Genomic DNA, 113347 nt, shown 5'->3' on the forward strand with positions numbered 1-113347 from the left:
CGTGTTCCTCGGCAGCGGCAAAACGCTGGATGGTAACATGACCGGCTTCCATCTGATCACCGATAACGGCGGCTTCTTCCCGCACGGCCTGCTGCCTGCCCTGGTGCTGGTCCAGGGCGTGGTGTTCGCCTTTGCCTCCATTGAACTGGTGGGCACCGCGGCGGGCGAATGTAAAGAGCCGGAGAAAACCGTACCCAAAGCGATTAACAGCGTGATCTGGCGTATCGGCCTCTTCTATGTCGGCTCCGTGGTGCTGCTGGTTCTGCTCCTGCCGTGGAATGCCTATCAGGCGGGCCAGAGCCCGTTCGTGACCTTCTTCTCGAAGCTCGGCGTGCCGTACGTGGGCAGCATCATGAACATCGTGGTGCTGACCGCGGCGCTCTCCAGCCTGAACTCCGGTCTCTACTCCACCGGGCGTATTCTGCGCTCCATGTCGATGGGCGGCTCCGCACCGCGGTTTATGTCGAAAATGAGCAAGCAGCAGGTGCCATACGCGGGCATTCTGGCGACGCTGGTGGTCTATGTCTTTGGCGTATTCCTGAACTATCTGGTGCCGTCCCAGGTCTTTGAGATTGTCTTGAACGTTGCGGCGCTGGGCATTATCGCCTCCTGGGCCTTTATCGTGGTGTGCCAGATGCGTCTGCGCAAGGCGATCAAAGAAGGCACCGCCGCTCCGGTAAGCTTCAGAATGCCGGGCGCGCCGGTCACCTCCTGGCTGACCCTGCTCTTCCTGTTCAGCGTGCTGGTGCTGATGGCGTTCGACTATCCGAACGGCACCTATACCATCGCCACCATCCCGCTGCTGGCGGTCCTGCTGGTGGCGGGCTGGTTTGGTGTGCGCAAGCGCGTACATGCGGTCCACAGCACCGCGCCAAAGCACCCGGATGAAGGCAAGCTCGACGGTCCGCTGGTGGAAGAGACGTCGCGTTAATCGCTTCAATTAAAAAGGGAAGGCAAATGCCTTCCTTTTTTTTGCCCGGGGCCTACACAACCGGAGCAGGAATACGCGCGATGACCTTAATTTCGAAATCAAATCCGGCAAGCCAGGTGACGCCGACGGCGGTCCAGTTCGGATAAGGGGCCTGCGGGAAAATCGCCTGTTTGACCTGCATGATCGTCGGGAACTGATTCTCAGGATCGGTGTGGAAGGTGGTTACATCAATCAGATCGTCAAAGGTACACCCCGCCGCGGCAAGGGTGGCTTTCAGATTATCAAACGCAAGCTGCACCTGAGCGGCGAAATCGGGCTCGGGGGTGCCATCGGCGCGGCTTCCTACCTGACCCGAAACAAACAGCAAATCGCCGGAACGGATGGCGGCAGAATAACCGTGTTCTTCATAAAGAGCATGACGGTTAGCGGGGAAAACCGGTTCGCGCTGGATCATAAGGTATCCTGTACTGTATCAACGTTGGAAAAGGCAAAGCGCAGCGCGTAAAGATGATTTAATATACGCGGCGTATGTCAAATTAATCACACATACGCCGCGTATGTCAAATAAAGATGGAGAGATTATGGTTGCCAGACGTCGCAGCGAAACGATGGAAGAGAACCGTGCAAAACTGCTGATGGCTGCACGGAAAGCCTTTGCGGAAAACGGCTTTGCCGCCGCATCCATGGATGAATTAACCGCCAGCGTCGGCCTTACCCGCGGGGCGCTGTACCACAATTTTGGTGATAAAAAGGGGCTGCTCGCCGCCATTGTCGACCAGATAGATCGAGATATGGCACAGCGTGCGAAGGCTGAGGCCGCCGGGGTGCAAGATGACTGGGAAAGACTGCTGGCGGAAGGGGTCGCCTATATCAAAATGGCGCTTGACCCGGAGGTGCGACGCATCGTGCTGCTTGATGGCCCCGCTTTTCTCGGCGATCCCACCCAGTGGCCCGGTCAGTTAAGCTGCCTTGAATCGACGCGCCAGAGCATCCTGAAGATGCTCGAACGCGGCGTGATTAAGCCTGTGGACGCGGGCGCTGCGGCCTATATGTTAAACAGCGCGGCCATGAATGCCGCACTGTGGATCGCCGCCAGCCAGGATCCGCAGAAGGCGCTGCCGGACATTATTAAGGTATTTACGCACCTGGCAAGCGGCCTGTGTCAGCGTCCTGCTCCGTAGGCCAGGTAAGGCGCAGCCGCCACCCGGCATAAAGACCGCACCCGTCCTCGTTGCCCGGCGGCGCTGCGCTTGCGCGGGCCTACGGTTTGGCCGTTGGTAGGCCGGGTAAGGCGCAGCCGCCACCCGGCAATGAACTTACAGCGCGATACGGATCACATCATCAGGCTGGGTGGCTTCCTGCTGGCGGGTCGACTTCTGCTTCACCGTCACGTACAGGGTTTTGCCGTCGGCGGAGAGCGCCAGGCTGTTCGGGAAGGTCGGCGTGTCGTGCGTTTTGGTCACTTTGTAGGTTTTGGCGTCAATCACGCTCACCTTGCCCGCCTCACGGTGGGTGACATAGGCTTCGTCCCGGGCCGGGTTAAACAGCACCGCCAGGGATTCCGGGGCTGCCACCTTGCTGATGATGCTGCCATCTTTCAGGGAGACAACCAGCACTTCCGGCTGCTTAGAGTCGGTGATGAATGCACGCTGGCCCTTAACATCCAGGCTCAGGTTCAGGTAGAAGTGCTCTTTCCCATCATCCAGCAACTTCTTACGCGCGATGATTTTGTGGGTCGCGGTGTCGATGGTCACCAGTTCGCCGTCGCCATTGGTGGTGTAGAGACGCTTCGCCTGGGCATCCAGCGCCAGACCGGTGCTGAATTTGCCGGTGCCGGTAATGGTCTCTTTCAGCTTCAGCGTTTCGCCGTCCACCACCCAAATAACGCTCTCTTTGCCGATACCGGTGATATAGACGGTGTTCGTGGTGTCATCCGCCACCAGCTCACGCGGTTGCAGCGGTTTCACGGTCTCGCTGCGCTTACGATCGTCCAGCACCAGACGGCCCTTCACGTCACCGGTTTTCGCGTCAATGGCCGTTACCGCGCTGTTGGTGGTGTTACCAAACCACAGGGTCTGGGTGGCGTTATTGATGGTGGCACCAAACGGCTTCAGGTCGCTATGAATGGCCTGCGTCACTTCCAGCGTCAGCGGATCGAGGCGGTAGACCACCCCACCTTTATCCATTTTGCGGCTCTGGGTGGTGGCAACCCACAGCGCATTTTCCTGCTGGCTGACGGCCATTTCATATGCGCCTTTGCCCACCGCTTTACGCAGCATCTCTTCTGCGGCATGAACATTAAAAGAACCGGCTACCAGCAAAGACCCCAACAGCAGTGAGCTACGCAGACGCGGCGAGCACAGGTGACGTAAATTCATAACAACTCCCTTTCGAGTAAATGGTACCGCTGACATCGCTTCCGGCTGGCAAAGTCATCGCTTCGCCTGATTATGGATGAGAATAGTAATCATTATTTATCTCAATGTGGAGTAATTCTTGATCGCATCAAGCTTATTCGCTGATTTAACCTACACTTGGGTTAACGCTATGTGCGGTTATGGTTTTCAAAATATTTACAAAAGATTTACCATACCCGCACATGTTCCATTTGGTTCGTCTTTCTTTTAAGCGGTTTTTTAATTCATGAAAATCTTTTCTGCCCGCAGGGCAACGCTCCCCCTGCTGTTGGTTCCTGTTGTTTTAGCCCCTGTCGCAGCGATGGCGACCGACGAACAGACCATGATCGTCAGCGCGTCACCACAATCGCTCTCAGAGTTAGATACCCCTGCCGCGGTCAGCGTGGTTAACGGCGAGGATATACGTCATGCGACCCCGCGCATTAACCTCTCTGAATCCCTCGGCAGCGTGCCGGGATTACAGATCCAGAACCGACAGAACTACGCCCAGGATCTCCAGCTCTCAACCCGTGGTTTTGGCGCCCGCTCCACCTTTGGGGTGCGCGGCATTCGTCTCTATGTGGACGGTATCCCGGCGACGATGCCGGATGGTCAGGGGCAAACCTCGAATATCGATCTCAACAGCATTGAGAGCGTGGAAGTGCTGCGCGGGCCGTTTTCCGCCCTCTATGGCAACGCCTCCGGCGGCGTGGTTAACATGACCACCGAAACCGGGCGTGAGCCGAACACCGTCGAGGCCAGCAGCTATTACGGCAGCTACGGCAGCTGGCGCTACGGTCTGAAGGCCACCGGCGCGATGGGCGACGGCACCCAGCCGGGGGATGTGGATTACACCGTCTCCACCACCCGCTTCACCACCCACGGCTATCGCGACCACAGCGGCGCGCGTAAAAATCTCGCCAACGCCAAGCTGGGCGTGCGCATCGACGACGCCAGCAAGCTGAGCCTGATTTTCAACAGCGTGGATATGAAAGCCAACGATCCCGGCGGGCTGGACTATCAGGAGTGGCGGGATAACCCGCGCCAGTCGCCGCGCGGCGATCAGTACAACACCCGCAAAACCATCAAGCAGACCCAGGCGGGCCTGCGCTATGAGCGCCAGCTCAGCGCGCAGGACGATCTCAGCGTGATGGCCTACGCCGGTGAACGTGAGATGACTCAGTATCAGTCGATCCCCTACCAGCCACAGCTGCGCCCGACTCACGCGGGCGGCGTGATCGACATGCAGCGCCACTACCAGGGGATCGACACCCGCTGGACTCACCGTGGTGAGCTGCTGGTGCCGATGACCTTCACTACCGGTCTGAATTACGAAAACCTGAGCGAAGATCGTCGCGGGTATGAAAACTTCGTGATGAACAACGGCGTGCCGGATTATGGCGAGAAAGGGGCGAAGCGCCGCGATGAGCGCAACCTGATGTGGAACGTCGATCCCTACCTGCAAACCAACTGGCAGCTGACACAGAAGCTCTCCCTCGACGCGGGCGTGCGCTACAGCTCCGTCTGGTTCGACTCGAACGACCACTATGTACAGGGCGCTAATGGCGACGACAGCGGTGAGGCCAGCTACCACAAATGGCTTCCGGCCGGGGCGCTGAAGTACCGTGTAACCGACGCCTGGAACCTCTATGCCGCCGCGGGCCGCGGTTTTGAGACCCCGACCATCAACGAGCTCTCCTACCGCTCCGATAACCAGAGCGGCCTGAACTTTGGCCTCAAGCCATCCACCAACAACACGTATGAGGTGGGAAGCAAAACGCGCATCGGCAATGGCCTGTTCACTGCGGCGCTGTTCCGTACCGATACCGACGATGAGATCGTCGTTGACGCCAGCGCGGGCGGCCGCACCAGCTATAAAAACGCCGGTAAAACCCGCCGTCAGGGGGTGGAACTCTCTCTGGATCAGCAGTTTGCTGAAAACTGGAAGCTGAAAATGGCGTGGACCTATCTGGATGCCACCTATCGCACCAACGTCTGTGGCGATAGCGACTGTAACGGCAACCGGATGCCGGGCATTGCCCGCAACATGGGCTATGCCTCCTTTGGCTGGCAGCCGGTCGAGGGGTGGTATGCGGGATCGGATGTGCGCTATATGAGCGACATCGAAGCCGATGACGAAAACAGCGCCAAAGCGCCCTCTTATACCGTTGTGGGTCTGAACACCGGCTATAAGCTGAATATGGGCAACTGGGGCATGGACATCTTTGGACGCGTGGATAACCTGTTCGACAAAGAGTATGTCGGCTCGGTGATTGTGAACGAATCAAACGGGCGTTACTACGAACCGGCACCGGGGCGTAACTACGGGGTGGGCCTTTCCGTCTCGTATCGCTTCGAGTGATAAAAAAACCGGCAGCCCAGGCTGCCGGTTTTGTTTTATACCATCTGTGCGCGCTGTTCCAGACGGAACGCCGCCACCAGCGACTCCAGCAGACGGGCCTGATCTTCCAGCGCCCCTGCCGCCGTCGACGAGGCGCCTACCAGCGAGGCGTTCTGCTGGGTGGTGGTATCCAGCTCCATCACCGCCCGGGAGATCTGCTCGATACCACGGCTCTGCTCTTCCGAGGCCGAGGAGATCTCGCCCATGATGTCATTTACGCGGGTGACGGAATCTACCACCTGCTCCATGGTCTGCCCGGCTTTCGCCACCAGCTCGCTGCCGGTAGAAATGCGGGAGACCGACTCGCTGATCAACTGCTCGATATCCTTCGCCGCCTGAGAGCTGCGCTGGGAGAGGCTGCGCACTTCGCTGGCCACCACCGCAAAGCCCCGCCCCTGCTCTCCCGCCCGCGCCGCTTCCACGGCTGCGTTGAGGGCCAGAATATTGGTCTGGAAGGCGATGCTGTTGATCACCGCGGTGATATCGGCGATTTTTTGCGAGCTGGTGTTGATATCGCTCATGGTGCTGACCACGTCGCGCATCACCCTTCCGCCCTGAGTGGCGGTTTGCGAGGCCTCGGCCGCCAGCTGGCTGGCGTGACGGGCGTTATCGGCGTTGTTTTTCACCGTGGCGGTCAGCTCTTCCATGCTGGCGGCGGTCTGCACGACTGCCGCAGCCTGCTGCTCGGTACGCGAGGAGAGATCGGTGTTGCCTTCGGCAATTTCGCTGGCGGCCAGCGACACCTGCGCCACGCTGCTGCGCACCTCGCCAATCATTAAGCGCAGTTTATCGTTCATCCGGCCCATCGCCCCGGTCAGTTTGCCCAGTTCGTCTTCTCCCTGGGGATGGATATCGGAGCTGAGATCGCCGCTGGCGATACGCTCGGCCAGCTGCAGGTTCTGTTTTACCGGACGGGTGATCTGGCGGGTCACCCACCAGGAGACCAGGATACCGAAGAGGATCGCCGCCACGCCAATAATGGCGGTGATGGTACTGGAGCTGTAGGCCAGCGAATCATTATGCGTTTTGACCAAGGCAATGATCTCGCGGATTGAGGCGCTGCTGTCGTCGCCAGCGGTTTTGACTTTGTCTTCCGCAGCTTTCAGCGCCGCGGTAGCCGCCGGGTCGTTTTTGTTTGCGTTCCAGGCCGTCATCGCGCTCTGCATTTCCGTCACGCTGCTGCCAAAACGGGCAAGGTGCCCGGCAATCGCCTCAACAATGGCCCTCTCTTTTGCCGTCCACTCCAGCTCACGGGCCTCTTCGGTCAGTTCAACGGCATGTTTGACGTAATTTGCCATCAGCTGGCCGGACTTTTCGTCACCGTTATAGAGGAATTTGAGGCGGTTGATCTTGGCCTGGAAGACCTCGATATTGATGTTGTAGATCAGGTTGGTTTGCTGGTAAACGTCGCGAATTTCTTTAAAGCGCATCACGCTGAGCAAGGTCGATACTGCAACCAGCAGCAGTACCAGACCAAAACCCGCCGCGAGCTTTCTGCTCATTTTTATATTACGTAATCGTTGACTGACACTCATTCCTGGCTCCTTAAAAGGCGAATGTGCCTTTTAAGGTTATCGGCAGAGGTCAGGGTTATTTCATAGTTAAGCTGGTCTTATCAGTAGGCTAATAAATAAACTTTCCGGCAGCAGCTTGTCTGCCGGAAAAAAGAAACAGCGCATATTTAGCGAAATTACCGCTTCGTTTATTTCTGGCCCTGTTAGTTTGCAAACTGCCTGATTAATATCTCATTCGCTTCGTCGATCGCTTTATCAATCGCCGCCCGGCTGGCTTCCTGATCGCCCTTTGCAAGGGCATCAAGCAGCTCATCGTAACGATAGGAGCGGCTCGGCAATACAATGTCTGGATCGTAGAGACAGTTAAAACAGGGCCCGATGCGCACCCATAGCTGTTCGATAAGCGATATCAGCGTGGGCATGTCGGCATAGTGATAGAGCGTAAAACGAAAAGCCCGGTTGGTGTGCAGCGCGCGCTCCACCTCGCCATTGCTCATCGCATCGTGAAATTTTTCTGAAAGATCGCGCAGCGTCTCTAGCTTTTCGTCGGTCATCTGATTGCATGCCGCCGCGACAGCCATGCATTCCAGCGACTTACGAATAGCATTGACTTCGCTATAACGCTCTAAAGTGACTTCCGGCACCAGAAAAGCCTGCGCCGGGGTCGCGTGCAGCGCGCCCGCGGAGACCAACCGCAGCAGCGCTTCACGAACAGGAGTAATACTGGTACCGAGTTTATCCGCAATATCTTTGGTGACGAGCCGTGCGCCTGGCTTTAACGCGCCGGCAATCAGCGCGCTTTTCAGACTCACCTCAACCTGCATCGTCAGGCTCATTCGTTGAGCTTTTTCTAAATTGTCCAAATCCAGCATGTTCTGTTCCTGTTACCCACACTTAACTTAATTTCACAGACGGTTAAATTAGGACCGCTGAGTATTTGATATATCCTGTATCGCATGCCTGATTTACGTCAAAAGAAAACCATCAATCATAACTTTGTGTGATTGAAAAAATAAAAGACCCCGTTTTGTATACCGCGTTTCGTTTATTCTATGCCTGTATAATTAAAGACGTTATTTTGAATTTTGCACAGTTTAGTATGGCGGAATAATCCGCCATACCTGGTACTATTCGTTATTGTTCGCGACACGTATCACGACTTTGCCGAAGTTTTTCCCCTCCAGCAGGCCAATCAGCGCATCGGGCGCATTTTCCAGGCCATCCGTCACCTGTTCGCGATAGTGGATGTTGCCCTCTTTGACCCACTGCCCCATCTGCTGCTGAAACTCTTCGATGCGGTGGCCGTAATCCTGGTTGATGATGAACCCCTGCATGCGGATGCGTTTTTTCAGGATGGTGCCCATCAGCAACCCGAGACGATCCGGCCCTGGCGGCAGGTCGGTGGCGTTGTAGCCGCTCACCAGCCCGCACACCGGCACGCGCGCGGCGGTATTTAGCAACGGCAGCACCGCGTCAAACACTTTACCGCCGACATTTTCGTAGTAGATATCAATCCCCTGCGGACACGCCTGTTTAAGCTGTTCGGCAAAGTCATCCGCATGATGATCCAGACACTGGTCGAAGCCCAGCACCTCGGTGGCGTGACGGCACTTCTCCGCCCCACCGGCAACGCCTACCACCCGGCAGCCTTTCAGCTTGCCAATCTGCCCAACGGTGGAACCTACCGGGCCGGTCGCCGCGGCCACCACCAGGGTCTCACCCGCTTTCGGTTGGCCGATATCCAGCAGTCCCATGTAGGCGGTAAAACCTGGCATGCCCAGAATACCTAACGACCAGGAGGGGTGTTCCGGGTTCTCACCCAGTTTCACCAGCCCGTTGCCGTCGGAGAGTTCATACTCCTGCCAGCCGCTGTAGCCGAGCACCCATTCACCAGGCTGATAGTCAGGATGGTTCGAGGCCTCAACGCGGCTGACGGTGCCGCCCACCATTACGGCACCGATCTCTACCGGCGGCGAATAAGATGGCGCATCGCTCATGCGGCCACGCATATAAGGGTCAAGAGAGAGCCACATCGTGCGCAGCAGAAGCTGGCCGTCGGCGGGCTGAGGGGTGTCGGTGGTTTCTAAACGAAAGTTATCAGCGGTGGGGGCACCATGGGGACGAGAAGCCAGAACCCATTGACGATTTTGCGTTGAAGATTGACTCATACCTCACTCCTTTTTATAGAAACGTCCTTAGAGCCTAGCCTCAACTTCCCCTGCCCGCTTTAACATTATGAGCCGGACTGGTTAAGCCTGACGACAAGGTAGACGCACGGCTCGCCGCTTTCGTTAATAAACCGGCAGTCGTTCGGCGGGCCTAATTCCAGACAATCTCCGGCCCGCATTTCATGGCGGGTATCCCTCTCCTGAAACACCAGCTCCCCCGACTGAAGCCAGATAAGCTGGCGCGCAAGGGCATAAGAGGAGGCGGGCATCGGTACATCGCTGTTGCCGGGCAATTCAACCTGCACCAGGTCGATAGGCAGATCGGTACGCGGCGAGACGTGTCGACGCAGATAGTGGGTTTGTGGGTCGCGCCAGACAGGCTGGCTTTCAAAGCGCAGCAGCTTGCCCTCCTGCATCTCGGCGCGGGCAATAAGGGTCGACATGCTGATGCCAAACGCGCCAGAGAGACGGGCCAGCAAGGTGGCGGTCGGGCTGCTGTCGCCGCGTTCGATTTTATGGATCATCGCTCGTGACACGCCCGCCCGCTCGGCAAGCTCGCTCAGGGACCATCCACGCGACTCGCGTTCAAGCCGAATACGCGCGCTGATCCGTTGATTCATATTGTCTGACAGAATATTCATCACGCCATACTATAGAGAAAGTAATGGATTACCACTGGCTTTTTTCATAACGAAAAGATATGTGTTATGCCGTAGCGTTTTCAGCAACTGTTTGTGTAATATCGTGACATCGCGTACTACTATAGTGAACAACACACCCCGAGGTTTCAGATGCTTATTCGTCACGCCACTAAAGAGGATTGCGCCGCTATCGGCGCGATCTATAACCACGCTGTACTGCATACCGCCGCCATCTGGAACGATACCACCGTGGACACCGATAACCGCATCGCCTGGTTCGAGGCGCGCCAGCTGATGGGCTATCCGGTGCTCGTCAGCGAGCACGATGGCGTGGTCACGGGATATGCCTCTTTCGGTGACTGGCGCGCCTTTGACGGGTTCCGCCATACGGTTGAGCATTCGGTTTATGTGCATCCGGATCATCAGGGCAAAGGCATCGGGCGGGCGCTGATGGAGCAACTTATTGTTGAGGCCCGACGCATCGGCAAGCACGTGATGGTGGCCGGGATCGAAGCGCAGAATCATGCCTCTGTACATCTGCATGAAACGTTAGGTTTTGTCACCACTGGCCAGATGCCACAGGTGGGGACCAAGTTTGGCCGCTGGCTGGATCTGACCTTTATGCAGCTTCAGCTCGATGAGCGCAGCGAACCGGATAACATCGGATGAACCAGACCCTGACGCTGGTATTTCTGGTGGCGGCGGGCATTGGGCTGGTGGTGCAGAACACCCTGATGGTGCGCATCACCCAGACCTCAAGCACCATTCTTATCGCCATGCTGCTCAATTCGCTGGTGGGGATTGTGCTCTTTGTATCGATCCTGCTGATTAAAAACGGCGTCGCCGCGTTCAGCGAGCTGGTTCACACGGTGCGCTGGTGGACCTTAATCCCCGGCCTGCTGGGCTCATTTTTTGTCTTCGCCAGCATCAGCGGCTATCAGTATGTCGGGGCCGCGACGACCATCGCCGTGCTGGTTGCCAGCCAGTTAATCGGGGGTCTGCTGATGGATGTGGTGCGCAGCCAAGGGGTGCCGCTCAAGGCCCTGATCGGCCCGGTATGCGGCGCGGTGCTGCTGGTGGTTGGCGCCTGGCTGGTCGCCAGACGCCAGTTCTGAATCAGAGGATCACCCCGCCTTTGGTCAGGCTGTCATGGCGGGCCTCCTGGTCCTCTTTGTACTGTTTACCGTGGTGGGCGATGGCGTTACGCAGGCGCTGCTGCTGGGTATAGCGATCTTCACGGGTTAACTCGCTATCCTCGCTAAGTTCGATCAGCAGTTCATTCATATGTGCAATCACGCTTTCGGCAATCGTTGCGTCAACGCGAGCGGTAACATCCTCTAAATGTGACATTGTCACTCCTTCTCAACTTGCCTGGCGGCGCTACGCTGCCGGGCCTACGGGTGCCATACACAGGCCGGGTAAGGCGAAGCCGCCACCCGGCGCTCTGTCAGTTTACTTTCGCCTTCGAGAAATCACTTCCCATCAGGCTCACGCTGTATCCGCTAATATTGCTGCGGGTAGCAAAGAAGGTTTTGCCGTTGGCCAGCGCAATCCACGGTGCCTGCTGATAGAAGATCTCCTGCGCCTGGCTGTAGAGCTTCGCACGCGCCGCGGGATCGCTGGTGAGCTTCGCCTTCTGAACCAGGTCATCATAGCCCTTGTCGCACCAGCGTGCAGCATTGGAGCCGGTTTTGATGCTGTCGCATCCCAGCAGCACGTCGGCAAAGTTATCCGGGTCGCCGTTATCCGACATCCAGCCAAACAGGGCGCTGTCGTGTTCGCCTTTACGCATGCCGGAGAGGTATTCGCCCCACTCATAGGAGACGATTTTCGCTTTAACACCCACCTTTGCCCAGTCGCTCTGGATCATCTCCGCGATGCGGCGCGAGTTCGGGTTGTACGGGCGTTGTACCGGCATCGACCACAACGTCACTTCCGCGCCCTGCTCCAGCCCCGCCTGTTTCAGCAGCGCTTTCGCTTTTTCCGGATCGTAGCTGTAATCCTTCAAATCTTTATTAAAGCCCATCATATTCGGCGGGATCGGCGATTTTGCCACCGTGCCGGAGCCCATAAACACCGCGTTGATAATGGCCTCTTTATCGGTGGCGTAGTTCAGGGCCTGGCGCACCAGCACGTTATCAAACGGTTTTTTCTCGGTATTAAACGCCAGATAGCCGACGTTCACCGCATCCACCGAGTGCAGGGTCAAATCCTTGTTTTTCTTGATCACCTCAAACTGCACCGGCGATGGCGCAGGAATAATCTGGCACTCGTTGGTTTGCAGCTTGGCGAGGCGGGTTTCAACGTTCGGGGTGATGGAGAAGATCAGGTGTTTGGTCGGCACCGCGCCATCCCAGTAGTTCGGGTTGGCGATATAGCGGATAAGGGAGTCAACCTTATATTGCTGGAGCACGTACGGTCCGGTGCCGATCGGCCAGGTATCGACGTTTTCCGGGGTGCCTTTTTTCAGCATCGCGTCGGCATATTCCGCCGACAGGATCGAGGCAAAGTCCATCCCCCAGTCAGCGAGGAAGGCAGCGTTCGGTTCGCTCAGCACAAACTGCACGTGGTTGTCGTCGATCTTCTTCACCTCCTGGATCAGCTTATCCAGGCCGACGTCGTTAAAGTATTCGTAGTTGCCCTGAGAGACGTTGTGGTATGGATGGTTAGGGTCTTTCTGTCGCAGCACCGAGAAAATAACGTCATCGGCGTTAAAATCGCGGGTGGGTTTAAAGAATTTGTTGCTATTGAACTTCACCCCTTTGCGCAGGGTAAAAGTATAGGTTTTGCCATCCGGCGAGATGGTCCAGGATTCTGCCAGTGAAGGCACCGGGGTATTTTTGACCGGATCGAAGTTAATCAGGCGGTTATAGAGCACCTGTGAGCTGGCAACAAAGCTCGGGCCGGAGCTGGCGATCTGCGGGTTAAACGACTCCGGTGACGCTTCAGAGCAGTAGATAATGGTGTCGTTATTGGCCGCCCAAGCGGCACCCGCTGGCAGTAATGCGCTTAACGCCAGCGCAAGGAGAGTTTTCCCTGTAGACATGGTTATTACCTGTTTGGTTTTATTATAGAGAATGGTAATAACAGCACAGCACCTGCCCGCAGGCAAATAACGAAACACTATCAGGTTATTCTAAAGCAGTTATTTCCGCTGATTTTCCCGCCAATCGCCAGACGGTGATTTGCCTTAAGGTACATTCAACGTCAAGCACTTTCGACCGCCGCAATGCTGCAAGAAATCGCCCCTTTTGCCGTCTCTTCTGCCGTTTGTTTGCCGGCAGATTTCGTAAAGTAGACGCGTGAAAAAGTCTATGGGACCAAATCGTGGCAAAAACCCTTTTACGCAGCGGCAATCTGGATGATTTTCAGGCCGTTGGCGGCGGCGGACAGGCCGTTTTTGAATCAGCATTGCAAATCCGTGAGGCGCTGCGTCTGCGCAAACAGCAAGCCATTGTCGATTGCCTTGCCATTCCGCAGGTCAATGATGAGGGCGACCGGGTGGACTGGTACTCACCGGTTGAGGGCGCCGTTAAAAGCTGGAAAGCCGCCGATGAAGATGCGCGTTTTCGAGCGCTGCGCCTGCTGGAAGGCACCCTGTCGAGTGTCGAATCCCTGAGCAAAAAATCGCTTCAGTCGCCAAAAACCGCTCAGCAGCTGTTTGGTTCCCTGCTTTCCAAAGCGTTTCAGTTCCCCGGCGAAAACTTCCTCTTCCTGGTTGATGGCAAGCCGGTGATCACCTTCTGGGGTTTTGTGAACCTCAATGAAAACGCGCGGGATGACATTCTCGACTGCCTGCGCGCCTCCCTGCTGCCGGACCCGATGCCCGCGCCAGTGGCTGAGCCCGAACCCGAGCCCGAAACGGCCCCGGCCATCGTCTTCGAAAAAGCCGATGAACCGCTGGTTGCTGCCCCGGCGACGGTGAAGATCACCGCCAATGACCTCTACGAAGCGCAGCCCGCGCCGGTGATAAGCGCCAGCGAGCCAGAGCCAAAACCGGAGCCTGCCGCGCCGGTGGTGCAGGCGAAAAAACGTCGCGTTCCGCTGTGGCCGCTGCCGGTTGCCGCCGTGGTGGTGGCCGCCGTTGCCGCCCCGCTGCTGTGGCCGAAACAGGCACCTGTCGCCGAGCCGGTCAAAACCGCTGTTGCTGCCCCGGTGGCGATTGAGCCCAAATCCGTTGCCGCGGTTGAGCCTCTGCCACTGAATCTGCCGCTGCATCAGGCTGAAGTGGTGGCCGTTAAAGCCGAAGAGCCAGCCCCTGCGGAACCGGTGGTGATTGCCGCCATCCCGAAAGACGCGCTGGTCATGGACGCGGGCCAGGTGAAAGCCGGTTCAACCCGTTTCCTCAACGGTAGCTGGCGGGTCATGCTGGATGTCACCGATCCGATCACCGGCAAGCCGCCTTCACTGCGCTATCAAATCCAGAACAATAAAGGCTCTGCCCGCGTGGTGCACGGTGACAACGTAGTCTGCCGCGTGGCGGTCTTCTCCGGGCTGCACAGCAACGGTGAGCTGCTGATCAAATCCCGGGGCCACGCCCGCTGCGCTGACGGCTCGCGCTACCCGATGCCGGAAATTACCTGTAAGGCCGGCACCAGTGATGTGGCGGAATGCAGCGCGCGCTACGACGCGAAGACCGTGGTTCCATTGACATTCAGGAAGGCAGGTGCGTGAGCCTATGCTGGTAAACCTTTGCGACTACAAACAGAGCGTCACGCTGATTGCGAACAGCGGCGTACAGTTTCTTGATTTTGGCCTGACGCCGCAGGACTCCGCCCAGAGCGGACGGTTTGTGCGTAAAACCGCCAACGGCCCCCTGCTGCGCCTCGATTTCGATCTGGTAAATGGCCGCTATACCCTGCCCGCCACCAACGGCGGACAGCCGGAAGTGGTGAAACCCGAAAGCACCATTCCGCTTCAGCAGTCGCTGGCGGTGCTCGACGGTGTCTGGCTCCCGGTGCCGTTCCTGCGCTTTAACCCGCCGCGCACCTTCGTTGAAGGCCCGGACAACTGGGCCCGCGTGCAGGTGCGTAAGCTGGAGACCCCGGATAACGCCGGAAACAGCCACCGCGTGACTCTGGCGCTGGACAGCCAGATCGCCGCCCACGCCACCAGCGCCCTGTCGCCGGTGGAGAACGACATTCTCAACGGCACCCGTTTCGCGCTGGCCTGGCGCGACGACGAGGTGGCGAACTTCCTCGACCAGACCTGGATTGACGGCTGGCTGCGGGAAGCCTTCACCCAGTACGCCACCGGCGTGGAGAACCGCGCCGAGCGCGAGCTCCAGCTGGCGATGCGTAACTTTGAGTACCAGGCGCACTGGCTGAACATTCTGGCGATGCTGGGGGAACAGCTCACGGTGCCGGAAGTCAAATTTGTCACCCATACCCTCAGCACCCCGGCGATCCCTGTGGACCTGATTCTGGATGTGGGGAACACCCACACCTGCGGCGTGATCATTGAAGACCACGGCGACGCCAACGACGGCCTGCGCCAGACCGCCGAGCTACAGGTACGCTCCCTGAGCGAACCGCAGTTCCTGAACGAGCCGCTGTTTACCAGCCGTCTGGAGTTTTCCGAAGCCCGCTTCGGCAAGCAGCACTTCTCGGTGGAGAGCGGCCGCGAAGACGCCTTTGTCTGGCCCTCTATCGTGCGCGTGGGCGACGAAGCGCGCAAGCTGGCGACCCAGCGACTGGGCACCGAAGGCAACAGCGGTATCTCCAGCCCGCGCCGCTATCTGTGGGATGAAACCCCGGTGGTACAGGACTGGCGTTTCAGCCAGATGAACAGCAAAACCCAGCGCGAACCGCTGGCGACCGCCTTCCCGCTGATGAACCTGATGAACGATGACGGCCAGCCGCTGTTCACCCTGCCGCAGGATGAACGTCTGCCGGTCTTCTCGCCGCAGTACAGCCGCAGCACCCTGATGACCCACATGCTCTGCGAGCTGCTGGCGCAGGCGCTGGGGCAGATCAACAGCGTGGCGACCCGTCTGCGTCTTGGCTTCCCGGCTTCGCCGCGTCAGCTGCGCACCCTGATCCTCACCCTGCCGTCGGCAATGCCAAAGCAGGAGCGCGAGATCTTCCGCCGCCGTATGTTTGAAGCCATCGCCATCGTCTGGAAAGCGATGGGCTGGCACCCGCAGGATGAGGACTTCTCCAGCCGTAAACAGCAGGAGAAAAGCGTGGTGCCGGTGCCGGAGATCCAGATGGAGTGGGATGAGGCCAGCTGCGGCCAGTTAGTGTGGCTCTATAACGAGGCCATCTCCCATTACAACGGTCAGACCGAAGCCTTTTTCGCCGCCCTTGCCCGCCCGGATCGCGAGCCGGAGCCGGGCTGTCAGCCGGGCCGGGCGCTGCGCGTCGCCTCGATTGATATCGGCGGCGGCACCACCGATATGGCCATCACCCATTACCAGCTCGACGATGGCTCAGGCAGCAACGTCAAGATCACCCCGCAGCTGCTGTTCCGCGAAGGCTTTAAGGTGGCGGGCGATGACACCCTGCTGGATGTGATCCAGCGTTACGTGCTGCCCGCCCTGCAAACCCAGCTGCAGAAATCGGGCATTGCCGACGCCTCTCAGCTGATGGCCTCGCTGTTTGGCGACTCCGGGCGCATCGACACCCAGGCAGTGCTGCGCCAGCAGACGGCTTTACAGCTGTTTATGCCGATTGGTCATGCGATCCTCGCCGCCTGGGAAGCCAGCGACGTTGACGATCCCCTCGACGGACTGCACGCCACCTTTGGCGATCTGCTGACCCGCAAGCCGACGCGCAACGTGATGAACTATCTGCAGCAGGCTATCGAACACGCCCTGCCAGCCGGGTCGGCACCGTTCGACCTGTTTGCCGTCCCGCTGCACGTTAACTTCCGCGAAATGCAGGACGCGATGCTGGCCGGACACTTTACCCTGGCGGCACCGCTGCATGCAGTGGCAGAGGCGATCTCCCATTACGCCTGCGATATTCTGCTGATCACCGGGCGTCCGGGCTGTCTGCCTGGCGTTCAGGCGCTGATCCGCCATCTGCAGCCGGTGCCGGTCAGCCGGATGGTGTGGCTGGACAAATACCGGGTGCATGAGTGGTATCCGTTCAGCCAGCAGGGGCGCATCGGCAATCCGAAATCCACCGCGGCGGTCGGGGCGATGCTCTGTAGCCTGGCGCTGGATCTGCGCCTGCCGCGCTTTAACTTTAAGGCGGCGGATATCGGCGCTTATTCGACGGTGCGCTACCTCGGGGTGCTGGATAACACGGTAAATACCCTGCGCGAGGAGAACGTCTGGTATCAGGATATCGACCTGGACAAGCCGGGGGCGAAGCTGGATACCCGCCTGCACTTCCCGCTGCGCGGCAACGTGACGCTGGGCTTCCGTCAGCTGGCGAATGCCCGTTGGCCTGCCACCCCGCTCTATACCCTGAGCATTAACTCGGCGGAGCTGGCGAAATCCATTGCCGGAGACGGGGTGCTTAACGTGCGCCTGAAGCTCTGCGGCGGTAATAAACAGGATGGCCCGGAAGCCTTTGAGCTAAGCGATGCCTGGCTGCAGGACGGTACGCCGGTCCCGGCCGATGCCCTGACTTTTAAACTGAATACTCTGGCCGATCGCCGACACAGCGGTAGCCATTACTGGATCGACAGCGGGAGCGTATACCTGAAATGAGAGCCACGACGACCACGACTCAGGCATTAATCGGGTGGATCAACGCAACGCGTCAGCACGCCCCGCTCCTCGACAATGACGCCGATGCCCTGCTGGCGAGACTGGCGGTGGCCGACGCGCGGGAAAAGGCCATTCAGCGGGCGCTGAGCGCCGGGAGCACCATCGGGTTATATGGTCACTCCCAGGCGGCAAAAGCCCATCTGCTCGCCACCCTGTGCGGCAGCGACAATCAGCGGATGAACGTGATTGTCGGCCAGCGAACCTTTGACTATTTTTCACACATCAATCCCGGCCACGCCCTGACCAACATGGCGCTGCGCTTTACCCCCACCGCAACGGAGGTGGCCGATGACGCGTTTCCGCTGCGCCTGAGCCTGCTCACCGAAGCTGAACTGGTGCAGGTGTTTCTGGCCCGCGCCACGCTCCCGGCGGTGGATAAATCCGTTATCGAGGCGCGTCTGGAGAAATGGCGCGCCCTGCGCCAGCCTCAGAGCGTACCGGGGATCACCGCCGCCGACGTCGGCACTATCGCCCGCTACTGGCGCGACACGGTGCCCGCCGCCGCCCAGCAGATGGACGATGCCCTGTGGCACCAGTTTGCCCTGCTGCTGCCGTCGCTGGATCTGAGTAGTCGCGCAAGCGTCTGGTCCTTACTGTGGGGCGAACAGCAGGAGCTGACCCAGCAGTGGCTCAAGCTGGCGCAGATTCTGCACCAGACCAGCCACGCCCAGGCGCTGGCGGCGCCGCTGAGCCTGCTGGTGGATAATTTTGGCCTGCCGACCGAAGGGTTCCTCACCCGGGGCGATATCGCCCTGCCGGAGGTCCAGCAGGCGGTACTGCACCCGCTGCACAACGGCGAGCTGCTTAACGCCATCAGCATCCCGCTGGATGTGCTGGCCCTGCTCACCCGGGAGCTGATCCTGCCGGTAGAAAATAGCGCGCTGGCCGGAGTGGATATTATTGATATTCCGGCCCCGTCCGCGCAGCCCGATTCACCGCTGGCCCAGGCGAAACTGCAGTGGCTGCTGGAGCACTATCGCCAGCAGCTGCAGCCGGATGTCCTGGTGATCTGCAATGCCACCGCCCATCACGGCCAGACCGCCCGCACCGCGAAAATGTTGCTTAACTGGGTGAAAGCGACCCAGCCGGGCGACGATGCCGCCCTGCCAGGGCTGGTATGGGCGATTACGCCCCAGGACGCGCGCTTTACCCGCCGTTCCAATCTCGACGAAGCGGTGCAACAGCTGCTCGGCAAACCCGGCCAGCACTGGGGAACGTTGCAGGCGCTGGACAGCAGCAGTATGCAGCGGGTGATTGAGTGGTTATCCCAGGCGACGCTGCCCGCCCAGCGCGAGACGCGTTTGCAGGGATTACGCCAGCAGCATCAGCGGGAACTGCATCAGCTGATGCGGGGGTATCTGGCCCCGCTGACTCAGGAGCCTGACGCCCAGCGAAGCACCGCCGAAGCGATGGTGCGTGCCCTGCAGGGGAGCGCCGCCCGTCACGGCGAGCTGCTGGAGGGATTACTCCCGCCGCTGCGCGCCTTTGAAACGCTGCTCGCCGTGCAGCAGCCGCGCGAAGAGCAGGTCAACGGCCTGTTTACCGATGCCATCGACCTGTTTGCCGACAGCACCCAGGATAGCGATGAAATGTTGCAGCCGACGGACAAAGCCCGTCTGGCCCATCAGGTGTGGATCAACCATCTGCGCCAGTGGAGCCGGGATGAAGCCGTCGCCAGCCGTCTGGGGCTGGATACCGCGATCCTGCAGCAGATTGGCGATGTGCTGGTGATTGCCAGCTACCGTCTGAACCTGCTGGCGCAGCTGAAAAAGATTGTTGATACCGATAAAAGCAGCGCTGCACAGCTGCATGCCGCACTCGGCAATTTTGTGGGATGGGTAGGCTATGCTCAGACGCCGGCTTCCGCCCGCCCGGCCAGCCGCATCCGCAAAGGGCAGCCGGTGTTTGTCACGCCTGTGGTTAACAGCACTGCGCCACGCTTGACCCGTCTGGGAGAGCAGCCGGTGCATGCAGCCACGGCCTATGTCTATGACTGGCTAGTGGCGCTCTATACCCAGGCGATTGATAACATCGGGTATCAGCATCCACATGATATTACCCATGACGATCGCAGAGCGTTGCAGGCTTTGCTCGCCTGATACGGTACAAGCCTTTTATCCGGTAACACAGGGGGCAGGAGCGGTCTGTACCCCCTCACTCCAGGCCTCTTTCGGTGGGCTGAGGGGAACATACGGCAGTGGAGGTGGTTCCGTTCACCTTGCGTTCGCTGCTTCTCTGTAAACCGCGTCACCCGTGAACGTGTTAAGGGGGCTATCGCCGCCCCCTTAACAATCCCGGCTCCCGGCAAAGAAAATCGCCGCTTCGCGGTGGCCCTCAGCTTATTCCTTCAGGCTTTCGGGTCGGGCACCAGCCTGCATCCCTGCAGGCTATGCCCTCTCGGCGCGTCCCTGCGCCTCGCCCCGGCCTTACGGAAACGCTTCGGCGATTTTCAGCCGGACCAGGGAGCCGCTGCAAGCCTTTTATTATCAATGGGTTATTTAATTGCTTTAACATTCGTGTCGGGTTTTGTAGGCCGGGTAAGGCGAAGCCGCCACCCGGCAGTGTTGCGCCGGGCGGCACTGCGTTTGCCCGGCCTACAAACAGTGGTTAACAGCACTGCGCCACGCTTAACCCGTCTGGGAGAGCAGCCGCATGATATTACCCATGACGATCGCAGAGCGTTGCAGATCTTGTTAGTCTGAAACAGACGTTTGATGGAACTACCCTGCTACCCTGCGGCTCGTCATAGACGGATCGCTATTCCTGATGCATACAGTCGAACAACGCCTTCGCCAGCGCTGACGGGTTCTCCCACGACATCGAATGTCCAGCATCAGGGATCATTTTCACTGCGACACCCTGCTGGCGCATCTCATCCAGATCGGTATTCGGCAGCGAAAGCTCGCCAAAAATCAGCCATATCGGGCAACTCAGCTGCAAATAGCGCTCGCTCCAGCTGGGCTGTACCCCTTTAACCAGGCTCGTTGCTCCGCGCCACACTGCCCAGGGGGCAGTGCTTTGCAGGCAACCCTTCCAGGGTGAGGTTTCCGCCGACAGCATGGCCTGATAACCGGAACTGACAAACTCCTCCTCCGTCTGAGCGGCGATACCCCGGCTGAACATGCCCCCGCCAGCATGAAAATTGGGTTCAGACACAATCAATCCTGACAGCCGATCCCCGGCCAGTTCAGCCGTTTCTATTGCTATGCTGCCGCCCATGCTGTGGCCATACAACCAGAATGAGGTTAGGGCTAAATGGTTAAGCAGTTCGATGACCACCTGCGCCTGCGCTGAGGTCTGATAGGTATAAGCTTCCGGTTTATCACTGTAACCACTACCGGGGAGATCGATAAGAATAGCCCGGCGGGAGCCGAACTGAGGGTCGCAAACTATCCGGGGATACTCGTAGGAAGAGGCGCAGCCGAGACCGTGGATGAAGACCAGCGGTTCTCCCTTCCCGGGCAGTTCCTGCCAACGCACCAGGCAACGGGCCTGTTGCGAATAAAAGCTGTTCATAAGCACTCCTTTTCAGATGACTGTGTATTTATACAGTTCATCACAGAGGAATGCTATCGCCGTAACGTAAAACGGGAGTGCGTTGTCAGAAAAGCGAAATCAGCAGCGCAACCGGAAAACTCATCGGCCAGGTGGAGCCCACCAGAAAGGCGCTCAGGAAGCGGATACGTTTGCGATCTTTAGAGAGAAACCAGGTGATAAGCGCGCTGATGGCCGCCATGACGGCGTAAAACATTAACATCTTTTGATACAACGTCATTTCAAATACCCAATGTGCTGTTCAATAACCGCGCGCAATATGCGACATATGTTGATATGGATCAAGTATTTTTGTTACACATTATCCACAGTTTTTGCGTGGTAATAACAGTTAGGTATATCTTGCTACAACTTTTTGGCGGGAGCTGGCGGGACAAACGCTGACCAGGACCGCATTTTGCGGCCCTGGAAGTCCGGTTCTACTTCTTAACCGGTTGAGGCTTTTTGTTACCCGAATCGGGTACTTTCCGGGATTTGTCTTTATCAACTTGTAGCATCAGACTCTCCTTTGTGGCCTTCGACGTAGATAAGTATAGCCTGGAAAAAGAACCCCTTTTAAAGTTGCATTTAAAATGCAATTTATGATACAAAATAGCCATCACCCGAGCTGTAATGACCTCATCCACACGGAGGACGTTATGCTGCGTATTCCGCAACACTGTATTCACACCCGTTCCACACCGTTCTGGAACAAAGAGACTGCCCCGCCGGCCATTTTTAAGCGTCATCTCGATACCGGCACCCGTCCCGGCGTCTATCCGCGTCTTAGCGTGATGCAAGGTGCAGTGCGTTATCTGGGTTATGCCGATGAAACGTCACCCGACCCGGACACCACGTTGATTATTGAAAGCGGCCATTTTGCTGTTTTCCCGCCTGAACGCTGGCATCACATCGAGCTGATGAGTGACGATACCCTCTTTAATATCGATTTTTTTGTTGAACCCGAGGTTCTAAAATTTGCCGGGCGTTCTCACGCCTGAGGAGCTAACGATGTTACGTATTCCTGCCAATTTTGTGCATACCCGTGCCACTCCTTTCTGGACTAAAGAGACTGCACCCGCCGCGCTTTTCACCCATCACAACACCAAAGCGGGGGTCTATGGCCGTCTGTCCGTGATGCAGGGCGCCGTAAAATACTTTGGATTTCCGGACGGCGACGCCACCGAACCTGATATGGAGCTGTTGATTGAAGCCGGCAGCTTTGGTATTTCTCCGCCGCAAAAATGGCATCGAATTGAACTCATGACCGAGGACACCGTGTTCAATATCGACTTTTTTGCCGATCCCGAGGTGACGCTGAATGGCGCAGGTCTGGGTAAAGTTGTTAATACTCACAAGGAGTAGCATCATGGGCAAAGCAACGTATACCGTTACCGTCACCAATAACAGCAATGGGGTGTCGGTGGATTACGAGACGGATGCCCCCATGGAGCTGCTCGTCCCGGATGTCGCTGCCGACGTGGTGAAAGAGCTGGTGAACACCGTGCGCGCCTACGACACGGAAAACGAGCACGAGGTGTGCGGCTGGTAGATTACCGCGCCGCTCCCTTCTTACATTTTGAGCAGTTCAAGCACCGTTTGCGGCACCTGATTCGCCATTTTCAGGGCCGCATTCTGGCTCTGCTCCAGGATCTGCGCCCGGGCAAGCTGGCTGGCCTCGGCGGCATAGTCGGCATCCTGGATGCGACTGCGGGCGGCCTGCATCGCCACGCCCTGCTGTGAGAGCACCGCTTTGCTGGATTCAAACCGGTTCATCATCGCGCCGTACTGCCCCCGATAGCTGCTCACTTTCTCCAGCGCGGCATCCAGTAATCCCATACATTTTTTGGCCCCCGCCTCGGAGGCCATATCGCTATTTTCCAGCTGCAGCGTCTTTAAATCCGTCGGGGTCGGCTCGATGGTGGTGGTTTGCATCTGCTCCCCAAAATTGGCGCTGGTCACCACCTCTATAGGACGGCTCTGCTTCGGCGGAACCGCCGGGGTAATTGTCGGCGTCGGCAAGGTTCCCCAGGTAATGTTGCTGGTAAAGGAGCCGCTCCCCACCACCATCACGAGCAGATCTTCAGTGACGGTATCCAGCGTCATGCGTTCAATGCGGTTCGAACCGTTAGCCCCGTCGTTCCAGGCGCCAATCGCTTTATCTTCATAGCGATCGCCATCCCCGCTGTAGGTAATGGTCATCCCGTTATAGTTGAGCGATTCCCCGCTGGGGCTCCAGCTCGGGCCGCCCTCAATCAGTTGGCTATCGTCATAAACCGCCCCGCTGCTGAAACCATTTTTGGCCGTCAGTACCGATGCGGTGGCTTTAGTGCCATCGGTGATGCCGCGGCTGACCCAGGTATAATCCGCATCAGGGCCAGATAAAGGCGTCCCGGCGAGATGTTTTCCATCCCGGGTAAATAATTGCAGATCGTCATCCAGACCCAGCGAATCAATGGTAATGGTGATATTCTTCGATCCGGCCGGAATATAGGCCAGCGGGATAATTCCAGAGCTGAATGAATAATCGGTTCCGGCTACCGGGAATTTGTTGTTTAACGGCGGTACATCGCCGATTAATTGCGGCGGTAATACCGGCTTATCGGTCGCCAGCGGATATTGACCGAAGATCTCAGTCTGCTCCGAGACCTGAGTAATGGTCGCCAGGATCTGCTGATACTCCTGGTTGATACTCTCCCGGTCAGACGGCGACAGGGTGCCGTTCGCCGCCTGGATAGCGAGACTTTTGGCTTTAATCAGCATATTCCCGATATCGCTCAGGCTCCCTTCCGCCGTCTGCGCCAGGCTTATGGCGTCATCGAGCCCGCCGGAGATAACGCTATCCGCATTGATATTTGAAAACATCCGGTTGGCAATAGCCTGCCCGGCCGCGTCATCCTTCGCGCTATTGATACGCAAGCCGGATGACAGGCGTTCAATGGTTTGAGAAAGCATCGTCGTGTTTGCTTTCCGGGACTTAAGCGAGAGCCCGGCAATCTCGTTATGATTAATTGCAAGCATGATGAACAGGGCCGTTTGTCTGGTCTGACTACTCTATCGGCCCGCTCAAAATTTTATTTAGGAAATATTTTATAAAACCAAACGATATATTTTCCGCCTGGGATAAGGGGCAGCAAAATATATTTCTAAGTTAATGTATTCAATAAAATATATTATTACGCGCCGGTTGCCGTGCCGCAACCGGCGCTGGGCACAGATCAGTGCTTAAACATGATATGACGAACCACGGTATAATCTTCCAGACCATACACCGACATATCCTTGCCGTAGCCCGACATTTTCATCCCGCCGTGGGGCATTTCGCTCACCAGCATAAAGTGGGTATTCACCCAGGTGCAGCCGTACTGGAGATGGGCGCTGACGCGGTGCGCGCGGCCCACATCCTGGGTCCACACGGAAGAGGCCAGCCCGTACTGCGAATCGTTGGCCCAGTTCAGTACCTCCTCTTCGTCGTCAAATGAAGTCACGCTCACCACCGGACCAAACACCTCCCGCTGGACGATGGCATCTTCCTGCCTCGCCCCTGCCAGCACGGTGGGCTGGAACCAGTAACCTTTACCGTCGTGCTTGCTGCCGCCGGTGATCACCTGTACATGTCCCAGGGCTTTCGCCTCATCCACCGCTTTGCACACCCGGTCGAGATGCGCCTGGGAGCTTAACGGACCCAGCTCGGTGCTCTCGTCATTCGGATCGCCGATCTTCAGGCTGGCGACCGCGGCCCCCAGTTTTTCCACCAGCGCGGCGTATATCCCTTTTTGGGCGTAGATACGACAGGCTGCGGTACAGTCCTGCCCGGCGTTGTAGAAGCCGAAGGTACGAACCCCCTCCACCACCGCGTCGAGATCGGCATCATCAAAGACAATCACCGGCGCTTTTCCGCCCAGCTCCATATGGGTGCGCTTAATCGTCGAGGCGGTATGGCCGATGATATGTTCGCCGGTGGCGATAGAGCCGGTGAGCGACACCATGCGCACCTTTTCGTGCCCGGTCAGCGGGTCGCCCACGGTTTTACCCCGGCCAAACAGCACGTTAATGACCCCGGCCGGGAAGATATCTTTTGCCAGCTCTGCCAGCTTGAGGGCGGTGAGCGGCGTGATTTCAGACGGTTTGAGCACCACGCAGTTACCGGCCGCCAGCGCAGGGGCCAGCTTCCACGCCGCCATCATCAGGGGATAGTTCCATGGCGCAATCGAGGCGACAACGCCAACCGGGTCGCGGCGGATCATGGAGGTGTGCCCTTCCAGATATTCCCCTGCCGCCGAACCGTGCAGGGTACGCGCCGCCCCGGCAAAGAAGCGGAACACGTCGGCAATCGCCGGAATTTCATCCCCCCTCACGCAGTGCAGCGGTTTGCCGCAGTTCTGCGACTCCAGCCGGGCTAAGGTGTCGGCCTGAGCGTCGATGGTGTCCGCCAGTTTCAGCAGGCATTCGGCGCGGCTTTTCGGCGTGGTCCGCCCCCAGCTGGCAAACGCGCGGTCCGCGGCCTGCACGGCTGCGTCCACCTGGGCGGGAGAAGCCTCGGCGATCTCCAGCAGCACCTCACCGGTGGCAGGGTTATAGACCGGCTGCTTTTCCCCTTCGCCGTTGACCAGTTCACCATTAATCAGCAGTTGAGTTTGCATAGCTTTGTCCTGTTTCAGTCAAGGTTATTTCCCGCTTCCGGCTACGTTTTCGCCGTCGCGGGTCAGCCACCAGGCCCCCAGAATGGGAATGGCAGTCACCAGCATAACCAGCAGTGCCACCACGTTTGTTACCGGTACATCGCGCGGACGCCCAAGCTGGTTTAACAGCCACAGCGGTAACGTGCGCTCATGTCCGGCGGTAAAGGTCGTCACGATAATCTCATCGAACGACAGGGCGAACGCCAGCATGCCCCCCGCCAGCAGCGCCGACCCCAGATTGGGCAGCACCACGTAGCGGAAGGTTTGCCAGCCGTTGGCGCCTAAATCCATCGAGGCTTCAACCAGGCTCCAGGAGGTGCGCCGGAAACGGGCAATCACATTATTGAACACCACCACCACGCAGAATGTGGCGTGACCGAGAATGATGGTAAAGAAACCGGGCTCCAGATTGATGGTCTTGAACGCCGTCAGGAGCGCCAGACCGGTGATGATCCCCGGCAGGGCGATGGGCAGGATCAGCATCAGCGATACCGCGTTCTTGCCAAAGAACTCCCGCCGCCATAACGCCGCGGCTGCCAGGGTGCCCAGCACCAGCGCAATGGCCGTCGACAAAGCCGCGATTTTAAGTGACAACGTCACGGCTTCAATAATGTCGCTGCGCGTCGCCGCGGCACTGAACCACTTCAGCGTCAGCCCCTGTGGCGGAAAACTGAAGGCCGCGTCCTCGGTATTAAAAGCATAGATGGCAATAATCAGCAGTGGAAAGTGCAGGAAGATCACCCCGCCCCAGGTGGCGATTTTCAGAAACAGCGGTGCGCGTTCAGAGTGCATCAAACGCTCCCAGGCGCTTCACGAACGCCAGATAGAGAGTAATGAGAACAATCGGCACCAGCGTAAAGGCCGCCGCCATAGGCATATTGCCAATCGCCCCCTGCTGGGAGTAAACCATCTGCCCAATAAAGTAGCCCGGCGGCCCCACCAGTTGCGGCACGATGAAGTCGCCCAGCGTCAGGGAGAAGGTGAAGATCGACCCGGCAGCGATGCCCGGGATCGCCAGGGGCAGCACGACATAGCGGAAGGTCTGCCGCGGCCGGGCGCCGAGATCGGCAGAGGCCTGCAGCAGTGACGGCGGCAGACGCTCAAGCGCCGCCTGCACCGGCAGGATCATAAACGGCAGCCAGATATAGACGAACACCAGAAAGCGTCCCAACCCGGAGGTGGAGAGCGTACTGCCTCCTACCCCCGGCACCGACAACAGCGAGGTGAGCAGCGGCTCCAGCCCCATATGGCTGAGAAACCACTGCGCCACGCCATCTTTTGCCAGCAGCAGCGTCCAGGCGTAAGCCTTAACGATATAGCTGGCCCACATCGGTAGCATCACCGCGATATAGAAGAAGGCTTTCCACTTTCCGTGGGTGTAGCGCGCCATATACCAGGCCATCGGGAAGGCCAGAATCGCACTGCCGATGGTGACAGCAATCGCCATCGTCAGGGTACGCAGGATGATGTCGTAGTTGGCAGGATTAAACAGCGCGCGGATGTTGGCGAAGGTCAGATTCGGCGTAACCGCCATGGTGAAGTCATCGAAGGTGTAGAACCCCTGCCACAGCAGGGTGAACAGCGACCCGAGATAGACAATGCCAAACCACATCAGCGGCCCGAGCAGGAGTAAAAACAGCCCCAGCGACGGCCTGCGCCAGAACAGCGCCGACAGACGCCCCGGCAGGCCGTGCGAAGCTGGTGGCGGCGAAACGCTCATATCCATTTCACCTCTCCTCATGCAGCGGCACCATAGCGTCGCGCGCCCACGAGGCGGTCACCTGCTGTCCGGCCTCAACCCCCGGGGCCAGCGCGGAGCCGGTCAGGTTGGCCTGGCTCACCAGCAGTTTCTCCCCCTCGGCAAGCCGCAGCTCGTAACGGGTCGCCGCCCCCTGAAACTGCACCGCCTGCACCTGGCCCTGCACCTGGATTTCACCCTGCCCGTCCAGACGAATATGCTCCGGGCGCAGGGAGTAGCTACCGGTCATGCCGCAGACGCGCCGGGCGGTGGTATCGGTAAAGACGTTCGAGGTGCCAACGAAGCTGGCGACGAACGGGGTGCGTGGACGCAGATAGAGCTCCCGCGGGGTATCCACCTGCTCGATTCGCCCGTTGTTAAAGACCGCCACCCGGTCGGACATCGACAGTGCTTCCCCCTGATCGTGGGTGACGAAAATAAAGGTGATCCCCAGCTCCTGCTGCAGTTTTTTTAGCTCAAACTGCATCTGCTCCCGCAGCTTGAGATCGAGCGCACCGAGGGGTTCGTCCAGCAGCAGAACACGGGGTTGATTGACCAGCGCCCGGGCAATCGCCACCCGCTGACGCTGGCCGCCGGAGAGCTGGGATGGCTTGCGCGCTTCGGCAAAACTGAGGCCGACCTTCTCCAGCGCCTCGCGGGCCTGAGCCTGGCGGGTAGACTTGTTGATCCCCTTCACCATCAGCCCGTAGGCCACGTTCTCGAGGATGTTCATATGGGGAAACAGGGCATAGTCCTGAAAGACGGTATTGACGTCGCGCTCCCACGGAGGGAGTTCGCTGGCGTCTTTGCCAAAGATAGATATAGCGCCGCCGCTCAGCTGTTCGAAACCGGCAATCAGGCGCAGGCAGGTGGTTTTGCCGGAGCCCGAAGGCCCCAGCATGGAGAAAAACTCCCCGTCACGGATCCGGATCGTTACTCCATCCACCGCACGCACGTCGCCATACAGGCGGGAGACATCGTTAAACTCTACTGCGTAGGTCATAATCTGCTCCCTGCGCTTAACGACCGCCCATGATGGCGATGTAGTCCTGAACCCAGCGGCTGTAAGGGACAAATTTGCCGCCGTTGGCGACAGGGGTTTTCCAGAACAGGATCTTGTCGAAATAGGTGTAGCCGTTGGTTTCACAGCCTTTGTCGCCCAACAGAGTGCTGGCTTTACAGCCTTCCGCCACCACCGGCAGGGAACCGAACCACGCCGCCAGATCGCCCTGCACTTTTGGCGTCAGGGACCAGTTCATCCACTTATAGGCGCACATCGGGTGTTTGGCATCGGCGTGCAGCATGGTGGTATCCGCCCACCCCGTCACCCCCTCTTTCGGGAAGACGGTGCCTATCGGCTGATTCTCCCCTTTCAGGGCGTTGGCCTGATAGGGCCAGGCGCTGGAAGCCACCACCCCTTCGTTTTTGAAGTCACTCATCTGCACCGTCGTGTCGTGCCAGTAGCGGTGGACCAGCGCATGCTGATCTTTCAACACGTTTAACACCGCCGTGTATTGCGCTTCCGTCAACTGGTAGGGATCGGTGATGCCCAGATCCGGCTGGGTGGCTTTGACATACAGCGCCGCATCGGCAATGTAGATCGGTCCATCGTAGGCCTGCACGCGCCCTTTGTTGGATTTACCGTCCGGCAGGGTCTGTTCTTTAAACACCACGCCCCAGGTGTCAGGCGGGGACGGGAAGGTTTTGGTGTTGTACATCAGCAGGTTTGGCCCCCACTGATAGGGTGTGCCGTAGGCCTTGCCGTTAACGTTGAACCACTCCCCTTTGACGATCCTGGGATCGAGGGTTTTCCAGTTGGGGATCAGGTCCGGATTGATGGGCTGAACGCGTTTGCCCATGATCAGGCGCAGTGAGGCGTCGCCGGAGGCGGTCACCAGGTCGTAACCGCCCTTCGCCATCAGACTCACCATCTCATCGGATGTTGCGGCGGTTTTGACGTTCACTTTACAGCCGGTCTCTTTTTCAAACTGGGTGACCCAATCGTAATTTTTATCGGTCTCGCCCCGTTCGATATAGCCCGGCCACGCAATGATATCCAGACGTCCTTCGCCTTTGCCGATCTCTTTTGGCGGCTCTGCCGCCTGCGCAGTCAAAATAGTCATGCCGAGCGCGCACAGGCTGCTACGGGCAAATGTTTTGCTCATACGTATTACTCCTGTCGTAATGAAATCAGAAGGCAGCCGTGCCGGTAGAATATCTCCTTAATTAAACGTAGACCGCGCCATTGCAGCGCACCCGGCAGGCCTGAGAAATTTCGCCAGGTTGTGACCGGGGGCGCATTCCCCGGTAACTGGATTATAGACAAGGGGTTAGCAGGCGAAGAGGTTATGCATATTTCCTATGAGCGATAATAAAAAACGCCGCAAATTAATTGCGGCGTGATTAACGGGATAAGAAATGATTATTTAGCGGTTGCGATCAATAGCGAGAAAAACTTATTTTTGCGTTTTTAACATCCCGCTAATTATTTGCCCTAACTGGATCACCGCCTGCTCCTCCCGCTCTCCCCAGGCCCACGACGTATTGAAGCGGAAAAAGGGCGTCCAGGTATCGGAGGTGGAGAACATTTTGCCCGGCGCAATGCTGATGTGGTGCTTCAGCGCCCGGGCGCTGAGCTCCCCGGCATCCAGCGGCGCGGGCAGCTCCAGCCATAAAAAATAGCCGCTGTCGCTGTGGTGAATTTTAACTTCGGCGGGCAGATGGCGGAGCAGCGCCTGCCACGCCAGCTGTTTACGCTCCGCCAGCGTGCGGCGCAGGCGCCTGAGATGGGCGTCATAACGTTTGGTGGCGAGATAATCCACCAGCGCCAGCTGCATGGGCGAGCTGGTGGATAAGGTGCTCATCAGTTGAAGCTGCTGGATGCGGCGGGCATGTTTCCCGGCGGCGACCCAGCCAATGCGAAACCCGGCCACCAGGCATTTGGAGAAGGAGGAGCAGTGCAGGGTCATGTCGCTGCGATCCCAGGCTTTCGCCGGGAGCGGCTTTTCGCGGCCATAATAGAGCTCGCTGTAAACATCATCTTCAATCAGGGTGACGTTGTGCCGGGCGAGTAATTCGACAAGCTGCGCTTTTTTATCGGCGCTGAGGGTAAAGCCCAGCGGGTTTTGCGCGTTGGTCATCAGCCAGCAGGCTTTTACCGGGTAGTCGTTCAGCGCCTGCGCCAGGGCGTTGAGATCGATACCGTCGCGCACGTCGGTCGCCACCGACAGCGCCTTCAGCTTCAGCCTCTCCAGCGCCTGCAGCGCACCGTAGAAGCAGGGATTCTCCACAATCACCCAGTCGCCCGGCTCGGTGACCGCCTGCAGGCTGAGGTTCAGGGCTTCCAGCGCGCCCGCGGTAATCACAATTTCATCCGGGGAGATGTTCATCCCCTGTTGCGCATAGCGGCGGGCGATGGCGTGGCGCAGATCGACGTTGCCCGGCGGCAGGTTCTCGATCACGCTCATGGCGGTGGCGGTTTTACTGACGTTCGCCAGGGAGCGGTTCAGCTGCTGTAAGGGAAAGAGACGCGGATCGGGAAAGGCCGAGGCAAAGGGCACCACCGCGGGATCGCGGCTGGCCTGCAGCACATCGAAGATATAGGTATTGATATCCACCGACTCGTCGCGCATCACCTGCGCGGGCGGCATCGGCTGCTCTCCGCTGGGTCGCGCGGCGACGTAATAACCCGACTGCGGGCGCGCCACAATATGCCCCTGGCTCTCCAGCATCTGATACGCATGGCCGACGGTCATAAAGCTCAACCCGCTGCTGGTCACCTGCTCACGCAGGGAGGGCAGCTTATCGCCGGGCTGCCAGACGCCCAGATCGATCTGCGAAATGATTTGCTGCGCCAGGCGCTGGTATTTTTTCATCGGGTTCTCCTTGCTGCGTTACATAGTATATCAGCAGGAGAAAAAAGGTAGAATTAATAAACTGTTATAGGTGTGAGAGGATATCAGCAGGCGTGACGGCGCCTGACTGAATTACTTACGCAGCTCAAACGGGACCTGGCGGGCATGACGGGAGGCCGCTAAATGGTCGAGGGTGATCATGGAAGATTTGCAGAAAATGCACTTCGCACCGTGTGGATTTTTTTCAGACACGTCGAAAATGGAAGTACGGAACTGCGAACCATGGCAGCATGGGCAACGAAAATGGATAGTAGAACTCATGTAAATCTCCTGTACGTATACACGTAAAAACTAATGGGCCTTAAAGGCAATAAGGGTCTGAGACAAAACTAATCAGAGCGTAAAGATAAAACCCAGGAGCGACTGTGGAGAGGCACAACGTGATGAGATTGCTTTAGGAACTGCTTCAGATATTTTTTGGATTTCAAACCGAAAGAGCATTAACGCATTAATGATGGAAGGATGCAAGCGGTATTTACGCTAACATTCCATAAAACAGGCAGAGCCGCTGAATTCATTCAAATTTTTTGACCTCATCTGTGAAATAAACGCCATTTCTTCTCGCCGGGTAATCCGTAAAGTAAGGGTTATGTTGTTTCTCAGAAATCAGGAAACCCCGGAATGAAAAAGATCGGTTTTTTATCGTTTGGTCACTGGACGCCGTCACCGCAGTCCGGCACCCGCAGCGCCGCTGATGCGCTGCTGCAGTCTATCGATCTGGCGGTCGCCGCCGAAGAGCTGGGTGCGGATGGCGCTTATTTCCGGGTGCACCATTTTGCCCGCCAGCTCGCCTCTCCTTTCCCGTTGTTGGCCGCCATTGGCGCAAAAACCAGCCGGATTGAGATCGGCACAGGCGTAATCGATATGCGCTATGAAAACCCGCTCTATATGGCGGAAGATGCGGGCTCAGCCGACTTGATCTCTGGCGGACGCTTACAGCTGGGGATCAGCCGCGGCTCGCCGGAACAGGTGATCGATGGCTGGCGTTATTTTGGTTACGTGCCGGGCGAAGGTGAAAACGAGTCGGATATGGCGCGCCGTCACACCGAAGTGCTGCTGGATGTGCTGCGCGGCGAAGGGTTTGCTAAACCCAACCCACAGCCGATGTTCCCTAACCCGCCGGGCCTGCTGCGCGTGGAGCCGCACGCCGAAGGTCTGCGGGATCGGATCTGGTGGGGCGCAGGCTCTAACGCCACCGCCGTGTGGGCCGCGAAGCTCGGGATGAACCTGCAAAGCTCTACCCTGAAAGATGACGAAACCGGCGAGCCGTTCCATATTCAGCAGGCAAAACAGATCCGCGCCTACCGTGCCGCCTGGGCCGAAGCGGGCCATACCCGCACCCCGCGCGTCTCGGTCAGCCGCAGCATTTTCGCCCTGATGGACGATCGCGACCGGATGTACTTCGGCTCCAGCCGTAACGAAAGCGACAGCGTGGGCTATCTGGATGAGAAAACCCGTGCCATCTTCGGGCGCAGCTATGCCGCCGAGCCGGACAAGCTGATTGCCCAGTTGAAACAGGACGAAGCGATTGCCGAAGCGGATACGCTCTTACTGACGGTGCCGAACCAGCTGGGCGTGGAGTATAACGTGCATGTGATTGAGTCGATTCTGAAGCATGTAGCACCGGCGATGGGCTGGCGGGACGCGTAAAATAATAGAGGTCCCGTGAAATGGATAATACACGGGACGTTATTTTCACGTCATTGTGTGAAATTAGTTATATAACCTCATAATATATTTGCATTAATTATGGCACAATGTGACTGGCTTTTGTCACAGAACCGATGTTAAGTAGCGCGTGTTTTTAACTCATGAAAAACAGGCCTTCAGGATGAAACCCAGTACTACTGTAATAATATGGTTGATGGAGTTAGCTCTTCTGTGTCTGGTTTATTCGTTAATTTGTATCGTTATGCCCGATATCTGGCTATATGACCTTTATACGGATAAATTTGGTTTTCTGACCGAGGCCGAATGGTACGACCGCTACATTTTCGCTTTGTCTCTGTTATCGCTGCTTTTAACCACGCTTTTAATCTGGCTGATCTCCCGTCATATGCAAAAACGTAAGGCGCACTAACCGTAAAGGGGCTCTCGCCCCTTTATCACCTTACCCGGCCTACAAAACCTCTGCCCGTAGGCCCGTGCAAGCGAAGCGCCGCCGGGCGTTGTGGCTACTGACTATAACACTCCCGGATAACGCCCTGCTTTTTAAAACTGTTATACAAAAATTCCTCTTTTCTGTCTCTGATACTGATTTTTGTGCTGATTTACCATAACAGTCACACCGATTGACCTTGAGGTTGTGCATGTTTGGTTTAGATGCGTTTGTTCTTGCGAGGATCCAGTTTGCTTTTACTGTCTCCTTTCACATTATTTTCCCGGCGATCACCATTGGCCTCGCCAGCTATCTGGCGGTGCTGGAGGGGCTGTGGCTGAAAAGCAAAAACCCCGTCTGGCGCTCGCTGTACCATTTCTGGTCGAAGATCTTCGCCGTCAACTTTGGCATGGGCGTGGTCTCCGGGCTGGTGATGGCCTACCAGTTTGGCACCAACTGGAGCGGTTTTTCCCAGTTTGCGGGCAGCATTACCGGCCCGCTGCTGACCTATGAAGTGCTCACCGCCTTCTTCCTCGAAGCGGGTTTCCTGGGGGTGATGCTCTTCGGCTGGAACAAAGTGGGGCCGGGGCTGCACTTCTTTGCCACCTGCATGGTGGCGCTGGGCACGATTATCTCCACCTTCTGGATCCTCGCCTCAAACAGCTGGATGCAGACTCCGCAGGGGTTTGAAATCGTCAACGGCCAGGTAGTGCCGGTGGACTGGTTTGCGGTGGTGTTCAACCCCTCCTTCCCCTATCGCCTGCTGCATATGTCAATTGCCGCGTTTCTCAGCAGCGCGCTGTTTGTCGCGGCCTCGGCGGCCTGGCATCTGCTGCGCGGGAACAATACCCCCGCCATTCGCCGCATGTTCTCCATGGCGCTGTGGATGACGCTGATCGTCGCCCCCCTCCAGGCGATGGTCGGGGATATGCATGGCCTCAATACCCTGAAGCATCAGCCAGCCAAAATTGCCGCCATTGAGGGCCACTGGGAGAACCCGCCCGGCGAGCCGACCCCGCTGCTGCTCTTTGGCTGGCCGGATATGGAGCAGGAGCGCACCCGCTACGGGCTGGAGATCCCGGCGCTCGGCAGCCTGATCCTCACCCACAGCCTGGATAAGCAGGTTCCGGCGTTGAAAGAGTTCCCGAAAGCGGATCGGCCCAACTCAACCATCGTCTTCTGGTCGTTCCGCATTATGGTCGGGCTGGGCCTGCTGATGCTGCTCCTGGGCGCGATCGCATTGTGGCTGCGCTACAGGCAGCGGCTCTATTACTCCCGGCCTTTCCTATGGTTTGCCCTGCTGATGGGACCGTCGGGCTTAATTGCGATTCTCGCCGGGTGGGTGACCACCGAAGTGGGCCGTCAGCCCTGGGTGGTGTATGGACTCCAGCGCACCAGAGATGCTGTATCGGCCCATGGCGATCTGCACATGAGCGTCAGCCTGCTGGCCTTTATCGTGGTCTACACCTCGGTGTTTGGCGTCGGCTATAGCTACATGGTGCGCCTGATTAAAAAAGGACCGCAGGAAGAAGAGAGCTTCCCGACCGAAAACGATGGCCGCCCGGCACGCCCGCTCTCGGCTGCGAGTGCTGAATTCACTCACAAGGAGACACCATAATGGGCATCGACCTCTCCCTGATCTGGTTTGTGATTATTGTCTTTGCCACCCTGATGTACATCGTGATGGACGGCTTCGATCTCGGCATCGGTATTCTGTTTCCCGCCATCCAGGACGCGGATGACCGGGACGTGATGGTCAACAGCGTCGCCCCGGTGTGGGACGGGAACGAAACCTGGCTGGTGCTGGGCGGAGCCGCGCTGTTCGGCGCCTTTCCGCTGGCTTATGCGGTGATCATCGATGCCCTGACCATTCCATTGACCTTAATGCTGATCGGGCTGATTTTCCGCGGAGTGGCGTTCGAGTTCCGCTTTAAGGCGACGCCCGCACACCGTCCCTTCTGGGATAAGGCGTTTATTGGCGGTTCACTGCTCGCCACCTTTACCCAGGGGATGGTCGTGGGCGCGGTGATCACCGGCTTCCCGGTTAGCGGCCGCGCTTTTGCCGGGGGGCCGTTCGACTGGTTTACTCCGTTCAGCCTCTTTTGCGGCCTGGGGCTGGTGGTGGCTTACGCCCTGCTGGGTGCCACCTGGCTGGTGATGAAAAGTGAAAACCCGCTCCAGGGTCGGATGCGTAAGATATCGAAGCGCCTGCTGCTGGCGTTGTTGGTTATCATTGCGGCGATCAGCCTCTGGACACCGCTGGCGCACCCGGCCATAGCCGATCGCTGGTTTAGCCTGCCGAACCTGTTCTTCCTGCTGCCGGTTCCGCTACTGGTGGCGCTGCTGGGCCTGTGGCAATGGCGTAGCCTGAATAACCCGCATAGCCACCATCTGCCGTTCGTGCTGACTCTTGGGTTAATCTTTCTCGGCTTTAGCGGGCTTGGGATCAGCATCTGGCCGTATATCATTCCGCCGGCCATCACCCTCTGGCAGGCCGCTGCGCCTGCCCAGAGCCAGGGCTTTATGCTGGTGGGGGCGTTGTTTATTATCCCGATCATCCTTGTCTACACTTTCTGGAGTTACTACGTATTTCGCGGAAAAGTCCAGCCTGGGGAGGGCTATCATTGATGAATCAACCTGTCTGGAAACGTCTGATGTGGATGGTGATTATCTGGGGCGGCAGCGTGCTGGCGCTGGCGCTGGTGGGGTTTTTCTTCCGGGTGCTGATGACGGCGGCGGGGTTTAAGTCGCACTAGCCAACTTAAAGCGATAATTTGGCCGCTACATAACACTCAATTTACAGCGGCTCCCTGGTCCGGCTGAAAATCGCCGAAGCGTTGACCGCAGGCCGGGGCGAGGCGCATGGACGCGCCGAGAGGGGGCGACCTACAGGGATGTAGGATCGCCCCCGACCCGATAGCCGGAGGGAATAAGCTGAGGGCACCGCGAAGCGGCGATTTTCTTGCCGGGAGCCGGGATTGTTAAGGGGGCGGCGATAGCCCCCTTAACACGTTCACGGGTGACGTGGTTTGCAGAGAAGCAAGGAACGCAAGGTGAACGGAACTCCCTCAACCGCCGCATATCCCACCTTCCCCATCCTTACAAATCCCAACAAATCCTTTCCCGCCTTTAAAAAACCGAATAATAACCTCACGAAACTACCGGCATCATACTCCGCAAACGTAATCAACCGGTGGCAAGATGTTTAAAAAAACGTTATCAGCAATAATGCTCACCTGCGCCCTATTCTCCGGCCAATTGATGGCCAGCCATAAAGGACATGAATTTTTTTGGGTGAAGAACGTCGAGCAGCAGCTGCGCCACGAAGCGGACAGCGATGAATTACGGGTGGTGGCAGAAGAGTCGGCAGACGGCTTGCGCGAACATCACCACTGGCAGAAGTCGCGCAAACCGGATACACATTTTCTTTAATTACGCGCCTTTACGCTTCGGCAGCGTTTTGAGCAGATCGTCAGGGCTGACGGAAGCCACCACGCTGCCCGGCTGAGGCATTTTAAGGATGTGATTTTTCATCTTGCCGATGACGTGCATCTCGCATGGTCGGCAGTCAAATTTCAGGGTTAACACCTCATCACCATTCACCAGCTGCATCGGCGTCGCCTTCCAGCTCTTGATATTGCCTTTGGCCTGTTTCGGACAGAGGTTAAAGGCGAAGCGCAGGCAGTGCTTGGTGATCATCACCGGTACGTCGCCCTTCTCTTCGTGGGCTTCATACGCGGCATCAATCAGCTCAACGCCATATCGCTGATAGAACGCGCGCGCCTTGTGGTTGTAGACGTTCGCCAGGAATGAGAGATGCGTTTCCGGGTAGACCGGCGGCGGTACAGAGACCGCTTTGCGGCTGCCACGTGGGTAGTTTGCCAGGCGCGCGGCGTCCAGCATCTCGGCCGTTTCACGACGGAACTGGTTCAGCAGGCTGTTCGGCACAAAGAGCGCGCCAGGCAGGTTAACCTGAATATCCCGGGCGTAATAGATAGTCTGACCCAGCTTAGCGACGCCATCCTTCAGGTTGTTCAGCGCTTTTTCGGCATTGTTAGCCACCTCAAACTGCCCGTCCAGGGTGTGGGTGACGCTGGTACCGTCTTCGCTGGTCATGGTCAGGATCAGCTGCTCTTCCCAGCCGCCCAGCTCGATGTCTACCGCAACGCGGCGCTCGCTGGAGGTTTTCAGCAGCGCCTGCTGCCAGTTATGGTCCAGGTTGCGGTTCAGGGGCGTATGCGGACGCACTTTATGCAGGTCGGCAGGCATTTCGTTTGGCCAGACGCGGTAGCGATTTTCACCGGTTTTCTCCACCGTGTTGGCGCGAAAACCGACCACTTCACGTTTGATCATCACGTTCAGGCCATCGCCATTCGCCAGCGGCTCGGTCACTTCCACATCCAGATGCTCCCTGGAGACCTTGAGCACTTCACCCACCGGCAGGCCGATAAATTTCGGCGAGTCGAACGCGCCGATATCCCCTTTGCGCGCATTCACAAAGTAGTCGGTACTGCCGCGATGGAAGGTTTTGTCCGTAGACGGAATAAAGAAGTGCTCGGTACGTCCGGCGGAGCTGCGGGCCAGATCGCCGCGATCTTCAATAATGGCATCGAGCATCTGGCGGTAATGGGCGGTGATGTTCTTCACATAGCTCATGTCTTTGTAACGCCCTTCAATCTTGAAGGAGCGCACGCCCGCATCGATCAGCGCGCCCAGGTTGGCGGTCTGGTCGTTATCTTTCATCGACAGGAGGTGCTTTTCAAACGCCACCACCCGGCCCTGATCGTCTTTCAGGGTATAGGGGAGACGACACGCCTGGGAGCAGTCGCCGCGGTTGGCGCTGCGTCCGGTCTGGGCGTGGGAGATATTACACTGCCCGGAATAGGCCACGCACAGCGCGCCGTGGATAAAGAACTCAATGGTGGCGTCGGTCGCCTGGTGGATATCGCGGATCTGATTGAGGTTCAGTTCACGGGCCAGCACGATCTGGGTAAAACCGGCATCCGAGAGAAACTTCGCTTTTTCCACGGTGCGGATATCGCACTGGGTACTGGCGTGCAGTTCGATCGGCGGGATATCCATCTCAAGGACACCCATATCCTGGACGATCAGCGCATCAACGCCGGTCTGATACAGGTCGGTAATCAGACGCTGCGCCGGTTCCAGTTCATCATCATGAAGAATGGTGTTCAGGGTCACGAACACTTTCGCCCCAAAACGGTGGGCGAACGGCACCAGGTCGGCAATATCGCGCAGGCTGTTGCTGGCATTATGGCGGGCGCCAAATCCAGGGCCGCCGATATAGACCGCATCGGCACCATGAAGGATCGCTTCACGGGCAATGGCGGCGTCACGAGCCGGGCTTAAAAGTTCAAGATGATGGGATGGCAGGCGCATACTTCGTCGTTATCCGTTATGGTCAAAATGGCGGCTATTGTAGTCAGAAGTATGGGCCAGTGAAACAGTTTTGCGTGTCTTTATCGGGGATAATGGATGAGTGAGTGAAAGTGCACCGTCTGGCCGCTGCTGTTGCGGTAGGCGTGCGGTTTATCTCCGGCAAAACGCAGGCCGGTATCGGGCAAAAGCGTCTGCCAGACGCCGTCGATCTGCATCTCCAGCTCACCGCTTATCACCACCACATGCTCAATTACCCCAGCCTCGTGCGGGGTGGATTCGCTGAGGGCACCCGGCGCGAGGGTAATCGAGAAATGATCGTATTTCAGCGCCTCATCCCAGGGAAAGAGGGGTTTCACCACCATCGCTTGCTGCTGGGGATCGAATACCGGCGGGTTTTCCGCTTCGGGCGTGATAAAAGTGGAGAACGGCACGTTCAGCCCGGTGGCGATTTTCCACAGCGTCGAGACCGTCGGGCTGGATTCGTTCCGCTCCACCTGGCCGAGCATCGCTTTTGACACCCCGGTCTCTTCAGCCAGCTTCGACAGGCTCCAGCCGCGCGCCTGGCGCAGCGTTTTCAGCGTAATTGCAAGATGTTGCGTAATGTCCATAGCCCCTCCTCTTGCCGCGAGTGTACCACTTGTATGCTATAACGCACAGTGCTACATTCACGGCTGTTATAACGCACAACGGAGCTCCCATGCGCGCATCTTCGCTCACCTTTCCAACCGTTTTGTCCGGTTTCGTTGCCGTGCTGGTGGGCTACGCCAGCTCTGCCGCCATTATCTGGCAAGCGGCAGCGGCGGCAGGCGCTACGGCCCCGCAGATTGCAGGCTGGATGACCGCCCTGGGTCTGGGGATGGGGATCAGCACGCTGGGGCTGTCGTGGTGGTATAAAGCACCGGTGCTTACCGCCTGGTCGACACCGGGTGCCGCCCTGCTGGCAACCAGCCTGCAAGGGGTGACGCTTTCAGAAACCATCGGCATTTTTATCTTTGCCAATGCCCTGATCCTGATTTGCGGGGTCAGCGGCCTGTTTGCCCGGCTGATGAAGATCATTCCCCATTCACTGGCGGCGGCGATGCTTGCCGGGGTGCTGCTGCGCTTTGGGTTACAGGCCTTCAGCAATCTGGAGGGGCATCTGCTGCTGTGTGGCAGTATGCTGCTGGCCTGGCTGCTGACCAAAGCCTTTGCTCCGCGCTATGCCATCGTTGCCACCCTTCTGGTGGGCGGATTAGTGGCGGCACTGAAAGGTGACATTGTCACGGAACGGCTCACTTTCGCGCTGGTAATGCCGGAATTTATCGTCCCCACCTTTAATCTCACCACCCTTATCAGCATCGGCCTGCCCTTCTTTTTAGTCACCATGGCGTCACAGAATGCGCCGGGGTTCGCCACGATGAAAGCCTCCGGCTATCCGGTGGCCGTCTCGCCGCTCATCATTGTCACCGGCGGCCTGGCGCTGCTGCTGTCGCCGTTTGGCGTCTACTCCATCTGTATTGCGGCGATCACCGCCGCCATCTGCCAGAGTCCGGATGCGCACCCGGATGCCGGTAAACGCTGGCTGGCTGCGGCGGCGGCAGGTCTCTTTTACCTGCTGGCCGGTATTTTTGGCGGCTCGATTAGCGGGCTGATGGCGGCTCTGCCGCTAAGCTGGATCCAGACGCTGGCAGGTCTGGCGCTGCTGGGCACCATCAGCGGTAGTCTGCATCAGGCGCTACATAATGAGGCGGAACGCGATGCCGCCATCGTGACCTTTCTGCTGACCGCTAGCGGCGCAACCCTTGCGGGGATAGGCTCGGCGTTCTGGGGGCTGGTGGCGGGCGGCGTCTGCTACGCCCTGCTGCTACGCACTCGCCGCACGTAGCTGGGACGGCGTAAGCCCGGTGGCGGCACGAAAGCGGTTGCTGAAATGGCTGGCGGAGCTGAAACCGCAGGCCAGGGCGATCTCGGTGAGCGGCTGGCGGGTGGATCGCACCAGGGTTTTGGCCTTCTCCATCCGTCGCTGCATCACGTACTGGTGCGGCGCCATCTGCATCGACTGACGGAACATACGGGCAAAATGAAACTCGCTTAAGCTGGCCTGGGCCGCCAGATCCGCCAGGGTCAGCGGCTGGGCCAGATTCTCTTCGATAAACGCCAGCACATTACGCAGGACGAACGGCGACAGGCCACCGGTGATGGTCGGCAGCGACCACTGGACGTTGCTGTAGTGCTGCACCAGGTGGGTCAGAAGCAAGGTCGAGGCGGTACTCAGCGTAAGCTGATTGGCAGACTGCTGCCAGTCGCAGCCGAGGATAAAATGGCGATACAGGGCGGTAATGCTGGCGTCGTCACCAAACAGATTTTCGTCCAGGGTAAAGCTGTAGGGGCTTTTGTCCCACACCTGCTCTCCCACGTTACGCAGGTGGTCATCGGTACAGTAGAGATGAACAAACGACAGATCGTCGCGAATATCCCAGGTGGACTCGCTCTCTTTCGGCATCAGGCAGAAACGGTCAGGCCCGCCGCCGTTTTTCCAGCCCGCTGTAGTTTTGTGATAGCTCTCGTAGCCGTCGGCGATATAGAGACTGAGCGTATGGTGATCACAATACTGGGTGATGGTGTCGCGCTTGTTTGACCAGGCCGCCAGCTGGATCCCTGAATTCAGCGCCACGGCATTGTGTAATACCGCTTTATGTTTGCGCAGATTTTCAAAGGCACCATAGGTCTCAGCCATAACCACTCACACCGTTGTTAATAAGAGTTAACAAGTCTAAAAAGAACTGCCCTTCAGTACCACCCCGGGTCAGGAAAAAAGCGCAAGAATATGCAAGTCCGCCGCAAGTCTGTGAAAGAAGGTCGCTCTCCCTGCCGCCATACTGACCGCAGACTTTGCTGATAAGAGAAATAAGATGAACGCATTTTTGTACGCTCTGGTCGTGATTATCTGGGGAACCACCTGGATTGCTATCTATCTACAACAGGGGCCGGTCCCCGCGCCGGTCTCTATTTTCTGGCGTTTTGCCGTCGCCACCGCCACCATCATGGCGGTGCTGCTGGTTCTGCGCCGCCTGCGTCCGCTGGCCTTGCGCGACCATCTGTTTTGCGGCCTGCAAGGATGCTGCGTCTTTTGCTTTAATTTCTGGTGTTTTTACACCGCGGCGGCGTATATCAATACCGGGCTGGAGTCGGTAATTTTCTCAATGGCGGTGCTCTATAACGCCCTGAACAGTTTTCTCTTTTTTGGTCAGCGTCCGCCCGCGCGTTTTTATCTGGCGGCGGCGCTGGGGCTGCTCGGCATTATTACGCTCTTCTGGAACGATCTGTTAGCCAGCGGCTGGAGTGCCGGTCTGCTGTTCGGCATTGCCCTCTCGGCGCTGGGCACCTACGGTTTTTCGCTGGGCAATATGATCAGCCTGCGCCACCAGCGCAACGGTCTGGAGACCATGACCACCAACGCCTGGGCGATGCTCTACGGTACGCTGGTGATGGGGGCAATTGCGCTGATCCGCGGGGATGATTTTACGCCGGTCTGGTCGGTTAGCTACATGGGTGCGCTGCTCTATCTGGCGCTCTTTGGCTCGGTGATTGCCTTTGGTGCCTACTTTACGCTGGTTGGAAGAATTGGCGCAGGCAAGGCGGCTTACAGCACCCTGCTGTTCCCCCTGGTCGCGCTCTCATTTTCGACGGTGTACGAAGGCTATGTCTGGCACAGCAACGCCATTGCCGGGCTGCTGCTGATCTTAACGGGGAATCTGGTGATGTTTGCCCGCCCGGAGAACTGGTTCAGACGGTTGCGAACGGCGTAAAAAAACCGGCCTGCACGCGGCAGGCCGGCCTGATATTATTGGGTTTTATGCACGTCAAACATGGTGGCATCGGTCGCCATGTCATCCACAACCTGCTTCAGGGTTGCGAAGGTCATTGGCGTATTTTCATTACTCAGCTCTTTACCTTCCCCTTTACGCACGACTTTGATGACCGGCTTGTTGGTCTTAGCGTCAATCAACTCGCCTTCAAAGAAGAGGTGGGTATCCATGGTACGGTGGCCGGTTGCCATCTGTGTACCCGCCACGACCAACGCAACAGGGACAACTTCATAGAACTGCAGGCCTTCTTTCTGCGAGCTCACACCAGTAATGGCGCCGCGGAAGATCAGACTACGTGAACCTGGCGTCGTCACAATCGGCTTACGCTGGCCAATAGCTGTCTTCATTTTGGTGTTGGTGTAGTTTAACAGTTCATCCAGCGTGCGCTGGCCGATCTGGGTCGTTGGCTTTGGTGCCGGATAATAGGTGATATTGTTCCAGATAATGCTGTCGTAATTCGCTTCGTTATAAGACGGATCAACCCAGCGCAGCGTTGGTTTGCCCGAAGCGGAAGTCGTTTCTTTAAGCCCTGAGTAGTCTTTTAAAAAACCTGAATATTGATCAGGCGCGGCCACTTTTGACGCACAGCCAGCGAGAAGCAACATGCCGGAGAGCGCGGCAACTTTAAATAAAGTGTTAGTACGCATAATGGGTGTATCCCTGTGAAGTGCAAATATGCAATTGAAGTTATAGCAAAAGTTGGCAGGAAAAAAAGTGACAAAAAATGAGGAAGAGAGCACAAATTGAAAAAAAGTGCCCGTAACGATAACGGGCAGTGATAAATGATTATTTTACATCCACTTGCCAGAATAAATGTTTACCGAACGGGTCTATTTCATAGCCCGAGACTTCTTTACGGACGGGTTCGAAAATAGTTGAGTGGGCAATCATTACCGCAGGCATTTGATCGTGCATCATTTGCTGCGCCTGTTTATATAACGCGACCCTTTTATCGTGATCGGTAATGGATTTAGCCTCGGCAATAATTTTATCAAATGGCGGATAACACCATTTCGCGGAATTAGAACCGCCGTTGGCTGAGGTACAGGTAAAAAGCGGACCAAAGAAATTATCCGGGTCGCCCGTGGCCGTGGTCCAGCCCATCAGCGCCGCCTGATGCTCGCCGCCCTTCACCCGCTTGAGGTATTCACCCCACTCGTAGGTGACGACTTTGGTCTGCACGCCAACTTTTGCCCAGTCGGCCTGGATCATCTCGGCCATCCGTTTGGCATTCGGGTTGTACGGACGCTGCACCGGCATCGCCCACAGGTCGATGGTCATCCCGTTGGCAAAACCGGCCTCTTTCAGCAGGGCTTTGGCTTTTTCCGGATCGTAATCATAATCCTTTAGCTCGCTGTCTGCGCTCCAGACGCCCGGCGGCAGCAGGTTTTTGGCAGCGGTGCCGGTGCCCTGGAAGACGGCCTCAATAATGGCCGGTTTGTTGATAGCCATCGCCAGCGCCTGACGCACCTTGACATTATCCAGCGGCGGTTTCTGGGTGTTAAACGACAGGAAACCCGTATTCAGCCCGGCCTTGCTCATCAGATTAAGATCTTTATTGGCCTTCATCCGCGGCAGGTCGGCGGGGTTCGGGAATGGCATCACCTGACACTCGTTTTTCTCCAGCTTGGCGAAGCGCACCGAGGCGTCCGGGACGATGGTGAACACCAGACGATCCAGTTTTGCTTTACCCTGCCAGTACTCCGGGAAGGCGGTGAACAGGATGCGCGAGTCCTTCTGGTATTTCGCCAGCTTAAACGGCCCGGTGCCAATCGGCTCCATATCCACCTTCTCTGGCGTGCCGGCTTTCATCATCGCATCCGCATACTCGGCGGAGAGGATCGAGGCGAAGTACCACGCTAAATCCGCGACAAACGGTGCTTCCGGATGCGCCAGGGTGAAGCGCACCGTGTGATCGTCCACTTTATCAATGGCGGTAATCAGCTTGCCAAACTCCAGGCTTTCAAAATTCGAATAGTTACCGTTAGAGACGTTGTGATAGGGATGCTTCGGATCTTTCTGCCGCATAAACGAGAAGATCACATCATCGGCGTTAAAGTCTCGCGTTGGGGTGAACAGCTTGTTGCTCTGGAACTTCACCCCCTTGCGCAGATGGAAGGTGTAGACCTTGCCGTCTTCGCTCACCTCCCAGCTTTCGGCCAGGCTCGGCACCAGATCGGTAGTGCCAGGCGTAAAATCCACCAGCCGGTTATATACCGGCACCGCGCTGGCATCCACGCTGGTGCCCGAGGTATAGAGTTGCGGGTTAAAGTTCTCAGGCGATCCTTCGGAACAATAGACCAGCGTTTTAGCGGCAACGGTGGAACTGACCGTCAGCGCGGCGACGGTTAGCGCCAGTTTTGTGAGGTTGCTTTTCATCGCGTTTTCCTGTCTTTTAATTTGACGGCTAATGAATTTTTGTCGTGCCAAACCATAAATATCATTAAAGTGATTTTGCAAACACCTGATAACTCAAATAAAGAAGGATCCACCATGGCTTCTGCGCTCGCCAGACAATTAACCCAACGCTTCTTTCGCTACCTGGCCGTCACCAGCCAGAGCGACCCAAAGGTGAAAACCCTGCCCTCCACACCCGGCCAGCATGAGATGGCGCGGATGCTGGCCGCAGAGCTGCAAACGCTGGGTTTGTCGGAGATCGTGATCGACGAATTTGCCACCGTCACCGCGGTAAAAAAGGGCAATGTACCCGGCGCGCCGCGAATCGGTTTTATCACCCATATCGATACCGTTGACGTCGGTTTGTCACCGGATATTCATCCACAGATCCTCACCTTTACCGGAGATGATCTCTGCCTGAATGCCGAAAAAGATATCTGGCTGCGGGTCAGCGAACACCCTGAAATCCTCGCTTATCCCAATGAAGAGATCATTTTCAGCGACGGTACCAGTGTGCTGGGTGCCGACAACAAATCGGCGGTGACGGTGGTGATGACGCTGCTGGAGAACCTCACCGCTGAGCATCAGCATGGCGATATCGTGGTGGCCTTTGTGCCGGACGAAGAGATTGGCCTGTGCGGGGCGAAAGCGCTGGATCTGGCCCGTTTTGATGTCGATTTCGCCTGGACCATCGACTGCTGCGAGCTCGGGGAGATTGTTTACGAAAACTTCAACGCGGCGGCGGCGGAGATTCGCTTTACCGGCGTGACGGCGCACCCGATGTCGGCGAAGGGCGTGCTGGTGAACCCGCTGCTGATGGCGACCGACTACATCAACCATTTCGATCGTCTGCAAACCCCGGAGCACACCGAAGGTCGCGAAGGTTATATCTGGTTTAACGGCATTCAGGCCGGGCAAAACGAGGCGTTGCTGAAGGCGAGCATTCGTGATTTCGATCGCGACAGCTTTGCCGCCCGTAAGGCGCAAATTGGCGAAGTGGCGGAGAAGATTGCCGCTCAACACCCCACCGCGCAGGTGAGCTGGCATATCGAAGATACCTACAGCAACATCAGCAATGCGGTGGGTGACGATCGCCGGGCAATCGACCTGATGTTCGAGGCGATGAAAAATTTAGGCATCACCCCAAAACCGACCCCGATGCGCGGCGGCACCGACGGTGCAGCGCTTTCGGCGAAGGGACTGTTAACGCCAAACTTCTTCACCGGCGCCCATAACTTCCACTCGAAGTTTGAGTTTTTACCGTTGAAATCGTTCGAGGCGTCGTACAACACGGCGCTGCAGCTCTGTCTGCTGGCGGCACGTTAAGCGGGTTGACAAGCACGAATACGCCGGGTGGCGGCTTCGCCTTACCCGGCCTACGGTCTTGCAGGCCCGTGCAAGCGCAGCGCCGCCGGGCAAGCACGGATACGCCAGGTGGCGGCTGCGCCTTACCCGGCCTACGGTCTTGTAGGCCCGTGCAAGCGCAGCGCCGCCGGGCAAGCACGGATACGCCGGGTGGCGGCTGCGCCTTACCCGGCCTACGGTCTTGTAGGCCCGTGCAAGCGCAGCGCCGCCGGGCAAGAACGGTTACGCCGGTTTACGCGCCAGCATCGTGGCAAAGCGCAGCTTAATGCGGTTCCCCTGGGCGTCGGTGCGGTGCAGCTCGCCTACATCCTCGTTATATTTCAGCAGTTCCCAGCCCGCATAGTAGTCGCTTAACTCGCCGGTTTTAAACGCGAACGGGAAGCCGACGTTGCACGGATAATCGTCGGTATCCATTGCCGCCACAATCAGGTTATACCCGCCCGGTTTCGTGCAGCGCTGCATGTTGTCGATAAGATTGGGGATGGTTTCCGCCTGCAGGAACATCATCACCACGGTGGAAAGAATAAAATCGTATTCGCCGTCAAAGCGCAAGGTGTTGAGATCCTGAATCGCCGTCTGCAGGTTAGTGATGCCCTCTTTCGCCTTGATGCTCTCGATATTCTCGATGCCCATCGGATTTTTATCCCACGCGGTGACGTCAAAGCCGTTCGCCGCAAGGTAGAGGCTGTTTCGTCCGTTGCCGCAGCCGAGATCCAGCGTCTTGCCCGGCTTAATAATCCCGGCGCTGTACAGCACTTCGGAGTGGGTACGGGTCAGGCCATATTTTTCGGTAAAGTAGTTCTCATCAAACACAGTCATTCTTTTTCCTCAGCTTGCATAAACGTTGCTTTGTCTGCACGAACCAACAGTTTCCCCTGCATCAACAGGATAAACGTACGCACCAGTAATAGCGCAATGATGGCATTGGTAAAAATAAAGAGCGGAATGGCGATGGCGTGAAAGAAACCGGACGGGCTGCTCTGCCCCAGATGCAAACCGGTGGTGGCCAGCGCCGAGACGCCGAACGAAAAGCTCCAGAATGAAGCATTAAAGGGCTGCGACAGATACCAGGGCATCAGCCGCAGGGTAAAGAGTAATTGCAGCAGGCCGTAGCCGAACAGCATTTTGGCAAAGGTATCCGCCTCGCCGCCGTTGACGCTGAGCCACGCGCTGCAGGCCACCAGCGCAGGGGCCAGCTGAATACCGAGAGATGAGCGCATCGGCGCAGGCAGTTCCCCTGCGCTGCGCAACCGTTGCAGGATCACCGGCTCCAGGCTCAGCCAGGAGAAGACCCCCGCGCCGAGAAACACCAGCCCGGCATCGTGAAACCCGAGCGCGCCGCAGGCCATGGCGCTGATAAAGTTGTTGGCCACCGTCGGCAGGTAGAGGCCAGGCGTGGTCGCCTCCTCCGGATGTTTGCCGCGCCACAGCCCGGCGGACTGCCACGCCGCATAGCTCAGCTGCACCACCACGCCCACGCTAAACAGAGCCAGTGCCAGGGGGCGATACCAGGGCACAAAGCCGATTGCCACCAGCATGGTGGTGGCCGGGAACAGACTTACAAAGCTGCTCATTACCGGATGGCGCATCTCCGCCAGTACGCTGCCGGGAAACCGCACCGCGCGGGTGATGAACGCCACGGTCAACAGCAGCCAGATCGTCATTGCCAGCGTCACCAGCATCTCTCCCGGCCAGTGCGGCACCGGCCAGATGGTGCTGGCGTAGCGCCAGGCGAAGCCCATACCGATGGTCCCCAGCACCATACCGTAGTAACCAGCGGGTAAATTCAGAACGCGTTCAGTCGCTTGCGTTTTATACATATTTTTTAATCTATAAATTATATTTGAAATGCTAGTTTAAGGAGTTTCATTTACCGATGCCAGTGTTTCGATCAAGCTAAAGTTTGCTACGTTTAGTAAAGAGGACAACTGCGGGCACAGTGATGAAAAAATATCGACTTAGCGAGGAAAGCCGTCTGCACCACTGGCAGGATGGCGAGACCAAAACAGCGGTAAAGGTGCGCCAGATTATCGCCGCGCGTGATTTCAGCGATGTGAAAAGCGGCACCCGGGGCGGCTGGATTGACGACGAATCGGCGCTCTCGCACGAAGATGACTGCTGGATCTACGACGAAAACAGCGTGGTCTTTGCCGGGGCGCAGGTGAGCGGTAACGCGCGCATTACCCGGCCCTGCGTAATTAGCCATCAGGCGTCTGTCGGCGATAACGCCTGGGTGGACGGGGCCGAGATCAGCCACGGCGCGCGCCTAGGTGACAACGTCACCGTTCAGTCTTCGGTGGTGCGTGGCGAATGCCATCTTTTTGGGAACGCCCGTATCCTGCACAACAGCATGGTGATCGCCGCCAAAGGGTTAACCCCGGACAATGAACAGATCCTGCGTATTTTTGGCGAGGCGACCGTCAGCCAGTCGCGGGTGGTGCATCAGGCGCAGATCTACGGCAACGCCATTGTCAGCTACGCCTTTGTTGAGCATCGCGCTGAAATCTTTGACAACGCACTGATCGAAGGCAACGAAGTAAACAACGTCTGGGTATGCGACTGCGCCAAAGTCTACGGCAACGCGCGCCTGCTTGCGGGGCTGGAGGAGGATGCCATCCCTACCCTGCGCTACAGCTCCCAGGTGGCGGAAAATGCTTTGGTTGAGGGCAACTGCGTCATCAAACACCATGTACTGATTGGCGGCGAAGCCTGGCTACGCGGCGGACCGATTCTGATAGATGACAAAGTGGTGATTCAGGGCCGGGCGCGCATTCGCGGGGAAGTGCTGATCGAGCATCATATTGAGATTACCGATGACACGGTGATCGAGGCGGCGGAAGGCGAGATGATCCACCTGCGTGGTGCTAAGGTGATTAACGGCGCGCAGCATATCACCCGCACGCCGCTGCTTGGCGCATTATGAGGTGCAGATCCGGGCGTAGATATTCTGGTCGTCATAGCGTCCGTTGAGGAATTCCGCCTCTTTCAGACACCCTTCCAGCACAAAGCCGTTGCGCAGCGCCACCTGATTGCTGGCGGCGTTGTCAACGCGGCACTTGATGACGAAACGGCGGATCTCTCCGCGTCCGGCGTAGTGGCGGATAAAGGCCTCCAGCGCCTGGGACAAAATACCCTGCCCCTGATGGGCTTCATCCAGCCAGTAGCCGATATAGCCGGTTTTATTCAGCGGTTCGATGGCGTTAAACGACAGCACCCCCACCAGCGCGTTATCGTGAAAAATCAGGAACATTTTGGCGTAACCGCGCTGATGCAGCATCTGGTTGCTATGAATGTTCTGGCGGGTGTCCTCTTCGGTGCCGACATACTGCGGCCAGTTAAGGTAGTCCTGCAACCACGCCCGGTTTTTGATCACCAGATTATGCAGCTCGGTGGTGTAACGCTCGTCGGCGGCACGCAGTTCGATATGCGCATTGACGGGAATGATCTCTTCAGTTGGTGTGGTCATCGTGCTTCCTCTGCAACGCCGGGCGGCGCATGCGCTTGCCCGGTCTACGGTTTGGTGCCGTTCGTAGGCCGGGTAAGGCGCAGCCGCCACCCGGCAAAGGCTTAACGCATTACGCGGTCGTCTACATACTGACGTTTATCCGGCGCGGGCGGGAAATAGTGATACAGCCAGGTTTCGCTGATCGCTTCGCCCTGGCAGCGCAGGAACATCCGTATATCCACCGTATCGGTCGAATCGCTGGTCGGGTACCAGTCAAACTGGATGCGATAGCCATCGAACGGCTCGACGTAGAGGATCTCAATCTGCTTCGCTTCGCCACTGGAGAGGGTGATCACCGGCTCGATCCCTTTTGGCGCGGCCGCTTTCAGATCGCCGCCAACAAAATCGACCGCAAAACGGCGCGCCCACACTTTCGGGTAGTGCTCGCCAGGGGCCCAGCCTTCCGGGAAGCCGCCCATGCCGGTGCGGGTAGCCAGCACGTTTGCCAGCGGAGAACGGACCGGCGGCCTGGCGCTCCAGTAGAGACGGTACTGGAAGTTCAGTTGATCCCCCGCCTTCACCGGTTTTTCCGGCTGCCAGAAGCAGACCACGTTATCCAGGGTTTCGCCGGTGGTCGGGATCTCCATCAGCCCGACGGTGCCTTTACCCCACTGGTTACGAGGCTCAACCCACAGGCTTGGGCGCTTGTTGTACCAGCCCATGATGTCCTGATAGTGGGAGAAGTCGCGGTCAAGCTGGAGCAGACCAAACCCTTTCGGGTTTTTGTCGGTATAGGCGTTGTATTGCAGCTTTTGCGGGTTATTCAGCGGACGGCAAACCCACTCACCGTTGCCGCGCCACATCGCCAGACGATCGGAGTCGTGGATCTGCGGATGGATGGTATCGCAGACGCGGCGCTCGTTGTTGCCGCAGGCGAACATGCTGGTCATCGGGGCAATACCCAGCTGCTGGATCTCTTTACGGGCGTAGAGATGGTTTTCGACATCCATGATCACCTGCGTCTTCTCGCAGTGGATCACAAATTTATAGGCCCCGGTGATGCTCGGGCTGTCGAGCAGGGTGTAGACCGTAAAGGTAGTTGCCCCGGGTTTAACGGTTTCGAACCAGAAGGCGGTGAAGTCCGGGAACTCCTCGGTGCTGTCGGCGTAGGTGTTCAGCGCCAGGCCGCGGGCAGAGAGCCCATACTGATAGGTGTCGTCCACCGCGCGGAAGTAGCTTGCGCCGAGGAAAGAGACGATATCGCGGCGCGCCAGCTCCGGCGATTTAAAGGCGCGGAAACCGGCGAAGCCTAAGTCGCTCTGCCCTTCCAGCTGCTTTGTATCGACCCCTGCGTCGTGGTAGTTGAAGAGTTCCGGGCGGAAGTGGATCTCACGCGCCTGGGCGGTCTGGTTATCCAGGGAGAACATGCGCACCCGACGGCGGAAGCCCATCCCGACATGGAAGAACTGCACATCAAGCTGGCGGTTTTCGATGTTATTCCACAGCGACTGCTTTGGATCGTACTGGATGCTGTTGTACGCCTGCGGCGTCAATGTGGCGAGCGTATCCGGCAGCGGACGCGGCGCACCACCCCACGGTGTTTGCGCCAGGTCGTGAGCCATGGATTGCAGCACAGAAAAGTCGAAACGGCGGCTGGTGCCGTCCGCAATATCCGATTCAGCTGCACTGGCCGCCTGGGAAAAGAGTGCGGCGAAACCGGAAGTCCCGCTCACTGCGGCTACGGCCAGGGATCCTTTTAAAAAACGTCTGCGATTCATGCCTGGAAAAACGTCCTTATGGTCGTGGGGTGGTGGGTTTCGCTTAAGGCGAAACAACGGCAAGAAAGAACATCATTAAAAAGGCACAGCCTAAACAAAAACGGTTAAGAATCCAATTGTTGGCAGGCGAGAATCTGAACAAAGCGCGAAAGAATTTTCTGTCGAGGGGAATTGCCTGAAACGGAGGTAAAGTTATGTTTAAAACAGCCCCCGACGGAGAGCATCGTCGGAGGCTAAGCGTAAGATGTTTATTTCACGCTGACATCAATGCCCGGGAAGTACTTCTGCGCGAGTTTGTCGATGGTGCCGTCAGCACGGACTTTATCGATAGCGGCATCAAGCTGCTTTTTGGTGGCCTCATCGCCTTTACGCAGGCCATAGCCGATCCCGCTGCCGAGGATGGTGTCATCGGCGACCGGCTTACCGATAAAGCCAAATCCTTTCCCCTGCGGCTTGCTGAGGAAACCCGCCTGCCCGGCGGCAGACATCACCAGCGAGGCGTCAATACGACCATTCAGCAGATCGCCCCAGGCCATGTTCTGATCTTTATACGACACCACGGTGACACCCTGTTTTTCCCAGTGCTCCTTGGCGTAGGTTTCCTGAATGGAGCCCTGCAATACGCCAACGGTTTTGCCCTTCAGCCCTTCCGGGGTGGCGTCCACCGCGCTACCGGTCTTGCCCACCAGCTGAGATGGAATACGGTAGATCGGCTGGGTAAAGTCGATGCTCTGGCGACGCTGGTCAGTGATGTTCATCGCCGAGTTGATGGCGTCGAATTTCTTCGCCACCAGCCCCGGGATCAGCGCGTCAAACGAGGTTTCAACCCAGCTGCACTTCAGGGCCGCCGCCGCGCAAATCGCATTGCCCAGCTCAATATCAAACCCTTCCAGCTCACCCGAGGCGTTACGGCTCTCAAAAGGCGGATACTCAGCTTCTACGCCGTAACGTAATTCGGTTGCGGCAAGTGAGGAAAACGAACACAGCAACCCCAGGCCGACAACGAAGGCTTTTACTTTCATGACTGAACTCCTTAGCGTGGTTTTACCCGACACAGGGCCTGCGCACCAGCCCGTAATGTCGCCTCATCTTTGGCAAAAGAGAGACGGATTAATTTGTTATCTGTCCCGTCGGTATAAAACGCCGAAAGCGGGATCGTGGCAACACCGTAATCAACTATCAGCCGTTTCACCATCTCGCTGTCGCGTTCATCGCTGAAGTGGCTGTAATCCGCCAGCAGGAAGAAGGAGCCTGCGCTCGGCAGCAGACGGAACGGTGAATCGGCCAGTAGATTGACCAGCAGATCGCGTTTGCGCTGGTAGAACGCCGCCAGCGACAGCCAGGTTTGCGGATCGGCCATATGTTCAGCAAACGCGTACTGCATAGGGGTATCGGCAGAGAACATCAAAAACTGATGGATTTTGCAGATCTCATCCATCAACTGCGCCGGGGCGACACAATAGCCGACGCGCCAGCCGGTGACGTGGTAGGTTTTGCCAAACGACGAGACGATCACGCTGCGCTCCGCCAGCCCCGGATGGGTGGCCATGCCGTGATGCGGCACGTCGTCAAACACCACGTGCTCGTACACTTCGTCAGAGAGAATAATAATGTCGGTGTTGCGGGTGATCGCCGCAAGCTGCGCCAGATCCTCCGCCGAGCAGACCTGCCCGCTCGGGTTATGCGGCGTGTTGACGATAATCATCCGGGTGCGCGAGGTAATAGCGGCGCGCACTTCATCCCAGTTAACGGCAAAATCCGGCACCGTCAGCTTGATGGCCACCGGCGTGGCGCCCTGCAGACGGACAATGGGCGCGTAGCTGTCGAACGACGGCTCAAAGTAGATCACCTCATCACCAGCATGCACCAGCCCGCTGATGGCCGAGTAGAGCCCTTCGCTGGCGCTGGCGGTAACTAACACTTCGCTGGCGGGATCGTACTGCGTGCCGTAGAGGGAGGCGATTTTATCGGCGATGCGTTCCTTCAGCGACGCCAGCCCGGTCATGGAGGCGTACTGGTTGTGGCCCGCCTGCATGGCGCGGTGAACGCCCGCAACCAGGGCGGGATCGCAGTCGAAATTCGGCGCGCCCTGAGAAAGGTTGATCGCATTGTGTTCAGCGGAGAGCTGACCGATAACGGTAAAAATCGTGGTGCCAACGTCCGGCAGTTTGGATCGGGGTTGTATCGGAGTACGCAGCGTCATCGGAATTTCCTCTGGTGAATAATGCATAACTATTCAACCTGAACGCTATTGTGCCGACAATCGAATTGTTGTCATAATAGCCATGATAAAAAATCATACCTGGAGGTTCTGTGTCGCATCGCGCATTCCCGCTCACTGCCGTCGAGGCGTTTATTGTTACCGCCCGACACCTGAATCTGACCCATGCGGCAAAAGAGCTCTGCCTGACCCAGGGGGCGGTGAGCCGTAAGATCGCCGCGCTGGAAAGCTGGTTTGGTTTTCCGCTGTTTGAGCGCCACGCCCGCGGGCTGCGTCTCTCCTCTCAGGGCAGCGCCCTGCTGCCGGATCTGCGCGCGTCGTATGAACACTTTCTCACGGTGGCGGACCAGGCCCGGGCGCAACAAACCGTGGTGCGCCTGAAGGTGCCCACCTGCGCCATGCGCTGGCTGGTGCCGCGGCTCTTGCAGGTGGAGCGCGAGCAGCCTGAATTGCAGATTGCCCTGACCACCACCAACGATCACAGCGTCAATTTCAAAACCGAATCCTATGATGCCGCCATTGTCTTTGGCACCCATCTGAGCGCGGGCGATCTGCTGTTTGAAGAGGCATTAACGCCAGTATTAAGCCCCCTGCGCCAGGGCACAGCGGTGGAGTCGCTTACCTATCTGCACCCGACGCGGGATAAGACCGACTGGTCGCTGTGGCTGGAGAAACAGGCCGTACAGCCGCCTGCCATGCACAAAAATCAACACTTCGACACCATGGATCTGGCGATCACTGCCGCCATTCAGGGGCTGGGCGTCGCCATTGCCGACGAGACGCTGGTGGCGGAGGATATCCGCGCCGGGCGGCTGGTGCGGCCCTATGCCAGCAGCGTAAGAACCGGCGCCAGCTACCGGCTGGTGCTGCGGGAGTCGCGCGGCAAAGCGGCGGGGCTGGCCGCCTTTCGCGCGTGTCTGCTTAATCCAGGCTGACGTGGTGCTTCATCACCCGTTTAAACAGCACCATGCGGGCGCGCATAAATCGATTTTCAAGCTTAAAACCCGCATGTTTATTCACTCCAATACGTAGCAAAACGTCCCGCCTGCGGTGACAGGCAGGCCAGCGCGTCGGGCCATTCAGCGTGTCGCACTCCCGGCTGGCATGGCGGGCAAAGTTGACCCAGTAGTCGGCAACCTGGGCGGCAAAGGCCAGGTCGTTGGCATTAACATACTGTCGGGCAGGCTCGGCGAGGGTGAGCGTATCAAACACATACGGCACCTCGTTGCCATGCCAGGCCCCGTTGATGTAGGTGGCATGTTCGGCTTCGGCTACATAATCGAACCAGTAGCGCCAGCACGGCTCCCCTACCCGCTGCTGGGCCTGCATCACCACAAATCCCAGGGTGGTGAAGGCCATATCGCGGCATACCTGACGCCCCAGTTCGGTATCATCTTTGACGCCGGGATAGAGCAGTTTGATCAGCCCCAGTCCCAGCCGCCGCTCCCGGCGCAGCTTCTGGATCTGCCCGGCGAGATCGATGCCAAACACCGCCATCACGCTCGCTTCATCGCTGTTGGAGCCGACCATGATCGGCACCGGATGGTGGCGAGCGGCAAAAAAGACCTCCAGCATCGGCTCCGGCAAGACACAATCCCCATGGATCGGCGCGGGAGCTATGTTGAGCGGTGCCGTCAGCGGCCAGAACGCCTCAGGCGGGATCGCCCGCAGCTGCTCTGCGGTGGCGTTTTCCAGCCCAAAATGGGCCGCCAACGCCTCACCTTTTTTAAGCGCCTGCTCCCGGGGCGTGTCCGGCAGGGTGTAGCCGCTCTGGATTATCGCCTTATGAAACAGCCCCTTTGCCAGCGGCGAGGCGAGCAATGACAGCACGCTGCGTGCCCCGGCAGATTCACCAAACAGAGTGATGTTCGCCGGATCACCGCCAAAGGCAGCAATGTTGTCGCGCACCCACTCCAGGGCCGCTATCTGATCGAGCAGGGCAAAGTTATGTACCACCCGCTCCTCTTCTCCCGCCAGCGCCGGATGGGCAAAAAAGCCCAGATGGCCGAGCCGGTAGTTGAGCGTCACCACCACGACCCCGCGCTGGGCCAGCGCTTTACCGTCGTAGGGCGGCAGCCCGCCCGCGCCAATGGTAAAGCCGCCGCCGTGCAGCCAGACCATTACCGGCAGCGGCGCGGCACGTTCCATCGGCGACCAGACGTTCAGATAGAGGCAATCCTCCGAGAAACGGCCCGGATCGCCCCCACCCAACTGCTGGCAGTACTCGCTGCTTTGCCAGCTCGACGGCGAAAAGGCGGTGGCCTGACGCACGCCCTGCCAGCTTGCCACCGGCTGCGGCGAACGCCAGCGTAATGCGCCCACCGGCGGCGCGGCATAGGGAATGGCGCGCCAGACCTGTACATCGTCATCGGTGATGCCGCAGATATCGCCGTGGCACGTGGTCACTATCGGGGAAGAGACGTTTTCCATATCGACCTTCAGTTGCTATCACATCCCCGCAGAGTACCGTTTTTAAAGCAAACCGCAACGTCGCTTGCTGCGCTCTTCCGCTTCCTGATAGAGGGTGAACTCGTCCAGCACCGGGCAGCCCAGCGCCTCTTCAAAGGCATCACGGCTGGCATTGCCGCGGGTGCGGGCCTGGGTCTCGTTACCAAGGTTGGACTGGAAAATCCCGGCGGCACTCACCGGCAGGAAATCTTCATAGGTGATGGGCTGGGCGACCACCCAGCCGCGCTCGATGAGCGGCTGCGGATCGTCGCCGGGGCCAAAGGCGTGGCGGTGCGCCTCTCCTGCCGGGGTCAGGCGATAGCGGAACCACGCCAGCCCCTGGCGACGCAGGAAGATATCGCTGTCGGGAAAGGCCTGGAAAACCTCCTGCAGATGCAGCTGGTGGGTCAGATTATCCTTGCCGGTTCCGGCCTCCGCCAGCAGGCGGTCGTAGAGCTCGCGCCCTTTCGGGGTTAACGCCACGCCGCGCTGTTCAATTTCGCCAAAACGCGCGGTATGGGTTCCGCGCGCTTCTCCCGCAAACAGTACCGGCTCCTCCAGCGCCTTAAAGCTGGTCTGGCGCAGCAGAAGCGGCGTCTCCCGGCGCGGCGGCCCCTCGATGAGCATCTTCGGCTCGATGCCGTATTCCGGCATTAACGCCTGCACCCGGTCGATATCCAGCGTGCGCGGCGTCAGGTGGTTGATATGGCAGCCCGGGAAGCAGACCACGTCGGCAATCAGCCGGTGTTCGTTGTGCAACGCCAGGTATGTCTCATGATCGACCGTAGCGTGACGATGCCAGCGGAAGGTTTCCAGCGCCTCCTGGACAAATTCGTCGGCCTGCGCCGGGGTGAACGCCCCTTCCGCCTCGTGCAGTTCAATCAGCGCCAGGCAGCGGGGAGTAAAGATGTTGCGACGGGCAAGGATCTTTGCCGCTTTCTCGCGCAGGGCAACATTGTCTATCAGTTCAAGGCGCAGCAGCGAGGTAAAGATACGAAACGGGTTACGGCACAGCGCGGCATCGTCTACCGGGCGAAAGGCGGTGGAGTGGACCGGCACCCCGGCCTGGGAGAGATCGTAATAGCTGACCGGGAACATCCCCATAATGGCGAACATACGTCGCAGGGTCGCCAGCTCCAGGGCCGTACCAACACGGATCGCCCCGTGGCGTTCGAGGTTGAGGCGGGCGAGTTCATCCGCGTTGGCCAGTTGTTCGTGCAGCTTCGGGTTGTTTTCCAGTACCGCCAGATTCACATCCGCTACCAGCTCCAGCAAGGTGCCATACTGCGGAACTTCCTGCTGGTACATCGCCGACATAGCCTGCGAAAAGTTTTCCCGAATATCATCAGCCGTGATGGTGTTCGCCATGATGTCATGCCTCCAGTGAATATTACCTGGAGTGTAGAGAAGGCCGTTGCTGCTGTTTGGAAGAATTTACGAATTGTGATCTGAGTGGTTAGCTGTCTGTTTTTCATGCTTCGCTGTTCAAGGAGGATAAAACACCCGGTCTTAAGTGAAACGAAAATATCCCCTAACAAACATTTATATCCTGCATTATTAACAGGGGCAGCACTGTACATATTTTAACTTTTATTATTCTGATTATTTATTGATATTCTCGTTGCCGTTAACTCTATGGCCGATTTATTTGTTCAATTTCCGCACTAAGAATAAATGATAATTATTATCGCAATAGTCTGAATTTTCCGCCGTTAATCCTGGTTAATTACCCTCTTTGATAAATATCAACTACCCCTTTTAAGGCATCAGGGAAAATAAGGCTATTTTTTATGAGGGAATAATATGTCTGTACCTGAAAACAATGAAGATGACTTCCCGTCCGGGGTGTCGCGCAGAAGTTTCCTGAAGGCGGGTTCCGCCGCCATCGCTTTGCCTTTTTTGACCTCCGGGCGTGCAAGCGCCTCCACGCCTGGCGCAGAGGCCCCTGCGGTGGGTGCGACGCCTGCCGCACGGGTGGTGCAAACCTGCAGTACCTTTGACTGCGGCGGTAAGTGCGATATTCGTGCGCATATTGCCGATGGCGTGGTTACCCAGATTACGACCCGGCCTGATGCCGCACTCGATCCCGATATGCCGGTGATGCGAGCCTGCGTGCGCGGTCGTAGCTATCGTAAATTTGTTTATCATCCCGATCGTCTGAAATATCCAATGAAACGGGTGGGTAAACGTGGCGAAGGTAAATTTGAACGCATATCCTGGGATGAGGCGACAACCCTTATCGCGGATAATATTACCCGCATTACGAAGAAATACGGACCTGAATCCCGTTTCGTGCACAATAATACCGCAGTCAGCGGCGGCACTTTTTCCGGCGATAAAATGATGCGCCGCTTATTGAACCTGACCGGCGGGCATCTGGAATATTACCACTCCGTCAGTATGGGCAATACCGCCGCCGCCACACCTTATACCTACGGCACGGTCGCTACCGGCAATTCTCTTGATACGTTGCAGGATACCCGCCTGGTCATCCTCTGGGGGCATAACCCGACGGAAACCATTTTCGGCCATACCAACCACTATTTTCAGCAGATGAAGCAGAACGGCACCCGCTTTATTGTCGTCGACCCGCGCTACTCCGATACCGTGTCGTCGCTGGCCGATGAGTGGGTTCCGCTTTTACCGTCAACCGATAACGCGTTGATGGATGCGATGATGTACGTCATCGTCAGCGAAAACCTGCACGATAAAGCCTTTATCGATCGCTATACCCTGGGGTTCGATGAGAAGAACATGCCGGAAGGGGTACCTGCTAACGAGTCGCTGGTGGCCTATCTGATGGGCAAAAAAGATGGTGTGGTGAAAACGCCGGAATGGGCGGAAAAAATCACCCACGTCCCGGCCCAGACCATTCGCCAGCTCGCCCGTGACTACGCCACCACCAAACCTGCGGCGCTGATCCAGGGATGGGGGCCGCAGCGCCATATCTGCGGCGAGCGCACCGCCCGTGGCTCCACGCTGCTGGCGACCATCACCGGCAATGTCGGCGTAAAAGGCGGCTGGGCAGCGGGCTACGGCGGCATCGGCAACCGTAAGTTTGCCACCGGCCCGGAGATGCCGGACAACCCGGTGAAAGAAAAAATCTCGATCATGAACTGGGTGCAAGCTGCCGATGACGCCAGCAAGGTGACGCCGGAAGATGGCCTGACGGGGGCAACGCAGCTGAAGAGCAATATTCGGCTCCTGTTCTCGCTGGCGGGCAATTACCTCGCCAACCAGAACCCGGATATTCATCAGGCGGTAAAAGTCCTGGAAGATGAATCCAAAATTGAGTTTATTGTCGCAAGCGATCTCTACCTGACGCCTAGCGCCCGCTATGCGGATCTCCTGCTGCCAGAAACCAGCTTTATGGAGCGCTGGAACATCGGCGAGACATGGGGAACAGGCAGCTACCTGATTCTGTCCGAAAAGATCGTTGAGCCTGAATTCGAACGCCGCTCTGACTATGACTGGCAGCGCGAGGTGGCGGCGAAGCTGGGTATCGAAGCGCAGTTTAGCGAAGGCCGCAGCGAGAAAGAGTGGATTGAACACATCTGGGAGCAGACGCGCCTCTCCATGCCAGATGAACATCTGCCTACCTTTAGCGAGTTACAGCAACAGCGTCAGCATCTGTTCAAAAGCAAACCGCATATCGCCTTCGAAGCGAACATCCGCGACCCGGAGAATAACCCGTTCCCGACGCCGTCAGGCAAAATTGAGATCTTCTCCAAGCGGCTCTATGACATGCATAACCCGGACATCCCTGCCCTGTCGCACTATGTTCCGGCCCATGAAGGCCCTGAAGATGAGCTGACGAAACAGTTCCCGCTGCAGCTCATCACCTGGAAGGGTAAAAACCGCGCTAACTCTACCCAGTACGCCAACCCGTGGCTGCAGGAGGTGCAGGTCCAGAAGCTGTGGATCAACCCGCTGGATGCGGAGAAACGCGGCATTCGCCAGGGAGACACGGTCCGTATTCATAACCAGCGCGGCATCTGCCAGGTGCCGGCAGAAGTGACCGTCCGGATCATGCCTGGCGTCGTCGCCATGCAGGCTGGCGCCTGGTGGCAACCGGACGCCAACGGCGTCGATCTCGGCGGTTGTCCAAACGTTCTTAGCTCGGCGCGTATCACTCCGCTTGCTAAAGGTAATGCTCATCAAACCATGCTTGTGGAGGTCGCAAAGTATGACGCAGCAGTTTAATGATTTTCCTCCCGTCAGCGATAAACAGCTGGGGTTCTTTATTGACTCGTCCCGCTGCTCAGGCTGTAAAGCCTGCCAGGTGGCCTGCAAGGATAAACATAATCTCGAGGTGGGGCGTCGCTTCCGCCGCGTTTACGAGGTGAAAGGCGGCGGGTTTATCCCGACCGGCCAGGGCGGCATGGCGCAGAACGTCTTCGCCTATACCCTGTCGATCTCCTGCAACCACTGCGCAGATCCGATCTGCACCAAAAACTGCCCGACAACGGCCATGCACAAGCGGCCCGGCGACGGCATCGTGCGGGTTGATACCCGCAAGTGTGTGGGCTGCGGCTACTGCGCCTGGTCATGTCCTTATGGCGCGCCACAGATGAATGAAGAGACGGGCCAGATGTCCAAATGCGATTTTTGCGTCGATCTACAGGCCAAAGGAGAGCAGCCCGTCTGTGTCGCCACCTGCCCGCTGGGAGCTATCAAGTTCGGCCCGATTGACGAGCTGCGCGCCCGCTACGGCAGCATCTGCGATGTGCAGGGACTGCCGGATTCATCCATCACGCATCCTAACCTGGTGATCAAGCCGCACCAGGGGGCAGAGAAAGAGGAGCAACCGCATGCATGAGTTGCCATTACTGATTTTTACCCTTCTGGTACAGGGTTCCGTTGGCATCACGCTGTTCCTCACATTCGGCGCAGGGGCGGCAAAACCTGTACCGCAGGCAACGCGTCAGCTGCTGCCGGTATTGCTGATAGCCTGCGTAATGGGCGGCCTGGGGTTAATCGCCTCCACCCTGCACCTGGGCTATCCGCTGAATGCCTTTAACGCGCTGCGCCACGTCGCCAGCTCGTGGTTAAGCCGTGAAATCGTCTTTGCCAGCTTCTACCTGGCTGTGCTGGGGCTGTGTACGCTGATCCTGCTGGTGAAAAAGAGACTGGTCAGTTTCCTGTTGCCCATTGCGGCAGTGCTGGGGCTGATTGACGTCTGGTGCATGAGTGCCATCTACGCCAACAGCACCATCATCACCTGGATGCATTTCAACACCTGGCTGATGTTCTATGGCGCAGTGGGCATCCTCGGCGCGGTGGCGATGGCCTGGCTGCCCGTTCTGAACACCGATGCGGTGATGCAGACGCGTCGCACCCTGATGCGCCTGGCGGTGGTGTTCGTGGTGAGTATTGTCGCGATCCGCCTGCTGGCTCAGCCTGCGTACATGGATTATCTTGCCAACGCGCAGCTGAAAAACGTGGTGACGCTGCCTCATCAGCCGCTGGAGGCATTTGCCCGGCTCGAAGGGCTGCGCCTGGTCAGCTGGATAGCCTCCGTCCTCGGAGCGGTACTCTTTGCCGTCAGTGGCTGGCGCAACCGCAGAACCGGGCTCCTGGTCGGTGGCGGGCTGCTGGTGCTGGCGGAGATCGCGTTCCGCTTTGTTTTCTTTAACATTCACTGATGGCTATTTTTCGCCTTAACGCTAAGCCCCCTGCGCCCCCCGGCGTGGGGGCTTCTTGTTTGCGTAACACCTTCCCTCGCCACCCCTGCCGCGCCTGCGCAGACGCGTGCCCGGTGGCGGCCATTACCCTTTCCGCCGCCGGGCAGACGATCGATGACGCGAGCTGTCTGCGCTGCGGTAACTGCCTGTTTCCGTGCCCCACCGACGCGCCAGAAAATCTGTCACCTGCGCTCAGGAACTATCAGGCCGATCGCTTAGTCGCGCCGTTTTCAGCCTGCATAACCGCCGATGAATTGCTGATGTGGCATTTCCAGTACGCCATCCGGGGCGTGGAACTGGAGAGCGCGGCCCATCCGGTGTGGGTCCGGGCCGTCGCCGAATTAAATCTTACCCTGCGGCAGCTCCGGGAGCCGGAGTGGCAAATTTTTCCGCCGACGCCCCGCGCCGTTAACCCGCTACGTCGCCACTGGTTACGCATCCCCGAGGAGAACGTCCAGTCAGGCCGGGTCAGCGTTGGTCGCCGCGCCCGCAGAGCGCTCTTATCGACCGTCAGCGAGTACCAGCTCTCCTTGTCGTTATCCCGGTGTGTGGCCTGCGGCGCCTGCGCCAGAGCCTGTCCTGAAAACGCGCTTCAGCTCACTGACACGGCGCTGGAGTGGGATCCTGCCCGCTGTACGGGGTGTAACAGTTGTACCGCTGTCTGTTTTTCCGATGCGATCCGCATTGCGCATCAGATACAGGCCGCAACGCCACAACGCTATCCGTTTGCGGCAAAAACCTGTCGCAGCTGCCATCACACCTTCTACACCTTCTCCTCTGAGGCGGATCGTTGCCATATTTGCCAGCGCCACGCCTATGCAATGCGGGAAGCATAGCCCGTCTGATGTTGCCATTTTGTTATGCAAAATGGCTTTCGTCCTCATAACCTCCTCCCTGGCCACCTCTGATAGCGCATGTAAGCGACAGATTTTATTCAATGCTTTACTAAAACTGATGAAATGTTAACGATATTTTGCTATCAAGTTATCAAAATTAAATAACTTTCCTTGTCACGTTGAAGGCTCTGTTTTTAACATCGCTTATGGAAAAAAATTGTTTGTTTTCTCAGCGCATTCGTCTGCGCCATTTGCACACTTTTGTGGCCGTCGCTCAGCAGGGTACGCTTGGGCGCGCGGCTGAAACCCTTAACCTCAGCCAGCCTGCGCTTTCAAAAACGCTGAACGAGCTGGAGCAACTCACCGGCACCCGGCTGTTCGAACGCGGGCGTCTGGGCGCACAACTGACGCTGGTGGGGGAGCAGTTCCTGACCCACGCAGTCAAAGTCCTGGATGCCCTGAATACCGCAGGCCAGTCGCTGACGCGGCGTAACGATGTGGTGCCCGATGTGGTGCGCATTGGTGCCCTGCCCACCGCGGCGCTGGGCATTTTGCCGGCGGTCATCGGCCAGTTCCACAAGCAGCAGCGCAACATCACCCTGCAGGTCGCCACCATGAATAACACCATGCTGCTGGCGGGCCTGAAGTCGGGCGAACTGGATCTGGGGATCGGCAGAATGTCGGACCCGGAGCTGATGAGCGGCCTGAACTATGAGCTGCTCTTCCTGGAATCCCTGAAGCTGGTGGTACGTCCCCGCCATCCGATCCTCAACGATACCGTGACCCTCAGCCGGGTGATGGAGTGGCCGGTGGTGGTGTCGCCGAAAGGCACCGTGCCGCGCCAGAACGCCGAAACCTTGCTGCAAACCCAGGGATGTAAACTGCCGCCGGGCTGCATTGAAACTCTCTCGGCCTCATTGTCGCGTCAGCTGACGGTCGATTATGACTATGTCTGGTTTGTCCCGTCCGGGGCGGTGAAAGAGGATCTGCGTCAGGGCTCGCTGGTGGCGTTGCCGGTGACCACACCTGGCCCCGGCGAACCGATTGGGGTATTAACCCGCGTGGATGCCCCGCTCTCCGCCGCCACCCAGACGCTGCTGAGCGCGATACGTAAATCGATGCCCGTCTAATCACACTTCTCTCCAGCCCGTCGTGATGACGGGCTTTTTGTTTCCATTACTCAAATAATGCGAAATCATTCATTAACAATTGCACTAAACAATTTAACAGATTTATCATACCCGCCGATTTCACCAAATGGTTCATTCAAATAACACAGCGGTGAACTCACTGACGCTTTCACGGCGTCAGGCTAGACTTTTTCATCATGGATTTTCTCTTCTGTTACCCATTTGGTTCAGGGTTGAGTCTGCCCTGTCCAGTGAAGAGAAGATTATTTCAGGAGACAGAAATGGCTATAGGTAATTCGCTACGTGGGTTCCCCCGGTTCCTGCAGTGGCTACTGGTTGGTCTGATGGCGATCATCGGACTGGCCGTCGGTGGGCTGGGCTTTAAGCTCGCCACCGTAGGGGGAAGCTGGTATTTCCTGATCATGGGCGTGGTGATGCTGATCGCCGCCTTCCTGATCGCGCGCGGGCGCACCAGCGGTATTCTCCTTTACGCGGTGGCGTTTATCGCCTCCCTGATCTGGGCCGTGAGCGACGCAGGCTGGGATTTCTGGCCGCTCTTCTCACGCCTGTTCACCTTTGCGGTGCTGGCGTTCCTCGCCGCCCTCGTCTGGCCGTTCCTTCGCGGCACGGATCGACCGGTTAACAAAGCTCCGGCATTCGGCATTGCTGCCGTGCTGGCAGTCGCCATGCTGGTGAGCCTTGGCTGGATGTTTAAACCGCAGACCCTGGTTGCCGCTAACGAACCTGTACCGGTAAAACCGGTGGCCGCGGGGCAGCAGCAGAAAAACTGGGCGCACTGGGGTAACACCACCCATGGCGACCGCTTTGCCGCCCTGGATCAGATTAACAAGCAGAACGTGAGCGATCTGAAAGTGGCCTGGGTTGCCCATACTGGCGACATTCCCCAGAGCAATGGCTCCGGCGCGGAAGATCAGAACACCCCGCTGCAGATTGGCGATACGCTCTACGTCTGTACGCCGTACAGCAAGGTGCTGGCGCTGGACGTCGACTCCGGGAAAGAGAAGTGGCGTTATGACTCCAAAGCCACTGCGCCAAACTGGCAGCGCTGCCGTGGTCTGGGCTTCTTTGAAGAGACTGCAAATGTGACAACGTCACAAACAGAGACCCAGCCTGCCGCCTGTCCGCGTCGTCTGTTCCTGCCGACCACCGATGCCCGTCTTATCGCCATCAACGCCGATACCGGCAAGCTGTGTGAAGACTTCGGCGAGCATGGCGTGGTTGACCTGAGCGTCGGTATGGGCGAAGTGAAGCCGGGCTACTATCAGCAAACCTCCACCCCGCTGGTGGCGGGCAATGTGGTGGTTGTAGGTGGTCGTGTGGCGGATAACTTCTCCACCGATGAGCCGCCGGGCGTGGTGCGCGCCTATGACGTGCACAGCGGTAAGCTGGCCTGGGCCTGGGATCCAGGCAACCCGAACATCACCGGCCTGCCGCCGGAAGGCCAAACCTACACCCGCGGAACACCGAACGTCTGGTCAGCCATGTCCTATGACGCGAAGCTGAACCTGATTTACCTCCCGACCGGTAACGCTACCCCGGACTTCTGGGCTGGTCAGCGTACCGAAATGGATGACAAATACAGCTCCTCCATTGTGGCGGTGGATGCCACAACCGGTCAGGTGCGCTGGCATTTCCAGACCACCCACCACGATCTCTGGGACTTCGACCTGCCATCGCAGCCACTCCTGTACGATCTGCCGGACGGTAAAGGCGGCACCACCCCGGTGCTGGTGCAGACCAGCAAGCAGGGCATGATCTTTATGCTCAACCGCGAAACCGGCGAGCCGGTCGCGAAGGTGGAAGAGCGTCCGGTGCCTGCCGGAAACGTTGAAGGCGAGCGTTACTCCCCGACCCAGCCATACTCCGTCGGCATGCCGATGATTGGCAACCAGACCCTGACCGAATCGGACATGTGGGGCGCCACGCCGGTTGATCTGCTGCTGTGCCGCATTCAGTTTAAAGAGATGCGCCATCAGGGCGTCTTTACCCCGCCGGGTCTGGATCGCTCTCTGCAGTTCCCGGGCTCACTGGGCGGGATGAACTGGGGCAGCGTCTCGGTTGACCCGAACAACAACCTGATGTTCGTAAACGACATGCGCCTGGGGCTGGCGAACTACATGGTGCCACGCGCTAATGTAGCCAAAAACGCCAGCGGGATTGAGATGGGGATTGTACCGATGGACGGTACGCCGTTTGGTGCGATGCGCGAGCGTTTCCTCTCTCCGCTGGGTATTCCATGCCAGAAACCGCCGTTCGGCACCATGTCTGCCGTGGATCTGAAGTCCGGCAAGCTGGTGTGGCAGGTACCGGTGGGCACCGTGGAAGATACCGGTCCGCTGGGCATCCGCATGCATATGCCAATTCCGATCGGTATGCCGACGCTGGGCGCCTCGCTCTCCACCCAGTCTGGCCTGCTGTTCTTCGCCGGTACGCAGGATTTCTACCTGCGCGCGTTCGATACCGCTAACGGGAAAGAGATCTGGAAAGACCGTCTGCCGGTGGGCAGCCAGTCCGGGCCGATGACCTACGTCTCGCCGAAAACCGGCAAGCAGTACATCATCATCAATGCGGGTGGTGCGCGTCAGTCTCCGGACCGTGGGGATTACATCATCGCCTATGCCCTGCCTGATAAACAGTAATCGCGTTTAACCGTCGAGCCGGCCACCCTTGTGGCCGGCTTTTTTATTTCTACGGCTTAGCGGAGAGGGAATTTTCGATCCAGGTCGCCGTTGTGCCGTTCTGGTAACTGACCACCAGGTTCTGATGGACGCCAGCTGGCCAGCAACTGCGTAAGACAGCGCGTTTTGTCTCCTCGAAGAAGGGTTTATCCCCTGCGGCCTGGTAATCCGTCGCGCGCCCATTGAGCTTGACGTTAAACGAGACCGTCACCCTGCCGGAATATTTCTGCGCCGCGGCCTGCTCAGGATAGCGCGGCTGCACCCGGTATACGTCGCCGTCGCAGTCCGCCTGTCCGTTATCGACGGTCGATGTGCTGCCGCCCACCGGGAAGGATAACCCGACACCCACTCCGCTGCTCCCCCCGCCGCCGCCGATCCCGATGCCGCCAACCCCCACGCTGCCGCCTGAGGCACACCCGGCCAGTAACCACGCTGTGCAAACCACCTGCGTAAATCGTTTCATCGTCCTGTTCCTCTTGAGCCCTTACATCCATCATAGCGGGGAATAAAAAAGGGTTCATGTCGAAACATGAACCCTTTTTTGCCCGGCGGCGCTTCGCTTGCACGGGCCTACGGTTTTGTAGGCCGGGTAAGCGCAGCGCCACCCGGCAGGATGCGGCTGGGGATCAGAAGGTTTCCCAGTTATCACCATCGGCAACCGCCGGACGCAGCGGTGCGGCTGGCGCGACAGGCGCCGCTTTACTGCTGCTGCGGGCCTGGCCCATACCCTGCAGGCGGAAAGCGCCTACCGCTTCAGTCAGACGGGCAGCCTGATCTTCCAGCGAGGCCGCGGCGGCAGAGGCTTCTTCCACCAGCGAGGCGTTCTGCTGGGTCACTTTATCCATCTCCGAGATCGCCTGGCTGACCTGCACAATGCCCCGGCTCTGCTCGTCGGAGGCGGCGGCAATCTCCAGCATAATATCGGTGACGCGTTTAACCGCTTCCACGATTTCGCTCATGGTGTTGCCTGCGGCAACCACTTCCCCGGAGCCCTGATCGATGAGCGAAACCGACTCGCTGATCAGCCCTTCAATCTCTTTCGCGGCGTTGGCGCTGCGGCTGGCCAGCGTACGGACTTCGCTGGCGACCACCGCAAACCCGCGCCCCTGCTCACCGGCACGGGCGGCTTCCACCGCGGCGTTCAGCGCCAGGATGTTGGTCTGGAAGGCGATGCTGTTGATCACCGCGGTGATTTCAGAGATTTTCTTCGAGCTGCTGGAGATGTTGCCCATGGTTTTCACCACCCCGGAGACCATCTGGCCGCCGCGGCTCGCTTTACCGGAGGCATCTTCCGCCAGTTTACTGGCGTGGTGCGCGTTATCGGCGTTCTGCTTCACGGTGGCGGTCAGCTGTTCCATGCTGGCTGCGGTCTGCTCGATAGCGGCGGCCTGCTGTTCGGTACGGGATGAGAGATCGGTGTTACCGGCGGAGATTTCGCTGGTGCCGCGATAGATCTCTTCCGCGCCCTGACGCACGGTGCCCACGGTATTCACCAGCGAACGCTGCATGGTTTGCAGGTCGTGGGTCAGGCGGCCAATTTCACTGCGCCCGGTCAGATCTTCCGCCAGCGTCAGGTCGCCTTTGGCGATATGGGCAATACGGTTCGCCGCGCGCTGCAGCGGGTTAATCACCGTGCGACGCAGAACGATAAAGGTGATCACCGTCAGCACCAGGGCCAGACCAAAGGCGCCGACCATAAACATCAGCCCCAGCTGGGTGCGGGTATGCGCCTGTTCGGTCAGCATATTGGCGCGGTCGGTACGGATCTTGATCGCCTTCAGCAGCACCGCGTTATAGGCATCATCCAGCGGACGCGCCGTCTCGTTTTCGTGGTTGATGATGGCTTCAAACATGCCGTTTTTGGCATATTTCAGCATCGGCTGCATGCCATCAATGTAGGCCTGGTAGCTCGTCTTCAGATCGCCATCCAGCGCTTCGTCCGCCGGGGTACGAACGCCACGGCTCATGTAGGCGGCAAAACCATCCTGCGACTGTTTGAGCCGCTGTTCCGCTTCCGCGATGTTCTTTTTCATCTCATCCATTTCGGCGATACGGCTGGCAGCGCCCGCATGGATCATGTTGATACGCGCCGTGCGCAGATGGTTTGAACTGTTTGATAACCCGGTACGTACCTGAATTTCAGCGGTCACATCTCGCAGATCCTTATCGGCCTGCAATAAAAAATAACCTGCCAGCCCGGCGCTCAGGGCAAACAGCAAAATAATACCACCCAAAATCGAGGAGAATAGCGGAAGCAGCCTGATGTGATGCAGGAAGCCCAGCTTATGTTGCGCCCGAACTGTTGTTGTTGTGTCCATAGCCGTTGACTCTCTCATAGGTAAGATGCGTGGAAACACGCCTGTAAAATAGTCATCGGCACGACAGAGAATTTGATTACGGCTAAAATCGCAACACTGGTCACACTTTCGCAATGATTTTTAAAGAGATGTCGTCCCGCTGCCCATAAAGGCGCAGCGGGAGAGAGAAGGTTTATCAGTTATCGCCAAAATGGATAACGGTGCGGATGGATTTCCCTTCATGCATGAGGTCGAATGCCTCGTTGATCTGATCCAGCGGCAGGCGGTGGGTAATGAACGGATCGAGCTGAATTTTGCCCGCCATCGCGTCCTCTACCATACCCGGCAGCTGGGTACGCCCTTTCACGCCGCCAAACGCGGAGCCACGCCATACGCGGCCAGTCACCAGCTGGAACGGACGGGTTTTGATCTCCTGACCAGCACCGGCCACGCCGATGATCACGCTTTCGCCCCAGCCCTTATGGCAGCACTCCAGCGCCGCGCGCATGACGTTGACGTTACCAATGCACTCAAAGCTGAAGTCGACGCCGCCGTCGGTGAGTTCAACAATGACGTCCTGCACCGGCTTGTCGTAGTCGTTCGGGTTGATGAAGTCGGTCGCGCCCATCTCACCGGCCAGTTTGAATTTTTCCGGGTTGGTGTCCACCGCCAGAATGCGTCCAGCTTTCGCCTGTACCGCGCCCTGGATCACCGCCAGACCGATGCCGCCCAGACCGAATACCGCCACGGTATCGCCCTCTTTCACTTTGGCGGTATTGTGTACAGCACCAATACCGGTGGTGACGCCGCAGCCCAGCAGACAGACCTTATCCAGCGGCGCCTGCGGGTTCACTTTTGCCAGCGAGATTTCGGCACAAACGGTGTATTCGCTGAAGGTGCTGGTGCCCATGTAGTGATAGATCGGCTCTCCGTTGTACGAGAAACGGGTGGTGCCGTCCGGCATCAGTCCTTTACCCTGGGTGGCGCGCACCGCCTGGCAGAGGTTGGTTTTGCCGGATTTACAGAACTTACACTCGCGACACTCTGCGGTGTACAGCGGGATGACGTGATCGCCCGGTTGCAGGCTGGTGACACCCTCGCCGACTTCCACCACCACGCCGCCGCCCTCATGGCCGAGCACCGCCGGGAAAACGCCTTCCGGATCGTCACCCGACAGGGTAAACGCGTCGGTGTGGCACACGCCGGTGTGGGTGATTTTGACCAGCACTTCACCCTTCTTGGGTGGCGCCACATCAATTTCAACGATTTTCAACGGCTGGCCAGGGCCAAATGCAACAGCAGCACGTGATTTCATCTTGCTTTCCTTTTAGTGATGTCAGGTGTTTATTTTAGATAAGAGCGCAGCAAATGGCCGACTTCCGCCATTCTCACAGCCCGCTGATCGGCGGTGGTATCGCCCGTCACCAGCTCATCTTTGAGGTGAATTTCGACCATCTCGCCCATCAACCCGTTTGCGGCGCCGCGCACCGCGGCGATTTGCTGCAGGATAGCAAGGCAAGGCTCGCCGGACTCAAGCGCCCGCTCCAGGGCATCGACCTGTCCGCGAATGCGGCGCACGCGCGTCAGGACACGTTTTTTGTCTTCAGGTGAATGTGGCATGGGAGAGGCTCCTGGATACTGTAGGGGGGTATACTATTTTATTTTACAGAGCGCTGTAAACGTGAATATTCAGAGAGGTGTCGCGGTGGGATAGGGAAATCAGGCTGGGACAGGTGTGATGATACTTCAGGATATGTTCCTGCCCTGGTTAAGGGCAGTTTGCGTCGGCTATTTTACACGACCTTTATTACGCGGGTTTCGCAGGCGTAAGGGATGCTTAAATATCATCCTGCGTGAAACCCACAACAATTTCGAGCGTATTGCGTATGACATCGGCAGCCTCTTCATCCGATGTTTGTTCAAGCGCGTAAATTAACTGAAGAATAATTTGCTTATTGGTGAGGTTATCACCACTGAGAATAATACATCTTATCGCTGAACCTAATATGGCTGACTCAACGGACAAGGCACCTCCGGCTGAACGGAAGTAGGATGCCAGTGCCTGATCCTGAAGGGCATTGAAATGCGGTGTGTGCTGAGAAATAGTAGGTTCCATATTATCCACTCAAAGGTTAATGTTTTTTATCGTATTTATGCTGAGTATCAGTCACCATAAAATGGTGCATTCTGTTGACATAACAATGACTTCTGACTTCTGTCTGTACGCCGCTACTGGATTTAACCTTTTGCTCAACCTCTAATGCTGCCGCCGACAGCGCACTTCGTCTTTCAACATCACGCTCTATGCTGGCCATAATTTTCAGTTTAACGGCCAGCGTCTTAAAATTTATAGGACCGTTGTCTTTTAAAATTAACAACACAGCTTCGCCAATAAGATCGTCCCTCAGTTTTTCAGATTTCGTTCTATGCATAACTGTTCTCACGCGACTGAACGTAGCCGGGCTACCTCTCATCGCACTATCAATATACTATTTTGCGTAAGGTGCTTTACCCTCTTTGCGCAAATTCCTATATCGACTGCTTTAAGCCACAGAAGCGCTAACACTCTCTATCGTTCAAAAAACAGTGCGATAAGCTCATTATAGTGGGCAATTTCTGCTTCATCTTCCGTCTCTTCTACCCGTCGTAATAGCCTGGTACAGATAGCCAGACGGCTCAGGTTACGTCCCTCATTCAGAATTTCACCGACAATGAGCCCCAGCGTCTCCTGCTGGCTACGCAGACTGGCTTTATTAAAATAGGCGGTGATTGCCTCAGCTGAACTTTGGCGCGAACTGTTACCTCGCATAGGTGCTCCGGATTGACATTTAGGTTAGGGGTTAAAGTGATGTTAAAAATATACTAAACCGCCATAGTTGTACACATTAACTGTACAACTTTTTGAGATTTTAAATAGCAGCCTAAGTTATTTTCAAAAATAACAACGCCTTAAAAAGCACTAAAAATTATCTGGCGTTCAAAATTCACAAAAACCATTTTCTATAAGTGATTAATTAACAAGGCTTAACTATCACACATCAATTATGGAACCCTGCCTGAAAACAGAGCTGCCAGCGCATCATAAACTGCCCTACTAACCTCTCAGTTCAGCCCCCAGGCTGTACAACTTCGGCCACGTCAATGACACTTCAATGCTTAACATGATTCCGGTGGCGTGAAGGGGCAAAGGGCTGAACATAAGCTGGCGCTTTTCAGCATAACCTTAAGGCAATATTCTCAATTCCCTACCATGCTTAGGCTTTTTGTCTATAAGGAGCCCACGCTATGAGACGCCTGTTTACCTCAATTTTCTCCAGCCCTGAGTCGCTGCTACAGGTGATGAGTCAGCAGGAGATTATTGAGGCCGTGGAGGACGGGGATCGCATCATTATCGATCAGGATGGTAACGCCTCGGTCAACTATAAAAGCAAAGAGGTGCGACAGGACTTCCTGCGCCATGTTAACGCGCTGAAGAGGGCCTGATATGGGAACAGCGATCTTTATGGTGCTGATGGTGAGCGGATACTGGTACACCAGTCGTGACCTCTCCACCCGGTTTAAAATTAAGCGCTCCTTTGGCTGGGATGTCTATTTTCTGGTCGCGCTGTACGGCTGTATCTTCGTTTTGCAGGGCGTGATCGCCACCGGCCTGCTTTGGCTGTTGCTGCTCGGGCTCTCTTACACCGCCAATACCTTCCACTTAACCGCGCAGGACAACGCCAACTGGCAAGTGGATTTTATGAACTGGAGCTTTCTGGGCATCCAGGCGCCGGTGGTGGTGATGCTGGCTTTTGCCATCCTGTTTTGTCTCTATCGCTCGAACTGGGCGGGCAGCGCCAGGCTGGACGGCGAAGGCCGCAAGCAGCTTTACAAGCGTCTGTCGCAAGCCAGCGGCATTGAGCAGTTGCTTTATCAGTGCATGGAAGAAGGCGAACTGGCGCTGGTGACACTGAAATCGCGGCGGATTTATATCGGGATGATCCATACCGCGACCCTAGAATATGAAAAGACCGCCAACATCGTGCTGATCCCGATGCTGAGCGGCTACCGCGACGGCGAGACGCTGAGCCTGCGCATTGAGCATAACTACAGCAAATGGTATGCCGACCACGATATTACGCTCGATTCACAGCCCAAAAGCGCCATGGCGTTTCGCAAGGTCATTATGCTGGATCAAATTGAAAGTCTTTCACTTTTCGACCCCGCCAGCGCCAGCGCGCTGGATCTGGAACGGCATACGGAGAGTGCAGAGTGAAATTTTTTCACCATCATGAAGATGACTCATGTTGCAATGAAATTTAGTCGCTTTCACTCCCTCCCCGGCTCTGGCATAACTTAAGCCATATTAACGTATTAGCAACATACAGACTGACGTCTGTAACCGCGAGGGGATTTCAGTCTTTATGTCAGAGCCGGGAAACATCACCATGAATAACGCTTTCACCTTCACGATTACCCACAGTCGTTTCGATGAAAATTACAACCCATCCGAAAACACGCGGATCACCACCAACTTTGCCAACCTCGCCCGCGGGGAAAGCCGTCAGCAGAACCTGCGCAATACGTTAGTGATGATTGACAATCGCTTCAATGCGTTAGCGCACTGGGACAACCCGAACGGCGATCGTTATTCCGTAGAGCTGGACATCATCTCCGTAGAGATGAATATCGCGGGAGAAGACAATCACGCCACCTTCCCGGCGATTGAAATCTTAAAAACCAACATCATTGATAAAAAAACCAACGAGCGCATAGAAGGGATCGTCGGGAATAACTTCTCCTCTTATGTCCGGGATTACGATTTCAGCGTTCTTCTGCCGGATCATAATAAACAGCAGACGACCTTCACCATTCCGGCTAATTTTGGCGAACTGCACGGCAATATCTTTAAGCACTTCGTTAATTCCGATGAATATAAGGCCAATTTCAGCAAGCCGCCGGTTATCTGCCTCAGCGTCTCCAATAAAAATGTCTATCACCGCATCGGTAATGCGCATCCTGTTTTAGGCATTGAGTACCAGCAACAGGGCTCTTCGTTAACGGAAGCGTACTTCAAAAAGATGGGCCTGCAGGTGCGCTACTTTATGCCGCCACACAGCGCCGCGCCGCTGGCGTTTTTCTTCACCGGCGATTTGCTGAGCGACTACACCTTCCTGGAGCTTATCGGCACCATCAGTACGATGGAGACATTCCAGAAGATTTATCGCCCTGAGATTTACAACGCGAATTCCGTTGCCGGGCACTGTTACCAGCCCAGCCTGACTAACGAGGATCACTCCCTGACCAAAATTGTTTACGACCGCGAAGAGCGTAGCCAGCTGGCCATTGAGCAGGGGAAATTTACCGAGAAACACTTTATCAAACCGTACAAAACTCTTCTTGAGCAATGGTCTGCTCAGTACGCGCGTTGATTCAATTAAAACAATAAGGTCACCTGTTATGAAAACATTGCTCCCCACCTCCACTGCCGGCAGCCTGCCGAAACCCTCCTGGCTGGCGCAGCCGGAGACCCTCTGGTCGCCGTGGAAATTGCAGAACGAAGAATTGCTCGCCGGTAAACAGGATGCGCTGCGTTTGTCCCTCGACGATCAGCTGCGGGCTGGCATTGACATCGTCAGTGACGGTGAGCAAACGCGCCAGCACTTTGTCACCACCTTTATCGAGCACCTCAGCGGCGTCGATTTTGAGAAACGCGAGGTGGTTAAAATCCGTAACCGCTATGATGCGAGCGTGCCGACCGTGGTCGGCGCCGTGGCCCGTCAGAAGCCAGTGTTCGTTGATGATGCGAAATATTTACGCCAGCTCACCACCCAGCCAATCAAATGGGCGCTGCCGGGTCCGATGACCATGATCGACACGCTCTATGACAACCACTACAAAAGCCGGGAAAAACTGGCCTGGGAGTTTGCAAAAATTCTCAACCAGGAAGCCAAAGAGCTGGAAGCGGCCGGGGTCGATATTATCCAGTTCGACGAACCCGCCTTTAACGTCTTTTTTGATGAGGTGAATGACTGGGGGATCGCCGCCCTGGAGCGCGCCATTGAAGGGCTGAAGTGCGAAACCGCTGTCCACATCTGCTACGGCTATGGCATCAAAGCCAACACCGACTGGAAGAAAACGCTGGGTTCAGAGTGGCGCCAGTACGAAGAGGCGTTCCCCAAACTGCAGACCTCGAATATCGATATCATCTCGCTGGAGTGCCACAACTCGCGCGTGCCGATGGATCTGCTGGAGCTAATCCGCGGTAAAAAGGTGATGGTCGGCGCCATTGATGTGGCAACCAACACTATCGAGACGCCAGAGGAAGTCGCCGCTACGCTGCGCAAAGCGCTGCAGTTTGTGGATGCCGACAAGCTCTACCCGTCGACCAACTGCGGAATGGCCCCGCTGTCCCGTCAGGTGGCTAACGGCAAGCTCAATGCGTTAAGCGCAGGAGCAGAGATTATCCGCCGGGAACTGGCGGCGCGATAAGTCTTCAGGCCGGGCAAGCGCAGCGCGCCCGGCTTTTCCCCTCTCATCTCTCTGGTTCGCCTGCATTAATTAGCTTTCAAGTGCAGCGACGATCGCGGCTTCCATTTTCTCCGGGGTGGTCATCGGTGCAAAACGTTTGAGCGGTTTGCCGTCGCGTCCGATGAGGAACTTGGTGAAATTCCACTTGATTCGTCCCCCCAGTACGCCGGGCAACGCCTCTTTCAGATAACGAAACAGAGGATGCGCTGTTGCGCCATTGACCTCCACTTTCCCGAACATCGGGAAGCTGACGCCGTAATTGACGTGACAGGTCTGGGCAATGTCGTCCGCGCCGCCAGGCTCCTGCTTACCGAACTGATTGCAGGGGAAACCCAGCACCACCAGCCCCTGGTCGGCATACTTCTTGTAGAGTTTTTCAAGACCAGCGTACTGGGGTGTAAAGCCACACTGGCTGGCAGTGTTCACCACCAGCACAACCTTCCCCGCATAGTCGGCCATAGAAATGGGCTGACCGCGCAGGCTGGTGGCCGTAAGTTGATGAAAGGTCGTCATCTGGGATCCTCAGAGCAGAAGGTTTTCAGGCATGGAGGATTATAGGGCCTCATCCTGGATATGTCCGCCTCTGACCGGTATCGCATCTGCCAGCAATAAGAAAAATACCCGGAAGATAATGACAAATGAAAAATGCGATCTAAGATTTTTACCAAACAAAACTGAGAACATGGAGTCGAGGATGACGATTGTTTTATTCACCGCGCTGGCCTTTCTGCTGGTTTTGGCCGGGCTTATTTGTCTTCTGAAGCAGTTAGTCGATGGATTTTGTCATCCGGAGGGGTCTTAAACCCGCCGGAGATGCCCGATGCTTGACGCAGCATCATCCCGGTAGATATTCCCATCAATACGCCTGATTCTGGTGTTATTCCATCTACTCGTTTTTCGGTTACCGGCCAGCATGCTGCGCATCGGCTATCACGCCGACGGGCAACCAAAACGCTTCACCTTTACCGATGTGGTGGTGACGCGTTAATCGCTTTTAGCACAACCGTCCGCCGCTGAGGTTACAGTTCCGGGAAATTCACCCTCTATACTTAAGAAAAACCACCGGAGGTAACTATGTGCGGACGTTTCGCCCAGGCCCAGACCCGGGAAGAGTATCTTGCCTTTCTGGCGGATGAAGCAGACTGCGACATCCCCTACGACCCGGAACCCATCGGGCGCTATAACGTTGCGCCCGGCACCAAAGTGCTGCTGCTCAGCGAGCGCGACGATCTGTTGCATCTCGACCCGGTATTCTGGGGTTACGCCCCTGGCTGGTGGGATAAAGCCCCGCTGATCAATGCCCGGCAGGAGACCGCCGCCACCAGCCGGATGTTTAAACCGCTATGGAACCATGGCCGGGCGATTGTCTTTGCCGACGGCTGGTTCGAGTGGAAAAAAGAGGGAGAGAAAAAACAGCCCTACTTTATCTCCCGTGCCGATGGACAGCCCATCTTTATGGCCGCGATCGGCAGTACGCCGTTTGAACGCGGGGATGAAGCGGAAGGATTCCTGATTGTGACCGCGGCAGCGGATAAAGGGCTGGTGGATATTCACGACCGGCGTCCGCTGGTTTTAACGCCAGAAGCGGCACGTGAATGGCTTCGCGAGACGGTAAGCAGCAAAGAAGCTGAAGAGATAGCGCAGACCGGTGCCGTTCCCGCAGATGATTTCCACTGGCATCCTGTCACCCGGGCGGTGGGAAACGTAAAAAATCAGGGGCCAGAATTAATCAATAAAATAAGCGAGCCGTAAAAATAAAGCCCGCTATTTTTCAGAAATAACGAAACGGCAGTTAATATAAAAGCGTCGTCAACGTAGCGGCAAAATCATTTATCGGGAGGGCCAGAATTAGCCCCCCTTTAACACCTAAACCACCTGTTTTGGCCAGCGTCTTCTTTTTGGCATTGGCACGCATGAGTGTGCGGTGAGTCGGGTTCCACAGACGGAACAGACAGCACCATGAGGTTGGGTTTGCGTAGGGCTAAAAGAGGTAAAACGAAACCGCTTGCTCGTGCAAACCGGGCACTCAAATTTTATGTTAGGAATAGCCCCTCCGGGCAGGTGTGTAGAGCCACCACCATAGCGCAATTATTGGTCGTCCAGGGATATATCTTTCCTGTTCGACAAATATTTACTTTCAGGCTTTGCATTGTTTTGGTGAAAGCGATTTATTTGACGCGCAGTAAATCCGAAAAACGTGTGGTATATCGCGGGGACAACATTTCCCTTTTCATTTGCCACTGCTGCTCTATTCCCTGCCCCGCAAACCAGATTGTTCCGCGCCCTTGCTCATTTAATTTGTCGACGAGAGCCATCAGCTTTTCGCTATTGCGGCGCGGCGGATTTTCATCAAATAAATTAAGCTGCGCGACGCCCGAGCTGAAAAAATCCCCCAGCATGACGCCCGCTTTTTGATAGCGTAGCCCCTCTCGCCAGATGAGATCCAGACAGCGCGTCGCCGCGTTAATGATGTCCCGGCTGTCTTCGGTTGGCGTCAGCAGTTTGACGGAGGCGCTATTGCCGTAGTAAGGCTCGTTCAGCGCAAACGGCGAGGTCTTCACGAAAGCCGAAATAAACCGGCAGTACTGGTGCTCGGCCCGCAGCTTCTCGGCGGCGCGGGCAGCATAGCTACAGATGGCCTGGCGCATCGCCTCATAGTCTGAGATCCGCTCGCCGAACGAGCGGGAGCAGATAATCTCCTGCTTATGGGCAACATACTCCTCAAAACCCAGACAGGACTCGCCGCGCAGCTCGCGAACGGTGCGCTCCAGCACCACGCTGAAATGCTTGCGGATCAGGTCGGTGGGAGTGTTCGCCAGATCCAGCACGGTATGAATGCCCATCGCATTGAGCTTTTTACTCAACCGTCGCCCGACGCCCCATACCTCTTCGACGGGCAGCGCCGCCATCAGCTTGCGCTGACGCTCAACGCCGGATAAATCGACCACGCCGCCGGTCTGCCGCTGCCATTTTTTTGCCGCAAAGTTCGCCAGCTTGGCGAGGGTTTTGGTGGGCGCAATCCCTACCCCGACGGTGAGGTGTGTATGTTGCAGTACCGTTCGGCGGATTTCGCGGCCAAAGGCGTCCAGATTGTAGCAGTTGCTGATCCCGGTAAGATCGCAAAACGCCTCATCAATCGAGTAGATCTCGACCCGCGGCGTGAGCTCTTCCAGGGTGGTCATCACCCGATGGCTCATGTCAGCATACAGCTCATAGTTACTGCTGAAGGCGACAATCCCGTGGCGGCGGAAGATCTCTTTCTGTTTGAAATAAGGCGCCCCCATCGTCACCAGCCCTTTCGCCTCGGCGCTACGGGCAATCACGCAGCCATCGTTATTCGACAGCACCACCACCGGGCGCCCTTTCAGATCCGGGCGAAACACCGTCTCGCACGAAGCATAGAAACTGTTCACATCGACAAGCGCAAACATGATTATTTGCGCACTTTAACGAACGCAGCAATGCGCGGGAAGGTGAATAGCATAGTCTCAAATCCGTTTAACTGTATATATATACAGTATCAATGATTTTTCGAACAAATCAAGGTGCTTACCGGCACAACGGTTGAGACTATGGTTCAGGTTAATCGCCGGAGTGGCTTATTTACAGGCCACCAGATCGGCCATCTGCTTAGCATCCGGCAAGCCGACGATCTGCTGCAGGGTGCGATCTTTATTCAGGTAATAAATGGCAGGCGTACCGCTGGCCCCCAGCTGCGTCATCAGCTGCTGGTTATGCTCTATCTGCTTAAACACCGCAGGCGGCGTATTACTCGTCAGCGCCGGTTTGGTTTTGCCGTCGCTGCTCTCCATGTCATACCACACTTTAGCCGGATCCTTCGCGGAGAGGATGGCCGCCGCATACTGCGCGCTGTCCGGGCGGATCACGCCCACCAGCAGGGTTGTGGTGCTGATGCTTTTATCCTTGATAAAGGGCTGCGCCTGATGCCAGAACTTATTGCAGTAGGGGCAGAAGGGATCGGCGAACACCACCACCTGACATTTCGCGTCCGCGCTGCCCTCTTTGATCCCCGGCGCGGCGGTGAGCTGTTTCCACATTTCGCGCCCGGCGGGAATATAGATCTCCTCGTTAATGATCTTCTCGCTCAGGTTATTGCCCTGAGCATCATACATATAGCCTGAAACAACGTGTTTTTTATCCGGCGTGAGATAGAGCGTGACGCCCATGTCCTGATATTTGCCCAGCCAGCCTTCTACGCCGCCGGGGGCGCTGAACGGCTTGATGATTTCGATGCCCTGCTTCTGGATTTGCTTAACAGGTTCGGGTAAATCGGCGGGCTGCGCCTGCGTGGCGGCGCTGAAGGTCAGAATCAACAGGGACAGGATCTTCTTCATTATTTTTCCTCAGTAAAATCAGATGGTGTAGCCGCCCCGGCCTTCGCCAGTGCGGTCAGTAAAGCCTCTTTGCTCAGCAGGGAGGGCAGAACATGCCCCTGCGGACGTGAAGGACCAAAAATGGCGTTAAACGGGATACCGCTGGCGCCGTAGCGGCGCAGGAACTGCTCGATTTCCGCCGAGGGCTGGCTCCAGTTACCCTGCAGCAGGACCACGTCGTCGCGGTTTAAAGCCGCCACCACCTCAGGGCGATGAAGCACCATAACCTCATTAACCCGGCAGTTCAGACACCAGTCAGCGGTGATATCCACCAGCACGCGCTTTCTGGCAGCCAGCGCCTCGCTGAGCGCGGCCTCACTCAGCGGCTGCCAGTTGAGGGGAGAATCCTCCTTCCCCTGAGGTTGCGGCGCCAGGAACGCATACAGCCCGGCGCCAAACAACACGCCAAACGCCAGACTGCGCAGATTCTCTCTGTGATGCGGCATGGCCTTTGCGCAGCGGTAGAGGAACAACGCCACCATCAGGCCGCCGCCAATCAACACATATCGCGCGCCCCACTCTTTGACCAGCAGCGACATCAGCCAGATGCAGGAGCCCAGCATCAGAAGCACCAGCACCAGACGCAGTTTGCCCATCCAGGGGCCGGGCTTCGGCAGCCAGCGCGCCACGCCGGGGGCCATGGCGATCGCCAGCCAGGGAAGGCTCATCCCGATACCCAGCACCAAAAAGACCAGCCACAGTTGATGGACAGGCGCCGCTAACGCGAAGGTCACGGCAGTACCGAGGAAAGGTGCCGTACAGGGCGTGGCGAGCAGGGTTGCAAACGCGCCTTCCAGGAAACTCCCGCCGATGCCGTTCCCGCCGGCGGTAGCCAGCCGGGTGGTGAGCGAGGAAGGCAGGCGGATTTCCAGCAGGCCCGCAAGGCTGAAACAAAAGATCCACGTCACCAGCACCATCGCGCCAATAAACCACGGATTCTGGAACTGAAAGCCCCAGCCAATCCAGGCCCCGGACAGCCGCAGGCCGGTAACGACCGCCGCCAGCACCAGAAACGAGAAGATGATCCCGCCCGCCGTCGCCAGAAAACGCAGCCTTGTCTGGCGTCGCGTGCTCTCTGCCAGGGACATCAGCGACGCGAGCTTGATTCCGAGTACCGGCAGCACGCAGGGCATCAGGTTGAGGATCAAGCCACCCATCAGCGCCACGGCCAGGATCTGCCAGAGCGTGGTGGAGGGACCGGGGCTGAGCTCAACGGTAAGCTGCTGGCTCTGCGCGCCGTCGCTGACCAGCAGCGCGATCTGCTGCAAACCGTCGGCCGCCAGCGGCTCTCCCTGGCTGTTGCTGACGCTAAACCGTGCGGTCAGGGTGTCACCCTGAACCGCTGTCTGAAGCGGGGCAAGCGTCGCCTCCGTCGGGTTATCGGTGAAGAGCTCGGGCCGGGACCAGCCTTGCGGCGAGGTCAGTTTCACCGTCAGGGTGTCGCGATCCGTGGCGACGGATTTAACCGCTATCGCGCCGTGTGTCGCAGGAACCGCCCGCATCGCCTCATCCCAGGCGCTGGCAAAGTCCGCCGACGGACCGGCGGCAAGATTGATATCCAGCGGGAATGTGTTAACCACGCAGAGGTTACTGCACAGCGAAAGCGTCAGTTTCCCGCGCAAACGCTGCACCTCATCGGTGGTGATTTCCAGCGGAAACACCACCCGACGGTCGTAGCCGACCGAGCTAAAGCCAGCGGAAGTAAAGCGCACGGGACGCGGCCAGTGCCACTGGGTAGTGGCCTGTGACGCCCACTCTATTACCGGCCGAAAGCCGCCGTCGCCGGGGGTTCGCCAGTAGGTTTTCCACCCTTCATCAGGGGTAACATCCAGTAGCAGGCGAACTTTGCCCTCTGCTGGCGCATCGTGCCAGACATGCACCTGAGCATGGGCTTTGTCAGGCGTCATCGGCCAGCCCGGTACCGCAGCGGAGGCCGCGGACAAGCTGAACAACAGGAACCACAGGCTCCTGAAAAGCGTTTTCATAGTTTTCTCCGTGAAAAATTGACTAAACAGGTACAGCCATGTCAGTCATTCACGGAAAACGCAGTTTTTAAGATGTATTCGAAGGAGCGGAGGACGGAACAGGATCACCGGCCTCGGCAGGACGCTGATTTTGATCAGCACCGCTAAAACGAGCACCAGCAGACCGGGTAACAGCAGAAGGTTATCAAAATAAAGAGGTTGGGCGGAGAGCAGCGAGTGGGCGCTCAATTCGCAGGGTGACAACCCTGGGGAGGAAAGTTCCTGCGGGCTATGGTCAGCACTCAACGAGAGCGTGGCGGCTTTGACCTGCATGTGGTGCAGGATAGCGGCCCGCTGGGTCAGACAGATCAGCATGACAACGCAGGCAACGAAAAGCAGCACGATGGCTCTCAGTTGCCTGTTTTTATGTTGAGTCGGACCGGTCAGGATAGTCATGGGCAATGAGGATAGTGAGCGAGCCGCCAGCGGGCAAGCGGCAATTTGTAAAGTAATGCCAGCCCGAGCGTTTCGGCAAGGGTCAGCCTGACCGCAACTTGCAAAAATAAAGTATATCCCGCAATACACCCTTTTCAATCTTAAGCCACCTGGCATTTCCGGGCTGGCCTTTTTTGCGCTAATACAACTTAACTTCGTCAGCGAGCCGCAGGCAATCCATAAAAACCTGCCAGTAAACATCCAGAATGACCGGCAGGTTTTTCGTTACTCGCTCCGCACGTCAGCGAGGATTTTCGCCATCCACACGCGGTCAATTGCCCCCGTATCATAATGGGCGAGAGTAAAAACCTGGGCCTGATTCATCATTAGCGCCAGTTCGGGGGTGATATTGAAACTTGCCGCCACTTCATGGCGTTCAAGTCCAGGCCGACGCTTACGGCGTTCAACACGAAAGCGTAGCTGGTTGTATTTTGCCCAGGTGATCAGCGCCAGACCTATAAGACAGGCCACCAGCAGGTAGAGACTCAACGTACTGAGCGTGATGTAGAACGGCCTGGTTCCTATAAAAGGATCATGTTCAATCGCGGTTATCAGACCTCTGTAAATCAGCCAGCTAAACCCCAGCCAGGCAACGATCGTTAACAGGCAATCCAGCATGCGTGGAAACAGCCGTTGTTCAGTAAAAATTAAAGGTTGGATCATGGTTTTAATCTCCCAATACCGCGATCGGGACTCACCCAACGAGCTCTGCTGCGTTTGCGGCGCAGCATGACTTTCGGGAAAGCCACAAGCGTAGTGAACAGGCTCAACATCCAGTACACCACCGGAAACCAGATAATCCAGAACAGTGACGCCGCAATACCTTTCTCGTAGCGTCTTTCAATAAACAGACTGGCCGCGAACTGCAACAGACAGACCACGCCCAGCATCAGGCCGGTAAAAGCCGGTGGGAAAAGGTGCTGAACATATAAAGAATCGGGCATCGGAATAAGCTGCCCGAGCAGAAACAGCAGAATGCTGACGACATAGGCAAAGGCCCATGCGGTTGACATACAAAACTCAATAAACAGAGGCCACATGCGCCGGTATTCCCAGCTCCACAAGCGACGCATATTGTCAATAAACACCTCCGCGCCCCCCTGCGCCCAGCGCAGACGCTGCTTCCAGAGCCCTTTCAGCGTCTCGGGCATCAAAATCCAACACAGCGCACGAGGTTCGAAGAAAATGGACCAGTGGCGCAGTTGTAACTTCCAACTGATATCAATATCTTCCGTGATCATATCCGGACTCCAGTACCCCACCTCAGCCAGGGCGCGACGGCGAAAAGCGGCAATGACACCGGAAACGGTAAAGACCTGACCATAGACGCGCTGGGTACGCTTGATGAGGCCGATGATAGATGAAAATTCCCCCACCTGGACTCGCCCAATCAGCGTTGAACGGGTACGGATACGCGGATTACCTGTCACGGCCCCCACGCGAGGGTGATTGAGCAGCGGTGCGACCATATACACCGCTGCATCTTTATCCAGCAGCGCATCACCATCAATACACACCAGAAAATCACTTCGCGCCGCCGCGGCACCTGCCTGCAGAGCTACCGCTTTGCCCTGATTTTCCGCCAGATGAATCACCCGCAGCCGCGGATATTCACTCGCTAACTGGTCCAGCACGGCCGCGGTGCTGTCTATAGAACCGTCATTGATAGCAATCACTTCTATATTTTCATAACGTTGCGCCAGCGCCGCTTTGATAGTCTCACGTGCATTCAGCCCTTCGTTAAAGCAGGGCACAAGAATGGAAATCAGCGGATTGCCTGCGAGTGCTGGTGGCGGTGTGCCCGGCCCCCATGGCCAGTGGCGCTCGCGGTGAAGCCAGAAATAAAGCCCACCGCTTATCCAGAGAGCCGACATAAACAGCGGCCAGAAAAAGACGAAATTAAGGATCACTTCACCGGTAAAAATCACCGCCACGCCGAGCGGAAAACTGAACATCAGGCAAAGGATCAGGAAGGCGATGAGGCGATCGGTCATTTTTGCGGATACCAGTAGGAGGAAAAAGCAGAACGGATCTCTGCCATCCGGGGTTGATCGTTAATGAAATCGTCCGGGTAGTAGCCATAGTTTCCGGCACCGCTCATCTTGAGCTGCCGCATCCACCCGTTAAGCATTTCACCGCTAATAGCGTCCTGCCCTGCCCCCTTACGCCAGTCCCGGGCCTGAAGTTCAAAGACCGTTTTATCCAGCGCGCCAGGGTAACGGGCGACCTGCCCGACGAGTCTGTCCAGCCAGGCATTGGCCTCGTTGACCGGGACATTTTCCATCAGCGGCATCGCCATCGGCGCTGTCCAGTCGTAGGTGCTGAGAAAATCATTCAGATTCTGCGCAAACCAGGTTTCGCTCTGCGGATCCAGTACCGGCATGGCGTAAATGTTACGGGCGGTTTTGATCTGCGGGCCGCGCACGGCACGCACGGTTTGCGTGAGCTGTCGGGTAAAATCAATCAGGGCGCGACTTTTAAAGCGAGTCCAGCGCGCCAGCAGTTGCGGGTTGGCGCGGATCTCCGCGAGGTTGTCCGGGAAACCTGCTGCACGATAGGCTTTGAGTGCATCCGGAGAGGCATCCTCAAAGTCGGTCAAAAAAGCGTCATCATGGAACAGGATGCCGCTGAAGTTGGCATGGCGCGCGAGATCCTCGTAGATGTCGTTGATTCTCTGCCGGGCAACCGCATTCCAGGGTGATAAGCGCAAATAATGGCGGTTATCTGGCGCAATCCGTCCGTTGTCTGGCGACCACGCCGCCACGCGAGGCACCGAGGGGTCTAACCCAAACGCCAGTACCGGCATCCAGGCGTAAACCTTCACCCCGGCACGGGTCTGCAACTGCCAGGAAACGAAGTTAAACAGATCCGCCCGCATCGGTAGCCAGCGACTGCGGAAATAGAGCGCATTGACGTTGCCGTCCCCTTTCGGATCGGCATAGGCCTGTAAAAAGACATGGGTGATCTTCATATCGAAAACACGCTGGATGAGCAGATCGATATTTTTACGCTGTTGAGCCTGATCTTTGTCGTAGACATAGTCGAGATCGATATGCATAACCCGCATGTTTTCAGGTTCTCTGACCTGAGCTATCTGGCTGGCGAAGCTACGCAGCGAAGGGTTATTGGAAATCAGCACCCGGGGAATATCTTCCAGCCTGGCGGCATTCGCCAGCCCCTGGTTCAGGGTGAAAGCCATCTGGTAGCCCTGCTGATGCGTGAGCTTCAGCGTTGTCCCGCTCGCCGCACCGTAGGGCCAGACCCAGGCTCGCGGTGCTTTCCCGGTGACCTCTTTGATTTTGCCTGAAATGCGCGCCAGGTCGGCATTTATACGCTTTTCAAACTGCGCATCCGTTTCGTACTGCCCGCTGGTTTTATCGTAGAAACGGTTAGCGGCTGCGGGCTCCTGACTGCCTTGCGGGTTGGCCTGATGACCGTAATGGGATGCCCAGGTGTGCGCACCCACTTCCACGAGCCCCGACTCGCTGGCCTCGCGTACCATCTTCCAGGTGGCAAATTTTTCCCGCGGCGTCTTTAGTCCGCCAAAATCCACCAGCGAATGTTCCGGTGCATCCACCCAACTGCCGACAGGCGCCCACAAAGCAGGCCATTTGAATAACCGAAGCAGCGGCAGAACGCGCGTCGAGAAGCTACTGTATCCATCATCAAAGGTCAGCATCACCGCCTTTTCCGGCAAGGTACTTTTTCCGGCATGGGCATCCAGCACCTGCTGCACGCTAATCGGCTGGTAACCGTTATCATGCAGCCAGGCAAACTGGTCGTTCAGGGCGCTGGTGCGCACGGAGAGATAGCGCTGATCGGCGGCGCCATCCTCCACGTCGTGCCAGGCCAGCACAAGAAAGCTGTTTTTGGGCCAGGGCTGGTCCGCATAGAGCGCCGGCCGTTCGGCGGGAGGAAGATAACGTGGTGCCGCGGCCAGTGCACACATGCTCATCATCATCCACCCGACGATTACCCTCGCGGCGAGAAGCCATCGTTTCATCATGATGCGCCCTTAAAACCTGACATTCAGATCAAATGCGAGGGCAATATTGCGCTCCCGCTTCCCGTCGTAAGGACGCTTATCCCAGGTCAGTTTCACCCCGGCATCCACTACGTTATTCCATTGAATACGTTGCCCGTAACCAAACTGATTGATGACCCCAGCGCTGTGCCCTTTTTGCCAGTAACCACCTGCTCCCGCTTCAAACTGCTGCTTCCAGACCGTGTCGTAATGGCGATACAGCACCTGTTCGGCGCGCAGCCCTGCCACCGCCGAAACATCGCGTTTGGGGTTGTAATAAGGCACATCTTCTTTGCTGTTGTGGCTGCCGCCGATGCCAGGGATAAAATCCAGCGTAAAACGTGGCGAGGTCCAGAGGCGTTCTTTACCGCTGATGCCGTACTCCAGTCGATCGTTGCCGTCGGTGAAATGGGCACCGGAAAGCGAAAGTTGATATTCGCGTCGTTCGTTCTGATACCAGCGTACCCACAGATCGCCACCGTTGGCGTTTACCCCATTGCGCAGGGCACGCAGCGGCGTGTTACGGGATAACCGCTCCGCCGAGCCGCCGACCCGCCAGTTGTCGCTTAACTCGTACCAACCGGAGAGGCGTCCGCCGATTTTCTGATCGGTGTTATCGTTGCGCCCGGAGATCTCCATTTCGGCCCAGCTATTCCTTGACGTCCATTCCACACCCGCCAGCAGGTCCCGGCTTATTCCCTTCCCCTCCTCAAACTCGCCGCGGGCAAAGTTGTAGCCGGTAAACAGTCGCCAGTTCTGGTTAACAGGTGGGCTATAAAGCGCAGTGTTGAGGGTAAAATCATCTTTGCCACTGACCGGGTTGTCGGATGAGATGCCCTGAGATCCGGCTATCCGCAGTTCCGCTTTGTTATGCACCGCCATCAGTCGTTCGAGCTGCAACGTGGCGGCATCATCCGGGCTGCGGGTGACCACATCCTTTGTGAGTTCCTCGGCCTGCTGCCACTCCTGTAGCTCCATAGCCGTCCATGCCTGTTGCCTTTCCAGGGTCAGGTTGCTGGGTTCAATGACTTCGGCAAGCTTAAGTTCGCGCTCTGCGGCACGCGGTAATCCTCTCGCCAGCAGCACTGAGGCATAGGCAATACGCAGTGCCTGGTTACCCGATCCTGTGCGCGCCAACCGCTCCGCATGCTTCTCGGCTGCGGGCAAATCATTCACGGCCACCAGATATTCGGTTTGTAAGGTTCTGGCCAGCAGCCAGTTGTCATTGGGCTGCGGCGTAGGAGAACCATAGATCTTTCGCAGGTAAGGGCTCTCTTTGCTGTAGTCATCCAGTTGCTGCTTCGCTTCGTCGAAATGGTTGTTATCGAGACGGGCATAGAGCAGTTCCTGTTGATCGTCCATGGTCAGCGGCGTGGATGCCAGGGTCGAGCCACGCGGAAAATAGATGCTTTCAAGCAGCGACTCGGCTTTGTCCGGCTGCTTCTGCGCAAGATAGGCCGATGCGACCCATCTTCTGGCGTAGTCAGGCACGGGCGTTCCGCTCGCCTCAAGCGATTCAAATTCGGCGATCGCTTTATCCATATGTTTACGAACAACCAGCGCGCCCAGCCGATCAATTCTGGCGCGTCGCACATCAGCTTGCGCCTCGGGATCTTTTTTCCACTCGGCAATCAGCGCGTCATAGCGAGCCAGTGCTTTATCTGCAACCAGAAATCGTTCTTCTTCATTGCGGGTGGGCGTGAACGCAGCGCGGACGGTTTGCGCCGCCGCATCCAGTTCAAGTTGACGTGTAATGGCATCAGGCTGCGGAAAGCGTTCTGAAAGGGTCAGCGCAGGGCCAGCAATGCGGCTGGCCGACATCGCAGCCAACAGCGTGGGCACCACGTTTTTGTTGCGGTCTGAATCGGTATCGAGGTGGCTGGCCGCCAGTACTGAATCCCAGTTTTTCCCCTGAGCATGATAAACATAAGCCAGCAGGGCCTCTCTCTCTGGCCCCGGCTCCTCGTCTGCCCAGCGCCGGGCTTCGGTGACGGCCTGCTCGTTGCGATGGGCATCTGCGAGCGTCATTATCCAGCCGGTGCGGGCGTCGCTATTGCCGGGCTCATCTTGCAGAACGCTTTCCCAGACGGCCAGCGAGGCATTCCACTGCTTTTGGTTACGCAGCGCGCGGGCGGCAGCGACCTGCCCTCTGGCAGGGATAGCCATACGTTGGCGATAACGATCCCATACCGCCAGCGTCTCAGCGTCATTATTGGCCCATGAGGAAACCTGAAGCCAGTCAGCAATCTCCCCTGCCGTTAATTGTGTCTGCTTTTCCCGAACGGCAAGGTATTGCAATAAAGGCTGGCGGTCGCCATCCCGTGCCTGAATTATAAGTTCGTCGTAGGTCGACATCCCGGCGTATACCCATGTCGGGAATAACATGCTCACCATTAATAAATATCGTCCCGAACGCAAGGGATTAATAACGCAAGAGGGGCAGGAAACTCTGAGCATAGCTATCCCTTTATCTCTGTTTTAACGTGAGCTTTGCATTTATTCGTGGCTAAAAGATGACGAAAATGCGATAGCTAAAAAATAAATAAAAAAGTACCGACAAATTTAAAATCTCATACTTTCTTCGTATTTATCATTATGCAATCAAAGGCTAATTGTTTAAAAAAAACACCTGAATGCCGCTCAAAAAAGTTAGCATCCACGGTGAATTTTTACCAACCTATAAAATAAAAAACACGCCGAAGCGTGCTTTTCATGTTAATTTCATCCTTTCGTATCAGACTTACTCTGCATACTCAGCAAAATGGCCTGGCAAACGTCTGTTAAAAATTCTTATCCAGAGAAAGCGTGACATTCCTCTGTCGATAATCATAAAAATCAATATTGCTATCGACCTGCTTATAAGTGAAATTCAGTTTCGGCATCACCCCAAAGAAATAGAGGTCGCGATGCCAGAGCGAGAGATTATAGATCTGTTCGTTATCTTTCCGTCGCGTCGAGAAGATATCACTGTCAGCCTGGTAATTGCGTCTGGCAATGGCCGTGGTGGCGGCAAAAGAGAGCTGCCAGGGCATATCCACCTGTACCCCGCTGCGCAAACCTACCCGATGGTTAGATTCACTGCGAGTGAAGGTCTGCTGATCGAGCAGATCGAAGCCGGCAAATCCTGACACCCGGTTACTGAAGGCATGGGAAAGGGTTGTGGAAGAGTAACGATTTTGCCCGCGCAGGAATCGATAATCTTCATTATCATAATCCAGTTTCTGATATTCCAGCGCCTGACTCACCTGCCAGGTGGGCGTAAGTAAATAACTGTATTCGGCGCGGACGCCAGGCCCAGAAGAATAGGCCTCGGTGCCATACCATCTTTTTTCATAAAAAGGTAACAGCGCGAATTGTTGCCGGAAATTACGCCATTGATAGCCAGCATAAGCACGGGTGGTAATATCATCAAAATCATGGTTATTCCAGTAACTCTTTCCGTTTACCGTACCCAGAAATCGCAAGCCATGCTGATCGTAGAGTTGAACATCTTTTTGTAATGCGCCATTGAACCAGAAACCTTCCCCGCGCTGAGGGAAACTATCTTTATTACGAATAAACAGACGATCGCCAACCCGAATGGTTTTACCCGATGACGCATTATTCACATTGCTGTCATTCAGATAGCTCACGCTGAATGAACCCGTTAATGCGCTGCCTTTCTGAATGCGCTCAAGATATTGCGCAATGACCTGCTGAACATTCTCAGGCGGATTGCTTTGTAATACACGTCGAAATTGATAATCAGCCGCGTCAAACTGCCGATTTTCAAACATGGCACGCGCTAAATCCAGACGCACCGCAGCATAGTCAGGATGTTGACTCAGAATAGCGCGATAGTGTTCGATCGCCTCTGCATAATGCCCCTGACTGCGTGCCAGACCGGCTTTTGCAAAAAGAATCAGGGTTGGATCCGGATTGGGTGACGCCGCATAGACAGGTAAAATGGCACGCACCATCGGCCACTTTTCTTCACGAATGGCCTGATCGAGCAGCGCCATCGCCAGCTCTGGCTGTTCCGCCAGTTGCGCATTGGTAACATGCAGCGTCTTATCGCCAGGCCCGGTGCGCTTTTCCGGCGTGGTCAGTCGTTCAAAGTGGGGAGCAGCAGGAATTGAGTCGGTTTCCGGCGGCGCAGCAAACGCAACGCTGAGCGGGCACAGCAAACTCAGTGCGCCAGTACGCAAAATATTCATAGAAAGGCTTACCATCTGAAGGTCCGGTCAGCCTGGCTGACCGGAAAACGATTTATTGACGTGTCGCGCCAAAGGATGCGTTTTTAGTCGTGTCTGCAAACTGCGCCAGACCGCCTAACTCTTCAGCAGTGGGACCATTGAAATGTCCGGTGAATGTTCCTGCCTGCCCGCCGGATTGCGCATTGCCGGTGAAACCACCGTTGGCAATGTTGCCCTGCATCGCAATTTCGCTACCAAAGGTATCATTTCCGGCAATGGTGCCGTTGATGGTTTTCGCTGCGAAATCAATGTTAAAGCTGGCATCGCTCAGGATATTTTCACGCATACCGTGACCCACATAGGTCGCAGTGCCCTGGGTTGGCACGTTAGCCGCGAGCGTGGCATCCCCGGTGTAGAAGACCTCATGCTGACCTTTTTCATACTGTGTCCAGGTACCGAACGTGGTGTAACTCATCCGGCCACAGCACCATGAGGTTGAGGAGACCGGGGTATGGTCGTCACGGGTGAGCCGCTGGGTTTGCACCAGGCCCGCAGAGATCCCGGTGCCGCGCATCACATATTCACGGCCCTCAGGGGTGGTGTAGGTCCAACCAGAAAGGGTACCGCCGGTGGTCAGGCTGACCGGTGCCGAGGCAGGGGTTTCCGGTGTGGTGGCAGGCGTTTCCGGTGTGGTGCCCGTGTTGCCGTTATCCGTTTCCACAGGCGCAGTGGTTACCGGGGGCGTACTGTCACCGCCGCCACCACCGCCTCCGCCTCCGCCGCCACATGCAGTCAGTACAAAAGCGGTCAGTAATAAACCAGGTTTTAAGATCCCCATAAGCTAAACGTCCTTGGTTGTGAATAAATTCGCATGATTTGTAACATAATTTTTGCGAATGAATTTACGCCAAAACATTTAGCATCTCTAATGATTAGTTCTTATTGCCGCTCATTCTAAGATTAATCTTAACAACCACTTACACAACGTTGCGCCTGGGGATCTGTTAACCGGCGTCAATTTAACTTAAGGAGATTAATTAGCGCTTTTCTACGCGCTTTATATTATGCGTCCTTATTCATCCTCTCTCCTGCTTATTACAGATTATGTTCGGGTTATAGCTGAAAGTAATATTGCGCATAGTAGTTACCCATGGATTTATTTAGCCCTTGAAGGCTAAAGCAGACGATACGTATCTTGACTAAATCTTAACTCAGTAAGGGTCCGCTTCGTGCCAGGAGTGGACGGTGAGCAGATTAACTTCCGCCCCGTATAGATATTTCTTATCAGCCATGCATCTCATATCTTCAGTTCAGATTAAACTGGACAATTAAACGCATAGTCTGAGATGCCTGAAAGAAATATAATCAATCATCTGGTCGCACACTTCTGTCAGAAGGTATGTCATGAACTCAGTAAACCTGCAAAAGATGTATCTTGCTGCAAATGAGAACACCCTCGCAATGTGGCTGAAAAATGCAGGTATTGGGAAGGCCAGAGAAGAAAACTACTACGATCCGCTTAAACTTGCTCTTGCAGCAGGCATTAAGCCTCCTGTGTCCGGTTTTGTCTCACATCTTATTGAGGAAATGAAAAGGCTCACAAAGGATGATCCGCTTGCCGATACGCTGCCAACACAGGGTTTTCATTTCACTTTCTTACCCCTGACACTACCACTGTATAACGTAAACGAACAATTGCCAGAGAAAATGGAGCAATTGACAAATATCTGGACAGAATTTCATGCGAAAAAAATTGTTATTAAAGATCTCCGGTTAGTTGCGTTGCCCAGCCAGTTATTGCTTGCTGGGATCCCTGAGCGTGCTGCGATAGATCTGCGCCAGTCGTTTTGCGAAAAGGTTCTGGACTCACACTGGAAAAAAGAGTTGCTAATGCGACATACCGGCAGCCCTTTACCAGCACCATTCTGGCACAGCACACTTCTGCGCTACAGCGCTGCTTTTTTACCCGTAACCCTACGTCAATTTTTTATTGAACGTCAGGCTCTTAATTTCGGCAATGTTTCCGGAGAATTGATATTAGTGAAGGTCAATTACAACTGGACAAAATGTTATCCATTAAAGAGTTAACTGAGACGTTGTAGTCGTATGCCAAAAAGTCTTCCGCCACATATACTAGCGTAATAGCCTGAAGCCGAATGAGTTTAAGTCCGCTCCTCGCTCATAAAGGACAACCATACTCAAATCTCCCACATTGCAGGAGATTTGAGTATGAACACGTCACCGTGGAATAAAGACCGTATCATAGGCCAAAAAAGACCACTTCAGATATCTCATATCTGGGGGATCCGAATCCGGCTTGAACTGGAAGGTAAAACGCGTGATTTAGCTCTGTTCAATATGGCCTTAGACAGTAAGCTACGAGGCTGCGATCTGGTGAGCCTCAAAGTATCTGATGTTGCATATGGTAGCTCGGTTTCAAGCAGAGCTACGGTGCTGCAACAGAAAACCGGTAGCCCTGTGCAATTTGAGATAACCAAAGGGACAAGAGAAGCTGTTGCTGCATTGATAAAGCTTGGCAATTTGCACAGTAAAGACTTCTTGTTTCGGTCTCGGATCGGAACTAACCGGCACATATCAACCCGACAATACAGCCGAATTTTTCATGGGTGGGTAGAAAAGCTTGGTCTCGAAGCTTCGCTTTACAGCACACATTCCATGAGAAGAACAAAACCTTACTTGATATACAAGAAAACCAAGAATCTCCGGGTGATACAAATTCTGTTGGGCCATAAGAAACTGGAAAGCACAGTCCGTTATCTGGGCATCGAAGTCGATGATGCGTTAGAGATATCTGAATCGATTGAAGTCTAAGGTTGTCAGGGCTGCAACAGCAGCCCTGTGCCATAAGCGGACATAACATATAACTAAATGCGTCAGGCCTCAGAAAACTGGTTTACGTTACAAAGTATTTAGCGCTTACCATTAAGCATACGGTTGCTGCCATTGCCTGACATGTTCGATTAGGGCGCGTAGTTTGGGCGCTATATTCCGGCGTTGAGGAAAATACAGATAAAAGCCAGGAAAATGGGGAAGAAAATCATCAAGCATTGAAACAAGTTGACCATTTTCAATATAAGGCCTGAATGTTTCCTCAGGGGCAAATGTTATACCTCCACCGGCAAGAGCCAGCCTCAGCATGAGACGCAGGTCATTAGTTGTTATTCGCGGTTCTACCGCCACGTCGAAAGCTCTCCCGTTCTCCTCAAATTCCCAGCGATAAGGAGCAACATCCGGGGAAGGACGCCAGCCGATACACTGATGATGTACAAGCTCACGCGGATGAAGAGGGGCGCTACTAGCAGTGAGATAGGATGGGGACGCAACCACCATTTCACGTTGCTTTTCTGTAAGCGGGACGGCAATCATATCCTTCTCGATCACATCTCCGAGCCTTACGCCAGCATCATAACCAGCGGCCACAATATCAAATTCCTCATCTGTCACGACAATATCGATCGTCACGGCTGGATTAGCAGCCGCAAACGAGGCGATCAGCGGACCGGAAAGAAACTCTTCAGCTATGGAGGTCACCGCGATCCTCAGAAGTCCACGTGGCGTGCTGTCGGATGCAATATCTTCGAACGCAGCTTCAATGCTGGATAAAGATAATGACAGGGATGTACGCAGTCGTTCTCCCGCTTCAGTCAGGTTTACTGAACGTGTTGTCCGCATTACCAGCATTGTGCCGAAAGTATCCTCAAGCCGTCGTATTCCCTGACTAACCGCCGAGCGCGTAACTCCCAGCCGGGCTGCGGCTATGGTGAAATTACGCTCTTCAGCAACCGCGATAAAAACAGGTAAAAGATTGAGATCAATTTTCATTGTTTAACTCTGCTAACCACTGAGTCCAGTGAAAGCAGGATACTGGAACTAATCATAAAGTTCTATCATCTCTCTGAACTCAACTGAAGGAGCACATCATGGATAAAGTTATATTAATTACCGGCGCGTCAAGTGGCATTGGGGAAGGCATTGCCAGAGAGGTTGGAAAGGCAGGTGCGAGGGTGCTATTAGGAGCGCGCAGACTGGATCGTATCGAAGCCATTGCAGCAGAAATCCGCAGCGCCGGCGGTATGGCTGAAGCGCGTGAGCTGGATGTCACAAACAGACTGTCCATGGCTCATTTCGTGCAGTCAGCGCTTGATAACTGGGGGCGTGTTGACGTTCTGATTAACAATGCGGGCATCATGCCACTTTCACCGCTTGCGGCCGGCAAACAGGATGAATGGGAACGTACGATTGACGTTAACATCAAGGGCGTGCTGTGGGGAATTGGGGCTGTGCTTCCAGTGATGGAAGCTCAGGGTTCTGGCCAGATAATTAACCTTGGTTCTATCGGTGCCCTTTCTGTTGTGCCAACAGCCGCCGTCTATTGCGCCTCTAAGTTCGCAGTACGGGCTATTTCAGATGGTTTACGTCAGGAAAGCTCGAAAATCCGTGTGACCTGCGTTAATCCCGGCGTTGTGGAAAGTGAACTTGCCTCAACCATCACTCATGCGGAAACCATGGCGGTGATGGATGCATACCGTTCTGTTGCACTTAAACCAGCGGATATTGCCCGCGCCGTACGACATGTAATTGAGGCTCCGGAAAGTGTTGATACAACAGAAATAACCATCAGACCGACAGCATCCGCAAACTGAAGCGTATGACAGCGGGATGAAGTAAATCTCTGCAATCATTATTTATTTAATGCCTCTGGAATAAGAACTGCTGATGAAATGATAACTTGCATGACAATTGTTAATTCATTACGTCATTCTTAACTGACAGTAAAGCTTTATTAATTACAGAAGCCAAACTGGCACAGGGAATAAATTTAAATATATTATCCCCTCTTTTAAAAATCATCTCTTATCATTAATAGGAAAATTACCATGGATAATATCCATCGCTTGACTGCAGCAACAATTCTGTCTTTATTATCTTTCAGCACTATGGCCCAGGTTATTACGGCAGTAGATTCAACCATTGAGGGTGCTGAGAAAAAAATTTCCACACAGGCATCTAAAGAGGGGAAATCATATGAAATCCTTGCAGCCTCTTTTAAAAACAGGGTTTATATGACAGCAGAGTTAACCCCTGTTAATAACAAATAACACATTCATATGCGCCGGTAATTTCTCTTGACCGGCATTACTCAAAATGAGTCGTGATTCCACATGCAAATACAATAGCTTACCTCTAACACACATACATGACATCAGGAAACATATGAAAGAACAGCATACTTATACAGGCCTCTGGATTACCAAAGATGGATTCATTCGCCATGAGCTATTACCTAATGGGCGTTACGATGAAGCTCGAGGTACAAAACCTAATGCTTATCAGGGCGACTACGACATTCGTGAAAACAGGATCTACTATCAGGACGATACTGGTTTTACAGCTGATGGGACTTTTGTCAGTAATGACGAACTTCATCACGCGGGTATGGTGCTTTTTCGGCGTAAATAAATAGTACACTACCTATAAAAATTAGCACGATAAAGCCTTGATCATCAAAAGGCAGTTTGTCGACTAATAATTATTATTACTTTGCCAATGAATTGCCTGTCAAAAAGCGATCATTTTTAAAGGTGTTCAATGACAATATAGATACTTATTTATAATTCTTAAATTAACGTTATAGTAATTACTCAAGGCTGTAAAAGTTATCTCCGTAGCTGGATTTATTGCGCTCCTACACCTATGAGGCGTTATACCTCATAGTCAGGCAGTGTCCGCTTCTCGCTCATAAGGAACAACCATACTCAAATCTCCCACATTGCAGGAGATTTGAGTATGAACACGTCACCGTGGAATAAAGACCGTATCATAGGCCAAAAAAGACTACTTCAGATATCTCATATCTGGGCGATCCGAATCCGACTTGAACTGGAAGGTAAAACGCGTGATTTAGCTCTGTTCAATATGGCCTTAGACAGTAAGCTGCGATCTGGTGAACCTCAAAGTATGTGATGTTGCATATGGTAGCTCGGTTTCAAGCAGAGCAACGGTGCTGCAACAGAAAACCGGTAGCCCTGTGCAATTCGAGATAACCAAAGGGACAAGAGAAGCTGTTGCTGCATTGATAAAGCTTGGCAATTTGCACAGTAAAGACTTCTTGTTTCGGTCTCGGGTCGGAACTAACCAGCGCATTTCAACCAGGCAATACAACCGAATCTTTCATGGGTGGGTAGAAAAGCTTGGTCTCGAAGATTCGCTTTACAGCACACATTCCATGAGAAGAACAAAACCTTACCTGATCTACAAAAAACCAAGAATCTCCGAGTGATCCAACTTCTGTTGGGTCATAAGAAACTGGAAAGCACAGTCCGTTATCTGGGCATTGAAGTCGATGATGCGTTAGAGATCTCTGAATCGATTGAAGTCTAAGGTTGTCAGGGCTGCAACAGCAGCCCTGTGCCAATAGCGGAACACGCTAATGCTGGTGTACAGGTGCTGACTCATTTCCTCCTCCACTTTCATCCCGTTATACTGTGAAAAAAAGGAGGTAGGCGTGAAACTGAAAATGCAGGATTTGAGGCTGTTTAATCTCGTGTTTGAGAGCGATCTTGGCTGGATACTGGATTTCTCTAACCGCACCTTGTCTGCTTTTTTTGATGAAGAACTGAACATTGATATTGATGATGAACGTTATCAGGGAGAGGGAACGTCAAAAGCCAAACGAGTTAGGTGCTTGCTGAAACAGGCTGATCGTGAGACCGCTCTGCGGGTTCTTGGCGCTCTCTGGCAGTATAAAACGGAATTCATGCCTGAACAGGCTGAACAAAGCCGTAATGACTATCTTGCACTGATTTCCCGCTTAGAAAACGCTGACACCGATGAAGCCAAAGGCGTAAAGCCTGTCCAGGCATGGCATGGTGTTGACTGGCCTTCACTTATCGCTGAAATGAACGAGATGAAATCTCTGCCGCCACATCCACGTGGTTTTCGGTTTGAAGCTTGGCTTGCTGAACTGTTCAGTATCTTTAAGCTTGCTCCCCGTTCGTCTTTCCGAAATACAGGCGAACAGATTGACGGAAGTTTCCGACTGAATGATGAATTTTACCTGATGGAGGCAAAGTGGCATCAGAAAAGAACGTCGGCTGCCGATCTCCATATATTTGAAGGAAAGCTCAGTACCAAGGCAACCTGGACACGCGGCGTTTTTATCAGTTGGATGGGGTTTACGCCTGAAGGTCTGACGGCTTTTGGTAAAGGGAAGCGGGTTATCTGTGTCAGTGGTTATGATCTTTACCACTCACTGAGTCATGGGATCCCTTTGCCCGACCTTCTGGACGCTAAGACCCGGCACGCCGCTGAAACGGGAGAGCCCTATGCTGAGTTCGACCGACTATATGCACTGAAGAACAAACAGTTCGGCACGCTGAAATAATGGGTTGGGAAGCGGTGACCTGCTCCCCGTTGTTTCACACGGAATGCTGTTAGTAATGTCCGCATATCGCTCATAGCAGAAGCCTTGCTCTTAGGCATCTGTCGCTTCGTGTCACAGGATATTTTCTGAGCAATTCAACTCAATGGTGAGGACTATGTGTAACTGCGGCAAGCTACTATCATCAGTGGCTGAATCCGGATATCAATATCAGGGATTTCAGTTTAAGAGGGATTTATCGGAGTGAAGATGAAACCGGGGTGCTGCGTCTGCACTTTGTTGATGGCGGCATTTATGCCTTCTGTTCCTGTAGACAAACCATCGTGATCGGCAACAAAAAAGTCTGCGCAAAACACCTCAGCGAGCCGGTACCGTTAAGGATGAGCTCTAAGCCAGGTTCCGGGCGTGCAGGGTTGGGGTCGTTTAACCCACAGATACCTCGACACGCCTGCCTAATCGCCGGGCTAAACCCTTTGCGCCGTCGCGCATCACCCTGTCATGATTCCAGCGAAAAACGGGCCCCGCCAGCGGTGCAAGCATGTTCATCCAGCGGGCATTGGTGCGGATATCCCAGTCATACCGGACGATCGTCTCCCTCCCCCGTTCGGTCAAAGACCACACGCCACGCCCTTCCACCTCGCCGCTGGCTTCCCCTTCCAGCAGGCATAAAGGTTGAATCGTTAATACATGGATATCAAAGGTGATGCGATACGGGAGTGCCCCCTTCCAGGTATAGCGATGCAGGGCACCAATGCCCCGGACATCCCCTTTCTTTAATTCGATAATCTGTTCCAGACTTTCCCACCATTCCGGCCACAAATCCGGATGGCAGAGGATCTCCCAGACCTCCTGTACAGAAGCCTCAACCCGCCAGACGGTGGAAAACTGGTAGTCAGCCATAGCGCACGTCTCCCGTCAGGGTGCGAAGAAATCAGGAGGGAAACGCACGTTGATGGTCATGGCCTCCATCGTGACGGTTTCCAGTAATTTACCCCCCAGCCCGTAGCTGACCACTTTGGTGGGCAATCCGGAGTGCTTATCAAACCACACCTCATAGCGATGAACCGCAGCGACGGTCTTTCCTTCGGGGCCGACCACCGACAGATGCACCGCCGGTTTCCCGGCAACGGTCTCTTCACCGGAGAGAGTGGTTGTGCCGCCCTGTTGCAGACGGCGAATGTTATTCAGCAACACGCCAATGTCCGATTGATCCACCCGATGACCATTTTCATCCGTTATCAATGAATCCGTGGGTGACAGGTTCAGCACCGAAAATGTCCCCGCGCCGAAGGGCCACAGTTTTACTTTGCCCCTGGCCGGGTTATAGATGAGCACCGCCCCGGCATGAGGCGTGGAAAAATCCATCCGCACATAACCCGGTTTACGGTAGCTATAACGGATGACTTTGGTTTCGTCCTGCGAGGAGACGGAGCGCACCATCACCTGGTAAGAGGCGATTTGGGTAAAACGTTGCAGGGCGCGCGCAACGGGATCGGAGGGAGCAGAGCCCTGCAAAAAGGCCGCGGCCACCACCAGCCTGTCCGCGGCGTGCGCAGGCTCGTGAACGCTAAAGAGCAGTAATGTCGTCAGCATTACCGCCACAGAGAGGAAGCCGCCGATAATGGTCTCCTGCAATAAAATGGCCGGGAACAGGTATCAGTATGTCGGATAACCGCTGAACCTGCTGAGTGGGTTTTGCAGGAAACTTACATCAATTGAGCGGCCATCTCCCGAGCATCCTCTCCGGCTGGCAAACGGACAGGCGTATCTGGATCGTTTGCCATCTGCCAGATGGCGTGTGCCACATCCTCGGGACGGGTCACTTTTGCACGCGCATCCTGCATGCCCTGAAAGAGTTGCTGGCTCCATGCGGCATACTCCGCGGGGATTTCGCCCATGATCCGTTGCGCATTTTCGCCGAAACGGGTTGCGGGTGAACGTCCGGGCAGGACCAGACCCACGCGGATATTAAACGGCGCAAGCTCAATTGCCAGAGATTCAGTGAACGCATTAACCGCCGCCTTACTGGCGGTGTAGACCGCAAGCAGCGGTAGCGGTTTAAGGGTGACCGCAGAAGTGACATTCACAATCACGCCTGAACGACGTTGTCTGAACTGTGGGAGTACGGCCCGGGTCATGGCGAGAGTGCCAAGCGTGTTGGTTTCAAAAATTTCCCTCACCGCCTCCGGGGAGACGCCTTCAAGCGCGTTTAACATCCCGACCCCGGCATTGTTTACCAGAACATCAATGTCGCCAGCGTCTGAAACAGCCTGCTCGATGCTCTGCTGCGAGGTGACATCGAGGCTTAAGAGGCGCAAACGATCGCTATGAGGAAGAAGCCCCTCCTGCGGTGTGCGCATCGTCGCAATCACGTTCCAGCCCTGTTCAAGAAAGTAACGTGCGGTTTCGAGACCAAAACCGGATGAACAGCCAGTAATCATAACCGTTTTCATATTGACTCCTGCTTGTGTTGTGTCTGAGCAAATAATAGACACCCCTAACCGGACGATATATAGTCAAAAGTCCATCATTCTTTAGCGAGAGTCCGGAAATGAGCGACCCGTTAGCCGAAGCGATCGCGATGTTAAAGCTCAAAGCCGTACTGACAAAAACGGTGACGGGCGCGGGCATCTGGCGGGTCCGCCGTTCAGACGAGGGACTGTCATTCTACTGCGCGGTGCTTGAAGGTGCGTGTCGCCTTGAGATTGAAGGAGAGGAGCCCCTCACGCTCCACGCCGGGAGTTTTGTTTTAATACCCGCGGCGTATCACTTTGCCTTGACGAGCCTTATTCCCCCTGCCTCGCCACGCGTGGAGAGCACCCCCGTAGAAGTGGCCGAGAGGCATTTCCGGCTTGGCGATACCCACGCAGCCCCGGAAATGCTGGCGCTGGTTGGCCACTGTATGTCTGAATCGCCCGATGCGCGGCTGCTGGTTTCACTGTTGCCGGAGTTTGTTTTCGTGCGTGATGAAAAGCGTCTTTCGCTGCTTGTCGGATTGTTAAAGGATGAGGCTCAGGCGCAGCGTTCCGGAAAAGAATTTATTCTGGCGCGCATCATTGAACTGCTCTTTATTGAGGCCATCCGTTCTGCCACCACTCTCACCACCCCCGGGCTAGTGCGGGGTCTGGCCGATCCCCGTATCGCCCAGGCGATACGGCTGATACATCAGGATCCTGCCAGGCGGTGGACGGTAAAAGCGCTGGCCAGCAGCTGCGCGTTATCGCGCTCGACGCTGTTTGAACGTTTTACGGAGCTGACCGGCGTCACGCCGATGGGATATCTTCTCTCCTGGCGCATGACGCTTGCCATGCAGCTGCTTTGTCAGACTGGCGCCACTGTCGCCGAAGTGGCAGAACGCATTGGTTACGGATCTGCCAGTGCCTTCAGCGTGGCCTTTACCCGCTATGTCGGTGTTCCGCCGGGGAAATATGGGCAGTATCGCGCGGCGGTAAAAGATGGCGAGCTGGCAGAGAGCGGTTAACCACAGCTGATGCCATGCAGAAACAGACCGACCAGATGAGCAATGCGCGGTTCTGACGGGTTATCTTGCTCGGTAGCAAGTGAAATCGCGGTGACCACAAAGACAATATCGTCAAAGGTAACATCCCTGCGAAGTACGCCTGCCTGTTGCCCGCAAAGTAGCAGCCTGCTCCCCTCCTCTGACACCGCGCGGCAGCCTGCCGTGCCGCTCTGGAGAACCGTGCCGAGTGAGGTGGCGAGACCGCGATAAATTTGCGTATTCAGTACTAACTTTTCCAGGAAGGTACGCATGGCATCAAGAGGCTCGCTTGCGGCATGCCCTTCGCGACTCAGCTGGGCAAAAGCCAACAGCCGCGCATTCCACGCCTCTGCCAGCAACATCTCACGCGTGGGAAAACGCCGATAGAGTGTACCAATCCCAACCCCCGCGCGTTTTGCCACTTCCTCGAGCGCAACGCCGGCCCCTCGCTCCAGAAAAACATCTTCAGCCACAGCAAGAATACGTTCCCGGTTTCTACGGGCATCGGCGCGTAACATGGTTTCTTCTTTCACTGAATTTTCTCTTCTTGTTTGCTAAGTGGAGGGTACCGCCATATTATAAGTGGAGCAACCATCCACTTAATGCGGAGCCATATCATGAGTAAGAAATTTACCAATAAAGTTGTGGTTATTACGGGCGGGAGTGACGGTATAGGGCTGGCGACAGCCCGCCAGTTTGCAGCGGAAGGCGCGAATGTCTATCTCACCGCGCGCCGACAGGAGCAGCTGGAGAGCGCCGTTAATGAAATCGGTAACGGTGCCATCGGCGTACAGGGAGATGTTGCCGATCCCGCTAGTCTCGACAGACTCTATGCGCGTATCCAGCGCGATCACGGCAGAATCGATGTGCTTTTTGCCAACGCCGGGATCTCGGAAACCGCATCGCTGAGCAACATTGATGAAGCCCATATTGACCGGCTTTTAGGCGTCAACGTTAAAGGGACGGTGTTTACCGTGCAAAAGGCGCTTCCGCTGATGAGCACTGGCAGCTCGGTCATTCTGGCCGGTTCAGTCGCAGGCAGTAAAGGCATTGGCGAACTCTCCATTTACAGCGCCACCAAGGCGGCGATCCGTTCGTTAGCACGCACCTGGACATCCGATCTCAAAAGCCGGGGGATCCGTGTCAACGTAGTGTCCCCGGGTATGATCCTGACGCCCGCGATGCATTCCTACCTTGAGGCAAACGACGGCATGGAAGAGATCCTGAAGAATATGACCCCCTTTGAACGACTGGGTCAGGTGGATGAAGTTGCCAGCGCCGTCCTGTTCCTGGCCTCTGATGAGAGCCGGTTTATCGCAGGCAATGAATTATTTGTCGATGGCGGCGTGATGGCGGTCTGACGAGCAAACCCGGTCATCAGAGGCTGACAGGCAGCAGTCCTACCCCGGCAGGGAGTGCCTGACCTGGCTATCAATTTTTTGTCGGCTCTCCTCTGTTGCCGGGTTAAACACCAGCATCGCCAGATCGGGCCGACCCTCTACCGTAAAGGTCGTAAACTCAAGATCGATCGCCCCGGCCTGCGGATGATAAATACGCTTCACCCCCTCGCCGTGGCTGGCGACATCGTTGCTACGCCACCAGGCATCAAATTCCGGGCTCTTACGGGAAAGCTCGGCTATCAGGTTATCGGTTTCTGGCGATGAACCTGCTCGCGCCACGTCAGCGCGAAACGCGTTAACCACCAGCTGCGCCATTGCCTGCCAGTCACCCTGGGCGCGGCGGACGTCCGGATCGGTGAACAACCGACGCAGAACGTTACGCTCCGCCGCGGGCAAGCGTGCGTAATCGGTTAAAACAGAGGCGGCGGCGCGGTTCCAGGCAATCACATCCCAGGTGACGGTTTTGACGATTGCGGGGATGCCGAAGGCATCCAGAACCCGCTGTAAACGTGGCGTGATATCGGCTGAAACAGTGAATTGTCTGTCGGGTGGATGCCCGAAAGCCAGAATAAACAGGTGCTCGCGCTCGGGTGAGGTCAGGCGCAGCCCGCTGGCGATGCGATTAAGCACCTCCCGCGACGGCGCGCCGCCACGCCCCTGCTCAAGCCAGGTGTACCAGACCGGGCTGATACTGGCGAGCTGCGCCACCTCCTCCCGGCGCAACCCAGGCGTGCGCCGCCTGCCCGCCACAAAGCCAAACGCGGCGGGATCGAGGCGCAAACGCCGCGCCCGCAGAAAATCGCCCAGTGACTGCATTGCCGTTTGCATCGCCCTATCCTGTTAAGGTTTATACCCTGATAATGTCTCTACTTTTCTCGTCTGACTATAGCGCTACTCTGTTCCGGAACCCTAATCTGGAGATCTGTTATGCGAGTTTTTCTTACCGGTGCAAGTGGCTTTATTGGCTCCCGTATCCTGACTGAACTGCTGAGGGCCGGACATCAGGTCATCGGTCTCGCCCGCTCGGAGAGCAGCGCCCGGGCACTCATCGCTGCGGGTGCCGAGGTGCATCGCGGGACGCTGGACGAGCCCGACACCTTAGCCGCAGGCGCACAGGGCGCTGATGCGGTGATCCATACGGCTTTTGACCATGATTTTCACCGTTTCGCCGAGAACTGCGAAAAGGACCGGCGGGCGATCCACGCGATGGGCCAGGCGCTGAAAGGCAGCGATCGTCCGTTGATCGTTACCTCAGGCACCGGCATCGGCGATGACGGTGCCACGGCCATTGCGCAGGAAAATCAGTTTAAAGCCAGCAATCATAATCCCCGGGTGGCAACCGAAATTGAGGGCAACGCGCTGCTCGCGGAAGGGGTTAATCTCCAGGTCGTGCGGCTGCCACAGGTGCATGACACCCGGCGTCAGGGCCTCATCACCTGGTACATTCAACACGCGGTTGAGAAAGGGGTCGTGGCCTGCATCGGCGAGGCCGAGAACCGCTGGTCGGCGGTGCACGTCAGCGATGCCGCCGCGCTCTACCGCCGGGTGCTGGAGCATGGTGAACGCGGGAAGCGCTACCATGCCGTTGCCGAAGAAGGGCTCCTCCTCCGCCAGATCGCGGAAACCCTTGCCCGTAAGCTCAGTCTGCCGCTGATATCCCTTCCGCCTTCAGAGGCTGAAGCGCATTTTGGTTGGTTCACCATTTTTGCCGCCATGAACCTGCGCGCATCATCGGCCTGGACGCGTCAGCAGTTGGGCTGGCATCCCACCGGTCCCGGCCTGCTCGAGGATCTGGAGAAGATGGATTACGCGCCGCTATTATCGTCCCGATAGTTCCTTAACCCGGCTCCCTTTGCCGGAGCCGGGTTAAAGGGTTTAGCGGTTGTACGCCCAATCGGCAGAGCTTGCCAGCGCCCTCTCGAAAGCAGCCCGCCCGCTCCCCGCCAGCCAGCACTCAAAGGATTGCAGCTGCGGATTCAGCTGTCGCATCGCCTGCAGATCGGCATGCCCTGCCAGCCGTCCGTCATCTACCAGCGCGGTCAATTTTTGCAGGAAAGGGTTCGCGGCCAGTATCTCGTCGGGAAAACGGGAATAGGGAACCGGCCGCCCTGCCGCGCTGGAGAAGAGCGCCTGAAGCCGCAGGCCGGTTATGGCATCGCTGGCGATCTCAAAGGTTTTGCCTGCAAACCGCTCCGGCTGGGCGAAAATCGCGGCGACAATTTTGCCGATGTCTTCCACCGCGATCACCTGCATGGAACCTTCGGGCGGCATGAAGAAATGAAAGTGTCCCTCATCCAGCCCGAACCCGGGCATCACCAGCAGCTCCATAAACGCGGCTGGCCGCACGATGGTCGCAACCAGGGGCAATGTCCGGATATGCCGTTCGATTTCCGCCTTGGTGTCGAAGTGCGCCACGCCCGTGGGTTTACTGCCCGCCGCGTTGCCTGAAGAATAGACCAGGTGCTGGACGCCGCACTCAACGGCAAGGCTGGCGATGGTTTTGCCATAGCTGACCTCCTCGTCGTCGGTCACCGTCCCGCCGGGCGAACTGGGCTGGACGCTGAACACACCGTATGCCCCTGCCATCGAAGGTTCCGGTCACGATTTCCGCACCGGCGTCCCGCAGGGCGAGTGATGCCGGAGAGGACGGATTGCGCACCATGACGCGCACAGACCAGCCGTTGTTAAGCAGCGCATTCGCCACCGAGCCGCCCTGCTGGCCCGTCGCACCAAAAACCAGAATCGTATTTTCATCTGTCCGGGAATGTTTCATCGCGCCCTCCGCGCATAATCTGCATGATTGCTTTTTCTCGGTGATGTTCACTATCCTGCTGGCACAACTAACATTCAAATTGATTAACATGATGAAGAAAATCATTGAAAATGATTTTAACCGGATAGATTTGAATCTCCTGACGGTGTTTTTGGTGTTATACCGGGAAGCGAGCGTCACCCGTACCGCAGAGGTGCTGCATCTTGGGCAACCGGCCATCAGCGGGGCATTGAAAAGACTGCGGGAGATGTTTGATGACCCGCTGTTCGTTCGCGCGGCCCGGGGGATGCTGCCGACACCGCGCGCCGAAGCCCTGATGGTTCATATGCAACCGCTGATGGAAAACCTGCATACCGTCATTTTTGGCGCTCAGGACTTCTCTCCCGCCACGGCAAAACGGACCTTTCGCCTGGGCATAAGCGACTGGAGCGAGCACTGGCTGATGCCGGATCTCCTGCCCGCCATCGCCCATCAGGCACCTGGCGTGGCGCTGCATACTGTCGCTGCCGATCCCTATCAGGTGCGTCAGTTGCTGGAAGACGATGTGATTGATATTGCCGTTTCGCTGAATAAGCAGAGCACGGGCGAAATCGTGAGCGAACCCGTCATGACGATGGGCGTTTCCACGCTCTGGTCAGCAGAGCAGATCCCCTGTGAAGGGCCCTTGTCGGTAAACGACTTTATCGCTTATGAGCATGTTATGGTGTCGTATCGCGAATCAAGCCACAGTGAAATTGACCGCCAGCTCGCCGGCCAGGGGTTACAGCGGCGCGTGCGTTACGTGACGGCGAATTTTTCCACCTTTCCTCTGCTGTTAACCACGATGCCCGTTTTCGCCACGGTTCCCGACGGACTGGCCCGACGCTGGCAGCAGCATTTTGCGTTACGCTCCAGCGCAACGCCCGTGAAGTATCCCACTTTTACGCTGTGCATTTTGCGCCACAAGCGCCGGGTGCAAGATCCCGCCCTGGAGTGGCTGATGGCGCAGTTAAAAGCGACTATGCTGCGCCTTTAGCAGGTTGAGAGAGCACCGCGCGACTCCAGTCATAAAAAGCGCGCACCGCAGGAGGAAGATACCGGTTTTGCGGATAGACCAGCGACAGGGGTAAATCATACGAGACAGTCTCCATGCAGGTCACAAGCGCACCGCTCCGGAGCCAGGGCGTCACCAGATAGCTGGCCACGCGAATTAATCCGAGCCCCTGTATCCCGGCCTGAATATAGGCGTCGGTATCATCGACAACCAGCGTCTCCTTCATCCGGATCGCACAATCGCCCTCATCCAGAGTAAACAACCAGTCGGTGGTGCGTCCGGTGCGATGGTTGAGATAGCCAACGGCGTAATGCCTTTCCAGATCGTCTATGTTCTCGGGCTGACCATGGACAGCAAGGTATGCCGGAGAGGCCAGAACCACCCACTTAAAGTTCGCGAGAGGTCGGGCCACCAGCGTAGTTGAATCGTCGATTCTGCCGGTACGAATCACGCAGTCATATCCTTCCTGAATGATATCTTCGACGTTATCGCTGGAACACAGGATCAATTCCAGCTCAGGGTAGCGCTGCAGAAACTCCGCAAGCCTCGGGAGAATGCAGTGCCGGGCCAGCGACTGCGGCATCCCCACCTTGAAACGCCCTCTGGGCTGCGCCGCCCGGCCAGGAAAAGAGGATTCTATGGCGGCAATATCAGCCAGCACGCGTTTGCACTCCTCATAGTACCGTCGGCCATCGGTGGTCACGCTGAGCTTACGGGTGGTTCGCTGTAACAGCTGGATCCCCAGCCAGGACTCCAGCTCCTTAATCACCCGGGAGACCGTTGAGCGCGGCAATCCCATCGCTTCGGCTGTCCTGGCGAAGCTATGGGTATCCACCACGCCGACATAGACCTGCATTGCTTCCAGCTTATCCATATTGCCCTCCGACCCGACTGATTATGCCATTTTCACGAACAGTCTAACCCGCGAGCAGCCTCTTATCGAATAAACATCCCGGCCATACACTTGCCTTAATCGTAGCAAACAGGCTGCTGGTAACCGTGAGGAATAAAAATGACAGAGCGCAATGTTAATAAAGGCGAAAAGGTATTGGTGCTGGGAGCGGGACAACTGGGCACCACCGTACTGGATTTTCTGATCCCGGCAGTCACACGGCGAAACGGCAGCGTCTCGGTTATCGTCTCGCCCGGGTCACTGGATCAACAGGGTAATCTGCTCTCCGATGATCATCAGCGGCTGGCTGATTCAGGCGCAACATTTATGGCCGTTGACGTTGCAGCCAGTACGATTGAATCGTTAAAACCCCACTTTGCTGGCTTTGATACGGTGATCAACTGCATGGGTTTTATCGCCGGTGCAGGGACACAGATAAAAATTACCCGCGCGGTGCTGGAGGCGGGCGTGAGACGCTACTTCCCCTGGCAGTTTGGTGTTAATTACGATGTGGTTGGCAAAGGAAGCGGCCAAACCGTCTGGGACGAACAGTATGATGTCAGGACCCTGCTGCGGGCACAACGCGCGACGGAATGGGTGATTGTTTCAACCGGTATGTTTACCTCTTTTCTCTTCGAACCGGCGTTTGACGTGGTGAATTTAGCTAACAAAACCCTCCATGCTCTCGGAGGATGGGACACCCAGGTCACCGTGACCTCACCCGCGGATATTGGCCGACTGACCACGGCGATCTATTTGCAGCAGCCGCGTATCGTCAACGAGGTGGTCTTTGTCGCGGGGGAAACGACCTCCTATGGCAAACTGGCGGAAACGGTTGAACGCGTGACAAAACAGACCTTCGCGAAAAGCGTATTCACGCTGCCCGCCTTACAGGAAGAACTGCGTTTACAGCCGGATGATCCGATGCTGCGCTATCGCGTCGCCTTTGCCCGGGGAGAGGGAGTGTGGTGGCCGATGAGTGAAACCTGGAATGCGCGGAACAATCTGCCCACGCAGGATATTGCCTCCTGGCTCAAAACGGCCATTTAACGTTTGCCCCCGGCCTCAGGCGCTGGCTTTAGCCAGCCGCCTGTCACGCCCCGGCGGCACGCCATACATCCGGGCATATTCCCGGGTGAACTGCGACACGCTGGCATAGCCTACCCTGTAGGCCGCCTGAGCGATGGCGGTTCCTTCTGTCAGCATCAGCCGACGGGCGTGGATTAGACGCAGCTGTTTCTGAAACTGTAACGGCGAGGTGGTGGTGATAGCCCGGAAATGTTGATGGAACACGGAAACGCTCATTCCCGCCACGCCGGCAAGCTCTTCAACGCTTATCGTGCGGGTAAAATCCTTACGCAAAACCGCGACCGCGCGGCTGATGCGTGCGGAATAGCTCTCTGCTGCGCCAAGGGCACGGATAGCCGCCCCGTGTACGCTACGGAGCAGCCAGTAATGCAGCTCTCTGCGTAATCCCTCCCCCAGGACCGCCAGCGCGGGCGGGTCGTCAAACAGTCTTGCCAGCCGGTAAGCTGCATCCGCCACCCCGGCATTCATTGGTTCAATGCCGACGTAAGGCCCGTCACCCTGCCCTGCGGGTGCCAGCGCCTGAAGCTCACGCAGGATGGCAGTATCCAGCTCGAGCACCAGGGAATAGTAGGGATGGCGAAGGCTGGCCTGCGTTATCTGGCTGATCGTCGGCACATCCGCAGCAATCACCATCGCCTCGCCCGGGCCATAGTCAAAACGTTCAGTACCGGTCGTGACGCATTTGCGTCCCTGCAACAGCATCGCAATCAGCGGTCTGTTGATGGCAGCCTGCAGCTCGCCGGGATGCAAAGCCCGGATAAGGGTTAACCCCGGCACCGGCGTAACCGCCACCCCGCTACGGTCGGCGTGGATATCAGCATAACGGCGACAAAGCTCGAACAGTGCAGCAGGCATAGGATCCTTTCGGGCAAGTTTTTAAACGATAGTATGTGATAACTGGCGACAGAGCACCTCCCTGAAAGAGAAATGGGCAAAACTTCACAAGGATCGGGCAATGGCCACAGAGGGGCTTCTCCTACTGTAGTGATACCACTCAACAGACAGGAGCTGTCATGAATAAAATCGCACTTATCACCGGTGCCAACCGTGGCCTCGGCCGTCGTACCGCCCTCGCCATTGCAAAACAGGGGGGTGATGTCATTGTCGCTTACAGAGGAAACACTGAGCAGGCTGAAGCGGTTGTCGCGGAGATCCGCGCGCTGGGACGCAAAGCGATGGCCCTCCAGCTTGATATGGCGCAGACGGCAAGTTTCCCGCGCTTTGCCGAAACGTTGCGCACGCAGCTTGCTGAAGTCTGGGCGCGCGACACCTTCGATCATCTGATTAACAACGCCGGTCATGGGGAGTTTGCCACCCTTACTGATACCACCGAAGCACAGTTCGACGGGCTGTTCGACGTTCACGTCAAAGGGGTGTTTTTCCTGGTGCAGGCGCTGTTGCCGCTGCTGGCCGACGGCGGGCGGATCGTTAACTTTTCGTCCGGGTTGACCCGGGTTTCCTACCCAGGATTTTCGGCCTACGCCGCGGCAAAAGCGGCCGTTGAGATGCTGGGCGTGTATATGGCCCGCGAGCTGGGCGGACGCGGTATCACCGTCAATACCGTCGCGCCAGGGGCCATTGAGACCGATTTCGGCGGCGGCCTGGTGCGCGACAACGCCGATGTTAACGCACAGTTTGCCGCCATGACCGCGCTCGGGCGTGTCGGCGTTCCCGATGATATCGGACCGATGGTCGCCAGCCTGCTGCGTGACGACAACCGGTGGGTGACCGCCCAGCGTATCGAGGTGTCGGGCGGACAGACCATCTGATCCCCACGCAATAAGAACCGGGTCTGGCCTCAGCGCGGAAGTAACGGCTGCAGGGCCAGACCCGCCAGGCGTACGGTCTCCTGCAGACGCACCAGACTATCCCCTGCCCGCGCTTTCGCCGACAGTCCCGCCATCAATGTGCTGATAAAGTCGGTCAGCCGAACGGCTTCGTGCGGATAGTATTGAGCAATATAGGCCCGGATAGTCTCTTCCGCGGCCGTGTGCAATTCGCTTGCCGCCTCGCGCGCAGGCCGATCGTTGCAATGGATCCCTTCCAGTACCAGGCACCCGGCTGCCGTCGGATCGCTCACATAGCGTTTTGCCGCTTCGTGCAGAACATCCATCAGGCACTGCGCCACCGGGCGGTCGTGACGCAAGAGTTCAGTAAAGGGGATCGCGCCAGTATGGCTATACCGCTCCAGCACCTGGGTGTAGAGCCCCAACTTACTGCCAAAGGCGGCATAGAAGCTGGGGGGATTAATGCCGAACGCCTTTGTCAGATCAGCCACACTCACCGCGTCATAACCCTGCGAGTGAAAGAGGTGTTGGGCGGTTTCAATGGCCTGCTCAGGATCGAACCGGCGAGGCCGTCCTGGGGTACGGCTCTTTTTTGTAGTGATCACTACATTACTCCTTGACGGCACGCATAGCCGACGCATATTGTAATGATCACTACAATATCATAAGGAACGTTTTATGGCTGCACTGCAAAAGAGATCGGTACTGGTTTTAGGCGGAAGTCGTGGCATTGGCGCGGCTATCGTCAGGCGCTTTGCCTCCGAGGGCGCATCGGTGGTGTTCAGTTATGCGGAATCGCCAGACGCCGCCGCGCAGCTGGCCGCTGAAACCGGAAGTGTGGCGGTACAGACCGACAGCGCCGACCGGGATGCGGTGATAAAACTGGTGCGCGACAGCGGGCCGCTGGATGTTCTGGTCGTCAACGCGGGCATTGCGCTCTTTGGCGATGCGCTGGAGCAGGATAGCGACGCCGTTGATCGCCTCTTTCAGATCAACATTCACGCGCCTTACCATGCCGCGGTTGAGGCGGCCCGGCAAATGCCGGACGGCGGACGCATTATTGTCATCGGTTCTGTGAATGGCGATCGTATGCCCATTCCGGGGATGGCCTCTTATGCGGTCAGTAAATCGGCACTGCAAGGGCTGGCGCGCGGCCTGGCGCGTGACTTTGGTCCACGCGGGATCACGGTTAACGTCGTGCAGCCCGGCCCCATCGATACCGATGCAAATCCGGAGAGTGGCCCGATGAAGGAGCTGATGCACAGCTTTATGGCAATTAAACGACACGGGCGGCCTGAAGAGGTGGCGGGAATGGTCGCCTGGCTGGCGGGCCCGGAGGCGTCATTCGTGACAGGCGCCATGCACACCATCGACAGTGCCTTTGGCGCATAATCTTTCAGAGGGAGGGGTCAGCGAGGCGCTTGACGAAGCGCTTCCTGACCTCTTTATAACCGTTATTTTCATAAAAATTATGCGCCCTGACGCGTCTCTCACTGCCTGAAAGCTCAATCTGCGTACAGCCTTTATCCAGGGCGAGACGTTCAGCGGCGGCGAGAAGTTTCTGGCCTGTTCCCGCCTAATCCGCCGACTTCACGATATAGGTCACCACGCCAAAGATATCGAGCGAGTTTTCGCTGCTCACGAGGATGGGCGAATAGGCGCTGTTCATGGGGTTAAGCTGCACCCGGGGTCGGAGCTGCAGGCGTTTTACCGTAAATTCCCCCTCCACCGCGGCGATAACAATATCCCCGTGCTGCGCCGTTCTGGCGCTGTCGACAATCAGCAGATCGCCGTCGCCGATCCCCGCGTCAATCATCGAATCCCCGGCCGCCTTCACAAAGTAGGTCGAGTTGGGGTGCTGAATAAGTAATTTGTTTAAATCGATACGCTGTTCAACATAGTCTTGGGCCGGACTGGGAAAACCGCACTGCACCACATCGCTGAAAAGGGGGAGCGCAATCACCTCGCGCAGCGCTGAAAGTTGGTAAAACTCCATGATTCGTTCCTCGAATACTGTTTTTATATACAGTAGTCGTGGCGCGAAGCGCAATCAAGTCGCAGGCCGACAACGACGGTTTATTACTTAACCGCTTCGCTTACAAGTGATTATTGCAATTAGAAATATTTGTTTTGTAAATGTTTTCTGGACTGGAGGCCTTCAAACAGGCTGATGAAGGATACAGAGGGTGCGGGCACGCTCCCGCTCCTCTGCCATCAGTTCGGTGATATCGCCAGGCCGCCCGCGCATTGCCCGGCGGCGCTTCGCTTGCACGGGCCTACAAAACCTGCTCAGCCACCTCCTGCAACGCATCCCGCTCCGCCCCCGCCAGCGTCTGCAACGGAAAAGGTAAACACGGCGCCGCAACTCTCCCACGCAACTCCGCCACCGTCGCAATCACCCGCAAGCTCCCGTATCGACGGAAGAATCCCCATAACGGCTCCAGCGCGCCGTTAAGCCGCCGGGTCTCCTCCACATCCCCCCGCAGCGCCGCCTGCGTCAACCGCAGGCAATAATCCGGGAAAAGTCCGGCCAGCACCGAGTACCAGACGTCGCACCCTGCCAGCAGACCGGCAGCCGACTGCGCATCACCGCTGATGCCAATCGTCACCCCCGCTGCCACCTGATTT

Annotated in this window: 105 protein-coding genes and 3 pseudogenes (2 of these 108 running past the window's edge); 46 read left to right on the plus strand and 62 right to left on the minus strand. The window is 56.5% G+C overall.

The window, feature by feature from the left end; translation table 11 throughout:
- On the plus strand, positions 1 to 931 hold the 3' portion of the coding sequence (ansP, locus tag GNG26_RS11565; RefSeq protein WP_156238821.1) for an L-asparagine permease. The gene continues 566 nt to the left of window position 1, outside the view; 931 of the gene's 1497 nt are visible here — the last part of the coding sequence; its start codon lies off the left edge, out of view; it ends in the stop codon at positions 929 to 931.
- A gap of 52 nt (positions 932 to 983) precedes the next feature.
- On the opposite strand, the gene GNG26_RS11570 is transcribed toward ansP, so the two are convergent.
- Positions 984 to 1385: a RidA family protein gene (locus GNG26_RS11570; RefSeq protein WP_156238823.1), complete on the minus strand. Its 402-nt coding sequence runs from the start codon at positions 1383 to 1385 to the stop codon at positions 984 to 986.
- A 127-nt stretch (positions 1386 to 1512) separates the two neighbouring features.
- Between GNG26_RS11570 and GNG26_RS11575 the strand changes: the two genes are divergently transcribed.
- The gene (locus tag GNG26_RS11575) at positions 1513 to 2112 is read left to right on the plus strand and encodes a TetR/AcrR family transcriptional regulator (RefSeq protein ID WP_156238825.1); all 600 of its coding nucleotides are present in this window, start codon (positions 1513 to 1515) and stop codon (positions 2110 to 2112) included.
- A 135-nt stretch (positions 2113 to 2247) separates the two neighbouring features.
- Here GNG26_RS11575 and GNG26_RS11580 read toward each other — a convergent pair whose 3' ends face one another.
- A complete protein-coding gene (locus GNG26_RS11580) occupies positions 2248 to 3309 on the minus strand; it encodes a YncE family protein (RefSeq protein WP_156238827.1) in 1062 nt (353 codons plus the stop codon).
- A gap of 265 nt (positions 3310 to 3574) precedes the next feature.
- Between GNG26_RS11580 and pqqU the strand changes: the two genes are divergently transcribed.
- Positions 3575 to 5689 carry a TonB-dependent receptor PqqU gene (pqqU, locus tag GNG26_RS11585; RefSeq protein WP_156238829.1) on the plus strand — a complete coding sequence of 705 codons (2115 nt, stop codon included), beginning with the start codon at positions 3575 to 3577 and terminating at the stop codon, positions 5687 to 5689.
- 35 nt (positions 5690 to 5724) lie between these two features.
- On the opposite strand, the gene GNG26_RS11590 is transcribed toward pqqU, so the two are convergent.
- The 4 genes from GNG26_RS11590 to GNG26_RS11605 form a co-directional block, all read right to left on the minus strand.
- Positions 5725 to 7263: a methyl-accepting chemotaxis protein gene (locus GNG26_RS11590; RefSeq protein ID WP_156238831.1), complete on the minus strand. Its 1539-nt coding sequence runs from the start codon at positions 7261 to 7263 to the stop codon at positions 5725 to 5727.
- Between the two features lie 182 nt (positions 7264 to 7445).
- Positions 7446 to 8114 (minus strand): GntR family transcriptional regulator, encoded by a 669-nt coding sequence (locus GNG26_RS11595; protein ID WP_156238833.1) that lies wholly within the window; start codon positions 8112 to 8114, stop codon positions 7446 to 7448.
- Between the two features lie 255 nt (positions 8115 to 8369).
- The gene (locus GNG26_RS11600; protein WP_156238835.1) at positions 8370 to 9410 is read right to left on the minus strand and encodes an NADP-dependent oxidoreductase; all 1041 of its coding nucleotides are present in this window, start codon (positions 9408 to 9410) and stop codon (positions 8370 to 8372) included.
- A gap of 65 nt (positions 9411 to 9475) precedes the next feature.
- Positions 9476 to 10051, minus strand: coding sequence for a helix-turn-helix domain-containing protein (locus GNG26_RS11605; RefSeq protein ID WP_156238837.1), 576 nt, complete (start codon positions 10049 to 10051; stop codon positions 9476 to 9478).
- 150 nt (positions 10052 to 10201) lie between these two features.
- Here GNG26_RS11605 and GNG26_RS11610 point away from each other — a divergent pair, with 150 nt between their 5' ends.
- Both GNG26_RS11610 and GNG26_RS11615 read left to right on the plus strand, forming a co-directional pair.
- The gene (locus tag GNG26_RS11610) at positions 10202 to 10720 is read left to right on the plus strand and encodes a GNAT family N-acetyltransferase (RefSeq protein WP_156238839.1); all 519 of its coding nucleotides are present in this window, start codon (positions 10202 to 10204) and stop codon (positions 10718 to 10720) included.
- Positions 10717 to 11166: a DMT family transporter gene (locus tag GNG26_RS11615; protein WP_156238841.1), complete on the plus strand. Its 450-nt coding sequence runs from the start codon at positions 10717 to 10719 to the stop codon at positions 11164 to 11166. Before GNG26_RS11610 ends, GNG26_RS11615 begins: the two co-directional genes overlap by 4 nt.
- Before the next feature lies 1 nt (position 11167).
- Here the strand turns inward: GNG26_RS11615 and GNG26_RS11620 are convergent, their stop codons facing one another.
- Positions 11168 to 11401: a YdcY family protein gene (locus GNG26_RS11620; protein WP_156238843.1), complete on the minus strand. Its 234-nt coding sequence runs from the start codon at positions 11399 to 11401 to the stop codon at positions 11168 to 11170.
- 97 nt (positions 11402 to 11498) lie between these two features.
- Entirely contained in the window at positions 11499 to 13097 is a 1599-nt protein-coding gene (locus GNG26_RS11625; RefSeq protein WP_156238845.1) for an ABC transporter substrate-binding protein, read from the minus strand.
- A 281-nt stretch (positions 13098 to 13378) separates the two neighbouring features.
- Here GNG26_RS11625 and GNG26_RS11630 point away from each other — a divergent pair, with 281 nt between their 5' ends.
- The 3 genes from GNG26_RS11630 to GNG26_RS11640 are packed head-to-tail and all read left to right on the plus strand — an operon-like array spanning position 13379 to position 19870.
- Entirely contained in the window at positions 13379 to 14725 is a 1347-nt protein-coding gene (locus tag GNG26_RS11630) for an SrfA family protein (protein ID WP_156238847.1), read from the plus strand.
- A 4-nt stretch (positions 14726 to 14729) separates the two neighbouring features.
- Positions 14730 to 17711 carry a virulence factor SrfB gene (locus tag GNG26_RS11635; protein ID WP_156240174.1) on the plus strand — a complete coding sequence of 994 codons (2982 nt, stop codon included), beginning with the start codon at positions 14730 to 14732 and terminating at the stop codon, positions 17709 to 17711.
- Positions 17708 to 19870, plus strand: a complete 2163-nt coding sequence (locus tag GNG26_RS11640) for a virulence factor SrfC family protein (protein ID WP_156238849.1) — start codon at positions 17708 to 17710, stop codon at positions 19868 to 19870. Before GNG26_RS11635 ends, GNG26_RS11640 begins: the two co-directional genes overlap by 4 nt.
- Positions 19871 to 20528: 658 nt before the next feature.
- Here the strand turns inward: GNG26_RS11640 and GNG26_RS11645 are convergent.
- Both GNG26_RS11645 and GNG26_RS11650 read right to left on the minus strand, forming a co-directional pair.
- Complete coding sequence (locus GNG26_RS11645) at positions 20529 to 21287, minus strand: alpha/beta fold hydrolase (protein WP_156238851.1); 759 nt, start codon at positions 21285 to 21287, stop codon at positions 20529 to 20531.
- Between the two features lie 85 nt (positions 21288 to 21372).
- Complete coding sequence (locus GNG26_RS11650; protein WP_032610845.1) at positions 21373 to 21546, minus strand: GhoT/OrtT family toxin; 174 nt, start codon at positions 21544 to 21546, stop codon at positions 21373 to 21375.
- A gap of 418 nt (positions 21547 to 21964) precedes the next feature.
- On the opposite strand from GNG26_RS11650, the gene GNG26_RS11655 reads away from it, so the two are divergent.
- Genes GNG26_RS11655 through GNG26_RS11665 form a run of 3 tightly spaced genes read left to right on the plus strand, consistent with a single transcriptional unit; the run spans position 21965 to position 22857 of the window.
- Positions 21965 to 22306, plus strand: coding sequence for a DUF1971 domain-containing protein (locus GNG26_RS11655; RefSeq protein WP_156238853.1), 342 nt, complete (start codon positions 21965 to 21967; stop codon positions 22304 to 22306).
- Between the two features lie 10 nt (positions 22307 to 22316).
- Complete coding sequence (locus GNG26_RS11660) at positions 22317 to 22670, plus strand: DUF1971 domain-containing protein (protein WP_103822051.1); 354 nt, start codon at positions 22317 to 22319, stop codon at positions 22668 to 22670.
- Between the two features lie 4 nt (positions 22671 to 22674).
- Positions 22675 to 22857, plus strand: a complete 183-nt coding sequence (locus GNG26_RS11665) for a DUF1869 domain-containing protein (RefSeq protein WP_103179704.1) — start codon at positions 22675 to 22677, stop codon at positions 22855 to 22857.
- Positions 22858 to 22877: 20 nt separating this feature from the next.
- Here GNG26_RS11665 and GNG26_RS11670 read toward each other — a convergent pair whose 3' ends face one another.
- The 8 genes from GNG26_RS11670 to GNG26_RS11705 all read right to left on the minus strand — a co-directional run bounded on the left by GNG26_RS11670 (position 22878) and on the right by GNG26_RS11705 (position 31900).
- Positions 22878 to 24326, minus strand: coding sequence for a flagellin (locus GNG26_RS11670; protein WP_156238855.1), 1449 nt, complete (start codon positions 24324 to 24326; stop codon positions 22878 to 22880).
- A 197-nt stretch (positions 24327 to 24523) separates the two neighbouring features.
- Positions 24524 to 25948, minus strand: a complete 1425-nt coding sequence (patD, locus tag GNG26_RS11675; RefSeq protein WP_156238857.1) for an aminobutyraldehyde dehydrogenase — start codon at positions 25946 to 25948, stop codon at positions 24524 to 24526.
- Between the two features lie 24 nt (positions 25949 to 25972).
- Entirely contained in the window at positions 25973 to 26779 is an 807-nt protein-coding gene (locus GNG26_RS11680) for an ABC transporter permease (RefSeq protein WP_103822054.1), read from the minus strand.
- Positions 26769 to 27713 carry an ABC transporter permease gene (locus GNG26_RS11685; RefSeq protein WP_156238858.1) on the minus strand — a complete coding sequence of 315 codons (945 nt, stop codon included), beginning with the start codon at positions 27711 to 27713 and terminating at the stop codon, positions 26769 to 26771. The genes GNG26_RS11680 and GNG26_RS11685 overlap by 11 nt, the downstream gene beginning before the upstream one ends.
- Position 27714: 1 nt before the next feature.
- On the minus strand, positions 27715 to 28728 hold the full coding sequence (locus GNG26_RS11690; RefSeq protein ID WP_156238860.1) for an ABC transporter ATP-binding protein: 1014 nt from the start codon (positions 28726 to 28728) through the stop codon (positions 27715 to 27717).
- Between the two features lie 16 nt (positions 28729 to 28744).
- Positions 28745 to 29890 carry a putative ABC transporter substrate-binding protein YdcS gene (gene ydcS, locus GNG26_RS11695; RefSeq protein WP_156238862.1) on the minus strand — a complete coding sequence of 382 codons (1146 nt, stop codon included), beginning with the start codon at positions 29888 to 29890 and terminating at the stop codon, positions 28745 to 28747.
- Between the two features lie 291 nt (positions 29891 to 30181).
- Positions 30182 to 31600, minus strand: a complete 1419-nt coding sequence (locus tag GNG26_RS11700) for a PLP-dependent aminotransferase family protein (RefSeq protein WP_156238863.1) — start codon at positions 31598 to 31600, stop codon at positions 30182 to 30184.
- A 111-nt stretch (positions 31601 to 31711) separates the two neighbouring features.
- Positions 31712 to 31900: a hypothetical protein gene (locus GNG26_RS11705; protein ID WP_039028652.1), complete on the minus strand. Its 189-nt coding sequence runs from the start codon at positions 31898 to 31900 to the stop codon at positions 31712 to 31714.
- Between the two features lie 360 nt (positions 31901 to 32260).
- Between GNG26_RS11705 and GNG26_RS11710 the strand changes: the two genes are divergently transcribed.
- The 5 genes from GNG26_RS11710 to GNG26_RS11730 all read left to right on the plus strand — a co-directional run bounded on the left by GNG26_RS11710 (position 32261) and on the right by GNG26_RS11730 (position 37169).
- Entirely contained in the window at positions 32261 to 33289 is a 1029-nt protein-coding gene (locus GNG26_RS11710; RefSeq protein ID WP_103822059.1) for an LLM class flavin-dependent oxidoreductase, read from the plus strand.
- A 659-nt stretch (positions 33290 to 33948) separates the two neighbouring features.
- Complete coding sequence (locus tag GNG26_RS11715; protein ID WP_156238865.1) at positions 33949 to 35355, plus strand: cytochrome ubiquinol oxidase subunit I; 1407 nt, start codon at positions 33949 to 33951, stop codon at positions 35353 to 35355.
- Entirely contained in the window at positions 35355 to 36365 is a 1011-nt protein-coding gene (gene cydB / locus GNG26_RS11720; RefSeq protein WP_156238867.1) for a cytochrome d ubiquinol oxidase subunit II, read from the plus strand. Before GNG26_RS11715 ends, cydB begins: the two co-directional genes overlap by 1 nt.
- A complete protein-coding gene (locus GNG26_RS11725; RefSeq protein WP_103822063.1) occupies positions 36365 to 36493 on the plus strand; it encodes a DUF2474 domain-containing protein in 129 nt (42 codons plus the stop codon). Before cydB ends, GNG26_RS11725 begins: the two co-directional genes overlap by 1 nt.
- A gap of 445 nt (positions 36494 to 36938) precedes the next feature.
- A complete protein-coding gene (locus GNG26_RS11730; protein ID WP_103822064.1) occupies positions 36939 to 37169 on the plus strand; it encodes a DUF2554 family protein in 231 nt (76 codons plus the stop codon).
- Here the strand turns inward: GNG26_RS11730 and GNG26_RS11735 are convergent, their stop codons facing one another.
- On the minus strand, positions 37170 to 39134 hold the full coding sequence (locus GNG26_RS11735) for a U32 family peptidase (RefSeq protein ID WP_103822065.1): 1965 nt from the start codon (positions 39132 to 39134) through the stop codon (positions 37170 to 37172). It abuts the gene before it with no gap.
- Between the two features lie 80 nt (positions 39135 to 39214).
- Positions 39215 to 39742 (minus strand): helix-turn-helix domain-containing protein, encoded by a 528-nt coding sequence (locus tag GNG26_RS11740; protein ID WP_103179718.1) that lies wholly within the window; start codon positions 39740 to 39742, stop codon positions 39215 to 39217.
- Positions 39743 to 39810: 68 nt separating this feature from the next.
- On the opposite strand from GNG26_RS11740, the gene GNG26_RS11745 reads away from it, so the two are divergent.
- Entirely contained in the window at positions 39811 to 40998 is a 1188-nt protein-coding gene (locus GNG26_RS11745) for a benzoate/H(+) symporter BenE family transporter (protein ID WP_255473469.1), read from the plus strand.
- Here the strand turns inward: GNG26_RS11745 and GNG26_RS11750 are convergent.
- A complete protein-coding gene (locus GNG26_RS11750) occupies positions 40978 to 41850 on the minus strand; it encodes a helix-turn-helix domain-containing protein (RefSeq protein WP_156238871.1) in 873 nt (290 codons plus the stop codon). The two genes, GNG26_RS11745 and GNG26_RS11750, sit on opposite strands and share 21 nt — an antisense overlap.
- Before the next feature lie 175 nt (positions 41851 to 42025).
- Between GNG26_RS11750 and GNG26_RS11755 the strand changes: the two genes are divergently transcribed.
- Complete coding sequence (locus GNG26_RS11755; RefSeq protein WP_103822068.1) at positions 42026 to 42922, plus strand: DMT family transporter; 897 nt, start codon at positions 42026 to 42028, stop codon at positions 42920 to 42922.
- A gap of 35 nt (positions 42923 to 42957) precedes the next feature.
- On the opposite strand, the gene GNG26_RS11760 is transcribed toward GNG26_RS11755, so the two are convergent.
- Positions 42958 to 43629: a DUF3313 domain-containing protein gene (locus GNG26_RS11760; RefSeq protein ID WP_156238872.1), complete on the minus strand. Its 672-nt coding sequence runs from the start codon at positions 43627 to 43629 to the stop codon at positions 42958 to 42960.
- 139 nt (positions 43630 to 43768) lie between these two features.
- Positions 43769 to 45361, minus strand: coding sequence for an ABC transporter substrate-binding protein (locus tag GNG26_RS11765; protein WP_156238873.1), 1593 nt, complete (start codon positions 45359 to 45361; stop codon positions 43769 to 43771).
- A 114-nt stretch (positions 45362 to 45475) separates the two neighbouring features.
- On the opposite strand from GNG26_RS11765, the gene pepT reads away from it, so the two are divergent.
- A complete protein-coding gene (pepT, locus tag GNG26_RS11770; protein ID WP_156238875.1) occupies positions 45476 to 46705 on the plus strand; it encodes a peptidase T in 1230 nt (409 codons plus the stop codon).
- 261 nt (positions 46706 to 46966) lie between these two features.
- On the opposite strand, the gene tehB is transcribed toward pepT, so the two are convergent.
- On the minus strand, positions 46967 to 47563 hold the full coding sequence (gene tehB, locus GNG26_RS11775) for a tellurite resistance methyltransferase TehB (RefSeq protein ID WP_156238876.1): 597 nt from the start codon (positions 47561 to 47563) through the stop codon (positions 46967 to 46969).
- Positions 47560 to 48564, minus strand: a complete 1005-nt coding sequence (gene tehA / locus GNG26_RS11780; protein WP_156238878.1) for a dicarboxylate transporter/tellurite-resistance protein TehA — start codon at positions 48562 to 48564, stop codon at positions 47560 to 47562. The genes tehB and tehA overlap by 4 nt, the downstream gene beginning before the upstream one ends.
- Positions 48565 to 48686: 122 nt before the next feature.
- On the opposite strand from tehA, the gene ydcK reads away from it, so the two are divergent.
- The gene (gene ydcK, locus GNG26_RS11785) at positions 48687 to 49667 is read left to right on the plus strand and encodes a YdcK family protein (RefSeq protein ID WP_156238880.1); all 981 of its coding nucleotides are present in this window, start codon (positions 48687 to 48689) and stop codon (positions 49665 to 49667) included.
- On the opposite strand, the gene rimL is transcribed toward ydcK, so the two are convergent.
- From rimL to GNG26_RS11805, 4 genes are all read right to left on the minus strand, one after another.
- Positions 49662 to 50210 (minus strand): 50S ribosomal protein L7/L12-serine acetyltransferase, encoded by a 549-nt coding sequence (gene rimL, locus GNG26_RS11790; RefSeq protein ID WP_156238881.1) that lies wholly within the window; start codon positions 50208 to 50210, stop codon positions 49662 to 49664. The two genes, ydcK and rimL, sit on opposite strands and share 6 nt — an antisense overlap.
- A gap of 101 nt (positions 50211 to 50311) precedes the next feature.
- Positions 50312 to 51967, minus strand: a complete 1656-nt coding sequence (locus GNG26_RS11795) for a glucan biosynthesis protein D (RefSeq protein ID WP_156238883.1) — start codon at positions 51965 to 51967, stop codon at positions 50312 to 50314.
- A gap of 248 nt (positions 51968 to 52215) precedes the next feature.
- Positions 52216 to 52989 (minus strand): ABC transporter substrate-binding protein, encoded by a 774-nt coding sequence (locus GNG26_RS11800; protein ID WP_103179733.1) that lies wholly within the window; start codon positions 52987 to 52989, stop codon positions 52216 to 52218.
- An 11-nt stretch (positions 52990 to 53000) separates the two neighbouring features.
- A complete protein-coding gene (locus GNG26_RS11805) occupies positions 53001 to 54170 on the minus strand; it encodes a pyridoxal phosphate-dependent aminotransferase (RefSeq protein WP_156238884.1) in 1170 nt (389 codons plus the stop codon).
- Positions 54171 to 54280: 110 nt separating this feature from the next.
- On the opposite strand from GNG26_RS11805, the gene GNG26_RS11810 reads away from it, so the two are divergent.
- Positions 54281 to 55123 carry a LysR family transcriptional regulator gene (locus GNG26_RS11810; RefSeq protein WP_103822079.1) on the plus strand — a complete coding sequence of 281 codons (843 nt, stop codon included), beginning with the start codon at positions 54281 to 54283 and terminating at the stop codon, positions 55121 to 55123.
- On the opposite strand, the gene GNG26_RS11815 is transcribed toward GNG26_RS11810, so the two are convergent.
- The gene (locus GNG26_RS11815) at positions 55110 to 56618 is read right to left on the minus strand and encodes a carboxylesterase/lipase family protein (protein ID WP_156238886.1); all 1509 of its coding nucleotides are present in this window, start codon (positions 56616 to 56618) and stop codon (positions 55110 to 55112) included. The genes GNG26_RS11810 and GNG26_RS11815 overlap by 14 nt on opposite strands.
- Before the next feature lie 42 nt (positions 56619 to 56660).
- Positions 56661 to 58004, minus strand: coding sequence for a VOC family protein (locus GNG26_RS11820; RefSeq protein WP_156238888.1), 1344 nt, complete (start codon positions 58002 to 58004; stop codon positions 56661 to 56663).
- A gap of 435 nt (positions 58005 to 58439) precedes the next feature.
- On the opposite strand from GNG26_RS11820, the gene GNG26_RS11825 reads away from it, so the two are divergent.
- The 6 genes from GNG26_RS11825 to GNG26_RS11850 all read left to right on the plus strand — a co-directional run bounded on the left by GNG26_RS11825 (position 58440) and on the right by GNG26_RS11850 (position 66946).
- Positions 58440 to 60839: a DMSO/selenate family reductase complex A subunit gene (locus GNG26_RS11825; RefSeq protein WP_156238889.1), complete on the plus strand. Its 2400-nt coding sequence runs from the start codon at positions 58440 to 58442 to the stop codon at positions 60837 to 60839.
- Positions 60823 to 61455, plus strand: a complete 633-nt coding sequence (locus GNG26_RS11830) for a DMSO/selenate family reductase complex B subunit (RefSeq protein ID WP_103822083.1) — start codon at positions 60823 to 60825, stop codon at positions 61453 to 61455. The genes GNG26_RS11825 and GNG26_RS11830 overlap by 17 nt, the downstream gene beginning before the upstream one ends.
- Positions 61448 to 62281: a DmsC/YnfH family molybdoenzyme membrane anchor subunit gene (locus tag GNG26_RS11835; RefSeq protein WP_156238891.1), complete on the plus strand. Its 834-nt coding sequence runs from the start codon at positions 61448 to 61450 to the stop codon at positions 62279 to 62281. Before GNG26_RS11830 ends, GNG26_RS11835 begins: the two co-directional genes overlap by 8 nt.
- A gap of 59 nt (positions 62282 to 62340) precedes the next feature.
- On the plus strand, positions 62341 to 63156 hold the full coding sequence (locus tag GNG26_RS11840) for a 4Fe-4S binding protein (RefSeq protein WP_197080089.1): 816 nt from the start codon (positions 62341 to 62343) through the stop codon (positions 63154 to 63156).
- A 206-nt stretch (positions 63157 to 63362) separates the two neighbouring features.
- Positions 63363 to 64286: a LysR substrate-binding domain-containing protein gene (locus tag GNG26_RS11845; protein WP_156238895.1), complete on the plus strand. Its 924-nt coding sequence runs from the start codon at positions 63363 to 63365 to the stop codon at positions 64284 to 64286.
- Between the two features lie 281 nt (positions 64287 to 64567).
- Entirely contained in the window at positions 64568 to 66946 is a 2379-nt protein-coding gene (locus GNG26_RS11850) for a glucose/quinate/shikimate family membrane-bound PQQ-dependent dehydrogenase (protein ID WP_156238897.1), read from the plus strand.
- A 49-nt stretch (positions 66947 to 66995) separates the two neighbouring features.
- Here GNG26_RS11850 and GNG26_RS11855 read toward each other — a convergent pair whose 3' ends face one another.
- The 7 genes from GNG26_RS11855 to ycgZ all read right to left on the minus strand — a co-directional run bounded on the left by GNG26_RS11855 (position 66996) and on the right by ycgZ (position 72091).
- Positions 66996 to 67448 carry an energy transducer TonB gene (locus GNG26_RS11855; protein ID WP_103822088.1) on the minus strand — a complete coding sequence of 151 codons (453 nt, stop codon included), beginning with the start codon at positions 67446 to 67448 and terminating at the stop codon, positions 66996 to 66998.
- A 163-nt stretch (positions 67449 to 67611) separates the two neighbouring features.
- Entirely contained in the window at positions 67612 to 69303 is a 1692-nt protein-coding gene (locus GNG26_RS11860) for a methyl-accepting chemotaxis protein (protein WP_103822089.1), read from the minus strand.
- Positions 69304 to 69478: 175 nt separating this feature from the next.
- Positions 69479 to 70597, minus strand: a complete 1119-nt coding sequence (locus GNG26_RS11865) for an S-(hydroxymethyl)glutathione dehydrogenase/class III alcohol dehydrogenase (RefSeq protein ID WP_103179746.1) — start codon at positions 70595 to 70597, stop codon at positions 69479 to 69481.
- Positions 70598 to 70626: 29 nt separating this feature from the next.
- Positions 70627 to 70902, minus strand: coding sequence for a metal/formaldehyde-sensitive transcriptional repressor (locus tag GNG26_RS11870; RefSeq protein WP_103179747.1), 276 nt, complete (start codon positions 70900 to 70902; stop codon positions 70627 to 70629).
- A 217-nt stretch (positions 70903 to 71119) separates the two neighbouring features.
- The gene (locus GNG26_RS11875; protein ID WP_156238899.1) at positions 71120 to 71398 is read right to left on the minus strand and encodes a biofilm development regulator YmgB/AriR family protein; all 279 of its coding nucleotides are present in this window, start codon (positions 71396 to 71398) and stop codon (positions 71120 to 71122) included.
- Positions 71399 to 71414: 16 nt separating this feature from the next.
- A complete protein-coding gene (locus GNG26_RS11880; RefSeq protein WP_114314842.1) occupies positions 71415 to 71714 on the minus strand; it encodes a hypothetical protein in 300 nt (99 codons plus the stop codon).
- Positions 71715 to 71851: 137 nt separating this feature from the next.
- Positions 71852 to 72091: a regulatory protein YcgZ gene (ycgZ, locus tag GNG26_RS11885; RefSeq protein WP_103179748.1), complete on the minus strand. Its 240-nt coding sequence runs from the start codon at positions 72089 to 72091 to the stop codon at positions 71852 to 71854.
- 476 nt (positions 72092 to 72567) lie between these two features.
- Between ycgZ and GNG26_RS11890 the strand changes: the two genes are divergently transcribed.
- The 4 genes from GNG26_RS11890 to GNG26_RS11905 all read left to right on the plus strand — a co-directional run bounded on the left by GNG26_RS11890 (position 72568) and on the right by GNG26_RS11905 (position 75753).
- Positions 72568 to 72765 (plus strand): hypothetical protein, encoded by a 198-nt coding sequence (locus GNG26_RS11890; RefSeq protein WP_103179749.1) that lies wholly within the window; start codon positions 72568 to 72570, stop codon positions 72763 to 72765.
- Position 72766: 1 nt separating this feature from the next.
- A complete protein-coding gene (locus GNG26_RS11895) occupies positions 72767 to 73537 on the plus strand; it encodes a hypothetical protein (RefSeq protein ID WP_114314841.1) in 771 nt (256 codons plus the stop codon).
- A 172-nt stretch (positions 73538 to 73709) separates the two neighbouring features.
- Positions 73710 to 74693 (plus strand): DUF1852 domain-containing protein, encoded by a 984-nt coding sequence (locus tag GNG26_RS11900; RefSeq protein WP_103181086.1) that lies wholly within the window; start codon positions 73710 to 73712, stop codon positions 74691 to 74693.
- A gap of 28 nt (positions 74694 to 74721) precedes the next feature.
- Entirely contained in the window at positions 74722 to 75753 is a 1032-nt protein-coding gene (locus tag GNG26_RS11905) for a methionine synthase (RefSeq protein ID WP_103822095.1), read from the plus strand.
- 69 nt (positions 75754 to 75822) lie between these two features.
- Here the strand turns inward: GNG26_RS11905 and GNG26_RS11910 are convergent, their stop codons facing one another.
- A complete protein-coding gene (locus GNG26_RS11910; protein WP_103179752.1) occupies positions 75823 to 76305 on the minus strand; it encodes a glutathione peroxidase in 483 nt (160 codons plus the stop codon).
- Positions 76306 to 76866: 561 nt separating this feature from the next.
- On the opposite strand from GNG26_RS11910, the gene GNG26_RS11915 reads away from it, so the two are divergent.
- Complete coding sequence (locus tag GNG26_RS11915; protein WP_156238900.1) at positions 76867 to 77544, plus strand: SOS response-associated peptidase; 678 nt, start codon at positions 76867 to 76869, stop codon at positions 77542 to 77544.
- 416 nt (positions 77545 to 77960) lie between these two features.
- On the opposite strand, the gene GNG26_RS11920 is transcribed toward GNG26_RS11915, so the two are convergent.
- From GNG26_RS11920 to GNG26_RS11965, 10 genes are all read right to left on the minus strand, one after another.
- Positions 77961 to 79223, minus strand: a complete 1263-nt coding sequence (locus GNG26_RS11920; RefSeq protein WP_156238902.1) for a Y-family DNA polymerase — start codon at positions 79221 to 79223, stop codon at positions 77961 to 77963.
- 168 nt (positions 79224 to 79391) lie between these two features.
- Positions 79392 to 80147: a thiol:disulfide interchange protein DsbG gene (gene dsbG / locus GNG26_RS11925; protein WP_114314838.1), complete on the minus strand. Its 756-nt coding sequence runs from the start codon at positions 80145 to 80147 to the stop codon at positions 79392 to 79394.
- Positions 80147 to 82171, minus strand: coding sequence for a protein-disulfide reductase DsbD (locus GNG26_RS11930; RefSeq protein ID WP_156238904.1), 2025 nt, complete (start codon positions 82169 to 82171; stop codon positions 80147 to 80149). The genes dsbG and GNG26_RS11930 overlap by 1 nt, the downstream gene beginning before the upstream one ends.
- Before the next feature lie 45 nt (positions 82172 to 82216).
- Complete coding sequence (locus GNG26_RS22695) at positions 82217 to 82846, minus strand: hypothetical protein (RefSeq protein ID WP_231604102.1); 630 nt, start codon at positions 82844 to 82846, stop codon at positions 82217 to 82219.
- 24 nt (positions 82847 to 82870) lie between these two features.
- A complete protein-coding gene (gene pgaD, locus GNG26_RS11940) occupies positions 82871 to 83308 on the minus strand; it encodes a poly-beta-1,6-N-acetyl-D-glucosamine biosynthesis protein PgaD (RefSeq protein ID WP_156238906.1) in 438 nt (145 codons plus the stop codon).
- A complete protein-coding gene (pgaC, locus tag GNG26_RS11945) occupies positions 83305 to 84639 on the minus strand; it encodes a poly-beta-1,6-N-acetyl-D-glucosamine synthase (protein WP_156238908.1) in 1335 nt (444 codons plus the stop codon). The genes pgaD and pgaC overlap by 4 nt, the downstream gene beginning before the upstream one ends.
- Entirely contained in the window at positions 84636 to 86651 is a 2016-nt protein-coding gene (pgaB, locus tag GNG26_RS11950) for a poly-beta-1,6-N-acetyl-D-glucosamine N-deacetylase PgaB (protein ID WP_156238910.1), read from the minus strand. Before pgaB ends, pgaC begins: the two co-directional genes overlap by 4 nt.
- Before the next feature lie 9 nt (positions 86652 to 86660).
- Positions 86661 to 89063, minus strand: coding sequence for a poly-beta-1,6 N-acetyl-D-glucosamine export porin PgaA (pgaA, locus tag GNG26_RS11955; protein ID WP_231604104.1), 2403 nt, complete (start codon positions 89061 to 89063; stop codon positions 86661 to 86663).
- Between the two features lie 386 nt (positions 89064 to 89449).
- Entirely contained in the window at positions 89450 to 90865 is a 1416-nt protein-coding gene (locus GNG26_RS11960; RefSeq protein ID WP_197080090.1) for a porin family protein, read from the minus strand.
- A 52-nt stretch (positions 90866 to 90917) separates the two neighbouring features.
- Positions 90918 to 91682: a Slam-dependent surface lipoprotein gene (locus GNG26_RS11965; RefSeq protein WP_156238916.1), complete on the minus strand. Its 765-nt coding sequence runs from the start codon at positions 91680 to 91682 to the stop codon at positions 90918 to 90920.
- Positions 91683 to 92248: 566 nt separating this feature from the next.
- Between GNG26_RS11965 and GNG26_RS11970 the strand changes: the two genes are divergently transcribed.
- Together GNG26_RS11970 and GNG26_RS11975 are read left to right on the plus strand one after the other, a co-directional pair.
- Positions 92249 to 92932, plus strand: a complete 684-nt coding sequence (locus GNG26_RS11970) for a hypothetical protein (RefSeq protein WP_156238918.1) — start codon at positions 92249 to 92251, stop codon at positions 92930 to 92932.
- A 141-nt stretch (positions 92933 to 93073) separates the two neighbouring features.
- On the plus strand, positions 93074 to 93676 hold the full coding sequence (locus GNG26_RS11975; RefSeq protein ID WP_045344561.1) for a site-specific integrase: 603 nt from the start codon (positions 93074 to 93076) through the stop codon (positions 93674 to 93676).
- 111 nt (positions 93677 to 93787) lie between these two features.
- Here GNG26_RS11975 and GNG26_RS11980 read toward each other — a convergent pair whose 3' ends face one another.
- On the minus strand, positions 93788 to 94687 hold the full coding sequence (locus tag GNG26_RS11980; protein ID WP_156238920.1) for a LysR family transcriptional regulator: 900 nt from the start codon (positions 94685 to 94687) through the stop codon (positions 93788 to 93790).
- A 98-nt stretch (positions 94688 to 94785) separates the two neighbouring features.
- Here GNG26_RS11980 and GNG26_RS11985 point away from each other — a divergent pair, with 98 nt between their 5' ends.
- From GNG26_RS11985 to GNG26_RS12005, 5 genes and pseudogenes are all read left to right on the plus strand, one after another.
- A complete protein-coding gene (locus GNG26_RS11985; protein WP_156238922.1) occupies positions 94786 to 95508 on the plus strand; it encodes an SDR family oxidoreductase in 723 nt (240 codons plus the stop codon).
- 234 nt (positions 95509 to 95742) lie between these two features.
- Positions 95743 to 95964, plus strand: coding sequence for a hypothetical protein (locus GNG26_RS11990; protein WP_156238924.1), 222 nt, complete (start codon positions 95743 to 95745; stop codon positions 95962 to 95964).
- Positions 95965 to 96079: 115 nt separating this feature from the next.
- Complete coding sequence (locus GNG26_RS11995; RefSeq protein ID WP_156238926.1) at positions 96080 to 96325, plus strand: Atu4866 domain-containing protein; 246 nt, start codon at positions 96080 to 96082, stop codon at positions 96323 to 96325.
- Between the two features lie 327 nt (positions 96326 to 96652).
- Positions 96653 to 97246, plus strand: a pseudogene (locus GNG26_RS12000) (tyrosine-type recombinase/integrase).
- Positions 97247 to 97370: 124 nt separating this feature from the next.
- Positions 97371 to 98249 carry a restriction endonuclease gene (locus tag GNG26_RS12005; RefSeq protein ID WP_156238928.1) on the plus strand — a complete coding sequence of 293 codons (879 nt, stop codon included), beginning with the start codon at positions 97371 to 97373 and terminating at the stop codon, positions 98247 to 98249.
- A gap of 420 nt (positions 98250 to 98669) precedes the next feature.
- Here GNG26_RS12005 and GNG26_RS12010 read toward each other — a convergent pair whose 3' ends face one another.
- The 3 genes from GNG26_RS12010 to GNG26_RS12020 form a co-directional block, all read right to left on the minus strand.
- Entirely contained in the window at positions 98670 to 99146 is a 477-nt protein-coding gene (locus GNG26_RS12010) for an SRPBCC family protein (protein ID WP_156238930.1), read from the minus strand.
- Positions 99147 to 99161: 15 nt separating this feature from the next.
- Positions 99162 to 99881, minus strand: coding sequence for a DUF1571 domain-containing protein (locus tag GNG26_RS12015; protein ID WP_231604105.1), 720 nt, complete (start codon positions 99879 to 99881; stop codon positions 99162 to 99164).
- A gap of 71 nt (positions 99882 to 99952) precedes the next feature.
- Positions 99953 to 100699 carry an SDR family oxidoreductase gene (locus tag GNG26_RS12020; RefSeq protein WP_156238932.1) on the minus strand — a complete coding sequence of 249 codons (747 nt, stop codon included), beginning with the start codon at positions 100697 to 100699 and terminating at the stop codon, positions 99953 to 99955.
- A gap of 98 nt (positions 100700 to 100797) precedes the next feature.
- On the opposite strand from GNG26_RS12020, the gene GNG26_RS12025 reads away from it, so the two are divergent.
- Positions 100798 to 101727 (plus strand): AraC family transcriptional regulator, encoded by a 930-nt coding sequence (locus GNG26_RS12025; protein WP_156238934.1) that lies wholly within the window; start codon positions 100798 to 100800, stop codon positions 101725 to 101727.
- On the opposite strand, the gene GNG26_RS12030 is transcribed toward GNG26_RS12025, so the two are convergent.
- The gene (locus tag GNG26_RS12030; protein ID WP_156238936.1) at positions 101724 to 102278 is read right to left on the minus strand and encodes a TetR/AcrR family transcriptional regulator; all 555 of its coding nucleotides are present in this window, start codon (positions 102276 to 102278) and stop codon (positions 101724 to 101726) included. The genes GNG26_RS12025 and GNG26_RS12030 overlap by 4 nt on opposite strands.
- A gap of 84 nt (positions 102279 to 102362) precedes the next feature.
- Between GNG26_RS12030 and GNG26_RS12035 the strand changes: the two genes are divergently transcribed.
- Entirely contained in the window at positions 102363 to 103106 is a 744-nt protein-coding gene (locus GNG26_RS12035) for an SDR family NAD(P)-dependent oxidoreductase (RefSeq protein WP_156238938.1), read from the plus strand.
- Positions 103107 to 103145: 39 nt separating this feature from the next.
- Here the strand turns inward: GNG26_RS12035 and GNG26_RS12040 are convergent, their stop codons facing one another.
- Positions 103146 to 103973, minus strand: a complete 828-nt coding sequence (locus GNG26_RS12040; protein ID WP_156238940.1) for a helix-turn-helix transcriptional regulator — start codon at positions 103971 to 103973, stop codon at positions 103146 to 103148.
- 99 nt (positions 103974 to 104072) lie between these two features.
- Between GNG26_RS12040 and GNG26_RS12045 the strand changes: the two genes are divergently transcribed.
- Positions 104073 to 104978, plus strand: a complete 906-nt coding sequence (locus GNG26_RS12045; RefSeq protein ID WP_156238942.1) for an SDR family oxidoreductase — start codon at positions 104073 to 104075, stop codon at positions 104976 to 104978.
- 42 nt (positions 104979 to 105020) lie between these two features.
- Here the strand turns inward: GNG26_RS12045 and GNG26_RS12050 are convergent.
- Positions 105021 to 105918, minus strand: a pseudogene (locus GNG26_RS12050) (NmrA/HSCARG family protein).
- 91 nt (positions 105919 to 106009) lie between these two features.
- On the opposite strand from GNG26_RS12050, the gene GNG26_RS12055 reads away from it, so the two are divergent.
- Positions 106010 to 106933, plus strand: a complete 924-nt coding sequence (locus tag GNG26_RS12055; protein WP_156240176.1) for a LysR family transcriptional regulator — start codon at positions 106010 to 106012, stop codon at positions 106931 to 106933.
- On the opposite strand, the gene GNG26_RS12060 is transcribed toward GNG26_RS12055, so the two are convergent.
- Positions 106917 to 107825 (minus strand): LysR family transcriptional regulator, encoded by a 909-nt coding sequence (locus tag GNG26_RS12060; RefSeq protein ID WP_156238944.1) that lies wholly within the window; start codon positions 107823 to 107825, stop codon positions 106917 to 106919. The two genes, GNG26_RS12055 and GNG26_RS12060, sit on opposite strands and share 17 nt — an antisense overlap.
- A gap of 138 nt (positions 107826 to 107963) precedes the next feature.
- On the opposite strand from GNG26_RS12060, the gene GNG26_RS12065 reads away from it, so the two are divergent.
- Positions 107964 to 108893, plus strand: a complete 930-nt coding sequence (locus tag GNG26_RS12065) for an aromatic alcohol reductase (RefSeq protein WP_156238946.1) — start codon at positions 107964 to 107966, stop codon at positions 108891 to 108893.
- A 15-nt stretch (positions 108894 to 108908) separates the two neighbouring features.
- Here GNG26_RS12065 and GNG26_RS12070 read toward each other — a convergent pair whose 3' ends face one another.
- A complete protein-coding gene (locus GNG26_RS12070; protein ID WP_156238948.1) occupies positions 108909 to 109787 on the minus strand; it encodes an AraC family transcriptional regulator in 879 nt (292 codons plus the stop codon).
- Between the two features lie 158 nt (positions 109788 to 109945).
- Between GNG26_RS12070 and GNG26_RS12075 the strand changes: the two genes are divergently transcribed.
- Positions 109946 to 110701 (plus strand): SDR family NAD(P)-dependent oxidoreductase, encoded by a 756-nt coding sequence (locus tag GNG26_RS12075; RefSeq protein WP_156238949.1) that lies wholly within the window; start codon positions 109946 to 109948, stop codon positions 110699 to 110701.
- A gap of 29 nt (positions 110702 to 110730) precedes the next feature.
- Here the strand turns inward: GNG26_RS12075 and GNG26_RS12080 are convergent, their stop codons facing one another.
- Positions 110731 to 111321, minus strand: a complete 591-nt coding sequence (locus GNG26_RS12080) for a TetR/AcrR family transcriptional regulator (protein ID WP_156240177.1) — start codon at positions 111319 to 111321, stop codon at positions 110731 to 110733.
- 76 nt (positions 111322 to 111397) lie between these two features.
- Between GNG26_RS12080 and bdcA the strand changes: the two genes are divergently transcribed.
- Entirely contained in the window at positions 111398 to 112111 is a 714-nt protein-coding gene (gene bdcA / locus GNG26_RS12085; protein ID WP_156238951.1) for an SDR family oxidoreductase, read from the plus strand.
- A 4-nt stretch (positions 112112 to 112115) separates the two neighbouring features.
- On the opposite strand, the pseudogene GNG26_RS12090 reads toward bdcA, so the two are convergent.
- The 3 genes and pseudogenes from GNG26_RS12090 to GNG26_RS12100 all read right to left on the minus strand — a co-directional run.
- Positions 112116 to 112295, minus strand: a pseudogene (locus GNG26_RS12090) (GNAT family N-acetyltransferase); the annotation flags it as partial.
- A complete protein-coding gene (locus GNG26_RS12095) occupies positions 112296 to 112715 on the minus strand; it encodes a translesion error-prone DNA polymerase V autoproteolytic subunit (RefSeq protein WP_156238953.1) in 420 nt (139 codons plus the stop codon). It abuts the pseudogene before it with no gap.
- A gap of 280 nt (positions 112716 to 112995) precedes the next feature.
- Positions 112996 to 113347 carry the final stretch of a dihydrodipicolinate synthase family protein gene (locus tag GNG26_RS12100; RefSeq protein ID WP_156238955.1) on the minus strand. It continues 533 nt past the right edge of the window, so the window shows 352 of its 885 coding nt (coding positions 534-885); its start codon lies beyond the right edge, outside the window — the gene reads right to left on this strand; it ends in the stop codon at positions 112996 to 112998.

This window comes from Leclercia sp. J807 (assembly GCF_009734465.1).
GTDB lineage: Bacteria > Pseudomonadota > Gammaproteobacteria > Enterobacterales > Enterobacteriaceae > Enterobacter.

What these genes read in the sequence shown, in the direction of transcription:
- GNG26_RS12095 (WP_156238953.1), bottom strand. Translation starts at nt 112,715, where the DNA reads ATGGAGTTTTACCAACTTTCAGCGCTGCGCGAGGTGATTGCGCTCCCC.
- GNG26_RS22695 (WP_231604102.1), bottom strand. Translation starts at nt 82,846, where the DNA reads ATGTTTACTGGCAGGTTTTTATGGATTGCCTGCGGCTCGCTGACGAAG.
- GNG26_RS11845 (WP_156238895.1), top strand. Translation starts at nt 63,363, where the DNA reads ATGGAAAAAAATTGTTTGTTTTCTCAGCGCATTCGTCTGCGCCATTTG.
- GNG26_RS12075 (WP_156238949.1), top strand. Translation starts at nt 109,946, where the DNA reads ATGAATAAAATCGCACTTATCACCGGTGCCAACCGTGGCCTCGGCCGT.
- GNG26_RS11615 (WP_156238841.1), top strand. Translation starts at nt 10,717, where the DNA reads ATGAACCAGACCCTGACGCTGGTATTTCTGGTGGCGGCGGGCATTGGG.
- GNG26_RS11660 (WP_103822051.1), top strand. Translation starts at nt 22,317, where the DNA reads ATGTTACGTATTCCTGCCAATTTTGTGCATACCCGTGCCACTCCTTTC.
- GNG26_RS12060 (WP_156238944.1), bottom strand. Translation starts at nt 107,825, where the DNA reads ATGGATAAGCTGGAAGCAATGCAGGTCTATGTCGGCGTGGTGGATACC.
- GNG26_RS11700 (WP_156238863.1), bottom strand. Translation starts at nt 31,600, where the DNA reads ATGAAAAAATACCAGCGCCTGGCGCAGCAAATCATTTCGCAGATCGAT.
- GNG26_RS11930 (WP_156238904.1), bottom strand. Translation starts at nt 82,171, where the DNA reads ATGAAAACGCTTTTCAGGAGCCTGTGGTTCCTGTTGTTCAGCTTGTCC.
- GNG26_RS11730 (WP_103822064.1), top strand. Translation starts at nt 36,939, where the DNA reads ATGTTTAAAAAAACGTTATCAGCAATAATGCTCACCTGCGCCCTATTC.
- GNG26_RS11830 (WP_103822083.1), top strand. Translation starts at nt 60,823, where the DNA reads ATGACGCAGCAGTTTAATGATTTTCCTCCCGTCAGCGATAAACAGCTG.
- GNG26_RS11590 (WP_156238831.1), bottom strand. Translation starts at nt 7,263, where the DNA reads ATGAGTGTCAGTCAACGATTACGTAATATAAAAATGAGCAGAAAGCTC.
- GNG26_RS11850 (WP_156238897.1), top strand. Translation starts at nt 64,568, where the DNA reads ATGGCTATAGGTAATTCGCTACGTGGGTTCCCCCGGTTCCTGCAGTGG.
- GNG26_RS11765 (WP_156238873.1), bottom strand. Translation starts at nt 45,361, where the DNA reads ATGAAAAGCAACCTCACAAAACTGGCGCTAACCGTCGCCGCGCTGACG.
- GNG26_RS11635 (WP_156240174.1), top strand. Translation starts at nt 14,730, where the DNA reads ATGCTGGTAAACCTTTGCGACTACAAACAGAGCGTCACGCTGATTGCG.
- GNG26_RS11915 (WP_156238900.1), top strand. Translation starts at nt 76,867, where the DNA reads ATGTGCGGACGTTTCGCCCAGGCCCAGACCCGGGAAGAGTATCTTGCC.
- GNG26_RS11655 (WP_156238853.1), top strand. Translation starts at nt 21,965, where the DNA reads ATGCTGCGTATTCCGCAACACTGTATTCACACCCGTTCCACACCGTTC.
- pgaB (WP_156238910.1), bottom strand. Translation starts at nt 86,651, where the DNA reads ATGATGAAACGATGGCTTCTCGCCGCGAGGGTAATCGTCGGGTGGATG.
- GNG26_RS11795 (WP_156238883.1), bottom strand. Translation starts at nt 51,967, where the DNA reads ATGAATCGCAGACGTTTTTTAAAAGGATCCCTGGCCGTAGCCGCAGTG.
- GNG26_RS11860 (WP_103822089.1), bottom strand. Translation starts at nt 69,303, where the DNA reads ATGGACACAACAACAACAGTTCGGGCGCAACATAAGCTGGGCTTCCTG.
- GNG26_RS11715 (WP_156238865.1), top strand. Translation starts at nt 33,949, where the DNA reads ATGTTTGGTTTAGATGCGTTTGTTCTTGCGAGGATCCAGTTTGCTTTT.
- GNG26_RS11735 (WP_103822065.1), bottom strand. Translation starts at nt 39,134, where the DNA reads ATGCGCCTGCCATCCCATCATCTTGAACTTTTAAGCCCGGCTCGTGAC.
- GNG26_RS11865 (WP_103179746.1), bottom strand. Translation starts at nt 70,597, where the DNA reads ATGAAATCACGTGCTGCTGTTGCATTTGGCCCTGGCCAGCCGTTGAAA.
- GNG26_RS11760 (WP_156238872.1), bottom strand. Translation starts at nt 43,629, where the DNA reads ATGCGTACTAACACTTTATTTAAAGTTGCCGCGCTCTCCGGCATGTTG.
- GNG26_RS12035 (WP_156238938.1), top strand. Translation starts at nt 102,363, where the DNA reads ATGAGTAAGAAATTTACCAATAAAGTTGTGGTTATTACGGGCGGGAGT.
- ydcS (WP_156238862.1), bottom strand. Translation starts at nt 29,890, where the DNA reads ATGAGCAAAACATTTGCCCGTAGCAGCCTGTGCGCGCTCGGCATGACT.
- GNG26_RS11815 (WP_156238886.1), bottom strand. Translation starts at nt 56,618, where the DNA reads ATGGAAAACGTCTCTTCCCCGATAGTGACCACGTGCCACGGCGATATC.
- GNG26_RS11835 (WP_156238891.1), top strand. Translation starts at nt 61,448, where the DNA reads ATGCATGAGTTGCCATTACTGATTTTTACCCTTCTGGTACAGGGTTCC.
- GNG26_RS12025 (WP_156238934.1), top strand. Translation starts at nt 100,798, where the DNA reads ATGAGCGACCCGTTAGCCGAAGCGATCGCGATGTTAAAGCTCAAAGCC.
- GNG26_RS11605 (WP_156238837.1), bottom strand. Translation starts at nt 10,051, where the DNA reads ATGAATATTCTGTCAGACAATATGAATCAACGGATCAGCGCGCGTATT.
- GNG26_RS12065 (WP_156238946.1), top strand. Translation starts at nt 107,964, where the DNA reads ATGACAGAGCGCAATGTTAATAAAGGCGAAAAGGTATTGGTGCTGGGA.
- GNG26_RS11895 (WP_114314841.1), top strand. Translation starts at nt 72,767, where the DNA reads ATGGGAACAGCGATCTTTATGGTGCTGATGGTGAGCGGATACTGGTAC.
- GNG26_RS11740 (WP_103179718.1), bottom strand. Translation starts at nt 39,742, where the DNA reads ATGGACATTACGCAACATCTTGCAATTACGCTGAAAACGCTGCGCCAG.
- GNG26_RS11985 (WP_156238922.1), top strand. Translation starts at nt 94,786, where the DNA reads ATGGATAAAGTTATATTAATTACCGGCGCGTCAAGTGGCATTGGGGAA.
- GNG26_RS11960 (WP_197080090.1), bottom strand. Translation starts at nt 90,865, where the DNA reads ATGAATATTTTGCGTACTGGCGCACTGAGTTTGCTGTGCCCGCTCAGC.
- GNG26_RS12055 (WP_156240176.1), top strand. Translation starts at nt 106,010, where the DNA reads ATGAAGAAAATCATTGAAAATGATTTTAACCGGATAGATTTGAATCTC.
- GNG26_RS11620 (WP_156238843.1), bottom strand. Translation starts at nt 11,401, where the DNA reads ATGTCACATTTAGAGGATGTTACCGCTCGCGTTGACGCAACGATTGCC.
- GNG26_RS12010 (WP_156238930.1), bottom strand. Translation starts at nt 99,146, where the DNA reads ATGGCTGACTACCAGTTTTCCACCGTCTGGCGGGTTGAGGCTTCTGTA.
- GNG26_RS11685 (WP_156238858.1), bottom strand. Translation starts at nt 27,713, where the DNA reads ATGGATATGAGCGTTTCGCCGCCACCAGCTTCGCACGGCCTGCCGGGG.
- GNG26_RS11855 (WP_103822088.1), bottom strand. Translation starts at nt 67,448, where the DNA reads ATGAAACGATTTACGCAGGTGGTTTGCACAGCGTGGTTACTGGCCGGG.
- GNG26_RS11890 (WP_103179749.1), top strand. Translation starts at nt 72,568, where the DNA reads ATGAGACGCCTGTTTACCTCAATTTTCTCCAGCCCTGAGTCGCTGCTA.
- GNG26_RS11875 (WP_156238899.1), bottom strand. Translation starts at nt 71,398, where the DNA reads ATGGAACCTACTATTTCTCAGCACACACCGCATTTCAATGCCCTTCAG.
- GNG26_RS11575 (WP_156238825.1), top strand. Translation starts at nt 1,513, where the DNA reads ATGGTTGCCAGACGTCGCAGCGAAACGATGGAAGAGAACCGTGCAAAA.
- GNG26_RS11900 (WP_103181086.1), top strand. Translation starts at nt 73,710, where the DNA reads ATGAATAACGCTTTCACCTTCACGATTACCCACAGTCGTTTCGATGAA.
- GNG26_RS11595 (WP_156238833.1), bottom strand. Translation starts at nt 8,114, where the DNA reads ATGCTGGATTTGGACAATTTAGAAAAAGCTCAACGAATGAGCCTGACG.
- GNG26_RS11800 (WP_103179733.1), bottom strand. Translation starts at nt 52,989, where the DNA reads ATGAAAGTAAAAGCCTTCGTTGTCGGCCTGGGGTTGCTGTGTTCGTTT.
- rimL (WP_156238881.1), bottom strand. Translation starts at nt 50,210, where the DNA reads ATGACCACACCAACTGAAGAGATCATTCCCGTCAATGCGCATATCGAA.
- GNG26_RS11870 (WP_103179747.1), bottom strand. Translation starts at nt 70,902, where the DNA reads ATGCCACATTCACCTGAAGACAAAAAACGTGTCCTGACGCGCGTGCGC.
- pgaC (WP_156238908.1), bottom strand. Translation starts at nt 84,639, where the DNA reads ATGACCGATCGCCTCATCGCCTTCCTGATCCTTTGCCTGATGTTCAGT.
- GNG26_RS11970 (WP_156238918.1), top strand. Translation starts at nt 92,249, where the DNA reads ATGAACTCAGTAAACCTGCAAAAGATGTATCTTGCTGCAAATGAGAAC.
- GNG26_RS11750 (WP_156238871.1), bottom strand. Translation starts at nt 41,850, where the DNA reads ATGGCTGAGACCTATGGTGCCTTTGAAAATCTGCGCAAACATAAAGCG.
- GNG26_RS11600 (WP_156238835.1), bottom strand. Translation starts at nt 9,410, where the DNA reads ATGAGTCAATCTTCAACGCAAAATCGTCAATGGGTTCTGGCTTCTCGT.
- GNG26_RS12020 (WP_156238932.1), bottom strand. Translation starts at nt 100,699, where the DNA reads ATGAAAACGGTTATGATTACTGGCTGTTCATCCGGTTTTGGTCTCGAA.
- dsbG (WP_114314838.1), bottom strand. Translation starts at nt 80,147, where the DNA reads ATGAAGAAGATCCTGTCCCTGTTGATTCTGACCTTCAGCGCCGCCACG.
- bdcA (WP_156238951.1), top strand. Translation starts at nt 111,398, where the DNA reads ATGGCTGCACTGCAAAAGAGATCGGTACTGGTTTTAGGCGGAAGTCGT.
- tehB (WP_156238876.1), bottom strand. Translation starts at nt 47,563, where the DNA reads ATGACTGTGTTTGATGAGAACTACTTTACCGAAAAATATGGCCTGACC.
- GNG26_RS11680 (WP_103822054.1), bottom strand. Translation starts at nt 26,779, where the DNA reads ATGCACTCTGAACGCGCACCGCTGTTTCTGAAAATCGCCACCTGGGGC.
- GNG26_RS11880 (WP_114314842.1), bottom strand. Translation starts at nt 71,714, where the DNA reads ATGCATAGAACGAAATCTGAAAAACTGAGGGACGATCTTATTGGCGAA.
- ydcK (WP_156238880.1), top strand. Translation starts at nt 48,687, where the DNA reads ATGAAAAAATATCGACTTAGCGAGGAAAGCCGTCTGCACCACTGGCAG.
- GNG26_RS11980 (WP_156238920.1), bottom strand. Translation starts at nt 94,687, where the DNA reads ATGAAAATTGATCTCAATCTTTTACCTGTTTTTATCGCGGTTGCTGAA.
- GNG26_RS11975 (WP_045344561.1), top strand. Translation starts at nt 93,074, where the DNA reads ATGAACACGTCACCGTGGAATAAAGACCGTATCATAGGCCAAAAAAGA.
- GNG26_RS11645 (WP_156238851.1), bottom strand. Translation starts at nt 21,287, where the DNA reads ATGAACAGCTTTTATTCGCAACAGGCCCGTTGCCTGGTGCGTTGGCAG.
- GNG26_RS11705 (WP_039028652.1), bottom strand. Translation starts at nt 31,900, where the DNA reads ATGAGTTCTACTATCCATTTTCGTTGCCCATGCTGCCATGGTTCGCAG.
- GNG26_RS12045 (WP_156238942.1), top strand. Translation starts at nt 104,073, where the DNA reads ATGCGAGTTTTTCTTACCGGTGCAAGTGGCTTTATTGGCTCCCGTATC.
- GNG26_RS11665 (WP_103179704.1), top strand. Translation starts at nt 22,675, where the DNA reads ATGGGCAAAGCAACGTATACCGTTACCGTCACCAATAACAGCAATGGG.
- tehA (WP_156238878.1), bottom strand. Translation starts at nt 48,564, where the DNA reads ATGTATAAAACGCAAGCGACTGAACGCGTTCTGAATTTACCCGCTGGT.
- pepT (WP_156238875.1), top strand. Translation starts at nt 45,476, where the DNA reads ATGGCTTCTGCGCTCGCCAGACAATTAACCCAACGCTTCTTTCGCTAC.
- GNG26_RS11610 (WP_156238839.1), top strand. Translation starts at nt 10,202, where the DNA reads ATGCTTATTCGTCACGCCACTAAAGAGGATTGCGCCGCTATCGGCGCG.
- GNG26_RS12040 (WP_156238940.1), bottom strand. Translation starts at nt 103,973, where the DNA reads ATGCAAACGGCAATGCAGTCACTGGGCGATTTTCTGCGGGCGCGGCGT.
- GNG26_RS11905 (WP_103822095.1), top strand. Translation starts at nt 74,722, where the DNA reads ATGAAAACATTGCTCCCCACCTCCACTGCCGGCAGCCTGCCGAAACCC.
- GNG26_RS11640 (WP_156238849.1), top strand. Translation starts at nt 17,708, where the DNA reads ATGAGAGCCACGACGACCACGACTCAGGCATTAATCGGGTGGATCAAC.
- GNG26_RS11670 (WP_156238855.1), bottom strand. Translation starts at nt 24,326, where the DNA reads ATGCTTGCAATTAATCATAACGAGATTGCCGGGCTCTCGCTTAAGTCC.
- patD (WP_156238857.1), bottom strand. Translation starts at nt 25,948, where the DNA reads ATGCAAACTCAACTGCTGATTAATGGTGAACTGGTCAACGGCGAAGGG.
- pgaD (WP_156238906.1), bottom strand. Translation starts at nt 83,308, where the DNA reads ATGATCCAACCTTTAATTTTTACTGAACAACGGCTGTTTCCACGCATG.
- GNG26_RS11990 (WP_156238924.1), top strand. Translation starts at nt 95,743, where the DNA reads ATGGATAATATCCATCGCTTGACTGCAGCAACAATTCTGTCTTTATTA.
- pqqU (WP_156238829.1), top strand. Translation starts at nt 3,575, where the DNA reads ATGAAAATCTTTTCTGCCCGCAGGGCAACGCTCCCCCTGCTGTTGGTT.
- GNG26_RS11570 (WP_156238823.1), bottom strand. Translation starts at nt 1,385, where the DNA reads ATGATCCAGCGCGAACCGGTTTTCCCCGCTAACCGTCATGCTCTTTAT.
- GNG26_RS11690 (WP_156238860.1), bottom strand. Translation starts at nt 28,728, where the DNA reads ATGACCTACGCAGTAGAGTTTAACGATGTCTCCCGCCTGTATGGCGAC.
- GNG26_RS11650 (WP_032610845.1), bottom strand. Translation starts at nt 21,546, where the DNA reads ATGACGTTGTATCAAAAGATGTTAATGTTTTACGCCGTCATGGCGGCC.
- pgaA (WP_231604104.1), bottom strand. Translation starts at nt 89,063, where the DNA reads ATGGTGAGCATGTTATTCCCGACATGGGTATACGCCGGGATGTCGACC.
- GNG26_RS11625 (WP_156238845.1), bottom strand. Translation starts at nt 13,097, where the DNA reads ATGTCTACAGGGAAAACTCTCCTTGCGCTGGCGTTAAGCGCATTACTG.
- GNG26_RS11920 (WP_156238902.1), bottom strand. Translation starts at nt 79,223, where the DNA reads ATGTTTGCGCTTGTCGATGTGAACAGTTTCTATGCTTCGTGCGAGACG.
- cydB (WP_156238867.1), top strand. Translation starts at nt 35,355, where the DNA reads ATGGGCATCGACCTCTCCCTGATCTGGTTTGTGATTATTGTCTTTGCC.
- GNG26_RS11580 (WP_156238827.1), bottom strand. Translation starts at nt 3,309, where the DNA reads ATGAATTTACGTCACCTGTGCTCGCCGCGTCTGCGTAGCTCACTGCTG.
- GNG26_RS11820 (WP_156238888.1), bottom strand. Translation starts at nt 58,004, where the DNA reads ATGGCGAACACCATCACGGCTGATGATATTCGGGAAAACTTTTCGCAG.
- GNG26_RS11965 (WP_156238916.1), bottom strand. Translation starts at nt 91,682, where the DNA reads ATGGGGATCTTAAAACCTGGTTTATTACTGACCGCTTTTGTACTGACT.
- GNG26_RS11910 (WP_103179752.1), bottom strand. Translation starts at nt 76,305, where the DNA reads ATGACGACCTTTCATCAACTTACGGCCACCAGCCTGCGCGGTCAGCCC.
- GNG26_RS11710 (WP_103822059.1), top strand. Translation starts at nt 32,261, where the DNA reads ATGAAAAAGATCGGTTTTTTATCGTTTGGTCACTGGACGCCGTCACCG.
- GNG26_RS11755 (WP_103822068.1), top strand. Translation starts at nt 42,026, where the DNA reads ATGAACGCATTTTTGTACGCTCTGGTCGTGATTATCTGGGGAACCACC.
- GNG26_RS12070 (WP_156238948.1), bottom strand. Translation starts at nt 109,787, where the DNA reads ATGCCTGCTGCACTGTTCGAGCTTTGTCGCCGTTATGCTGATATCCAC.
- ycgZ (WP_103179748.1), bottom strand. Translation starts at nt 72,091, where the DNA reads ATGCGAGGTAACAGTTCGCGCCAAAGTTCAGCTGAGGCAATCACCGCC.
- GNG26_RS11725 (WP_103822063.1), top strand. Translation starts at nt 36,365, where the DNA reads ATGAATCAACCTGTCTGGAAACGTCTGATGTGGATGGTGATTATCTGG.
- GNG26_RS11825 (WP_156238889.1), top strand. Translation starts at nt 58,440, where the DNA reads ATGTCTGTACCTGAAAACAATGAAGATGACTTCCCGTCCGGGGTGTCG.
- GNG26_RS11805 (WP_156238884.1), bottom strand. Translation starts at nt 54,170, where the DNA reads ATGACGCTGCGTACTCCGATACAACCCCGATCCAAACTGCCGGACGTT.
- GNG26_RS11995 (WP_156238926.1), top strand. Translation starts at nt 96,080, where the DNA reads ATGAAAGAACAGCATACTTATACAGGCCTCTGGATTACCAAAGATGGA.